Source organism: Pseudalkalibacillus sp. A8 (assembly GCF_045920555.1).
Lineage (GTDB): Bacteria > Bacillota > Bacilli > Bacillales > Fictibacillaceae > Pseudalkalibacillus.
Window position 1 is genome coordinate 4208685 of record NZ_CP174509.1, and the last position, 114835, is coordinate 4323519.

Genomic DNA, 114835 nt, shown 5'->3' on the forward strand with positions numbered 1-114835 from the left:
CAGGCTCAAGCTGACTGCGTACAAACTTCCTCACATCATGCTCGAATCCTGGAGCACCTTGTAATTCTGTTAAAGTTTGAAATAATTGTAAGGTTTCTTCCTTCATGATTTCTCCCTTCCATTGCCAGAAAATTATCAACACCACTTATTGTAACGCAACTTTAAAAGGGCCGCTACACGCGAGGCTTTTTAGCATATGGAATAGGGTCTTCAGCTCCTGCTTCCTCAAAACCTTTCAAGCGTAATAAGCAGCTGTCACATTCTCCGCAAGCTACTTCTTCTCCTAAATAACAAGAAGTCGTCAATTCATATGGAACCCCTAAGCGAAGGCCTTCCTCAATCGTTTCCTTCTTCGTCATTCGGATCAATGGGGCTTCAATCTTAAACTGTCCCCCAGTCGCGCCTGTTTTTGTCGCTAGATTCACCGTTTCATTCATACTTGATATGAACTCGGGCCGGCAGTCAGGGTATCCACTATAATCGACTGCTGAAACACCGATATAGATTGCATCTGCTCCAATCACTTCCGCATAAGCACTAGCAAGCGCAAGGAAAATCATATTACGGGCAGGTACATAGGTTGACGGTATATCTTCTTCTACACCGCCTTGCCTTACCTCAATGGTTTCATCCGTCAATGCACTACCACCAATCCGCTGTAAAAAGCTTACATCGACAATCCGATGTTCAGGCGAATCAAAATAAGTAGCCACTTTTTCAGCCTGCTCTACTTCCCGGTTATGGCGTTGACCGTAATGGAATGTAATCGGATAGAGCTCAAAGCCCTTCTCTTTTGCTATTCCCATGCAGGTCGTACTGTCCAACCCTCCACTTAAAACAACCACTGCTTTTTTCATCGTTAAACTCCTCTCTGGTCCGGATGCCAGATGACTTTGTGCATCTGTAAGCTCAACTTCACTTCCGGTAGCGGCTCTGCAAGTATTTTTTCAACAAGTTTTTGCGGGGGCATTGTTTCCCATACAGGACTATACAAAACTTGCCCTGAACGATGATACTTTTTGACTACAGATGTTGCAACCTCAAAATCCCCATCATTACCGATTACGAACTTGATTTCATCCTGCGGTTTCAGAATATCGAAATTGCTGTAAATCATACGCTCCATTTCACCTGAATCCGGGAGCTTGAAGTCCATAATGAACCGTGCTTTTTTTCCGACGGCTTCATTCTCAGCTCGAAGTTTTTCAAATGGCTCTAAATCAATTGCCCCGTTTGTTTCAATATGAACGTCAACAATTTGGTCCAACTCACACATCGCCAACAGAAGAGCTGCTGATTTTTTTCCATGGATCAAAGGCTCTCCACCTGTAAAACAAATTCGATGACTGGAGAAACTTTTGACCTTTTCCACGATTTCCTCGATTGTCGCTTTGTACTCTTTCTTCGCAGGTGCATAGCTGTAAGTCGTATCACACCACGTACAGCGAAGATTACAGTGGAAGACGCGGACGAAAATCGTCGGGAATCCAGCCATACTCCCTTCACCCTCCACTGTTTCGAATATTTCAACCATCGGAAGCTCCCACTGCATATATTCTGTTTTATCCGGAAATACCATTTGTTTAGTCATTTTTCATCCACTCTCGTTTCAATGTTGCATAACTTGTTGGAGTTTCATATAACTTCAACTCCTCAATTCTTGTTCCACGTTCCTTATAGTGCGATGCCTGAAGGCGATTCTCCAATTGCTCCCAGATCCACACGATCATATTTTCAGCAGTTGTATTCATATTCGGTAAGACTTCGTTCAAATAACGATGGTCCAATTTCGCATCGATTTCTTCTTTAAAAATTTGCTTGATTTCCCCAAAGTCGATGGTCAGCCCTATATCATCTACAAATCCACTGATCGTAATGACTAGTTTATACGTATGCCCATGAAGACTCTTGCATTTCCCTTCATAGCAATGCAAGTGGTGGGCTGCATCGAATGTGAATTCCTTTGTAACGGCAATTCGCTTATCATGATACTTCAACTCGTGGTGTTGTATATCTTCATCAATTCGTTCCACTTTCTTTGGAATCTGAAAATCCATATCATCAAGCCTCCTTTTCTGAGTTGTTGTTTTAGGATCAACGTTATTCCTCTTTAACTAAAACACTGTTGATTGTTTGAGCGAAATTTGTGCCACTCCTACGGGGACAGCGAGACAGGCGAGACCCACGATATAAAAGGATCTTCGACTAACATAATGAACTTCGACGTACAATCAAGTATAATAGAGCTTAAACTAAAAACTTGGCTATATCAGGTCCTTTACAAAATAAAAAAACTCCGCTTCAAAACAAGCGGAGTGTGAATGAACAGCTTTTAGGTTCACGCTCCCTAGTTTTGTTTTATGAGGGGTGGGAATTGCGAACCCTCGACATGAATTTTATAATGAATCAATTAAAGTCTGTTATACTATAGAATAAATGAAATGAACATTGTTGGAAAGGGGTATCTCTTTTGAAAACATCTGCCATCCTCGGCACGGTCATTGGATTTGTAGCCGGTGCATTGCTTACAAAACAATTAAGCTCCCGTCCGATCACACCTGAATCAGCATTGAAATCGCTTAAACAGAAAGTGCCGTCGAAGGTGGACGGGTCTTGGATTTATACCGCAAAGGAATCTGCAGAACTGAACGGACTATCCTATAATGTATACAAAGGCGGATTCACCAAATCAACTTCCTCAGGTGAGGAACATTTCCTGTTCACTGTAGATGCAGATACGGGATCTGTATTAGAAATTGCTAATACAAATATATAACCAGCAAGGCCAACATATACATGAACATTCAAAAGGGGCGACTCGAACGTGAGTCAGCCCCATTTTTATTCATTAGTTAAATGTGTGCTTTTGGCCGTATAAGTTGTTTTCAATCTTGAAACGTGAAGATGAATACACTTGGTTCCCCCAAACGAACATCAAGTATGCCGGAATAAGTAGAATAAGTGCATGTAATGACATGATCCAACCTAGGTTCATCTTCTTTCCAAGGTGCTCGAATTGCTCTTTGTAATTTGTCAGCGTATCATTCTGAAATGCGCCAACTTCTGTAGCGGTCAACATTTTCCCATTTGTTGCATCGAAATAGACAGTCTCTTTACGATCAAAAGTAAAGATGTTATCGCGTACAGTTTGGAATTCAGCAAGAGCCGCAACCACTGTGATCGGACCAGATGCCTCTTCTCCCTCAGGAGTTACTTCCACCTCAGTGAAATTGGACAGTTCAAGTGTCCCGTTTTTGTAATCATAATATTCATCAGCTAGAAGTTTCTTTGTGGTTTCTTCCATTCCTTTGGGAGCGTCTTCAGCCGCTAGTACGCCTGCTCCCCCAGATACTAAAAGCGTCAAAGCCATCATAATGGCTGTAAGTTGCTTAAGCATATCTATAGTTCCCTCCTAAACGTCTATATGAGCCAATTAATATATTACACTATTATTAATTCAAAAATCTATGTTAATTGTAACAGGTTTCTGTAAAAAATGTGACGTTTTTCTACAACCATTTTCTTACAAACCTTGCAAATGTGACAATTTATTGATTATTTCTCCCGTTTAACAGCATCAATGATTTCACCTTCATCATTGAACTTCACCGCACGATAAATGGCATCATGATAAAACGTGAACCATGCATTCTCTGCCATCCCTTTGCCGATCCATTCCTGTTTTTCCCCGATAGAGGTTATAGGATAGTCATCATACGCCAAAACCCAAAGAGGATTCTTATGTGCATGGGTAGGCATCAAATCCGCCATGTGGAATAGCTTGTATTCTCCCAGTTCAAAATATAGGATGGAATGTCCATCACTATGACCGCCAGTGTGGATCATATGAAGGCCCGGAAGGACTTCGATTCGATCTTTATAGGTTTTGACCTGATCCTCGATCCCTTTCCAGTTCAATTCCCAGTATGTATTTTTTGAACGAATGTTCGGGTTTCTCATTTCATTCCATTCTATTTCCGAAGTATAGATCTTTGCGTTTTTAAAAGTAGAAACGAGTCGGTCGTCTTGCATTTTCGTCAGACCGCATGCGTGATCGAAGTGCATATGGGTCATGAGAACAAGATCAATATCATCTGTGGTAAGATTAAACTCCGCTAATTCACTATCAATGTGCGATTCTTCATTGACACCGTAATTTCTTTTCTGTTTATCCGAAAGTTTGTCGTTCCCCATCCCAGATTCGATCAGGATGTTTTTTCCTTCATATTGAAAGAAAATCGGATCTGTCCGAAGCTCAATCTGATTCTTTTCATTAACTGGATACTTCTTGCTCCATAACGGTTTCGGAACAACACCAAACATTGCTCCGCCATCCATATTCGTTACTCCGCCATTCAGCCAGTGTAATTTTACCTCTCCAAATTGCAGCGTTTCCATGTTTGTTCACTCCTCCTACTCTATCTACTTTTCATTGTAGCATATCATCTATCTAGAAAGAGTCATTTCGAATCGCTATTTTGTACGATAAACAGCTTCACATCGATAGATCCGATTACCCATCGCAGAAAATTTCTCTTCATATTCAGTCATCACATTTCCTTCAAAATCACTTCGATGTAAATCCAGACTCACATTACTCAAGATCATTCCGTATTTCGAAAAGCTATGAAGAGAGTATTCGAACAATCCTTGATTATCTGTTTTTAAATGGACTTCTCCGCCAGGAATCAACACTTCTTCATATGCTTTCAAGAACGATTCGTAGGTCAACCGGCGTTTTTCATGACGTTTTTTCGGCCAAGGATCTGAAAAGTTCAAGTAGATCCGATCGACTTCCCCAGCATCGAAATATTGGATAAGATCCATCGCATTGACATTGATCATACGAAGATTTTTCTGCCCTGATTCATTGATTTTATCCATTGCGGATACGACAATGCTTTTCTGTCTCTCAATCCCGATAAAGTTCGCATTCGGGTGACGTTTCGCCATTTCCGTAATGAACTGTCCTTTCCCAGTCCCGACCTCTATGCAAATCGGATAATCATTGTTGAATAGTTCATGCCACTTGCCTTTCCAATTTTCTGGATCAGGTACAACGATTTGTGGATTGTCATCGATTTTTTCCTGAGCCCACGGTTTATTTCTTAGACGCATTCATTCAAACCCTTTCTAATTACGTTATCCTCGGATATTTTACCATGAAAGTCATCCAAAAATGAACATCGTATGAAGTATTTTATCGTCATTAGTATGTGGAAGAGAATTGGGGAGTATTTTGAAGTAATTTTTATCATCGTAGACGTGAATGACAACGACATTACGAGAGCGCATCATATCATGTCATATACCAATTATAGTCATTAGGGAAGAAAACGCTTTCAAAGGTAAGATAATAAATGTTGTTACAAGGAACGTAAAAATACACTATAGGAGTGGTTTAACGAATTCATGTCTATTCTTAAAAAGACCTTGACGAAGACAGCAGAAGTAACAGTATTAACTATGTTCAGCGGACTATTCGCAGGCTATGCATTAGCTGTTTATCCATTTGAACGTATCGCTTATAAACAATCGATCCGTGCACAAAAAGTTAAAATCAAGTACGCTTCTCAGTACTGATAATAAATGTTGGAAGATCTTGCTTTGGCCACGCTGCTGGTCTGATGCAGGATCTTTTTTCTTAGGCTCATTAAAATCCTAATGTTGTTTTAGAAAGTTTTCAGCCCATCTACTGAAAGACCTTTCATACGCCAATCCGATGATTGGTTTATTGTAAGTGCTTTTTGTGAATTATTGACAATATACAAAACATTACTTTTGATTAGATGAAAATAACGGGGATACCAAGTACAATTATAAAAAAAGGTGAGGATTACATGCAGAATTTTTTAATTTTTTGGGCTCCACCGCTTGTCCTGATCATCGCAATCATCGGTCTTTTCATTTGGGGCGCGAAAAAATAATCGGATAAAAAGCATTCATATTGACACATCCTAAGGGCAAACCGACTCGAAAGGATGCGTAATAATGCCATTACAAGTCAATGATCAAATTTCATTACTTGCGGATATTTTAAGAAGTCATCAGTTGGATCAATGTGGTTCGGATTCAGAGTGTCAACAGTTGGAGAGGCTGACGAATTCTCTACTTCAAAATCCCCAGACCCCTATAGAACTCCGTGACACCTTGATGGCCATTCAAACTTACAGTCAAAATGGCGGGCAAGCCCAGTCGCTGGAACAGCATATCATCCAATCAAACGGAGATTTAAACCAATGGATGAATCTGATCGACCATATGTAAGGGTTTGTTTTACTTACTTATAGAATTTCAAAAAGATGAGCCTTCATAAGAGAGTCCTGCAAAATAGGGCGAAAAAATCTTTAATAGAGAAAAATCCACCAGTTAGAAAAGTTGATCTTAACTTTCTGGTGGATTTTTACATGTTTCAAGAAGTATGGGCTGATATTACACATTTCCCAGCTCATTTTGTGGTAATAATTTTGTCATTCTTTTAATGTTTACAGCGAACACCGAGAGATAGGTTTGTATTTTCATACCTAATAAACCACGGTATTTCGCCCTGGTTAACCCATGGAATCTTTTTAATTCCGCATTCTTATGCTCTATAGATGGACGTACCTTTTTCCGTTCTTGATACTCTTCCGAGTCTAAGTACTTCATTTGTTGTTGATGTTCTTCAGAAATGATCCGAATGGAGTATGTTTTTGATTTTTTCCCCTCTTTATAACACCCTTCTTTTAACGGACATTCTTTACATATATCAACGTCAAAATAAAAAGTGTTCATTTGGTTTGTTCCAGTATCTTTTTTACCCGTTCGAGCTTTTCGAATACTATGGTGTCCTGCTGGACAAATCACTTGATCTCTTTCTTTATCATATTGAAAGTTGTCCTCTTCTCGTGCTCCATAAACAGATGGATTGAGTGGGATGGATGCTGTGATTAAATTTTGTTGTAAGTAGGATAAATTATGCTTAGATGAGTAAGCCGTATCAGCGAGAATTTCGTTAACTTCCATTCCACCAGCTTTAGATTGGTTCACTAATTCTTTTAATTGCTTACCGTCATCTACATTTCCTGGAGTGACCTGAACACCCGTAATAATTTCTTCTTCGGTCATCGCAAGATGATTCTTATAACCATAAAAGGATTTTGTAGTAGACTTCCATCCAAAACGCGCATCCGGGTCTACTGCTGACAGAATCCCTTTCTTCGAAAGAAGCCTTTCGTCTTCGACAATTCTCTTTGCGGTCTCCAGCTTATCCTTTATCGCGCCTTCCGCATCTGGAAGAGCCTGTTCGATTTGTTCACCTAAATGGGCTAAATACCGAAGCATTTCTTTAGCTTGTTCTTCCTCTGGAATATCATTAAGCTTTGGAGCTTTAGGTAATTTTTTATGTAGTTTGGTATGTTGTTTTTTAACGGCTCTGGAGAGCCTTGAAGCTGCTTTTGTTAGCACTTGTAGAGGCGAACGCTTACTTGCGTTTGCTTGGGCATGTGTAGAATCTAAAATGAGTGCTTTCGATTGGATGATCCCTTTTTCCTGGCACTGCTTGACGAGTTCTTCCAATACTTCCTCTACACGATTAGCTCCTAATCGATGGTTTCGAAATCGACTTAATTGTGTAGGATGGGGTAAAGAACTTTCGGGATTCAATCGTAAAAACCACTTATAAGCTAAATGTAAATTGGCATCTTGAATGACTTGATCATCGGATAAATCATATAAGGTCTGGATGAGAAGAATTCGAAGTAGTAACTCTGGTTCAGTCGCTGGTCGTCCGTAATACATACAATATGATTCCTTCGTAAGGTCATATATAAATGAAAAATCAACCACCTTATCGATTTTCTTTAATAGGTGATCTTCTGGTATTAAATTGTACAACTCGGCATGAAAGGAAAGAGTTTCCTGATATTGATCTTTTAACATTTATCCAATTCCTTTGCATTTTTCTTTCATCATATCAAAAAACGCCCCGAAGGGCGCTTTTTCCAGTTACTGTATTCGTTTTGCAGGACTCTCTCATAAGGACTCATCTTTTTTATTTCAATGATATATTTGTTTATCTAATTGATCGAGGTAATTCATCCAATATTTTGCTTGTTCCTCTTGCCCGCGTTCATAATGCCAAAAAATCGACTCTATCGTTTGAGCTACAATATACCAATGCATTCTTATTTTTAATGAATGTGTCAACGGAATGCCGTACGAACGTAACCACTGTTCCCATTCGTCATCAGGGACATACCAATACAGCAGCATTGCCAGATCCAATGCAGGATCCGCGATCATCGCTCCATCCCAGTCGATCAGAAACAATCTATTTTCCTCAGAAATGAGCCAATTATTATGATTCACATCGCCATGACAAACGACATATTGGTCTGTTTGGACCTCATGTATATGTGTAGATAAATAATCCAGATAAGGCTGAAGCTCTTGCTGGTATTGATAATTTTTTTGTGTTCGACGAAATAATTCATCTAACACAGCTTCAGGGGTTAACGGTTGTTTCCCTATTCTGCGTAACATTGAAAGCAATTCTTGTGAACGATGAATTTTGGAAAGCAGTTTAGCAACTAACTGTTGGTTCATTTCTGCAGCTTTAAGCTCTCTACCGTTCAACCAGTGCTGAGCAGTTATAACGTCTCCATTCTCCAACCGCTTGGTCCATAAAAGCTTTGGAACGATCCCCTCTGCCGATAATACAGCAAGGAATGGTGACGAGTTTCTTTTCAAGAAGATTTTCTCTTCTCCATATTGTGCGATATAGGCTTCACCGGTAGCACCACCCGCAGGCTTGACCTGCCAGCCGCTTCCTAATATGTGTTTCAATACGTTCACCTTCGATTTCATCATTCTATCTTTATTATCGGCTTAAACAAATCATTTCAAAGTGTACAAACACGATAAATCTGTACAGATATAATATTTTAACATATAAATGCCTGTTCAAAAAGACACGAATTCCAGCCCGGTCCACCAAATCATTTCACCAAAAACCGTTTTGAATGGATTTTGATATGGACCGGAGTGGAGCCGATCAACTCTCCATCAGCATGCATCGTTGCTGGTATGGTTGTATCGACTTCAATCTCTTTCCCTTTCAATAACGTGACTTCTTTCAATTTGGCATGTAACCCTAAAAAAACAGTTCCAAATAGAAACAACAGCTTTTTCCGAGAAAGGTTGTGGACAATACAAAGGTTCAATAGTCCATCGTCTGGTAGAGCATCCGGACAGATCTTCATTCCACCACCATAATATTTTATATTGGTCGTCGCGATCAACCAGACATCACTGAATTCATGTTCCTTACCATCCACCTTTAATTTCAACTGGAATGGTTCGTAAGTCATTGCTAATTTCAAAACTGTGATTATGTAAGAGAAAGACCCTATACCTATTTTATTAAGTATCCCTTTATATCTCGATTCGTTTGTGCGTCTCGCTACTTCTCCGTCAAAACCGATGCCGAGTGAGCTTGTAAAAAAGTTGATTTTATGTTTCCGATTGCGAAGCCGATACTCACCTATATCATATCGTCTTATTCGTCCCTTCTTTGAAGTGATATGATGAAGGGCTTGTGCGGTAGCCCTGGGGATTTTAAAGCCTCTTGCAAAGTCGTTACCCGATCCGGCAGAGATAAAAGAAACTGGTATTGCCGGGTGATGGCTTAATCCATTGATCACCTCATGCATTGTCCCGTCGCCCCCGACAGTGACAATCCCCTTCAAATGTTCATGGTGGATATAGGCCATTTGTTGAGCAATGTCTTTCCCATGACCTGGCCTTTGGGTAAAAAAGCTTCGGTATGGAACGTTTTGTTCTTGTAAATCACGTTTTACTTTTTTCCAGACCTTTTTGCCTTTACCGTTTCCAGCTTTAGGATTGATGATGAATATGTAGAACTTTTCCATTTATAAGCCACTCTCTTTCGATGGTCTTATTCTTTTTTCAACAAAATGTCCCATTTTCCCTCTTTACACAGACAAAAAATGTCAAATGATGCCTATGATAGGGACAATAGTACTATCGCGTCCAAAGCAATTAAAAAAGGAGATTGTTTTAGGAAATCAATCGGAGTTAATATTGCTCTGGATTATTTCATTGGAAAATTTCAAGCAGATCCAGTGCACCTACCAATGTTACTCTGAACTAGTCTGATCCCACTGATTTTCATCAACATCCCACTCCGGTCTTGTATAAGCTGAAGTTACACAATTCGTCAATAATATTTGGGCGGCTTTCAGTTGCTTGAATTTGTTCGGGCTCGGCTGCCTTTTCAACATCTTTTTCCACTTATCGAAGTTGGTCTGATCGACAACTTGGATATAAGATGGTATATTGTTGCGATTCACATATGCATTTTGTGCGAGTATGACATATGAAATTTTCAGTTCAATGGTTTTCGTATCGATGACCGACTGTATAAAATAATTCATTCTCTGGACAGCGGAGGTAGGATTGATGATCTTCCGGGTATCTTCTTGCCTTTCAGATTCCCAGAAACGATTTTTGTGATGCGTGAACGACTTCACCTTTTCTTGTTTCTAAAAGAACAATCGCGTTGATCGAATCAGGTCCAATCAAAAGCACATCCAATTGGGTTTGAGCTTTTTTCAATTGAATGACTGGTCTGTAGAGCACCAGGTAGTTATCTGGCAATTCTTTTATGAGGCAGCGCAGGCTTTTATCCCGTTTAAGCGATGAACTGATTGTGGAAGTTTCTCTTATTGTAGAACTTGCCCACTTCAATTGAAATTGAAACAATTCTTCTCGGAAATCTTCTTTAACTTCAGATAAACTCCGTTGATCAACCCTGACATTACCAGCTTCGATTACTTCATTGTCTAGATTGTTCCGTTTTCTTTTCCACCACTTTTTCTCAGAAGGATGCTGCTCTTTACCCTGTATATCTTCTTTCACCTGGTTGATCTCCCAATTCGCTTTTTCCCTATACCAACGATCGCGTTTCAATCTCGTATATTGTCCTGTATAACGAAAAACGTCTTGTTCATACCGTGAGACGCAATCTTCCAATTTGATCAGTTGTGCCAATCTTTTTCACCTGCCTTTTAAATCCATGAAGCAATGATTGGGATGATGATGGATGCAACCAACGCTGAAATCGTCATCGCTACTGAGCTTATCGCTGCCGCTTGGCTGCCATATTCCAGCGCTTTTGAAGTCCCGATAGCATGTGAAGCAGCTCCCAAACCCAGCCCTCTCGACATATCACTCTTTATTTTGAACCATTTAAACAAGTAGGGTGCTGTGATTACACCGCCTATTCCGGCAACCATGGCGAACACGACGACTATTGAGGGCATACCTCCTGAAACTCTCGTAATCTCCATTGCCACAGGAGTTGTAACCGATTTTGGTAAAAGAGACAAAATTACATTCAACGATGTTCCAATCATCTGGGCGAAGAACAACCCTGAAAATACACCTACACAAACTCCCGTAACAATGCATATAAGAAGCGGGAACGTATATTGAACCAACAAGCCACGGTGGATATATAGCGGATAGGCCAGAGCGACAACTGCGGGTCCTAATAGTTTATCAATCCAGACTACACCTGACATGTATGTATCATAAGAAAAGTCGAAAATGATCAAAAAACAAATGATAGTAGTTACAGCTGTCAAAATAGGCGTCAGGAAAGGATTTTTCCACCTTCTATAAAATTTGAGGCTTACGAGGTATAAGCCTATCGTAAGTGCTAAGAATGCAATCTCTATCAAACTATGTTTCATTTGATCCCTTCTTTAGACGCTTTGACATAAGAAAATCCAACATTTTACCAGAGATGACGATCACGAGAATTGTACTGGCAAGGACGGCAGGGATAAGGAGCAACCCTTTCCCTTTGAAGACATGACCAAATTGCATGACGCCAACCGTCACAGGAATGAAAAAGAGCGTTAGATGTACAAGCAGGAATCGGCTTCCTTCTTGTATCCATTTTAGCGGAATGATCTTTGTCACAAGAAGACAAAAGAGAAGGAACATGCCTACGATACTTCCCGGAATCATAAGATTTAAAGCATTCTGAATCCAGGTTCCCACTAGATATATAGCATAAAGAACCAGAACTTGTATAATGACAAGGTTGACTTTTCGTATCACTCCGCCAACTCTCCGATCTTGAAACGTTGATATGGAGCATACATTGGATCTTTGCCAGGGTGGATTTCATATAAAATGATTTCATTGACTTCCCAGCTGCATCCATCTAATTCTGTTGGTAAGGTAAAGCTTTCAGTTGATACACCTTTTGAGTCACCGTCCCAACGTTTTCCAAGTGTAATGTGTGGCCGATACGGCCTGGCCTCTACCTCGAAACCGGCCGTAAGGCTTCTCTCTTTCGTCTGTTCTCGAAGCTGGTTCAGTTTTTCAGAATGATTGATCCCTAACCAAAACACACGGGGGATTTTGGGATTCCCAAAATAACCGGTTTTATTTATTGATAATCGAAAGGATGGTGCCTCGATCTTTTTCATTTCTTCAATCAGAGGGTCCACCTTTCCCTCAGAAGTTGCTCCTAGAAATTGAAGCGTAATATGGTAATCACCCAAACTGGTCCATTTCTTCAAGGGAAGCAAGGGCTTGACTTTTTCTGCATAGCTGTGGATTTTGGATTGGATTTCTTCTGGAATCGGTACTGCTAAGAAAGTGTGCCTGACCATTTTGTTAACCTCCGCATTAAAGTTATCATAAGTCTAACAAAAACAGGGTATGACTGGAATATTAATGAATTCCCTTTAAATCATTAAATTAGAGTGGTTTACTTGGATTTGTTATAATAAGCTAGAATCTTGAAGTGCAAAGGACGTGTTTTTAATGCGTGTTGTTAATAGTATAGCTGATTTGATAGGAGATACACCATTCGTCAAATTGAATCGTCTGCCAGACCCGAACGGTGCAGATGTTTATGTAAAATTGGAAGCATTCAATCCAAGTGGCAGCATCAAAGACCGTGCAGCCTATAACATGCTTACTGAAGCAGAGAACAAGAACCTTTTAAAAGAAGGTTCGACAATCATCGAACCGACCTCTGGAAATACCGGGATCGGGCTTGCGATGAACGCAGCTGCAAAGGGTTATAAAGCGATCATTGTGATGCCGGATACGATGACCCAGGAGCGCATAAACCTTTTGAAAGCCTATGGAGCAAAAGTTGTTCTGACCCCAGGGGATGATAAAATGCCAGGCGCGATTGCAAAAGCGAAAGAACTTGCAGATGAGATCCCGAACAGTTACATGCCCATGCAATTCGAAAACCCTGCAAACCCAGATGCCCATCGTACGACCACAGCAATCGAAATCCTTGAGGCAGTCAAGCATATCGGTAAGAAATTCTCCACCTTCGTGGCACCAGCCGGTACAGGTGGAACGATAACAGGAACAGGTGAAAGTTTGAAAGAGCATGTACCAGGTCTCGAAATTAAAGTCGTCGAACCAGAAGGCTCTCCCGTACTGTCAGGCGGAAAGCCAGGTAAGCATAAACTAGTCGGCACAAGCCCAGGTTTCATTCCGCCGATATTGAACCAAAACGTTTATGATGAAATAATACGCATTAAAGATGAAGAGGCGATTGAGACAACCCGTAAACTAGCAAGCGAAGAAGGAATTCTTGTCGGACCTTCCTCAGGCGCTTCGGTATATGCTGCGCTTCAAGCAGCCAAGAATCTCAGCCCCGAAGAAGTGGTCATAGCCATCACTTGCGACTCGGGTGAACGTTACCTATCAAGCGACATTTTTGATTTTGGTATCGAATAAATAGGATCAATAAGCCAAACTAAAAGAGGCTGTTCACAATTATGGAACAGCCTCTTTTTCATTGTATTAAGAAAAAAATATGCTGATCAAAAGGACACAGATTCTCTAGACATTTTTAGCGGACATCAGAGACCATATATCCTTGAAAAACACCATTTACTCGGATTAAATGTCCGCTAACTAATAATATCACCCTTGTTTGTCACAAATAGCGGAACATATGTCCGAAAAGGTTTGATAGCTCAAAAACTCAGGCTATTTCTCCATCATATTAGGCTGCTACTTTATGGGGCAACAGCTTCAGATTGACGACAAGAAGCAATAGACCGATCGTGGTCATTGTACCGAAGAAAAGATACATCGCAAATAAAGAAAATGCATCATAAATAATTCCACCGAGAAACGTACTGAACCAGCTGCCGAGTCCATTTCCCATCGAGCTGTATAAAGCCACTGCTGTCGCTTTCACATCACTTGGAGCAATTTCCCGGACGTATTGAAGTGCAGCAGGAATGAACAATCCAATTGAAAAGCCCTGGGCGATGGTTGTTGCATACACTGCCATAAGACTAGGCTCAATAAAATAATAAAACCATCTTAGTGCTGAAATAAGTGCTGCAGCAATCAGGATCTTCTCAATCCCTACCTTGCGGATCCAATTACCAGAGAACTTCATGAACGGAGCTTCACTTCCTGCAGCAAGCAAAAATGCAATCCCGACACCTGCTAGTGTTCCGCCGATCTCTTGAATATACAGTCCGAAATAAAAGTTGTTTGATTGAATTGGACCAAAAACACAGAACGTGGTCAACATAAATAAGACGAACTTCGGTAATTTGAATAGTGTTACGAATCCTGTCCTCAAATCAACCTTTAAAGGATTGCTCTCTTTCGGCATCGCTGATACAAAAATGATACAAATAAATAAGGCTGCTGCAAAACAGTAAAAAATCAAACTAAGTCCTAAGGTTTCTGCAAGGTTACCCATAACATAGACAGCAACGGCAAAACCAAGAGCCCCCCATAGACGTAAGTTTCCATACTCTTTATTTTTGGCCATCACATAGTTCAGAGTGATACTGTCGGAAACAGGTACGATCGCACTCTGGAATGTGGCAAGCATAATGGATATCGCAATAAGACTGATATAGCTTTCCATCAACACGAATGGTAGAGCGATCAAACCGCTCATTGCCAATGTGAAGATGAGGACCGCCCTCGGTTTTCTAGTATAATCGCAAATGATACCCCATATCGGCTGCGCTATGATCATGACAACTGGACTGACCGACATGATTGCTCCGATTTGGGTGCCAGTCAACTGAACCTCTTGCTTCAAGTAAACACTTAACAGAGGAAAAAGGGTACCATAACCGAAAAACATGAAAAAATAAAATAAGCTGAAATTCACAGAGGTCTTTTCAAAACTATGTTGCATTTTAGCTCTCCTGACTAATCCTTCATTATGTATCAACCTCTGTTGATTGTATCGCAACTTCTTAAAAATTCAATCAGGATGTTTAAAAAAGTTTATTAAAATGTGTCATCTTTCTACTCCATTTAAAATTTTGGTAAAATCTTCGAACTGTCTGTCTTCGAGTTTCCAGCTTTCATATTTGAGATCTTTTAGCCTTTCACCGTATATTTTTAGACATAATGAAAAAGCAGGGTGGTTCCGTCTCTTTTCATGGCTTCGTAAATTTAAAAACTCACCAAACAAGAAGTTTTTTCACTTTTCCAGTCAAAAAAGACAAGCACAACAATAAGTTGGCTTGCCTCTATCGAATAATATGTTTACTTGGCCAATTCGTAGATTGCCTGGGCATAGATGGCGGTTGCTTTCAGCAGATTCTCGATATTAGCGTATTCATTCTTTTGGTGGGCAATTTCCTCGTCACCTGGAAATTGTGCACCGAATGCGACTCCTGCATCTAAAGAGCGTGCGTAAGTACCTCCCCCTATTGAAATCAAGTACCCTTCTTCGCCTGTATGTTGCTCGTACACACTCATCAACTTCCTGATCAATTCATGGTCCTTCGGCACGTGATGAGGGGTGAGATGCTCGATTTCATGCAATTCATAACCGAATTTATCCCCAACTTCTTTTAAAATCGAATTCATACGTTCAAAATAATGGGAAACTGGATAGCGCAGATTCAATCCGAACCTGCCTCCCTCTTTCGAAGTATAGCTCATGATTCCTGCATTCAATGTCAATGGGCCAGTGATATCATCAGAGTCCCTGACACCTAATTTTGCACCTTCTGTATCATTGGTCAGATAGTCATTGGCTAAGCGTATGAATTTTTGTGCTTCTTCATCAAAAGAGTATCTGGATAAAAAGGATGCTAAGTACAAGCCAGCATTCTTCCCCTTTTCAGGTTTACTTCCATGGTACGATAATCCTTCTAAAAGCAGCTTATATTGTCCATTTTCCTCTTGGACGGTACCATTCAATTGTTTGTCTACTATAAACGAATTGAAATCTACTTCTAAGGAATCAAGGCTGTTTCCTTCTAGAACGGCATGAGCATAATCTGGAACCATGTTCAATCGTCTGCCAGATTCAAAGGAAACAAGCTGGACATCGCCACTTTCAGATGAGCCTTGTTCTTTTTGTTTCCATTCACAGTCGTACAATCCTTTTTCTGCATTGATGATCGGAAAACTGGCATCAGGCGCAAATCCCATTGTCGGCATTTCTTCGTGTTTGAAATAATGCTTCACACAGCGCCAATTGCTTTCTTCATCTGTTCCAATGATCATCCGTACCCTTCTGTTCAATTCGATCCCTAAATCTTTGATGATTTTCATCGCATAGTAGGCTGCCATGGTAGGGCCTTTATCATCAATCGCTCCTCTTGCAAATATTTTTCCATCTCTTAATTCTGCAGCAAAAGGATCCGAGCTCCATCCGTCTCCCGCAGGAACAACATCAATATGACAAAGGATACCGATTAGCTCCTCACCTTTTCCAAATTCCAGATGGCCGGCATAACCGTCAAGATTTTTACTCGAAAACCCATCGGATTCCCCTTTTTCCAATAGATGGATCAATGTACGATGAATGCCTTCCCCGAATGGGGCACCTTCTTTTGCCGTTCCAGGATCAAGTATACTTTCAAAACGCAGCAAAGCTTGCAAATCTTTTATGAAATCGTCTTTCCGCTGTTCAACTTCATTTTTCCAATCTATCATGCGTCATCTCCTCCACTCATTCTAAAGTCTGGATTCTCTCGTACGTTTTTTTGTCGCAGATGACGAACAACCTTGCATGTCTTGGAATGATTTCATCCATTCGGCGATTGATATCCATCTTATCTCCGTCAGCGATCAAGGTTGCTCCTACATCTATCAAATCCTCAAAAGCTTGTTTATATGTCTGCCAATGCGGCTTTTTGTCGATTTCATAAAGATTATCTCCAATGCCTCGGCTCATCAGCTGGCTGTAAATTTTTGAAATACCATTAGTGAGCGCTGTACGTACAGCGAGCCGAGAAATCGTCTCATTCGATAAGATAAACTCGTCCACTTTAACATGTCGGAAATTCTGAATATGGCTTTCGTTTAAAATCTCTACTGTGCTATGAATTTCTGGTGAAAGCCTTTCGATCGTTGTCACAATCAAAAGTGTTTTTCCATCTGTAAGCAGAGGATCCTTGATGGTATCGTCTGCAAAAAGTAATAGTGACTTTGCACCTGGCAGATTTGCCTGTAGAAGTACCTCTTCCTGGGTTGCATCTCCCTGTATGTAATGAACTTTTTCATGCAAATAAGGTGTCTTAGGTAATTGATCAATAATGACAACCTCATTGATTGATTCTGATTGTAAAATCTCCTCTATAGCAAAACGTGCTTTTTGCGACCAGCCAATGATTACAATATGGCCTTCATCTTTATAGCCCAACAATCCTTCCTCCTTCCGGCGCCTGATCATTCCAAAACCATCTACCACTTTTCCGATGACAACGCCAATCAATCCGATTCCGATTATGTAAAGAAATATCGCATAAATCCTACCACCGATTGAACTTGGGTAGAAATCACCATATCCTACAGTCGTTACGGTGGTCATCACCCACCAGAATGCATCAAATGGATTGGAAAACGTTTCAGGCTCGATTACCCCCATTATCATCGTACTCCCCAGGATCAAGACCAGGCTTGATAAAAATATGAACCAAGTATTCAACTTGATTACCTGCACCCAAAATCGTTTTATTAAATACACAAGCTTCCTCCTTCCCTTTTGACAATAATATACAAATTTTACATATACACTTTGAATTATTCACAGAATTATTATACAATATTTCTAACTAGGAGGTGGGGTAGACGTTTATCCGATATCCACTCGAAAATAAGAAGTACAGTGGAATTAGACGGAAGTCTGAAATGGAAGGACAGTAAGTCACATCTCTTATTCTTCAGTTTCCCTAGTAAGCGGTATTGTCATGTGTATTTATGGTTAATTTTTCGAATATTTCAATAAAACCTTAATATTCATTTAATAATTAGCCGATACACTGTATTTGTTAGTGTAAAAAAGGTAAGGAGTGGTTGTTTGAGTCCTTCGACTGAACGTATGTTGAACCGTGTAAAAGCAATCTATATGTTTATTCACGAAAGTGGTACGGTCACAACACAACAGCTTGTCGACGAATTTGGTACGACCCAAAGAACGATTCAGCGAGATTTAAACGTGCTAACGTATAATAACCTTGTGTCAAGCCCTACAAGAGGAAAATGGAAAACAACATCTAAAAAAGTGAAATTAGCATAATTGCAAAAGAAACGGGTCTTCAACCGATGATGGCCCGTTTTCCATTTATAAAAAACAAAGGGGCTGTCCCAAAACAATAGTGTCAGCCCCTGATTTCATTCACACTATCTACAAGATGATCCTTAAAGTGGTTTGGCACAATGATTTCTTCTGGTCCCCAGTCCATCGTTTCTTCGAGACACAGGAACCTGTTTTCCTCAGATACAAGCTTCGCCCAAAATCCATCTGCAAGCGCTAACCCTACGACTCTGCGGTTATCCCAATCAATCACGACGTCGATTACTTTTCCTAATGTCTCATCGCTATCTGTTTTAACTTTTTTTCCGATGATCGCTGAAGTGGCGATCGAATCGACAGGATCATGCAGCTGTTGGTCAACACCGCTTATTTTTACATAACGCTCCGTCAGCTCTGTGACATCGTTGATAGAGACATAACGTGTTTTTTTATCATAACTTTTGGAAATAGTATCTTCAGCCGTGACCGGAGGGGTATTCATAGCAGTCTGACCCCCTGAACTATTGACGACATTATCCAATGATGTCTCGACTCGGTTCTGGTCATCATACTTTTCAGGGTTCTTTTCGACAAAAAGCAGGTAATCTAAATCGTACGTTTTCTTATTGAGAAGCAGGTCGTCCACTTTTGTTTTTGACTCTTCATTATCAGCGGTTATGATTTTCTGATTCAGGATATCTTTACCAAATATAAGCATTTTAGATTCTCCTTTTTTACAAGTATGTTTAGATTAATACCCTTCTGTAGCGGGTATAAAACTCTCAGGGGCTTGGAGAATCTTTTTCTAGCTGTTCAATCTCCTGTGAGGTCAATGATCGGAATTGACCAGGGGAAAGGGATGGGTCTAATTTCAATGATCCCATTTGAAGCCTTTTTAAATAAAGGACTTTTTTACCGACAGCTTCGAACATCCGTTTCACCTGATGGAATTTTCCTTCTGTGATGGCTAATTCAATTTCAGATTGGACACCGCTTTTGAGTATGGTCAGCTCTGCAGGCTTTGTAACGTATCCATCGTCGAGCTTCACACCTTTTTCCAACATCATACGCTCTTTTTCCGTGACCTTTCCATCGATTTTGGCATAATACGTTTTCGGCACATGTTTTTTCGGAGCAAGCAGCCGATGGGATAGCTGGCCATCGTTAGTCAAAATCAACAATCCTTCTGTATCTTTGTCCAGCCTCCCAACAGGAAATGGTTTATGGGAAGCATATTCCTCACCCAATAGGTCAACGACCGTCATATGTATATTATCCTCAGTAGCAGAAATGACACCAGCCGGTTTATTCATCATGACATACACATTTTTCACATAATCGACGACTTCACCATTCACAGTAACAGTATCCAATTCAGGTTCAACGTGAGACTTTCCATCTTTCAGGATTTCACCGTTTACTTCAACAAGACCATTCTTCAGGAGTTTCTTGACCTCTTTTCGACTTCCATAGTTCATATTTGCTAATAATTTATCAATTCTCACGTAAAAACCTCCCAACAATTGTAAATATGTAGCTTATTTTTTTCATTTGAGTGTATAATAAGGTAAAAATAGTCCAAAAGGAGGGGTACCTTTGAAACAATCAATCGGATTGCTCGCTACAGGGAGAAAAAAATTGGACCATCCTGCACCTGTTCTTGAATTTTATACAAGCCCATTGTTCCAAAAATCTGTGCAATATGCAAAAGAACATTACGATCGTTTTTACTTTTATAATGCGAAGGACGGGCTTCTTTTACCTGATCAAAAGTTAGAACCTTATGACCTATCCATTAAGACATTTTCAATTATGGAGAAAAAAGTTTGGGCTCGAAATGTGATCGAAACGTTCATGCAGTATGAATCACCGGAGGATGTGGTCGTCTATCTTCATGGTGGAAAAGTATATCGTGACCATCTGGAACCGCAGCTCGAGCAGAAAGGGTATGAATACAAGATTCCAATGAAAGGACTTGGAATCGGCCAACAGCTTGCATGGTTTGATGAACAGCTAAGCAGCTCGGATTCTAAGAAATGAATTTCCGATATTTTTAAGACAAAAGAAGAAGGCCTTGGAAAAAGGCCTTAATTTGAACGTGCTTTCTTACGTTTGAACAATCGGTCGATCCGATCCCCGAATATGTGTTGTAGGAGCCCTGAGAAGTGGCTCATATACAAATAAACTCCTGCTCCTGCTAGAACACTTATCGTCAATACCGATAGTGAAGTGAATGTACTATTGTAATTTGTACCTACGATCGCTTCGACTCCCCATTTGACAAGTATGACTGCAATGACCATCAGTCCGATGAACATTCCAATCAAAATAGAACGTTTATAAACTGGTCTGAATCGATATCTTGCATATCGCTTGATAATCAACACATTGATCACAATCGATAAAAGATAGCCTAAGTTTGTTCCGATGATGGCACCAACAATACCGATGTTCGCAACCAATAAATAGTTCAAACTTACCTTCACAAAAATACCCATCATCAGACTATAGACTGCAAAACGCTGTCTATTGATTCCTTGGAGGATGGCGGCCGTCACCGTGAATAGCGCAAACACGATTGCCGTTGGCGCATACCATGAAAGGACCATACCACCGATCTCAATGTTGTTTGAAAACAATAACGAGTAAGCTGGTAATCCGAGTAAAGCCAGCCCAATACCCGCTGGAACAGTCAAGAACAAGACAATTTCAAATATTTTCGTGATTTGACTTTGCAGTACAGGAAAGTCTTTTTTTGTATACAGTGTCGTTATCAATGGAATGACCGTCAAGGCAAGTCCAGTCGCTAAGGAGACCGGAATCATGATTAATTTCTGAGAATAGGTCTGCAATACAGCATAAAACGATTCCGCTTTCGCCTGATCATATCCGAATCCGCTTTGCAGAGCCTTATTAATCGTCACCATATCGATCACTTGGTAGAGTGGTATTGCCAATCCAACTGCAACGAATGGAATCGCATACTGGATCAATTCCTTATACATTTTCGGTAACGAAATTTTGTGGTCCACACTATTTTTCAACAATTTATTCAAATTGGGCTTCCGTCTTTTCCAGTACCATAAAAGCACTATTAATGACGCCATCGCCCCGATGAATGCAGCGAACGTAGCAAAACCTACTGCTGTACTCACTTCTCCTTTGAATACGATCATGACTAAAAACGCACTGATCAGGATGAACCCGATCCTCACGACTTGCTCGACAACCTGCGAAAGTCCCGTAGGCCCCATTGACTGGAATCCCTGGAAATATCCTCTGATCAAGCTCATGATCGGAACAATGATAAGAGCTGTAGAAACTAATCGAATCACCATCGTTACATCTTCTAATGAGTTTCCGTTACTTCCTCCTCTACTTACCATCAAGGTCGCAATCCATTCAGCTAAGGAAAACAGGATCAGAAATGCAAAAAAACCGCTGATTGACATGACGACGAGCCCAGACTTTAGCAGTCGCCTTCCGGTAACATAATCCCCTAATGCATTGTATTTGGATACGAATTTCGAAACAGCTAATGGCAACCCTAATGTCGAGATGCTCAAGAAAACGGTATAGGGCGTGTAAGCATAACTATAAAGCGCCCCACCGGAAGCTTCATCCGTTTCGACTAACCATTCGAACGGGATGACGAAAATCAATCCCAAAAATTTAGAAAAGAAAGTAGCCGCTGTAAGAATCAACGTGCCACGTATCAACTTTGACATAAAACGTTCCAACTCCCAATGCCATGTCATATAATCCTATGTATTTTACCATAGTATGATAGCTTTCGCTAAAGCTTTTCTTAAGGTAACGGTCTTGGAGTGAACTCCACGTTTGGAAGCCATAATAAATATGTATCGTCGTCAATCTCATCCAACTTGGTTGATGCCACTGCAATATGGAACAACTCTTGTGCTTCTTCCTTTTGAAGGAGTCTTCCGGCATGTTCATGTTTGAATAGGATGGCTCGCTCTTCACCACTATCCAGTTTAAAACAGAAGATATGACCATCCATCTCCTCATCGTATAACCAAACATAAGAGTAGCCTTTGTTTTCTATTTGAACGAGTTGATCAAATCGTGGAATGGATATCAATAATACATTTGTTTCCTTATAGGAAGTCCATCCGCCATCATCAGGTATGTATGCTTCTGTAACAGATGGTTTGAATTGATTCTCCAATGCTATAGGCCTCCTTGCTTAATCTGTCATAGATTTTGAACACGTATTATAATCATGGTATCTTACAGTGTAGGTAAAGAAAAGTAGGTGTACATATGAAATATGACGTCATTATCATCGGCGGTGGCCCGTCAGGTTTGATGGCAGCTGTTGCGAGTGCTTCTAACGGTGCCTCAGTCTTACTAGTTGATAAAGGGAATAAATTGGGCAGAAAGCTTGCCATTTCCGGCGGTGGCCGCTGTAACGTTACGAACCGTCTACCAATTGAAGAAATCATCAAGCATGTTCCTGGAAACGGAAAATTCCTCTACAGCGCCTTCAATATTTTCAATAATGAAGATATCATCGCCTTTTTTGAAGGCCTGGGCATCCGTTTGAAAGAGGAAGACCACGGCCGGATGTTTCCTATGAACGATAAAGCCCAGTCTGTCGTTGCTGCGATGCTAAAAAAAATCAATGAGCTCGGAGTCGACATCCGTACCAATACCGAAGTCCAGAAAGTGATTTATGAAAACCAGCACGCTAAAGGAATTCAATTGAAAAACGGCGAAAAAATGTTTTCAAGGGCTGTAATTATTGCAGTTGGGGGGAAGTCAGTTCCTCATACCGGTTCGACGGGGGATGGCTATGCCTGGGCGAAAGATGCCGGACATACGATTACAGAACTTTATCCGACAGAAGTTCCCCTCACCTCTGACGAAACGTTCATAAAAGAAAAAACGCTTCAGGGGTTGTCCTTGCGCGATGTCGCCTTGAGTGTCTTAAAACCGAATGGAAAGCCGATCATCACCCATCGGATGGACATGATTTTCACACATCTCGGGATTTCCGGTCCGGCAGTACTCCGCTGTAGTCAATTTGTCGTCAAAGCTCTGAAGAAAAGCAAAGACGGCTATGTGACAATGAAAATTGACCTTATGCCGGATAAGAATGTAGAAGAAATTTATCAAGAATTAATGGCATTATTGAAGGATGAACCGAAAAAAGCCATCAAAAATGCATTGAAAGGATGGATTCCAGAGCGCTATCTTCACTTTTTACTTGAGCAGGCAGATATCCGCTTGGATACGGTTTATAACCAGCTACCACACGCTTCGTTACGGGATGTTGCAAAACTTGTTAAAGGCTTTACTTTTAAAGTAAATGGAACTCTTCCGATTGAAAAAGCCTTTGTAACTGGCGGCGGAGTTTCAACAAAGGAAGTTGAACCGAATACAATGCGTTCTAAATTTGTTGAAAATTTATATTTCTGTGGTGAAATACTGGATATTCACGGATACACCGGAGGTTACAACATTACTTGTGCGTTTGTGACTGGTCATCTAGCTGGAACGAATGCAGCAAAAGATTAACCGAGGGGAGACGATTAAATGGGCTACAAGTATAAAGACGAGTACATTCTTACCATGGATCGCGATGAGTTGGATATTCCGTACATCCACCGGTACTTAAGCGAAGACTCTTATTGGGCGCAAGGGATTGATTTTGACACAGTTGAAAAATCAATACGAAACTCCCTTTGTGTCGGACTGTTTTACGAACAAAACCAAGTCGGTTTTGCCAGAGTGATTACAGACTACGCCACATTCGGTTATTTGGCGGACGTTTTTGTAGATGAACACCACAGAGGTAAAGGACTTTCTAAATGGATGATGACAGAAGTCATGGCTCATCCCGATCTACTGAAGTTAAGAAGGATCATGCTGGCCACGGAAGATGCACATGGTTTGTATAAGAAATTCGGTTTCGAAGTTTACGATAACAATGACAAGAAATTGATGGGGATCCGACGGAAAGCTGAAGAAATGTACAACAGGGGCTGACTTTAACGAGTCAGTCCCATTTCTTTGACTTGTTCCAAACGGCCATTTCGGTAAATACATAGAAAGTCACAAGGCTCATCATTTTTAAGCATTTCCGGAAGGAAGTATCGGATATTGCTGACGACTCCTAGATTGTCTTTTTCCAGTACCCAAGATAATCCTTTCCAATCCAGAATCCCTTCATCCATTTTAACAGGGGTCGGATACCTGTTTTGTTCTGTCAGATGTACGAAGAAAACATGCATCCCGCCGATCTCCTTGTCGTCAACTTCCCATCGGACAATTCCTCCGTACCGTGGAGATGTGATACAATAACCGGTCTCCTCCTGAACCTCCCGGATCACACTTTGCTCAGGGGTTTCATCAGGCTCGAGCTTCCCCCCGACGCCATTCCATAGGCCTTTGTTCGGTGCTTTATCCCGGTTAAGCATCAGTACTTCCTGGCCTTTTATCATAAAACAAATGCAATATCGAATCATATCCTCACACCTAAACCCTTTTCCTACTAGTCTATCATTTTTTCTTTTATCATACCCGATAAAGGACCATCGCTGAAAAACTATAGAGAGATTCGAAGTCTTCTGTATCTTCATCAATTGCCATAGAGACTTGATATTTGATTTCGATGAATTTGGATTCATGCAGTCGTGAAAGGAAATCATTGACCTCCTCTTCAAGATCTTCTTCGTGTTGAGCCTCAAAGAGTTTGATTTGCAACAAAAAAACACCCCCTGAATCGTACGTTTATCACGTAAAATTCACCTGGGGGTGCTGGAAATCCTTTGACGAAAGACTTCTACTTTTGTCAGGTAACCGTTACATAATATATAAATTTGTCCGTTTTCCGTTTTAAAATCCGTGCTGCCATTGCCGCTCCGTATTTTGATTCTGCGATCACAACAATATCCCGGTCGCAAATTTCTTCTTCCTTCGTCGTTCTAGACAAATAGGATAAAGGAATATTCTTCGTCATGACCGGAAATGGATCACGATAAGATGATTGATAATCACGGACATCAATCATGCAATACAAATTTTGGTCTACAGCCTCTTGTTGAAATGCCTTCAATTTCAAATAAGGAAGTAGATAGGAGAAGAAGATGTAAACAGCTACCACAAACAGGATGATTCCCCAAATCATCTCTCCGTTTCCCCTTTCTTTCTGGTTATTATTTTGTTTCGCCTTCCCATTCAAGCATTCCGCCGACCATATTTTTCACTTTAAAGCCTTGCTCTTGTAAAAAATAACCGGCATTTTCACTACGTCTTCCTGAGCGGCAAACCATGATGTGTTCCTCGTCTTTTTCGATCTCATTCAATCGATCCGGAATTTCCATCAAACGAATATGCTTCGCTTCTGGAATTTTCCCAGCTTCTACCTCTTCATTTTCACGAACATCTATGATGGAAATTTTCTCGCCTTCTTTTAAAAGCTTTTCAACCTCCGCTGGTGTGATTGTTTTAAGTTCATTCTCCATACTCAACACCCTTTCGATATCTATAATCAAGTCATGTCATTTTTATTGTTTCGCCACTTATTTTACGAAGTTCACTAACAAAAGTAAAGGGATTGATTCAGTAGAGGGAGTTTTTTTTCGGGGGAGTAATGGTTTAATGACGAAGTTAAGTGATTGAACGACGAAGTGGGGTAATTTAACGATCAATCTACTTTTTCCACCAAATGAAAGGACCAGCCACTAATGCAGCAGGTCCTTGGAATTCAACGGATCATCGAGCGACTTTTACGATTTTCCTTTCGTGCAGGTGCTGTGTCGTATAACCTCTGTTCTTCTGGGGTTTCAGGGATGACCTTCGGAACAGGGACAGGTTTCCCTGAAGAATCTACAGCGACCATCGTAAGAAAAGATTCGGTCGTCAATGTTTTTTCATCAGTCAATAGATTGGAAGAGAACACTTTAACGTAAACTTCCATCGATGTCCTGCCGGTATATGTGACAAAAGCTTCGAGCCCCAGTGCATCACCAACTTTAGCAGATGACAAGAAATCTACTGAATCGATCGATGCTGTGACAACTACACTTTTCGAATGCTTCATCGCTGACAGTGCAGCGATTTCATCAATATACGATAAAACGATACCACCGAAGATCGTCTGTAAATGGTTCGTGTCTGGTGGTAAAACCAGCTTGGTTTGAATAATTCTTGAACGCCCTATTGGATATGCTTGTTCCATCTCTTCCCCTCCGATTTTTTTAAAAATAGGCTCTGTTAAATCTTGTTATTGACTTTTAATAGAATTTTCTTTAAGCGAACTTCACGACACTCCTGCGGGAAAAGTGAGCCTGGCGAGACCCCGCAGCTTACAACTAAAAGGATCTTCGAGTAACAACCACCACGTCTCCCGGAAATTAACAAGAAAGAATAACAGAGCCAAAAAATAAAAAACACCCTCATAAAGAAGATGCCAGGCTAAGATCGAAGAGGTTCATAACGAGATATGTCATGATAGATTCCAATCGTTTTTGCACGTAACACCCTCCTATCTCCCGTAGGAATTTCTGTGTCCTTCCTTATGGCAGGTCTCCTGGCTCGGCTTCATCAGTCCCAAAACCCCTTCCCATTTCTTAATGAAACAGTGGCATGTTCAAGAACCTCAACCTCACAGTGGCGGGACCGCGCCGGACTCTCACCGGCTTCCCTTTCAAGGACTGATCAGAAACATCAGTCCACCATAAAGCAACATATGAAATTATACTCCATCATTATAGCACATCAATTATAAAGAAAAGCGCAAGCGCCCTGGTTAGCCACGAAGGCCACTGGAAGTCCGACGAGGAGTCTCAAACCAAACAAAGACTTGGTTTTGCATTGGTTACTACTTAAGCAGTAATTCAATGTGTCGACCGCTGCAGGAGGTCTGAAGCGATCCAAATGGTTTGGCGATGGAGCTAGACATTATTTCACTGCACCAAAATTTTTATCTTTCTTATCATTTGGCGCTGTTAAAGGTTAATGTTGATTTCTTTTATATATTGCTTTCAGCGAAATTCGCGACACTCTTTCGGGAAAAGCGAGCCAGGCGAGACCCCGCAGCGGACAACAATTAAGGATCATCGAGTATAATAATGAACTTCGCGAGTATAATAATGAAATTCGACTAAATACCCCCACGTCCTGCGCCTGCGGTTACTCGGCGCAAAACTACAAGGATGGAATGTAAGTGGTCTTGTGGTGAACGTCTAATCCAGCATAAGGAAAGCTTCTAAGAATTCTCATCGCAGACACGAAAATGGTTTCATTTTTGTGTTGAGATCCATGTGCAAGTGAGGAGGGGTGCGGATCGCTCGCGGAAAGGGAATGAATTTCGTATATCAACAATGAAGTATAACAGAGCCTATCATTTAAAAAAGGATTGACCTCTAAACCGAAGCCAATCCTTCTCATTTTGATTAATTTGCGACGATGTTGACCAATTTTCCGGGTACTGCGATGACTTTACGTACCGTTTTACCATCGATGTTCTCTTTCACTTTACCGTCGGACAAAGCAATCTCTTCCAATTGTCCTTTATCAGCATCCGTCGGAACCATCAACTTCGCTCTAACTTTACCGTTGATTTGAACGACGATCTCCACTTCATTTTCCGTCAACTTCGATTCATCGAACGTCGGCCATCCAGAATACGTAATTGTTTCTGTATGACCGAGCTTCTCCCAAATCTCCTCGGCAATATGCGGAGCGACTGGTGATAACAATTGGATGAATCCTTCCATCAACGTCTTCGGCAATACATCTTGCTTATACGCTTCGTTGATGAAGACCATCATTTGTGAGATACCGACATTGAAGCGCAATTCTGCGAAGTCCTCAGAAACTTTTTTTACCGTCTGATGATACACTCGTTCGAACTGTTCATTCGGCTCGACATCCTGGATTTTACCCGAAATCGTTCCATCCTCTTCAACATACAGACGCCATATACGGTCCAAGAAACGACGTGAGCCATCCAATCCATTTTCGGACCAGGCGATGCTCGCATCAAGCGGTCCCATGAACATTTCATATAGACGTAATGTATCCCCGCCGTGGGTCTTTACTACTTCGTCCGGATTGACGACATTCCCTTTCGATTTACTCATCTTCTCATTGTTTTCTCCAAGAATCATACCTTGATTGTAAAGACGCTGGAACGGTTCCTTTGTCGGCACTACACCAACATCATACAAGACTTTATGCCAGAAACGTGCGTACAACAAGTGAAGGACTGCGTGTTCCGCTCCACCGATATAAAGGTCGACTGGAAGCCAGTGCTTCAACTTTTCTTCTGAAGCAAGCTGTTCGTTGTTATCTGGATCGATGTAACGAAGGTAATACCAGCAGCTTCCCGCCCATTGCGGCATTGTATTCGTTTCACGTCGACCTTTTTTACCCGTTTCAGGATCGACGACATTCACCCATTTCTCAATATTTGCTAGCGGCGACTCACCTGTTCCCGAAGGTTTGATGTTGTCTGTTTTCGGGAGTGTCAATGGAAGCTCTTCTTCTGGTACAGCACTGCTTGTGCCGTCTTCCCAATGGATGATCGGGATCGGCTCACCCCAATAACGCTGACGGCTGAACAACCAATCGCGAAGACGGTAGGTGATTTTCCTCTCACCTTTACCATTCTCTTCAAGCCATTGGATCATTTTCGTGATCGCTTCTTCTTTGTTCAAACCATTTAGGAAGTCTGAGTTCACAAGCTCTCCGTCTTCCGTATAAGCTTCCTTCGAAACATCTCCGCCTTTGACGACTTCAACGATTGGAAGCTCGAATTTTGCAGCGAATTCATAGTCACGTTCGTCATGTGCAGGAACCGCCATAATCGCACCGGTTCCATAGCTTGCTAATACGTAATCCGCAATCCAGACAGGAATTTTTTCGCCATTCACTGGATTGATCGCATAGGCTCCAGTGAAGACACCGGTCTTTTCCTTGGCAAGCTCCGTACGTTCCAAGTCACTCTTCGTCTCGATTTCTTTTTTATAAGCTTCAACTGCCGACTTCTGCTCAGCAGTTGTGATCTCTTCAACATAAGCATGTTCTGGTGCCAATACCATATATGTTGCACCGAACAATGTGTCAGGACGGGTCGTGAAGACGGTCACTGCTTTATCATGACCATCAAAATCAAACGTGATTTCCGCACCTTCTGAACGGCCGATCCAGTTGCGTTGCATCTCCTTCAAGCTCTCAGGCCAATCAAGGTCCTCAAGATCCTCCAACAAACGATCCGCATACGCTGTTATCTTCAACATCCACTGTTTCATCGGCTTACGGATGACTGGATGCCCGCCACGTTCACTCTTACCATCGATGACTTCCTCGTTCGCAAGGACCGTTCCCAGTGCTGGACACCAGTTGACCGGTACCTCATCGATATAGGCAAGACCATTTTTATAAAGCTGTAAAAAGATCCATTGCGTCCACTTGTAGTAGTTTGGATCCGTCGTATTCACTTCGCGGTCCCAATCATAAGAAAATCCAAGCTCTTTGATTTGTCTGCGGAAAGTGTTAATGTTTTTTTCTGTGAATTCAGCAGGATCATTACCGGTATCCAACGCATATTGCTCAGCCGGAAGACCGAATGCGTCCCAACCGATCGGATGGAGGACATTGTATCCTTGCATCCGCTTCATACGTGCGACGATATCGGTCGCGGTGTAACCTTCAGGGTGCCCTACATGCAGGCCAGCGCCTGACGGATACGGAAACATATCCAATGCGTAAAACTTCTTCTTTCCAAGTTCAAATTCAGTTTTGAACGTTTTATTTTCTTCCCAATAGGATTGCCACTTACGTTCAATTTGCGTATGGTCAAAAGCCATGACTGCCACTCCCATTCCTTTATTTGATTTTATGGATGATTTCTCTGTAGTATTTGAAGGGCGACAAGCACCCAATTACACTTTTTCGTTAAAATTGTCTAAAGACGATTTTTATACCCTTACGTTTTATTGTGCAACTTCTTCGTGGGGTCGGGCAACTTTTAAGTTATATTGAGCAACTTTTGGCGTTGATCGAGCAACTCCAGATTTGTCAATTAGCCTTCCTTTTAACCTCAGCTCCACAGCTATTATCTCAAAAACACCTGGTGAGTGAAAAGCGAGAAGTTCAAGGCAGCGCAGTGTCGAGACTCGGAGCTTAGTGGAACCTAAGTGAGAATCGTAGACACAAGCTAACGCAGAAATTCGATGCTTATCGGTCACCAGAAAATAATAAAACCTCCCGCCACTGATTTTGTAAAACATCAGGGACGAGAGGTTGGATACACATAACCTTCCCGCGGTACCACCCGCATTAGTGCAATGTTTGCACTCACTCTAGCTCCTTATCGCGGAGGGACGATAAACGTTACTTTGGTTCACGTTTATGGCTCTGAGGCGAGTTCAAATAGCTTCCGGGTTGGCTTTTCACCTGCCGCCAACTCTCTTGGACCGAGTACTATTTTACTAATCCTCTTCTTCGCCTTGAATTTGTGAAGAATTTAATTTGTATTGTATGCAGATTTTCATAAATTGTCAAGGTAATTTGAGAAATTAGGTTTATATCATGATGGACTTTTTTACTGATTTTTATACTTGTTCGAAAAATCGATCCACCATCTTTTTGTACATGTAGAAGAATTCAGGTATTTCTTCCCGCCCTAGACCTTCTAATGCATTGGTCGCGACACTTCGGTAATACCAGCTTTGTTTCTGTTTATCACCCTTGAATTTTTCCCATATGTCTTCACCATCTTGCTCAAAAGATTCCCTCAAGCTTTTAAAATTATCGAGTTTATCAGCAATGATCAAAGCTTTTACTTCCAAAGGGGCTTTCCGTATAACCTCGACTGTATGCTGCTTCCGTTCTGCCCATGTTTTCGTCTTATCTTCGGTATTTGCTTTTACAAGATCCGCAACACTTTTTCCAAAAGCTTTTTCTATATCTTCAATTTCCATTTCTGTATCCTCAACCGTATCATGCAGAAAACCTGCAATGATAACGTCTTCTGGAAACCCTGACTCTTTTAAAATATTCGCTACTGCTATTGGATGGATTATGTACGGTTCTCCAGATAATTTACGGACCTGGCCTTTATGAGCTTGAATAGCAAGCTGTTCTGCTATCTTAATCATGTCCATCTTTCATCCCCCTGTCTCATTCTCTCGCTTAATCGTCATAACTTTCAAGAATACTAATGTAAGGATAAGCCAAATTCCCCCAGCCGAAAAGCCCGCTATTACATCACTCGGAAAGTGGACACCTAAGTAAACACGACTGAAACCGATCAGGAAAACAAGTGTCCATGCACCCACAAGGATATATCCCGCCTGCCTTCCTTTCTTACTTAGGTAAGTCCAGAGCAGATAACCTAGAAAACATATGAATGCAGCAGAGTTCATAGCATGCCCGCTGGGAAAACTTAAACCGCCAACATCAAGAAGGGGATTTTCATCTGGTCGCGTCCGATTAAAACCATTTTTCAATAAACGGTTCATTGCCCGTACCCCAACCAGATTAAAGATGAGTACCAGAGCCAGCTTGATTTTCTTGTTCACTAAAAAATACGTACCTAATACGATCAGAAGCGGAATTGATACGTAGGCAGAACCTACATACGTTATGAAAATAAAGAAGGCATTCAACCAGTCTGAACGTATTCCCCAAACATATTTCATGACCTGAATATCAAACGGTGTCAATGTTTTATGAAGGAATCCTAGCGTAATAAAAAGAACGAGTAATATAAGTGCAATCCATGAGATATAGCTGTTCCATCTATACGTATTACCAATCGAGCTTTTCTCCAATACATGCTCACTCCTCTCTCCACTTCTTATTGTATTTCACGTTTTGGACAAATATTATGCATGAAAATAAGGAAAAAGCCGTACTAAGACGGCTTTTCAACAACAATCGATACTCGGTTTTCAATTTTACGATCATAGACGATTGAAATACCCAGACTGATGAATAACAAGAAAAAGATGACAAGGAACATGGCGTTTATACCCGATAAATCGACAATCAATCCACCAATGATCGGTCCAAACATCCTGCCTCCGGTAGCAGTACTGTTAACCACACCCTGATAAAATCCTTCCCGGCCCTTTGAGGCTAATTCCCCTGCGATCGTCGGTACTGTAGGCCAAACGAGCATTTCTCCAATAGTCAAGATAATCATTGCTGTCATCAGACCTAAGAAGAAGCTTGCCTGTGAAGCGATCAAATAGGAAACCATGAAAAATAAAAATTCCCACGATGATCTGCAGTTTCGGAAACTTAACCCAATGCTTCCGGTATCCCCCTATCTTATCGAACAAATAGCCGCCGATCAGATTGCCGATGACCCCAGCCCCTGCATTCCCCATCAATACGAGTCCAACCAACGTCAAGGACTTCCCTAGATGATCATGTATATATACCGTATTAAGGGGCCATAAGAACGAAGCACCTGTGACATTGATCATCATACCCACTATCAACAGCCAAAGATGCTTAGGCATCCTCTGTACCTCTGTTTTACAATCCGTACCTTATTAGGAAGGAACTGAATTTCCATACCAAAAAGATTGTATTCCTTTTTACTAATCATGGCAATTGTTTTTTCTCGATGTAATCAGTCTTCGAAATCCCAATTGGCGGAGACTGATCCAACATGCTAAAATGCTGGTAGTATAAAATATGAATCATGGAAAGGGAATATTATGTCTACGAAAATAACTGTTCCTCCGCATTTTGGGGATAAACGTTACTATACTTGGAATAAACATCTTAAAGAATATTTTGGTGAAAAAATCATCAAGATTCCGATCGACGGTGGTTTCGACTGCCCGAACCGTGATGGTAAAGTTGCTTCCGGCGGGTGTACATTCTGTTCACAAAGTGGGTCCGGTGATTTTGCGGGAAACCGTCGGGACGATCTTGTCAAGCAGTTCAACACTGTTAAGGAACGTATGCATAAAAAATGGAAAAAAGGTAAATATCTCGGTTATTTCCAAGCCTTTTCGAATACATATGCCCCTGTGGAAGAACTTCGGGAAAAATTCGAAGTCATTTTAGAACAGGAAGGTGTTGTCGGCCTTGCAATCGCGACGAGGCCCGATTGCCTGCCGGATGAGGTTGTAGACTATTTGGCAGAGCTGAATGAGCGGACCTACCTCTGGGTAGAGCTTGGCCTTCAAACTGTACATGAAGAAACGGCTGAGCTTATCAACCGTGCACACGATTATCAGTGTTATGTGAATGGTGTGAAAAAACTGCGAAACCACGGAATACGGGTATGCTGTCACATCATTGACGGACTGCCTCAAGAAACGCCTGAAATGATGATGGAAACCGCCCGAGAGGTGTCAAAACTAGATGTCCAGGGCATCAAGATCCATCTTTTACACTTATTGAAAAAGACACCGATGGTAAAGCAATACGAAAATGGTTTGGTAGAATTCTTGGATTTCGACACTTATGTAAAACTCGTTTGTGACCAATTGGAAGTCCTTCCTCCTGATATGATGATCCATCGACTGACAGGTGACGGTCCTGCCGAGCTATTGATCGGACCGATGTGGAGCATGAACAAATGGAACGTACTCAACTCGATCGAAACGGAATTAGAAAGGCGGGACAGCTACCAGGGAAAATTCTATCAGCAATGCGAGGTTCAAGCCCCATGATTCTAAACCGGGTATTACCATTTGCAAAAGAACTATTGGAAAAGGTAGTTGAGTCTGGTGGGGTTGCAATAGATGCTACTGTGGGGAACGGATACGATACGCAATTCTTAGCGGAGCTGGTGGGCATTAACGGAATTGTGTATGGATTCGATATTCAGGAAGAAGCGATTGAAGCAACTAGAAAGAGATTACGGGAAAATGGGTTGGAAGATAATGTTCGCTTATTTCAGGAAAGTCACGCCCATGTGAAAGAATACGTCGATTCATCTTACCATGGTTTAGTCCAGGCAGCCGTTTTCAACCTCGGCTACTTACCCGGAAGTGATAAGTCAGTAATTACGAAACCTGATTCAACTCTTACAGCTATCGAGGGATTGCTGGAGATTTTGATGCCAGGCGGACTCATTGTCCTTGTGGTTTATTATGGACATGAAGGCGGACAGATTGAAAAAGATACGTTGATGGAGTATCTGCAGGGTATGGACCAATCAAAGGCACATGTCCTTCAATATCAATTTCTCAATCAAAAGAACAACCCGCCATTTGTGATCGCGATTGAAAAGAAGTGACATCGATAGATCCTCCGATTCTGGGAAATTGTGGTTTTTATTCAAGATAATCTAGATGGTGGAATATAGGAGATGTACAAGAAATTCAGCGGACAGCTGGTCCATTATTTGGGTGAAAGGTAGCTGATATTCAATGGTTTTGAACAATTAAGGTCTCTGGTGTCCTCTGTTTTTGTAAATTATGGTAAGACCCCTTTATGGATCCCTCCATATGCTACTTCCCCATAAGGTAACCCTGAAGCGAGCAACAGATGAAATAAAGATATTGCCAGAAAAGATACAGCACTGATCATAGTTGCAATTTGGATGGATGCTTCTCCCATCCTAAATCCCCCCTTGTAATTTCTAATAAACTATTTCATGATTCCCTATAAGATTCCCAATTCCTTTTTTGAGGAGGTTGGATTATCTTTAAAAATTGGCACTTAACCTTTAAAAATTCTTATTTATGAATCAATTTCATAAATCCCTACCTTACGGTCCCAAGGGTTTTGAAACAACAAAAAAAGGAGTACCTCCCCAATTATCTAAAAAGAGTAAGTAACCACACAAACTCTCGAAACAAAAGGAGGTCTCCTATGTCTATTATACGACAAGAAAGTCTGTTTGACATGCAGGAATTATATGATTTGGAACCTACCCAACGATATGATGAGATTTTTTCTGCGGTTTGTATGGATTCAATCGTCAGTGTGGTGGCGAAACAATCCAATCGTGGAAGACCTGTTGAGTTGAACTATCCTGCGATGATCCAATCGCTTATCGTTCGAGTGGTAGAACGTATTCCGGAAATTCAACTCTTGGTTAAACGTCTAAAATATGACATACAATTCAAGTTGGATTGTGGGTTCCTTGTATCGGACTCTGTGCCTTCTGAAGCTTCTTTTTCACGTATGATTTCAAAGATTGTAGAAACGAATGTCCTTCAAGGCGCTAATCATCAAATTATCCGCGATGCCTTTACAGAGGGATTCATCGAAGATGACCCCAATGTAGCGATCGATGCCGGCCATTTCACATTTAGAGATAAAGCCTTCATCGCAAAAGAGAAAAAGCCAAAGCCTAAATTAAAAAAACGTGGAAGAAAAACAAACAAAGAGCGTGAACAATGGCGGAAAGAAAAAGAGGCTTACGAAGCCTCCTTACCGATCTACGAGAAAACAATCGAAGACCAACTTGATGTACCCTACCAAGTTCTTCGAGATGAGATGCCGATTAATCCCAATTGGGGCTATAAGAAAAATAGCGAAGGAAGAAACGGATATTGGTATGGGTACAAAGGTCACTTTGCGGTCGATACGAAAAACCAATTTATCCTGCATTCCATGATGTCCTCTGCCAAATTAAATGATGGAAAGGCAGCAATCCCTGTACAAGGGATTCAAGAAGTGGTGCCGAATTTGAAAATCGGTTACGTGATATTAGATAAAGGGTATGATTTCAACGCCATCTACCAATACATCACCAAATGAAAAGCTATTCGATTATTGCCCACAGGGCGAAGAAAGAGACCGAATTTGATGGGTTTGATGAAAATTTCGCTCCAACCTGTGTACGCGAACATTCCTATCGTTATGACAGTTTTGACAAGAAGTATCAAACCCTTAAATATACGCGTCCCAAAGAATGTTCCAGTTGTCCATTAGCTCATGATTCCTTGTGTCAAAAGGTTTTTAAAGTGAAGCTTGAGACCAACTTACAAAGTTATAGTGCGCCAGCCCGAGGCTCAAAAGCTTGGGATGAACGCTACAAAGAAAGGATCGCTGTCGAACGAGTTATCGCTTATTTAAAAGAATTTTTTCAGTTAGACAATGTACGATATCGATCTGGAAAACGAGCAAAAATCCATTTTAATTTCGTTACCCTGGTTTACAATGCGATGAAATTAGCTAACGTAAGGATTAAAGAACAATCAACCACATTAAACAAAGCTGCTTAAAAAACGATATATTTATATTCTGACTCTTTATCCATTTTGAAAAAGATGAATTATGAAATTGATTCTTTATCTTTAAAAATTCTTATTTATCTTTAAAAAACCAGTTTTATCTTAAAAACTCGTGGAATTATCTTTAATTTGAACAAAAAATCAATAAAAAACCACACCAGCCTTAGCCTTACCTGATGTGGTTTCATATCTCTATCTCCTCATGCTTTCACTTTTCGATATACCCAGCTGTTCCAATAAAAGTAGTAGGCTGACATTCCCCCTGCTCGCATCAGCTTTTTCAGGACATTCTGGACATCCCGTTGTCTTTTCACCTTCGCATCTGTCGAATAGATTCCCAACAGTCCTCTTGTAATTAAGGTGTGGAATTTGGAATGTGGCAGGTCTTTTGCTGATCGGTCCGCCATTTTAAAAAAGTGCAATAGACGATCGATCATCCGATCCTGACTTTCATAGTAGAAACAGAAATTGAGATCGCCGCCATCCTTGTCTTCCTCTTGATCGATCAAATAATCCATCATGATATGGAGGCCCTGGATCCAAGGAAAATATCCCTCTTTTACTTTATGGACTACTTCAGGGTCCACTTCCCCATTGGAAGCATACGAAACAAGACAAAAAATCCCTAATGTCGATCCGGCACAAGCGGAGAACTCATACCAGCTCATGGCTGGAAGCTCCTTTTTATTTTCAGAAAACCACCGCTGTAAACGCGGAACTCTTTCTTCATGGATGACATGTTTATGTATTTGCAGATTACAATAATGTTCTGCTAACTCGATAAGTCCAGAATGGATTTGTGGAAAACCGGGCAGTTTTTCAAGTACTTTCTGGCACGTAAGCACAAGATCATGCAAATACCCGCCATCATCCTGTTCCTCCCGAAGTCTATAATATTTCTCAAGTGTCACACCCGGCGTCAATGCATGTCTCATGGAATCGTGTAGCAAACTGAAATCTTCAGGATCCAAAGAAGTGCTTCTGTCACACAAATTATCGAGATAATCACTGATCGTCTGATAGGCGACAATGAATTCGATTATTTCTTTCCGCCTGTCTGGATACATTGCGAGCAAGGCATAAATCGACCCGCCCTCACAATGGAACGTCTTCGAATTGATGCTCGCGATCGCTTGAGTCCTTAACTCTTCATTCGGTATATGTTCAGCTTTTTCCCTCCATAAATCCAACTCCCGGTGGACATTCGGGATGATTTCTTTATAAATCCGCATCATTAATGACCAAGGCTGTGAAGGGACATCGTTCATACTTTCACTCCTTTTGAAGATTCTCTTCGAAGGTTAATAATAAGTTGACAAATTGTGATACATATTGGAATACTTGATCTCGTTCTGGATCATTGAGAATCTCATGGTAAAGCTCGGGCCACTCTTTATAGGATTTTTCCATCAAATTCAACTTATTGAACCAGTTCCTTACGCTCTCTTTATCGACGATCAAGTCATTTCCAGCTTGCAGGACCAAAAGGGGTACATCTGGAAATTGATCGACTGACCGATGGGCGATTTTGATGGAACTCATCAACTCCCTATACCAGCGTATCGACACCTTCTTAACATAGAAAATATCCTCCATATCCTTTTCAATCCGTTCTTTCGATCTTGTCGCTTTTCCGAACCCTCTGTGCGAGCTTAACCGTAAAGTAGGGTAAACACGATTGATCACTCTCGATAAAGCATCTACAGGTTTCGGGGGTTGATAGACAATACCTAAACACGGTGAAGAAAGAATCACAGCGTTTACAGGCAGTTCTTTCTCTGTAAGGGCGCGAATGACTGCAAGACCGCCCATACTATGACCGAATAAAAATACAGGCAGCTCGAATTGGTTTGCAGATCCGACCCATTTTTCAATCGTTTCTATATATTCGTTAAACGAATAGATATGTCCTCTGTTCCTACGGGTAGCTCCTTGCCCCGGGAGATCACCCATGACGACATGAAAACCATTTGCTACCCATTGTGAACAAAGCCACTTATATCTTCCATGATGCTCTCCTGCACCATGGACCATCACGATTACTGCTTTTGCATGTTCAGCTTCCCATATCCACATAGACAACTCCCCCTTTTCTTCTACTCTATAATTTGCTAAACTGCAAGTGATTTCATACAAATATCTATTCATGTTAAATTTAATGTTGATAGGAAAATTACTTTAAGCGAATTTTACGACACTCCTGCGGGAAAAGCGAGCCAGTCGAGACCCCACAGCAATCGAAGGATCTTCGAGTATAATAATGAACTTCGACTATAATAATGAACTTCGACTAAATACCACCACGTCCTGTAGTGAACGTCGAAGCCAGCATAAGGAAAGCTTCTAAGAATTCTCATCGCAGACACGAAAATGAATTCATTTTTGTGTTGACTTCCTGTGCAAGTGAGCGAAGAGGCTTGCGCATCGCCCGCGGAAAAGAAGTGGATGTCGTAAATCAACAATTTATAATTATAAAAGAAAGAGGATGATACTTTGATTTACCCCTATAAAGGAACTGACCCCAAAATCGATCAAACAGTATTCATTGGAGAGGGTGTTGTCATTTCAGGTGATGTGACGATCCAAGAACAGTCCTCCATTTGGTTCAACACAGTCATACGGAGCGATGTAGCGCCAACCTTCATCGGAAAACGTGTCAATGTCCAAGACCTTTCCATGCTTCACCAGAGTCCAAACAATCCATTGGTCCTCGAGGATGATGTCACAGTCGGTCATCAAGTCACATTACATAGCTGTACCATCCGGAAGAATGCCTTGATTGGAATGGGGTCTCTCGTACTTGATGGGGCAGAAATAGGTGAGGGTGCCTTTATCGGTGCCGGCAGCCTTGTCCCTCCTGGTAAAAAAATTCCGCCCAACTCACTCGCTTTCGGGCGACCAGCAAAAGTAGTAAGGGAATTGAATGAAGCAGATTTGAATGATATGGAAAGGATCCGCACTGAATATGTAGAGCGGGGGCAATATTATAAACAGATGCAAGAAAAACCTAAACGTTGAATTCTATGGTGTTGCCGTCTGGATCCTGTACAAACACTTGATGCCAGCCAGTTTTACTGGTTGGCTTATTCAAATAACAATAACCCGCTTTTTCAAGACGGTCGAGAATATCATCAATCGAATCCACCCTGACTGCAAAATGACGGGCACGGCTATTTAATGGTGCTTTTTTTTCTTCATCCATTCCTTCATTCACAATCAGATGAAGCTGTGTATGTCCGATTTGGTACCATATGCCATCAAAATCGAAGTCCGGCCGATCCGGACTAACTTGAAAACCGACCACTTTTTCATAAAAAGCCCTTGCTCTCTTCAGCTTCTTCACCTCAAGTGAAACATGATGAATTCCATTATACATCTATATCCCTCCGTCCTTTCAACTATTCTATTTATACCCACTTTCACAATTTTATCATCCTCTGAAATGAAAGTATAATGTCTGACTTGAGGCATATCTCTACAAAAAATTAACACTCTATTGATATTTGCCTAATATTGGAACGGTATGATGAACTAAATCCTACTAAAAGGGGAGAGAAAAGTTGGCTAAAGTTATTGACTGGCTTCATGAGAGGGAGTGTACTGTCTTCCAATGGGTGAACAGCAAATGTCAACAATCAGCCTTAAGCAGGTATTTCATGACCGTGACGCATTTAGGAGGGGCGACGGGATCAATTGGCATTTGTATATTGCTATTCGCGTTAGGTTCTGGAGAATTACGTCTTATCGCTTTACAAAGCCTGCTAGCTCTTGCAATCAGCCATATTCCTGTTCAAATCAGCAAAAAAATATACCCTCGGAAACGCCCTTACATGGTTTTGTCTGATACCATCACCATTTCAAGATTGTTGAAGGATCATTCGTTTCCATCTGGGCATACCACCGCAACCTTTTCGGTCCTCACACCAATCCTATGTTGGAATCCGATTCTTGCACTTATTTTATTACCAATCTCCCTTTCGGTTGCCATCTCAAGAATTTATCTTGGAATGCATTATCCTTCAGATGTAATCGGTGGCATATTAATAGGAGTGGGAACAGGTTGGCTTCTGTATTCCTTTTCTATTCCATTTTAGGAGGAATGTATTGGTGAATATCGCCCTCTTTTCGGATACTTATCATCCCCAAATCAATGGTGTAGCAAACACACTCCAACAATTGGTCAATTATTGGGAAAAAACCGGAGTGCAGTGTAAAGTCATCGCCCCAATGATGGATCCTGACAACCTCTTTTCGCTTAATACTCACCTGCTGCCCAGCATGCGCTTTTTGCTTTATAAGGAATATCGTGTAGCCATACCTTACAACCGCAAGATCACTCAAGAACTTTTGGCTTTTCAGCCAGATTTGATTCATGTAGCAACTCCGTTTTCCACTGGTTTATACGGATTAAATTTTGGTCGTAAACATGATATTACAATGGTTGCTTCATACCACACGAACTTTGATCATTATTTGTCCTATTATCATCTGCAATGGGCTACTGATTGGTGGTGGAAATACTTATCTTGGTTTCATCGTTACTTTGAAAAGACGTATGTACCCTCACAAGAAACACTTCATCATCTAAGCTCTAAGGGTTTTGAACGCTTAGGAATTTGGGGGCGAGGAGTAGATACCTCCATTTATCATCCTTACCATAATACAAGTAGTTTCCGAGTGAAATACAAAATCCCGCATGACAAAATCGTATTAAGCTATATCGGCAGACTCGCACCTGAAAAAGATATCCAAACCTTGATTGAAATCATTAGGAAATTCCCTCAAAAGTGGCAAGATAAAGTATGTTGGTTGATTGTAGGAGAAGGACCTAGTGAAGTTGATTTAAAAAGCGCACTGAAAACTTTCCACAATGTCCTGTTTACAGGGTACTTGCGAAGTAAAGAGCTATCAATGGCATATAGCATTTCAGATTTATTTATATTTCCTTCTCCAACTGAAACATTTGGAAATGTCGTATTGGAATCGATGGCATGTGCAACACCGGTAATCGGTACGGATAGTGGGGGCATTCGTAATATTGTCATTGATGGCCATAACGGATATCTTGTCAAACCATATGAACCCCAAGCATTCATAGATAGAATCATTTTCTTCCTGACACACCCTAATCTTTCGGCGCAAATTTCAACAAATGCAAGAGCTTATGCAAAAAGCCAATCTTGGGAAGTAATATCCAGTAAGCTTACAAGTGAATATACCGAACTCATAGAAAGTAAGCAAAAGATTCATCCTGCCTCATAAACTCAAACTTTCCTGAACTCAAAAAAACCCTGAGCGGCAAAGTGCCTCTTAGGGTTTAACTTTCTATGCGTTGTTTTTAAGTATTTCTGCTTTATCCGTTTGTTCCCATGGCAATTCGATATCCGTACGACCGAAGTGCCCATAAGCTGCTGTCTGCTTATAGATCGGACGGCGAAGATCCAGCATCTTGATGATTCCTGCCGGGCGAAGATCGAAGTTGTCTCGAACTAGATCAACTAGCTTCTCTTCAGATACTGTACCAGTACCAAATGTATCAATAGAAATGGATACAGGTTGGGCGACCCCGATTGCATAGGCGAGTTGAACCTCACACTTTTCCGCTAGTCCAGCTGCTACGATATTTTTCGCCACATAACGCGCTGCATAGGCTGCAGAACGGTCAACTTTTGTCGGATCCTTACCTGAGAACGCGCCACCGCCATGACGTGCATAACCACCATACGTATCAACAATGATTTTGCGTCCTGTCAATCCAGCATCCCCTTGAGGACCACCAATGACAAAACGTCCAGTCGGGTTGATGAAATATTTCGTATTCTCGTCAATCAACTCGACAGGCACAACAGGGTTGATGACATGCTCTTTCAGGTCACGCTTGATTTGATCAAGAGTAACCTCAGGGTGATGCTGAGTGGAGATGACGATCGTATCCACGTGTACTGGCTTATCATTTTCATCATACTCAATTGTCACTTGAGTTTTTCCATCTGGTCGTAGATATGGAACAACCTCATTTTTACGAACTTCAGCCAACCGACGACTGAGCTTGTGGGATAATGAAATCGGCAGCGGCATCAACTCTTTGGTTTCATTACATGCAAACCCGAACATCAAACCTTGGTCACCAGCACCAATCGCCTCGATTTCTTCTTCTGTCATCAATCCTTCTCTTGCTTCAAGGGCCTGGTTGACACCTTGAGCAATATCAGCAGATTGTTCATCAATAGAAGTGAGAACTGCACAAGTTTCATAGTCGAAACCGTACTTCGCACGTGTATAACCGATGCCCTTCACCGTTTCACGCACGATTTTCGGTATGTCTACGTAAGTAGAAGTCGTAATTTCCCCTGCAACAAGGACGAGCCCAGTGTTTACAGAAGTTTCACACGCTACGCGTGCATTTGGATCACTTGCTAAAATTTCGTCTAAAATCGCATCGGAAATCTGATCACAAATCTTGTCCGGATGACCTTCTGTGACCGATTCTGATGTAAAAAGACGTCTGCTTTTTGCCATAACGGAACCTCCTCGACGATCTTCAAAGTATCGCTTTTAATTGATACGGTACTCATTTCCTTATGAGAAAGTGCAACAATAGTTTATAACATCTGAAACTGATGCATGAAACATCTTATTTATTCTCAAGCTTTTTTTAAAAAAAAGGATGGATTCTCCTATTGAACGAAAAAAAACCTTTCCTGTTCAGAGGAAAGGTGGATCGTTGTATACCTTTCACCCTCTTATTTTTCAGGTTAGCACCTTTTCACCTTAAGTTAAGGTGTCGGTTGCTGGGTTTCATTGGGCCTGTCCCTCCACCTACTCGGAATAAGAGTAGCCGTTCTCGCAATATCATAACGCAGTACCTATATTATGTCAACGAAATTCAAAAGCCAAATGATGGGCTTTCAACCAAAAACACTTTCAGGTTCCGATTTAAATAACTACTCTAAAAAAGCTGAAAATTCCAATATTGGTTCCATGGCCTATTTATATCCTAATTAAGGTTTAACATGTCACAAAAACGGAAAAATAGTATACATTATTAAAATAAATATGTTATACTAATTCCCAGTTAAGCAAGTATTGGTTTAAACTTTATGTGAAAAAGGATGGGTTTATATGAATACAGCACAATTTACCTCTCTAACAGATGAGTTATTAAGTAAAGCATCTACAAACAAAAATTTATCGACTCCAAGATTAGTAGAAAGAGCAATCGCCAGAAGCGAGGGTGTACTTACATCGACAGGTGCTCTGCAAGTTGAAACCGGTAAATATACAGGGCGTTCTCCTAAAGATAAGTTCATTGTCATGGAGTCATCTGTAAAAGATAAAATTGATTGGGGATCCGTGAACCAACCGATTGATGAAGAAAAATTCAATAACCTATATAAGAAAGTAATCGAATACTTAACCAACAAAGACGAAACATTCGTATTTCAAGGATTTGCTGGTGCCGATAAAGCATTCCAGCTCCCTCTTCAAGTCATCAATGAATACGCATGGCATAATTTATTTGCCCGCCAACTTTTCATCCGACCGAATGAAAGCGATTTAAATAGCTTCACACCGGAGTTCCAGGTTATTTCAGCACCTGGGTTCAATGCTGATCCAGAAGTAGATGGCACAAATTCCGAAACATTCATTATCATATCATTTGAAAAGCGTATTGTGCTGATCGGAGGTACTGAGTACGCCGGTGAAATTAAAAAATCCATCTTTTCAGTGATGAACTACATGCTTCCTGAAAAAGATATCCTTTCTATGCACTGTTCAGCAAACGTTGGCGTAGAAGGTGATGTCGCATTATTCTTCGGTCTGAGCGGAACTGGAAAGACGACTTTATCCGCTGATCCTAACCGCCGTCTCATCGGTGACGATGAACATGGTTGGGCGAACAATGGAATTTTCAATATTGAGGGAGGCTGCTACGCAAAGTGTGTGAACCTCTCCCAGGAAAAAGAGCCACAAATCTGGAATGCGATCCGTTTCGGGACAGTACTTGAAAATGTTGTCTCTGATGAGGATTCACGAATGGTCGATTACAACAACACGTCATTGACTGAAAATACACGAGCAGCTTATCCGATTGACGCAATTCCGAATATCATCACTCCGAGTGTTGCCGGGAATCCGAACACGATCATTTTCTTGACAGCAGATGCTTTCGGCGTATTGCCCCCAATCAGTAAACTTACAAAAGAACAAGCGATGTACCATTTCTTATCAGGATATACGAGTAAACTAGCAGGGACAGAACGCGGCGTCACATCGCCACAAGCGACATTCTCGACATGCTTTGGCTCCCCATTCCTGCCATTGCATGCTGAAAGATATGCAAAAATGCTTGGCGAAAAGATCGCTCAACATGATGTTGATGTGTACTTGGTCAACACAGGCTGGTCCGGCGGTGAATACGGTGTAGGGAAGAGAATGGATCTGACTCATACAAGGGCAATGGTCCAAGCAGCTTTAGAAGGCGAATTGCGTTCAGCAGATACGGTGACTGACCCTGTCTTCGGACTTCACATCCCGACAAGCTGTCCTGGAGTACCAGGGGAAATATTGCAACCAAAGAAAACATGGGATAATCCAGAAGCATATGATCAAAAAGCTAAAGAACTTGCAATGAAGTTCAAAGAGAATTTCACTAAGTTTGAAAATGCAACCGAAGAAATCAAAGCTGCGGGACCAACCGTATAATAAACCATACTGGAGTGCCCCTTTGAAGGGCACTTCTTTTTTGTTTGTAGGGGTGGAGGTTGTTATACAGGGCCATACTCAAGCACTGTAATATCGTATTTGTTGGTTAGCAAGACATTGGTGGACACAGGAGACCTTATTTGTTTAAAAACAAAACACCAAAGCCCTTATTTACTGAAAACGATGTAAATCAGCTTTGTTTTACCTAAATAACGGATTAGATGTCCGCTAATTATTAGAAAAAACCTTTTCTGTCACAGATAAAGGAACAGTTGTCCACTAAAAAACGGCCGACGTCATGGTAAATGGGTCATTCATACCCCCAAATATCATTTATTGTCTTTTCATCCATTCGAGAAGATCATGGGTCACTTTACGCTTCTTTGCGGGAGCAAAGTGGTGATCGTCTTCAAAATACCAGGTTTCATAGGATTTTGTATGTCGGATCAGTTCTTTTTCCAGAAGATATGCATGTTCAATTGAGACGTTTTTATCATAAACGCCATGAATGATCAAAATAGGTGCAACAATGTCACCGACGATAGAAAGCGGGGTCCTCTTTTCATATCGTTCAGGATATTTATAAACTGAGCCTCCGATGGCCCGTTTCAGCATTTTACGAAGACTTCTCCTCTCCTCATACGTCAGTTTCATATCCGTCACACCACCCCATACGACAACCGTTTTGACCAGCTCAGGATGATAAGCGGCAGTGAACAAGGCCATCGCTCCTCCTCTGGAAAAGCCGAATAGATGGAGCGATCCGGCATCCGTTGAAGGAAGGGTCTCCAATACTTTCAACGCTTCAAAAGCGTCGTACCGATCATCTCCACAAAAGTCCTCTTTTCCTTCCCCACCTTCATTCCCTCTGTAAAAAGGGGCGAAAACGACAAAACCTCGATAGGCAAATTGAATGATTCGTGCGATTCTAACTTTCCCGACTTGTTTGATGCCCCCACGTAAATATAAGATACCCGGCAGCGCCTTATCGACTTTCGGTTCCACCAACAATCCCTTGATTTGTAAACCTTGACTCCAGTAAGTCACAACAGACAACTTGATATTTGGATTTGGTGATGGGAACCGCTGAATTTTTTCAATTCGGTTTGAATGATTCATATTGTCACCTCTATACAAAATTGGGCGAACACAAATTGCCAATTCCCTTCATACACTATTGCATCTAAGTCTGTGGAGGGGATACAAATGCTTAAAGGGATCAAACGACATATCATAGGAGCTGCTTCTGTACTCTTTGCTTTCAGCCTGGTTACTGCTGGCTGTTCCGACGGGTCAACCAATGATAAAGTACGAGTCGCTGAAGTTACACGCTCGATTTTTTATGCTCCGCAATATGTTGCCATAGAAAAAGGATATTTTGAAGAAGAAGGGATTGATATTGAACTTACCACAACTTGGGGCGGAGATAAAACGATGACAACTCTCTTGTCTGACGGAGCTGATGTCGCCCTGGTCGGTTCAGAAACATCGATTTACGTATATGCACAAGGGACAACGGATCCAGTCATCAATTTTGCACAATTGACGCAAACAGATGGGACGTTCCTTGTAGCCCGTGAAAAACCTGATACCTTTAATTGGGATCAGCTGAAGGGCAGCACATTCCTCGGGCAACGAAAAGGCGGAATGCCACAGATGGCTGGGGAATTTGGATTAAAAAAACACGGAATCGATCCTCATAAGGATATGAATCTAATTCAGAATGTGGATTTTGGTAACATTCCAAACGCCTTCGCCTCTGGTACTGGGGATTATGTACAATTATTCGAACCTACTGCCAGCTTGTTCGAAAAAGAAGGAATCGGTTATGTCATAGCCTCTTTCGGTAAGGAATCTGGTAAACTCCCTTACACAACTTTCATGTCAAAAGAAAGCTACATCAAAAACAACAAAGATGTTATGGAGAGATTCACGAAAGCTTTATACAAAGCACAGCAATGGGTCGACAGCCATAGTGCAAAGGATATCGCCTCTGTAATCGAACCATACTTCGAAGACACACCGATCGATCTGATTGAATCATCAACAGAACGATACAAAGAACAACATAGTTTCGCCACGAACCCAATCCTTGATGTGGAGGAGTGGAACAACTTGCAAAATATCATGGATGAAGCAGGCGAGCTTCCTAAACAAGTCGATCATGGCATCTTGGTCAACACAGAAATTGCCGAAAGTGTAGCAAAATAACGGGAGGAGATTGGTTTGGCGTTTCTATCAGTAAATCAACTCACCCACGCTTACTTTTCGACAGACTCCGTAACAACGGCGTTACAAGATATCTCCATTGAAGTCCAGGAAGGTGAATTCGTCTCCTTCCTTGGACCAAGCGGCTGTGGAAAAACGACCCTTTTATCATTAGTTGCTGGTCTGTTCCAACCAGTCATTGGAACGATCCGTATACGGAATGAACCAGTCAAACATGCTCATGAGCAAATCGGATACATGTTCCAGCAAGATTATTTACTACCATGGAAAACGATTGAGGAAAATATTCTTCTCGGATTGAAAATCCAAGGCAACATGAATGATATGAGCAGGGCTATTACATTCGAATTGCTGAATCATATGAATCTAGGGGATACAAAGAAAAAATATCCACACGAGCTATCTGGCGGAATGAGGCAGCGTATTGCCCTGGTAAGGACGCTAGCGACCAATCCGCAGCTTCTATTGCTGGATGAACCCTTCTCAGCACTAGACTACCAGACGAAACTAAAGCTTGAAAATCTCGTATTCACGACTTTAAAAGAGCACAAAAAAACAGCCTTACTTGTAACACATGATATTGGAGAGGCAATCGCTATGTCTGATCGTGTTATTGTCTTTTCAGCAAACCCTGGTAGGATCAAGTCGGAATATACTATACCGGAGCATTTAGCTAAGATGGAGCCTTTTGACGTAAGAAATCATGAGGATTTTAAAGACATCTTCCAGATGATCTGGGAGGAGTTGAATGAGCTTGAAGACGAACATTGACTTGGCATATGAAAGGTTTAAGCAACGTGAACGCAAAACAAAAAAACAGGTGTTCATCACACAGCTGTTCGTGTTGTTCACCTTCCTCGGCCTTTGGGAAATCGCCTCGAATAAAACGTGGATCGACCCATTATTATTCAGTTCACCAAGCAAAATTTCAAACCTTTTTTATATCAAAATCATGGATGGGAGCTTGATGATACACAGCGTGGTAACGTTCGGTGAAACCATAGCCAGTTTCGTCATTGCCACGATTCTCGGAACAGCTGTTGCTGCTATTCTTTGGTGGATCCCATTTATTTCAAAAGTATCAGATCCTTATCTCGTCGTTCTTAACGCCATGCCGAAAGTTGCGCTGGGTCCTATTCTTATCGTCGCACTTGGTCCAGGATATCTATCCATCATCGCGATGGGTGTTCTGATCTCTTTCATCATAACGACTTTAGTTGTTTACACAGCTTTCCATGAAACGGATGATAATTATATCAAGGTCATCCAAACCTTCGGCGGGAATAAGAAACAGGTTTTTAACGAGGTCATATTCCCGTCGGCTATCCCAACGATCATTTCAACTTTGAAAGTGAATGTGGGTTTATCATGGGTAGGTGTCATCGTTGGTGAATTCCTTGTTTCCAAACAAGGTTTAGGTTATCTGATCATATATGGATTCCAGGTATTCAACTTCACGCTTGTTTTGCTCAGCCTACTCATCATCGCCGTGATGGCAACCATCATGTACACTGGGGTCGGCATGCTTGAAAACCTTCTTCGTAGGCGTCAGAGCTGAAGAATTTTGTTTTTGAAAATGTATTCCATACTGCGTGCAAGTACTCCGTCTTTCATCATGAAACTAAATTTATCATTGTCTTTTAACGATTCAGGAAGGTGTTTCATAAGGATGGGTCCATTAGTTTCAAAATAATGGGCCTTTAATTTTATTTTATCGATGGTTGCAAAGTAAACGTTCTTGATGATGGTACCGCCTTTCCCTTTAACACGATATTGACCAAGGTAAGTCAATGCATCAACTGTGGCCCCAGTCTCTTCAAAGACTTCCCGGACAGCGGCTTTTTCAGCGGATTCTCCCTTTTCTACTTTGCCACCTGGGAATTCAATACCCCGTCGCGGATGTTCAGTCAAAAGCCATTGACCCTTGAATCTGCAAATAACCCATACATGTTTAGGTGTTAATGAATATGGATGATTCGTGAAGGATAGTTCCACTGTATTTTTATAAAAATCTTCAAAAGTATAGTCACTCATTGTCAAAACTCCAATTTATTCTTAGCCATCGACTTTGCCCTTATTAAGGATTTATCCAATCCTTATGTAAGTCGTATGATTATTCTACCGTATCTTGGACAAAAAAACATTCATCTTAATTATCAATTACGAAACAAAAGACTGATCTTATGAAGGAGTAGACTTTCTCCTCCTAGATCAGCCCTTGATGAGTTGGTTATCCACATTACTGGACATCAACAGATTCAATGATCCAGTCGTCACCCGTTTTCTTGAAGTTCAATTTTATAACATAGTCACCATATAGGTCACTGCTATTTTTCTGTTCTAATTGGTAATGGCCTTCGTCTATTTTGTTCATAGTAGACGGCTCACCCTTTACAATCCAAGGGGGTAACTCAGTAGGTATGATATAAAGTCCGTCCTGTTCCTCTTGGTAAAGACCATCTACATAATATTTCGCGACTTTTTCTGAAACATACTGGTTTAAGTATTCGATCAGTCCTTTTTTCGTATCAAAATCCTCAACTTTATAATTTTCATCTGTAGGTTGTACAACCTCTTGCATGAATGTATCTGCAATTTGTACGAAATCACCTTTGTTTGGTGCTTCAGTATTTGTATTTGTTACAGTAGATGTTGTTTTAACCTTTTCTACTTCATTTACATATTCTAAATTGGCATTCACAGCTACTGGCTCATTTTGTACTTCAACATGACTTTTAGAGAATGATTTTTTAGGAAGTTCAGATCCACCATCAATTTGGAAAGACGTAGAGCCCGTTGGATGACCTACCCAAAAAAGAGCAAATGCCATAAACATGCCGATGATCAATGGTGCTAAACTCTTCTTCATTTCCTAACTCCCCTTTTTGTTTATATTCATAATGCACATCTTTACTATTCTGAACTAGTTTCATTATTACTATACCTTTTCCAGAACATGATAAAACATTATGTATCGTCTTATAACTTCCATATGAAAAATCAATAACCCTCTTCATTTTTTCTGAATTATGCCAATATGACTAGAAGAAACGTTCGGCATTTTTTTCACCAATCTGAGAGTTTTGTTGAATGATATTCATTTTTAAAGAATAATGAACGGTATTGTGGAAATGAGTCGTCTAATACCTTTGGCGGTTATGTAAAAAATCATTACCTCCTGGAAACAGGTAATGATTTCCTTACGTCTTGAGTTCGTCTATGATCGTTTCATATTTTTCAGTAAACTTATAAAAGCCAAGACGATCCACTCTGAAGATCGGCGATTCCAGCTTAGCATGCGCATCTATGATTTCAATCTGCTGATAAACTTTAAATAATTCATCTGCCAATACGGGATCCAATTTCGCTATTTCGTACTTCACCTTATTCCATTCATCCAGTTTGAAACGATAAACGTCTTTCCAAATCTTCTCACTGCCCTGGATTTCAACATTTCCTAGCTCTAAAAAGTCCTGAAGGCTGGCTCCATTCCGAGTCTCTTTCCGTAGATACAGTTTCAAATTATCTTGTAACTCTTGTAACAGGACCGTTTTTGCTAGTTCCTTGGCAGTCTCTTGGTTCTGCTGTTTTTCTAACTTGATTTTGATTTTTTGTCTCAAATATACGGCAGCTAAGGTCGTTAGGACACTGACCACCATGGAGACGGTAAAATATGTCCAACTCATTTAAATATACCTCCAGCTTGTACTCCCCCTAAAATATTATATGAAACAGCAGCTGAAGGAACTCAGCTAATCCATAATTGATGTGCCCATTTTAAAGGAAACTAGCAAATTCTGGTCTATCTTCGTCGGTGCCGTACACGGTATTTTCCCACCTCATACAATCCTGTTGCAGCGAGACCAGCCATACCTCCAGCCCACACTCTTAAGGTCCAATCGAGATCAGTCAGGGGAAAAGCCGCCATTCCGATCAAAAGACCGATGATCAGGCTGATGAGTGATATGAACCTTTTTGAAATTTTAAAAGTATGTTTTGCTACTTCAGTCAAACCTGTGACAATCGGAGCTAAGACAGAGGCAAATATCAATACTTGTTCCATCATGAGCACACTCCTCCTATCAAAATTGTCATAGTAATAAATTCAATAAGAAGTTGAACAACGCCTTTTTTCAAACGATAAATAGGCTTTTCGGAGCAGTTATTTAAAAAATCCATCATTTGTACACTTTATGAGTTTCAAACCATATAGATGTTCTTGTAGCTCATTGTATTTTTCAATTTTATGAATATGAATCGCTCATAAAAGACAGAATGTAATTTAAAGAAGAATTTATAGGAGTGTAAGACAAAAATGAAAAGAGAATACGATCACTATCTAATCCTCTTAGAAAACCAAGAAATGAATTGGTGGGGTTATGCTCGTAGGGTTCCTACTGAATTTCGTCCTCCTAACTACACAAATTATTGGTCGTATTTGCGAACCCGCAATACAGCTTCAAAACGATATATTAAAGAAGCTGAATGGCGGATGGAAGCACGACGAAAAGGTTTATTGGACAATTAGGTCAACGTTTTTTGCATTGGACGAACAAAGTAAAAAAGAGACTGCCCCAGAAGAAAAGTGTAAACACTTTGGGTCAGTCTCTTTTTATGGTTAATAACTAAACACCAGCTTTATGTAATCTCACTAGTAAGTTATTCAATTGTTTGAGTCGAGTCTCCTCGCATTTTTTCTGTCCTGTCTCTATATCTGTGATCTCACAGCTGACTAGTTCGGATGCATATCGTTGTTCCAACATCACATCCAATAATAAAGCTTGCTCCTCTTCTGATAACCTTAACATGGTTAATGTCGCCATATAACCATCCCCCTTTTAAAGTTGTTACTAATTATTATAAACGTATAAAAATCACGCGGAAAGGGGTTTAGTGAAATTCGTAGAGCATCTAATTTATGGAAACATACGAAGTTATTGATATATGAAGGCTCAGCCTAATTTACAGAGGTAATAAACTTGCAAAAAAAAATTAATGCCATAAATCCCTATCGGTTTAACATTATTTCAAGAAAACAAAAAGTCGACAAAATTCATCTAACTTGAATTAATGGATAAATTTAAAAAATATCATATTTACTTAGCAAGTACACCCAAAAGATTGCACCAAAAATGATGCCCACATTAAATAAAACATTCATCCAGCGATCAGACATTCCCTTGATAACAGTGGTAATGATGAATAAGACAAATGTGTAAATCAGAATGAATGATGACATAGGCAGTAAGATTTGATAAAAGGCCATACCCTTCACACACCTTAATCGGACCTATCTCATAAATCGATGATAAATGATGAATCGTTTCGGCAACTGGCTGACATATTGTTTAAAAACTTAGTCCCTATAGTTTTGCGTCCCCACTTTTCAATGAGTTTGCCTTTATCTACGATTTATAAGACATGAACTATTTTTCAGAATCTTACGTCTATTATACATCATCACTCGAAAAATGTCATTATTTAGTAGGTATTTTTGCCTCTTTTTTTGGTATAAGAGTGAAATATCGCATTATCTGTCGAATTTTCTGATGTGTGCAGGATCGGTTTGTGCACAGGTGCCTTCCACCGACCGATATCTTCACCATTGACCGAAAAGATTGAACCTGTTTCAGGCCTTTGTTCTAAGATAGCAGATACTAATAAGGCAACATCATCTGGTGAACCCATATTCCATTCAATTGGCAATGGCTTTCCTTGTTTATCCGCTTCCTTTTGCAACATTTCAATGACAGGTCGGGTCATATCCGTTTCAGCTACCGGTGCAATTGCATATACATCAATACCAATACGCTGAAGTTCTTTAGCTAATGTTCTCGTTAAGCCATTGATACCAGCTTTTGCAGCACTGTAGTTCAATTGTCCTGCTAAACCTTCCATTCCCGATTTAGAAGACATGTTGATGATCGTTCCTTTTGTTTCTGACTCTCGCATGCTGAGTACAGCATATTTTGTGCAGGCGAACGTTCCGCGTAAATGCGTTTCAATGACCTCGTCCCACTCTTGAATCGTCATCTTATACGAAATACGGTCCCTGGTGACCCCTGCATTATTAATCAGTACATCGATCCGGCCAAATGAATCGATCGCTTTCTCAATGATTCGTTTACAGTCTTCCTCAGACGTTACAGAAGCTGGCACACCGATAACACGATCATGTATTCGCTTTAATTCCTCTACAACACCATCTACTTTATCAGGATTCCTTCCATTGACGACGATGGATGCCCCTTCTTGAGCTAACCTTTGTGCGATGCTTTTCCCTATCCCCTTTGTCGATCCAGTTATAACTGTTACTTTATTATTCATGATGAGCCTCCTCTCGTGAGGAAAGTACTGCCTTTCCCTTTAATACTGGTGTACCATCTTCAGAATAAAGGTGAAAGGATAATTCCTGTTCAGTGAACTTGACCTCCAGCTGGTTTTGACTGTCTAGATAAACCGGTGCTTGAAATCGCATACTATAATCTTTAACGAGAGCCACACTTCCATATTGGGTCCGAATTATGCCCCCAACCCGACCCATGACGAGCATCCCATGCACCACGCATGTTTTAAAGCCCATTTGCTGCGCCTCTCTTTCTGATAAATGAATAGGGTTATAGTCTCCGCTTGCCGTAGCATAATCCTGGATATCTTTTTTTGAAAAAATAAGACGATGGGATTTTTTCATGCTTTTTCCCCCAGTTCTGGCCTGAACATTGCTTTGGTGATCCCTTTAAAAACTAGATGTTCCCTATGTGGATCTTTATAGCCATACATTTCATGTAACAGCCAAACAACTTTTCCAGCCTTTCCTTCCTTCTCTGTTACACCAACTAATTTGATTTCACCATAATAGGTATGGTCTGTAAGTATCATTTCCTCATAGGAAAAGGATTGTTCACCGTGCACAAGATAGCTAATATTTTTTAACCATGGAAGTTCAGCCTTCTGCCAAAATACGATTGGATAGGTCGTGGGTACAATTTGTTTGTCCCAGTCGTTTTTGCTAGAGGCAGATCGTTGAGAACCTCAGCGAATTTTTCCGCTTCATTTACCGTCACTTTCATTTCAAAAAGCCCCGTTTGCTGACCGCTTATGATCATGTTCATTCCTCCGACCTTTTTTCCACAAGTGTTGCCAAGCCAAGCCCTCCTCCTATTCCGAGCGTCAGCAGTCCTCTCCTTGCGTTACTGTTTTGCATTTCGTGAAACATCCTCGTCATTAAGATCGCACCGGACGCCCCATAGGGATGACCAAGTGCAATCGCTCCTCCTCCTAAGTTAACGATTTCCTCTGGTATCCCGAGTGACCTTATAGATGCCAAAACTTGAGAGGCAAAGGCTTCATTGAATTCTACTAAATCAAGATCTCTCACGGTCAAGCTTCGTCTCGCCAACAATTTTTTTACCGCTGGGATCGGCCCAATACCGAGTAGATTCGGATCAACCCCAGCTACACACGCATCAACAAAGCGCAGAGAGTGTTTTATCCCTAGCTCTAGACATTTCTTTTCAGTTGCCAACACGACAATCGAGGCGCCATCATTGACCGGACATGCGTTTCCCGCTGTTACAGTCCCGCCTTTTTTGAAAACAGGTTGTAAATGGCTCAGTTTTTCATAGGATGTATTCTCGCGAGGACATTCATCTACTCGAATTTTTCCATTTTTTAAAGGGATGATTTCATAGTCAAATCGTCCTTCCTTTTGGGCAGCGATAGCTTTTTGGTGACTTTGTAAGGCGTAGCGGTCCTGGTCCTCACGTGAGATTTTGAATTGATCAGCCACATTTTCTGCAGCTTCCCCCATTTCGGGATCACCAATTTCCTCAGGTGAAAACCTTGCTCTATTATAAAAAGAAGGACCACCGAGATCGTAAAGACTGGAAGGCTTTTCAATCTTCCATGGCGCAAGGCTTGTACTCTCTACCCCACCTGCCAAAACAAGCTCCGCACCACCCGATTGGAGCAATCTTGCGGCTTGATTGATTGCTTCCAATCCTGAACCGCATTGGCGATCGACCGTAATACCTGGTACCTCAACCGGTAAACCTGCAGTCAAGCTAGCCAGCCTGGCAATATTTCCACCAGGCCCTACCACATTACCTAAAATTATATCGTCGATTTCCCGTGGAGCAATGTCCAGTCCCTTTACGAGTGACCGGATCAGTTCAGCAGCCATTTCCGCTGGTGGATAGTCCTTCAACTGTCCACCTAACTTACCAATAGGTGTACGTTTTGCTTCTAAAATATAAACATCATTCATGATTCATACAGCCCTCCGGATAAAGATGGATCAATTCGTTTCGCGCTATTTTTTGACTGACGGTGTAAGGAAACTCATCTACCGTGATGAATTCTTTCGGACATTTATATTTGGGCAGATGGACAAGACAGGTTTCTGTTAAAAGACTTTCATCCTTATTACCATGCCTCCATTTGATGAAGGCGACGACTTTTTCACCCCAATACGTATCCGGCACCCCTATGACAGCACACTCTTCTACTTCAGGAACAGAATGGAGAACTTGTTCGACTTCCTCTGGATAGATATTTAGTCCGCCACTGATGATCATTTGGTTTGCTCTTCCGATAAGGTAAATAAAGCCTTCATCATCAACTCGGGCCAAATCCCCTGCTGTCGCCCATCCATTTCGGAAAACCTCCTCTGTTTGCTGAGGAAGATTATGATATTCCTTGAAGACCATCTTGCTTTTAACATAAAGGATACCGATTTCTCCACAAGGTACCTCCTGAAACTGTTTGTCTCGTACCGACACTTCCACTCCAGTAAAAGGACGGCCGACAGAATCCACTTTCTCATCTGCTGCACTCTGGTGAAGAATCGAGACGAAACTCAACTCGGAAGCCCCGTAAAACTCAATGCACTCCGCATGAGGAAAAGTTTCTTCAACACATTTTCGCCGATCAATATTCCATTTGGAGCCTGAAGATATGATAAGGTTGATGCCTCCCCATTGCGGATATGGCTGAATCAAGAGCGATTCCAGCATGGTAGGAACGACATAAAGGATTGTTTTCTTGTGATAAGAGACACGATGTGCAATGGTTTCAGCATTGAAATGCTCTAGAAGTTCCACGGTTGCTCCAGTCGATAAGGCATGTAACGTCCCATACAAGAATAGAGAATGGACGAGGGAACCTGGGATAAGTACATGATCTCCAGCTTTAAGTTTGTATTCATATTCAGTGTTTCGGAAGCTTTCCGTCCACGACTCTTGAGTACGGACAAATCCCTTCGGATTTCCTGACGTTCCAGAAGTATATCCTAAGTAAAAAATGGATTCCGGTGTCGCTTTCGGTAAGTTTTTATTTATTAAAGTAGAAGAGTATTCATTATCCGCAATGATCATACCTCCATCCCACCATTGAGGAGAAGAGTCAGTGATGAGCACGTCCGTTTCGCTGTCCTGAAGGATCATTCTTACTTTCTCCACAGGTAATTTCGGATCTACTGGTACTGCTTTCCATCCTATAGAGGATGCTGCCAGAAAATAAATGATGAATTCCATGCGATTCTTCTGAAAATAGATTGCTATTGTTCCGTTTTTTATTGGTTTCTTTTCATACAAGTGAGAAGCCGCAATTCCTATCTTATCCATCAATTGTTTATAAGTGAGTCTTACCGATTCTGTCCTGACCGCAATCTTTTCTGGATGTAAATCTGCTTGTTCTTTAATAAAATGGATAATCATCTTTTTTACCTGCCTAATCTATTTCTGAATTGTCAATAACGGAAAGAAAGAGGTTTCGTCAATAGACCAACCTCTTTCATAAGCGTATCATATCCAATTTATGCAGCAAGATTTTTCTTTTTATTTGAAAGAACAGGGTTACTCTTCTTCATTTTCACTACGATAAATGTAGCAATCAGCGCTTTAGCAAGATCACCAGGAATATAAGCGAGTGCAGATATGGCCGCTGCCGTAAGCGGAAGATCCAACACGAACGCCGTTACTGGAATTCCAGCTGCATACACAAGGATGATTCCACCAAAAATATTGATTAAAATGACCTTCCACATCTTCAGGTTCTTCCAGGATTTTTCAACAAGATAGCCGATGATAAAAGCTGAAAGCGGCCAACTTAAAATATACCCTGCACTAGGTCCGACAAGCTCGTCGATTCCGCCTCTCATACCTGAAAGGACAGGTGCGCCTGAGATGATGAGAGCGATAAAAACGAGTAAGCTCAATCCGCCCAGACGTGCTCCGAGAAGGCCTCCTGCTAGCATGACACCTAGTGTTTGTGCTGTAATAGGAACAGGTGACCCTGGAACCGGGATTGGCGGCACTAAACCTAGAGCCGCAATGACAGCTGCAAACATCGCTGCGAATACAAGTGCATAAGTTTTCTTCATTCTCTTTCACATCCATTCTAGTTGTTTGCGAATTTATGCTCATGACTATTATGTAAGAAGGGGGAAAATGTGTCAACTCGAAAATAATAAAGGTTTACGAAAGACCGGTGATGTTATTTGGATAACATGAAGGCAATTTTTAATAAGGAAACATTGGAGCTGGCTAAAGAACTTTTAGGGATGGAGCTAGTACATGACACAGCTTACGGAGAATTGGCGGGTAAAATCGTTGAAGTCGAAGCTTACAAAGGACCAGAAGACAAAGCAGCGCACTCTTTCGGTGGCAGAAGGACAACCAGGACAGAAGTGATGTACGGTGAACCAGGTCATGTCTATATGTTCTTAATTTATGGAATGCATCACTGCTTCAATGTAGTGAGTGGCCCGATTGGAAAACCCGAAGCCATTTTAGTACGAGCCATAGAACCTACGAATGGGATTGCTCAAATGCTGCTTAACCGCTATGGGGAGAGGTCGAAATACACAAAAGTACACCATAGAAACCTTACCAATGGTCCAGGGAAGCTTTGTAGAGCACTGGGGTTGAACATGGGCCATTACGGTCTCCCGATCAATCAATCGGAAATACAGATCCGTCCATATGAAAACCTTAAAGAATCAAACATCGTAGCTGGTCCTCGGGTCAATATCGATTATGCGGAAGAGCACGTCGACCTTCCGTGGAGATTTTCGATCCGGGGTAATCCTTATGTATCATAAAGTGAACCTGGCAAAGACATGCATATAGCGTGGCCGAGCATTAGTTTCCTATTGAAGAAAGTACTTATGCTTTCTTTAAATGAAAAAAAGGAGAAGGCAATGGCCAGCTCCTTTTATTATTTAATGCGATGGGTTCAGTTCCTTCAACTGTAGTTCATCTTCCGATTGTTGTATTTTTTCTTTATTGCTAGTAGCAATAAGACCGATCAGTTGTGCTACTTTTTTCTTGCGGTTCGTATATCGGAATAGTGTAATCAAATACCAAAAGGCGATAATGGTTGTTGTTTTCAAGACAACTTCAAAGTTCCATGTCAACGTTTCAAACTCGATCACATCCAGAATATAAGCTGCGCCAATCCCGAAAAGGAAAGCAACTACCCAGACGCCAGGTCTTAAATCACGGTAGCCTCTATGGATTGTATGTATAAAAGAGGCAAGAAGCTTCAATTCTTTTTCATTATACTGGTGAAGTCGATTCTTAACATATTTCAAATCGGGAACGATACCATTAGAACGTTTTTTGTTGGTCAACTCTTTAAAGAACAATTCGAAATCTACAAAACTAGTAAGACTATTTTCGACCTTACGATGCATGTAATTATGATACATATACCAGAAATAGACCTTTTCGGATATACGCAGAACAGCATATAATAAGATCGTTACAAGCGCAAATTGCACCCAAAAATTTTCTGAGAAGTACTGGATGAAAGCCCAGACTGCCATACCCAGGGTTTTCAATTTGGTTATGAACAATGTGGTGAAAAGCAATATGAGGTCGATAACGTTTTCCACAAGTAGAGCCCCCTGATTTTCTGTTAGCTACATCATATCATTTTTTCCGAGGGAGCATGACAAACTTTTTACAAAAAAACGTAAATTTTCTCTTAAAAGGACGGTAAAAACACCCCCTATCTTCGTATAGGGGCGGCGAAAACTATAGTTAGAAAAAAGTTCTAATTTTGGAGGTTGGACATATGAGGATTGTCTTTTTTGAAAAGGGAGAGTTAATGATTATCGTAGGTTCTTCAAAGCTTAAAGGAGAACTCACTATAGAGCAGATCAAGTCTGAAAGTGAAAAGAAATCTAAAGAGCTGTCTCAGTTACTAGGACGTGAAATCGGGTTCATGATCGATATGAACAGTAAGCTGAATTCTGACATGCCGATGAAATAAGAATACTTATTAAAAAGATGATCCAAGGTGAAGTGACCCCTGTCAAGTAGACAGGAATTAAAAAGCATTTTTTAAGCAGCCTGAGCTCTATATTTATAGGGACTCAGGTTGTTTAATTTCTTTTGAAATCTTTGATAGTTGTAAAAACGTATATTGGTGGGCGGCAAACATAACCTCTTCAGAGGTTTGGAAAGAGTATAAATAAAAACATTCGGCCTTAAAATGGCTGAAAAAGTTCTCCATACAAGCATTGTCCCAACAGTTCCCTTTTCGAGACATACTCGCTTTTATTTTGTATTTTTCAAATAACCGGTTATATTGTTTTGATGTGTACTGAAATCCCTGCTCACTGTGAAGAATAATTCCATTTACCCTCCGTTTTCTTCTTGCCTTTTTCAACGTATCCATAACAATTTAAGATCGTTCCTTCGACTGATTTCATAGGCGATAATCTCGTTATTATATAAGTCTTTAATGGCGGATAGATACAATCTTTGTCCATTAAAAATTAAGTAGGTAATGTCTGTTACCCATTTTTCATTCGGTTTAGAGGCGTTAAAGTCCCGATTCAAATGGTTTTCTGAGATGACATAGGCTTCTTTCTTCCCGTAGTAAGGGCGTTTTCTTCTGATGATGGCTTTAATGCCTAAAACACCCATCAAGCGTTGAACCCGTTTATGATTCATATGTAGATTGTGCACTGACTGAAGCCAGACTTGTACCCTTCTATAACCATAAATCCCTCTTAGCTTTGTGTGACACTCCATGATCAATTTCTTGATTTTATTATCCCCTACCTGCTTAAGAGAGGGGGATTCTTGGCGTTTTACCCACTTGTAATATCCGTCCCTTGATACACCTGCAAGTTCGCATAAAAGTTGAACGGTGTATTTCTTAGACATCTCTTGAATAATTACTTCGTACCTGTAGGTACGGATTCCATACCCCCTTTTACTTTCCCAAGAGCTTTTTAACATTTCATTCTCAGCTTTTATTTTTTCTTCAGGATCCTCAGGACGAGTCCTTGGTCTTCCAGTTCCAGGTCCTTTTGCTTTCCCACGTTTCTCCTCAAGACCCTTTATTCCTTCTGCTTCAAAGTGATTAATCCAACGTCTTACTATCGAATATCCAATACCTAATTTTTTGGCTATTGCTTCGTAACCCATGCCTTCCTTATAGTGCAAATTGATAACTTTTTTCTTAAACTCAGTATCATATGTTTTCCTAATTTTCCCCATAGAAAAATCCCCTCCATATTAGACAGAGTAAAGTGCTTTCTTTTTTTGTCTACTGTGAAGGGATCATATCAAGGCGGATCATCTTTTTTATTATTTTCCCTGTTAAAATAACTCTTTTGATTCAGAGCAAGGGTTTACTTCTAATTGATCAAACCTTTTTGTTTCATCTCATCCATTACTCGATTCGCAATAAGCTCGTAACCTTTTGGATTTGGATGGATGATATCATTGAAATAGCGAGTTTTTTCTTTATCAAGGAAAAGATCGATAGTCGAGACGTAATGGATGTTCGGATATTGATCGACCATCCCCTCTGTCACGAGATTCCATTCCCTCAAAATTTCATTCAGTTGGTCATGGTTCACAAGATTCGTGTATGGATCATACATCCCGATGAGAATCAAGGGAGCATATTGATTATCAGTCCGAATTTGTGTAATGAGTTTGGCCAGATTTTCTTCAAAAACTGGGCGCATCCTTTCCATTTCCTCGGCATTGATGGAATTAAAATCCCGTCTTGCTGCTTGAATGAAATCATTCGTTCCTATGAACAAGAAAATATAGTTTGCTTGATTGATTTTCTGTTTTGTTTCGATATTTTGAATATGGATCATGATTTGATCCGTACGATACCCTCTTACTCCATACTGATGTAAAACAACTTGGCTTCCGAAACTGTTTGTCATTTGTTGTTGAACACGTCCGATATAGCCGACTTTCTCAGGATCGCCGCTACCATAAGTCAATGAGTCTCCGATCGCTACGATCTGCATCGAATTGCTGTCTTGGGCAATCGGAGGCGACATAAGGTCATCAATATAATTTATCCCAATAATGCAGCCAATCACCAGGGTTAACCAGAGTAAGTTCTTGAATATTTTCCATTGCACGTGAAATTCCTCAATTTCCTGTATGAATTACCCTGTTAACTTACTGAAAAGATCTCAAAAAAAGGATTGTTTTTTCATAAAGGTTTTGTTTTTAACAGAGCTTTCAGAATATGTGATAGTCTTCTTTCGTATGTCCATACTCTTCCCATAAATGATAGATGTCATAATCGGTAGTGTCAATCTTTATAAAACGTTGTAAAAGGCCACATACCCCTACCGTCCCAAGCGAAAACGCCATAAAAGAAAGCAAAAAATAAGTCATCTTGCTCCGCCCCTCTCTTATCCTTTTTACTAAGTTTATTGATAAGGAAGGACTGATAGAACCAGGTCTGCTCCTATTATGAATAGCGTATCCCGTATCGTTTTTCAGCAAAATTTCGATCATTTGCGAGTAAAATAGGGGATTCCAGAAACTTTTTACATATTTATCCTTTATTTTGTAAAGAATATAGTTGATCAAGTTGGGCATAAGGAGTGTGACAAAATGAAAAAGATCATGTTATCGATCTTCGCATCATTGTTAGCAGTGGCTAGTTTGACTGCTTGCGGAGTACAGGAGAATGGAAAGGATTCAAATGCGACACAACCAGGTGCTGTTGAAGTGAACAGCTCCAAGGTTAAAAGCGAGGATTCACGTCTTTTCAAAATGGTAGATATTTATAATTCGAAAAAGGAAAAAATCGGACAAGCACAACTAGCTGAATCCGATGAAGGTGTAATGATCAAATTGAAAGCGGCCAAATTGCCACCAGGTCCGCATGCATTTCATATTCATGAAATAGGAAAATGTGTAGCTCCCGATTTTAAAAGTGCAGGGGAACATTACAACCCGACGGGAAAAGAGCATGGCTTTGAAAATCCAAAAGGGTTCCATGCAGGTGACTTGCCGAATATAAACATACGTAAAGACGGAACCGTATCTGTCAGCGTTGTTTCAAAGAACGTTACTCTTCGAAAAGGAAAACCGCACACCCTTCTTGATGAAGACGGCAGTGCTCTCGTTATCCATGAAAAAGCGGATGATTACAAAACAGACCCAGCAGGCAACGCAGGCGACCGCATCGCATGCGGAGAAATCAAGTAATCCTCTTCTTTAATGTACCAGGCACCTTTTCAAAAGCCATGGTAACACTGAGTTTTCGATCGGTGCCTGGTACAGTCTTGAAAAAGTTATCAAAAAAAGGAGCGCTGATCAGCTCCTTTTTTTCCTTTTTCATTTTTAAGATAATTTCTGTTTTTTAAAGATAATTTTCAAATTTTCAAAATAGGACGGCGATTTTTAAAGATACCTCGATCCAGGATTGGATTCATGCGAATTTGAAGGTCTCAACCGTATACTTTTTCAATTGTTCGCGGTTCACGTCATATCCGATCCCTGGTTTGTCTGGGATCATGACTTTTCCATTGATGAGCTCGATTTCTGGTTGGATGATGTCTTTTTCCCAATACCTGGAGGATGCTGTGATATCACCCGGAAATTCAAATCCATCAAGCGTTGCCAGGGCGATGTTATGTGCCTTTCCGATCCCCGATTCGATCATCCCGCCAGCCCAAACCTTCATATGATGTTTTTTACAATAATCATGGATTTTCATCGCTTGGGTCAACCCACCTACTCGGCTGTGCTTGATTGCAATGATATCACAACTGCCAAGTGCGATAGCGGTCTTTGCATCGTGAAAGGATGTAATGCTTTCATCTAGGCAGATCGCCGTCGAAAGAGTCTTCTGCAACTTCGCATGTTCCACAAAATCTCCCACACCTAAGGGTTGTTCGATCATCACCAAATTGAACTGATCCTGTTCCTTCAAGCGTTCCATATCGTCCAATACGTAACTCGAATTGGCGTCGGTCATCAATGGGGCATCAGGAAATCGTGATCGGACAGCGGCCAGTACACTCACATCTTCACCGGGCTTCACCTTCAATTTAATCCTCTTGTAACCACTCTCCAAGGCTTCCTCGATTTTGAAAAGGAGAGCATCCGTATCATCTTTCATCCCAATTGCGATCCCGACCTCAATTTCGCATCTTCTCCCACCTAAAACTTCAGCCAATGGTGTTCCTAGAGATTTTGCATAAGCATCCCAGAACGCAGTCTCAAGACAAGCCTTCGCCATATGATGACCTTTATAACGATTAAAAATAGGTGCTAAGTCATCGGGATGGCCAACCTCTTCCACTTCTAAAAGGTCTGGGATGAGTAATTCCTTCATCATATAAAGGCATGTCTCGGTGCTTTCCTCTGTGTACCACGGAGTTTCGAATGCTGAACATTCCCCCCAGCCGACAATTCCATCTGCCAACTCTATCTCCGCAATCAATAGTGACCGCTTATTTACAGAAGTGATTGCTGTCACAAACGGCTCCTTCAAGGGCATCTCAATTTTATATATCGTTATGTGTTCAATCCGCATTTTCATCGCCTACTTCAAGCAAACTGTACAAGTCTTTCCTTAAAATTTTATTAGAAGCGTTCCTAGGCAAAACTTCTATGAATTGAACAACCTTCGGCACTTTGTAGCCGGCTAAACGCTCTTTACAGTATTGGATCAAGACTTCCTTAGAGACATCGGAATCTTCTAGAACTACAAAAGCAGCCGGCACTTTTCCCCAGACAACGTCATCAATACCGATCACACCCGCTTCTGACACAGCATTATGACCAAGAAGACAAGCCTCTATTTCAGCTGGATAGACATTTTCACCGCCAGATACGAACATATCCTTACGACGATCAAGTACAAATAGGAAGCCTTCGTCATCAAAATAACCGACATCCCCTGTAGCGAGCCAGCCGTCTTTGATTTTTTCTTCGTTGATTGAAGGCTTTTTAAAATAGCCTTGCGTCACGTTCGGTCCCTTTACAAATATTTCCCCCTCGCGGATACTCGCATTCTCATCTTCAGGTATTATTTTAACCTGAGCTGGGAAAAGCGGTTTTCCAGCTGAACCAAGTTTACGAATGCTGTCTTCAGGGGCCAAAGTTACAATCTGGGAAGCTGACTCTGATAACCCATAAGTTTGAAAGATGGGAATGGCATTAGTTTCACATCTTTTTAATAGTGGAAGAGGAGCTGGACCACCGCCCAAAAGCATACAGCGGAATACGCTTGGGTATGGATGGAAGTTTTCTGCACCCAGTGCTTTACTTAACATGAGGCTTACTACAGAAGCGATCGTGACTCCGTCCTTATAGATGGATTCATTGAAAGCAACCGGCTCAAAGTTTCGGTGCAAGACCATCGGAATACCGTAAATCACGCTCCGCATCATAATCGATAGACCGCTGACATGAAAAAGTGGAACCGCGCATAACCAACAGTCGTCATCACGGATACCGAGGTTGAAAGCAGAGCCAGTAGCACTCCACCAATGATTGCCGTATGTTAACATGACGCCTTTCGGATAACCCGTTGTACCTGATGTGAAAATAATCGAATGGAGGTCATCCAAATGGATGACCTCATCCAATTTGACATTTGTTTCGTTTACCGCCTTAATTTCCATCATAGTCACGATCTTCTCAAATCGTAATCCTTGTGCTTTTTTCTGATGAATCTCATCGACAATCAACCAATCTACTTCTGCATGGTCCAATTGATAGTCCAGTTCAGACACTGATAATCGTTTATTTAAAGGGACGGCTACCACATGTATCAGATGAAAAGCATGGAGGAGAATGATTGTATCCGGGTGATTTTCCATCAAAAAACCTACGTGTTGGCCTCTCTCCAAACCACTCTTTAATAGTTTCTGAGCCATGCTCTTAACTGATTCGTTCAACTCTCGATATGTCCATTTTTTATTTTCAAATGTAAGGGCTGTCCGACCAGGGGTCAAATAAGCCCGTTGACTAAGCCAGTTTTTCATTTCAATTTCTGCCATACGTACCAATCACTCCATATTAAAACTCTAACCTGATAATGCTGAAAAAGAGGATGCTGGTCCAACAGCATCCTCCCTGGCATATTCTTATGGGAAACGAGGGAATTGTTTAAAGTCCGGCTTACGCTTTTCTTTAAACGAGTCGCGCCCTTCTTTCGCTTCATCAGTCGTGTAGTATAGTAATGTTGCGTCTCCACCCAATTGCTGTAAACCAGCAAGTCCATCTGTATCTGCATTGAAAGAAGCTTTCAAGAAACGAAGCGCTGTCGGCGATTTCTCAAGCATTTCTTCACACCATTGCATAGTTTCTTCTTCCAATTTTTCAAGAGGTACGACTGTATTGACAAGCCCCATCTCTTTCGCTTCTTCAGCATTATACTGACGGCATAAGTACCAGATTTCACGAGCCTTCTTATGACCCACGATACGTGCAAGATAGCCTGCTCCGTACCCAGCGTCAAAGCTCCCTACTTTCGGTCCAGTTTGGCCAAAGATCGCGTTGTCTGCAGCGATTGTCAAATCACACACAACATGGAGGACATGGCCACCACCGATTGCGTAACCTGAAACCATCGCTACCACCGGCTTTGGAATGACACGGATCAAGCGTTGCAAATCAAGGACATTCAATCGCGGGATCTGATCATCGCCAACGTAGCCACCATGTCCACGTACTTTCTGGTCTCCTCCTGCACAGAATGCTTTGTCTCCTGCACCTGCAAGGACGATTACACCGATATCAGAGTCATCACGCGCGTAAGCGAAAGCATCGATCAATTCATGGACCGTTTTCGGACGGAATGAATTATGGACTTCAGGCCGGTTGATCGTAATTTTTGCGATTCCATTGTATGTTTCATAAATAATATCATCGTATTTTCTTTCAGCTACCCATTCTACTGCTGCCATTCTAAACATCCTTTCTATTATGTAGTTCATCCACTACTATTTTAGCAAATTGTGCTGGCTTCTCAAGGTGTACGGTATGGCCTGCTTTTTCTACCACCACTATTTTACCATTCGGAAGCTTTTGCAACATGTCTTCCGCAATCCTGCAGAACTTATGATCAAGCGCCCCGACGATTAGAGTAGTTGGGATTTTAAAAGCAGCTAACTTGTCCCACCAGGATGGCTGCACCCCTGTTCCCATTCCACGCAAACTATTCGCCAATCCGACTTGTGAATTATCGAGCCTTTTTTGATGTAAAGCCTTTTGAGTTTCCTTAGATAAGTGGTTCTGCTGGGTTTGGAATAACGGAATTGATTCCCAAAATTCAACGAAAGATTCTATTCCTTCCTTTTCAATTCGGTCAGCCAGTCTCTCATCGTTTTCCTTCCGGGCTAATCTTTCCTCTGCAGTCCGTAATCCGGGAGAACTGCTTTCCAACAACAGATGTTTCACACGTTCCGGATATATCATCGCGAATGTTAGCGCAACTCTTCCACCTAGAGAATACCCCAAAACGTAGGCGCTTTCAATCTTCAACTCTGTGAGTATGTAGGCTATAGCTTTCGCAGTTTGCTCCATCGAGTATTTTTCTACTTTTTCAATGTGATCCGTTTTCCCATGTCCGATCAAATCGACCATGATTAGTTGGAAGTCGTCCATCCAATTTCGTTTAAATGGAACCCAATCAGCTCCAGACCCGGTAAAGCCATGAAGGAGGAGTAAAGGCTTCCCCTCCCCATACTTTTCTACATGATAACGGATTCCGTGTACCTCAATGAACATTGTTATCCGCCCACTTTTTGATCGCACTATCCACATTCTTCCAATATCCCTTATGGAGCTGCACATTTTGCTCGCGATTGGTCTGTATTTCAATAACATCCAAACCACCTGATTCAAAACTCACAACACATGCTTCATCAAACGTTTCCCATGTTCCAACGCGCTTGTAGTTTCCGCCATACGTGGTCGTTGCATCTCTGAAGGAAATACCGATCGGCGTCCCGAACAGGTCCTCGAAATGATCGGGATGATTCGCTTGTGGCAGGAAGGAGAAGATTCCTCCCCCACTGTTATTGACCAGTATGATCGTCATATTGAGTTCATGCAGCTTGGCGGCAAGCAAACCGTTCATATCGTGGTAGAACGAAAGATCTCCAATGACAAGCACAGTTCTTCGCCCGGCAGCCGCGACACCGAAAGCCGTCGAGATGACCCCGTCGATTCCATTTGCACCACGGTTGGCAAGTCCCAGGATCTCCTTATCTGTTTTTCCGAAAAAGCTGTCAAAATCCCTGATCGGCATGCTGTTGCCGACAAATAGGGCAGTCTCATCAGGTAAAAGATGATTGAGCTGCGAAAAAACCTTCCCCTCAAACAGCTCATCCGTTTGTAAATACGAGACTTTTTCCTGGACAGCAATCGTATTTACTTCATACCACTTTTTATACCATCGTGTTCCGCTTCGTCCATCGATTCTTGACGTCATTAGGCGTGAAAAGTTAACAGGATCTGCATAAATCATCCTGCCGCCTGAATGAGTCGGGTCGCGCCATCCCTCCCCTTCATCAATGGTCCAGTATGTACACTCCTTCTGTTTTTGAACATACTGTAAAAATGATTTCGAAACTGGCATCGCACCGAACCGAATGATGATATCAGGCTTCCATTCCCTTACGACTTCACTCTTCAAGAAAGCATCATAATTCTCAATGATATTCTTCTTAGGATGATCACCAGCCCGTAACGGGGACAAAGGATCCGCTAAAACAGGGAACTGTAATGTATCTCCCAGTTCTATTATTGCGGACACGGCATCGTCATATCGACCCGGCCCACAAACTATCAGACCATTTTTATACCTCTGTAATTCATCGATCAAGATTTGATAGTCAGCTTCAGCCAGGTTCCGTTCTCCTGCCGTAAAAGATAAATAGGAACCATCCTTTTTCCCTGCTTCAAAAGCATTCGCCAACTGGTAACTCGGAACGAGAGGTTCACGGAATGGAAAATTCAAATGTACCGGCCCACGTTTACCATTCATAGCGGTGGCAACACAACGTGAAGCATTGGTTCGAACATACTTGAACAACATAGGATCATTTTCTGGAAGTCCCATTTCGTGAAACCATTTTACATATTTTCCATACATCCCGATTTGATCGATCGCTTGTGGTGCTCCGACATCTCTCAGTTCATGCGGACGATCAGCGGTCAAAACCAATAAAGGCACACGTGATTCATACGCTTCTACAATGGCAGGAAAGTAATTTGCAGCAGCCGTTCCGGACGTGCAAACAAGTGCGACTGGCTTCTCTTTCACCTTCGCGATCCCGAGGGCAAAAAAAGCCGCTGAGCGCTCATCAACGCTCAGCCAAACTTTTATGTCAGGATGCTGTGCGAACATAAGTGCCAGCGGTGTAGAACGGGAACCTGGGCTTATGACCACATCCTGGACCTTTGCTCTGCTCAATTCATCTACAAAAGCTCCAACATAAGCTGTTAACGGATCTAAAGTCATGCAATTGATCCTCCTAGAGCAGAAAGCATTGGTTTCAGTTTGATAAGTGTTTCTTCGTACTCACTTTCAGGATCAGAATCTCCAACAATCCCGCATCCGGCGAATAAAGATGCGTAATTATCGGAAATCAGACCAGAACGGATAGCAACCGCAAACTCACCTTGATCAAAAAGGTCGACCCATCCAATAGGAGCAGAATACCATCCCCTATCGAGCTTTTCATGCTCTCTTATGATTTCCACAGAACGCAGCTGAGGTAACCCTCCTAAAGCAGGAGTAGGATGAAGGCGCTCGACTACATCCAACAACGGAACTTCCGTCGCTTCTTTTACTTCTACAGGTGTATATAGGTGCTGGATGTCACGTCCCTTATAAAGTGAAGGTTGCTCGGGAACTTCAACCGAACCCGCTACTTCTTCCAAAGCACCACGGATCATCTGCACCACATAATCATGTTCTTCGCGGTTTTTTTCGTCTGTAAGGAGAAGTCTGCCTAATCGCTCATCTTCCTCATAATAGGAACCTCTCTTGATCGAACCTGCCAAACAAGTCGATAACAGCCGATCATTCTGTTTCTGTACAAGACGTTCTGGCGAGGCTCCTACAAAGCACTTATGTCCTCTCTCAAAAGCGAAAATGAAGCTGTTCGGCTGCTGATTTCTCAGATTGACAAGCGTTTCGAATGCAGAGATTCCTGAGTCTGACTGTGCAATGACTTCTCTTGCTAAAACAACTTTATATAATTGCCCTTCATTAATCATGGAAGTCGTTTTGACTACAATTTCTTTCCATTGTTCAGGATCGATTTCAGTTAAAGAAAAAGAACGCTTCTGAGCTGTATCCAACGCAGCTTTCTTCAGTAGTCCTGCATTTTCCCGGACTCCTTTTTCAAAAAGCATATGGATATCCGAATCAGGATTTACGAACAAATTAGTCGTCAAATACGCTTTCTCCCCGATTTTTGAATACAAATGAACAGGTAATACAAAGCTGGCATCCGAATAATTTGTCCATAATGGAGTCTTATCCTTTTTCGTATCAAATGAAAAGCCGCCTAAAAGCAAAGGGCCTGTACCATAAACATAGGTTGTATCATAATCCTCAAGCTGATTGTCGATAATCGCTTTCCACTGCCTTTTTATTTCTGGAAAACGAGCCTCTCCATCGACATCAAAGCGGAGTGCTTCACCGATTCCGACAAGGCTTGTATTATTGGAATCCGACCAAAACGATCGTTGGCCTTTATATAAAGAACTTCCATTATTAAAAACGACGAGCGGGTCAATCGTATCAACTTGAATCCTATGACTGACGAGAATTTCCTTTTGAGTCAGCTGTGCTTTTTGCTTGGCACGTTCCAATCTCACTAGCAATTCATGTTGTTTAACAACTGCCACTGCTATCCCCTCCAACATCCTACGACGTCTATATCTATATAAATGAAACTTGATAATATGCTCTGTTCTGTCAAAGCTTACACTAAAAAAGACATTCTCATGTCGATACTATTATATAGGAAAAAGGCTTGTTTTTCCATTGTGCGCCATTCACAACGGTTTCCAGCCAATGTTGTTGACACCTAAACTGTCATTGCATACACTTAAAATGGTTTAAAATACGGTTGGAATAGCTTTATTTTAGGCAGGAGCCTCATAAAAGCATTCTTAAAGATAAAGGTGAACAATTCATTATGGAACAATATTTTACAGACCCATCCAATCAAAAAGAGATGCCTTCTATCATCGAGTCCAAATGGAAAATCTGGTATCGACAGCTCCGCCCGCACACATTGACAGCATCATTCATACCTGTATTTATCGGTGCAGCTCTCGCTAATTTCTATACATCGATAAATTGGTTATTGCTTATTGCCATGCTTGTTGCCTCGATGTTGATTCAGGCCGCTACTAATCTATTCAACGAATATTATGATTTTAAACGTGGTCTCGATACTTCAGATTCCGTGGGAATCGGAGGCGGCATCGTACGGGACGGTATATCACCGAAAACCGTCCTGAATGTGGGACTCGCTTTCTTTCTGCTCGCCATTTTGCTCGGGGTCTATATCAGTGCAACGACTTCCTGGTGGATCGCCATCATTGGTTCAGTCTCAATGGCGGCTGGTTATTTTTATACTGGTGGGCCTTATCCGATCGCCTATACGCCGCTTGGTGAAGTGGTCGCGGGATTTTTCATGGGATTTGTTATCATACTTATCTCCTTTTATATTCAAACTGGATTTGTGACGACGAATAGCATGCTCATTTCCATTCCGATCTCCATTTTGATCGGTGCTATCCTGATGGCGAACAACATTCGTGATTTGGAAGGAGATAAAGAAAGAGGAAGGAAAACTTTAGCGATTTTACTTGGTCATAAGAGAGCGGTTCAATTTCTTGGAGGAATGTTCGCCTTTTCGTTTGCTTGGATTCTTACGATGATATTCATAGGACAGGCTTCCTTTTGGCTTCTGATCGTCCTTATCAGCATTCCAAAGGCGGTTAACGCAGTGAAACTGTTCAAGGGAAAACGAGAACCATCAAAAATGATGCCTGCGATGATTGCAACTGCCCAAACGAACACAGTATTCGGTTTTGCGTTGACTGTCGGCCTGATCGTCAGCTACCTTATCCAATATTAAAATGGGACCTTGTAGGTCATCTACTTGAAGGAGTGCTTGTATGGACTTATCAAAAACGCTTGTAAATGCTCTAGGAATGGAAGTTGTCGAAGCGAATAAGGATTGTGTAAAAATTACGATGCCTGTCGATGAACGGACGAAGCAGCCGATGGGATACTTGCATGGGGGTGCATCCGTTGCTCTGGCAGAAACTGCTGCTAGTATCGGTGGAGCATTGAACGTCGATTTAGAGAACCATAATGTTTTCGGGATTGAAATCAATGCGAATCACATTAAAAGTAAACGTGATGGTGTGGTGACAGGTACAGCACTTCCTGTCCATAAAGGCAGAACGACAATGGTCTGGGAAATCAAAGTGACCGATGAAAAAGAAGACTTGATCTGTATATCCAGATGTACAATAGGTGTTGTAGAGAAGAAGAAATAAAGATGAAAGAGGCTGTTCCTGAACAGCCTCTTTTTTTGGTTGCTGGGTTGCGCACCGAATAGGGCGTTTTATGTCGTTTTCTATCGTCTCGTCGATAAATACTTCATTTCCGCCGATATGTTTAAGTTTCCGCTGATAAATCCCAATTTTCCACGATAGGAGATTTTCAAATAGAAAGGAACAACCTAAACCGTAGGTAGTTCATTCAAATTAAACTTCCCTTCTCATCGCCTTTAACACATCGACTTTTGTTGCCCTTCTAGCTGGTCTGAGGCCTGAAATGATAGTCACTAATAAACAGATGCCGATACAGATCAATGGCAGGCTTAAAGGGATATGTGAAAACTTGAAGTCGCTTGGTATGGGTTCACCAAATGCATTACTTAAAATGACCGGTAACAGCCAATTGACTCCAAAGGTGATGACATAAGCCACAATTGTACCGAAAATTGCTCCAAGCATTCCGATATAACTGCTTTCAATTAAAAAAATCCGCTTGATCGTGGAAGGATTTGCCCCGATCGCTTTCATGATGCCAATATCCGGGGCCCTCTCTGTGACAGCCATGGTCATGGTGTTATATATACCAATGGAAGCGATGATGATTGCAATCGTTCCGATAAATATCAGTCCGCTCTTAACAATCAAAAACACCGTGTTGATCTGTTCCATTTCATCGACAACTGAATAGGCAAAATAGTTCTCATCCTTGATGGTTTCCGAAATCGTTTTGACATTTTCGACATCATCTGCATAAATCGATACCTGGCTATAAAATCTTTCCTTCCTCTGTTCCATCAATTCTCTTTCCTCTACTGGTAAGCTTGGAGGAACGATAGTACCATTTGGTGTACCCGTAAACGCTTCGATATCGGTCAATACCTTTTCGGAGATATAGATGTTTGGATCCCACTCCCAATCTTTTGTGATACCGACAATCTTAAGATTGAACGTTTTAGACTTTTCTTCTTCCCCTTCAAATTTTTTGACGCCCAGGTCGAGTTGTTCACCTACCAACTCCCCTTTGTATTTAAATTCTTCTTTTACCGTGCCATCTTCATTTATTGGGGCAGCTTCCTTTCCGTCCCACTTTGCGAGACTCTTAGCAAAATCATAACCAATCACGACCTCGTTATCAGCCTCAGGTAAACGGCCTTCCGAAAGTTCAAATCCAGCTTTCGTTTCCGACGGAAAATCGACGACAACAGCGTTCCCTTCAGCTCGATATTCTCCAACTCGGAAATCCCCTTGTTGGTCAACCATTTGTCTTCTTGTCACAGCCTTCACATGGTCAAGTCCCTCGAAATAGGTAATGTCATCAATTGTGATACCCGCGTTCTTTTCGCTTTCTTTTCCGTGGACTTGTATCTCAGTCATCAATCGATCTTGTGTAATCTCCTGGACTATTGATTTTTGAAGACCGAATCCGACTGATGAAAGGACGATCAAGAACGCACATCCCATGGCGGTGGCAAGAACCGTCATGAATATCCTGGTCTTGTTCTTTTTCATGTTTTTACGTACGAATCTAAACTGATCTTTGAATCTCATGATGCATATGCCTCCTCATCCAATGCCCCATCCACAATTTCGATGATACGATCTCCTATTTTTGCAACCTTTTCATCATGGGTAATGATCAAAAAGGTGATGCCCATTTCATGATTAAGTTGCTTTATGAAATCCAGCAGTTCCTCTTCAGTATCACTGTCCAAACTGCCTGTCGGTTCATCTGCAAGAATGATAGGCGGATGCAAAATCAGCGCTCTCGCAATGCTTACTCGTTGCTGCTGGCCGCCTGATAATTCACTAGGATAGTGGTCCATGAATTTTTCCAGGCCAACCTTTTTGAAGATTTTTTCTGTTCGCGCTTTTCTTTCCTTTTCATGGACACCCTTTAATGTGAGCGCCAGTTCAACATTCTCATAAGCTGTAATACTAGGAATGAGCTGAAAGCTTTGAAAGATGAATCCTAGATTGTGAAGACGGAAATCGGCCCATTTACTTTCATTACATGACGTGACATTCTGATTATCAATGAAGATTTCACCTTCGGTTGGTTGGATGTAACCGCTGATCAAGTTAAGCAATGTCGATTTCCCTGAGCCGCTTCGACCAACAACGGTCACGATTTCCCCAGTCTCCACTTTTAAATTTATATCCTCTAAAACGGGAATTACAGTTTCTTTACCTTTCTTTCCAATCTTGAATTGATGGCTAAGCCCATTGACTTCAATCATTGATTTCCCCCCTGATTTCTATAACGCTTATACATAATAAAGACGAAAATATTAAAAAATAGTTCAAAAAAAGAAACTGACCTGTCTAAGGCCAGTTTCTTTTTTTGAAACTATTTCTTATTGGACTGTCGGGAAACCGAATCCAGAAGCGATATCATCTCCGCTTCCAGCATATTGTCCGCTCAGAATATCATTAGCTTTTGCTCGGTTTTGAAGTTCACTTCTGATGTCGTCATTCGATAATGAAGGGGTCTCAGCCCATATTTTCGCCGCTAATCCAGAAACGTGAGGTGTTGCCATAGAGGTACCACTGATCGTATTATATGCGCCATCTTTCCAAGCCGATTCGATTGCACGGCCAGGTGCGGATACTTCTACATCTCTTTCTTGGATGACATAATCTCCATCTGTATCAGGATTTCCACGTGAAGAGAAATCAGCTACACGATACGTACCGTTTTCTTGTACATTTTCAAGAGCTGCAACTGCTACAGCATCTGCAAGTCCACCTGGGTAACCGATCGTATCAGGGTTTGGTCCGTCATTCCCTGCAGCAGCAATGACTAACGCACCATTATTCATAGCGTAGGTAACTGCATCTGCAATAAGGCTATCTTTCGAGCTTGACCCTAGCGACATCGAAATAACAACATTCACACCTAAACTGTTACCTTGATCAGCCGCGTGCTTGATTGCATACGCAATATCATCGGAATAACCAAATCCGCTGTTTCCTAAAACTTTGTATGCCCAAAGCTTTGATTCTGGAGCAACACCATAAACACCTTGGCCATCAGCTCCTCCGTTCGCTAAAACCGTACCGGCCACATGCGTACCATGACCGTTTTTATCATCACATTTCCCATCAATTATCGGCGATCGGTTAGAACTGAAGTCTTTACATTGTTCAACATTTTCAACAAGATCGACGTGTTCAGTATAAGTTCCAGTATCCAACACCGCTACACGGACACCATCTCCGCCACTCGTAGCAGTCAGGCTGGAATCATTATAAATCGCTTCCATTCCCCAAGGAGTTTGGTCGGAAGGAGTTGCAGTTCGTGATGCAGCTTGACTTACTTTATCCAAATAAACTTTATTCACAAGAGAAACCTTAAGATTTTTGTTCTTTTTAAGTCCCTCATATTGTTTTTCAGTAACATTCGTCGTAAATCCTTTTTCGTTGAAATCCCATCGTTTAACGTAGTTTTCTTCAGCAGATTTCAGGGCGTTCTCATTTGTAGATGAAATCAAAACTCTCAACTTCTCATTTGATTGGTTTTCATTCTGACCCGCAGCAAACACTCCAGATGCGAAGATCGAAACCATCAAAATCACAGCTGACAATACTGACAATAATCGTTTCACAATCCATCTCTCCCTTATTTTCTAATCATTTCTGTTATGAAGAATTCTAGGTGTATGTATTGATTACAAGAATTATAGTTGTTGTTAAAAACTTTAAATTGAAATTATTAACAACAACTTTTTTGCAAATATGTCACCTCCTGTCATTTTTTGAATTTTCAATCAATAATTTAACGATATCACAAATATGGGGGTTGTGGTATTGGGAAATAGAGCGTCAAAACGATTAAGTATTGACATAAATTAATACATGATTTTCCCAATGAGTAATACTTTGGGAATATGCTTTTTTCAAGAAAAATAGGCCCTGAGTATTAAAATCAAGGCTCTATTTAACAACCTCAAAATCAAAAAAAGCGCCTTTCAGCGCTTTTTCCAGTCTTTATCCTGTTATATAACGGTTGTATAATGTTTTCGCTTTATTAATGTCTTTCGTACCATGGACCAGGACCCGGTTATCTCTGAAAATAACCATCCGTGTATCTTCAATTTCTACTTGCAGCAAGTAATCATTGCTTCGAATGTTTGGAGATAGGTGAGAAAGTTTCTGTTTAAGAGTCTCCATATCGAATGACATGTCTGGCATCGGTCTGATTTGAACGGTATCTCTTCCACATAAAACAGCGGTTTTCGTACTCACCTGCTGATCAAGATATGGATAATTAGCTTCCAGCCCACAGCTGTTACATTGTGGATTTTTAAGATTACCTACTTTCAGAAAGGTATGCTGGTTACTCCATAAATCAAAGTAGACAACCTTTTTTCGGAGAGCCTGAAAATCTTCAACTAATATTTTGAAAGACTCCGCCATCTGATAAGCCGTCACCATTTGTACGGCTGGAGAAATGATGCCAACAGTGTCACACGTTTCACCACCTGATGGAATCTTGCCTAATAAACAAGCAAAACAGGGTGTGTCACCAGGTAAAATCGTATAGGTCAACCCGTGACTTCCTGTACAGGCTCCGTAAATCCATGGGATTTGCCATTTTTGTGCCGCATCATTTATAAGCATCCGCGTTTCAAAATTATCAGTTGCGTCTATGATCAGATCTACGCCCTCAATTTGATCCTCAATCGTCATCGTGTTCGCTTCTTCTATTCGGGCATCAATCATGACTTCACGATTGATATCCGATAGCCGGTCTTTTGCTGCGACTGCTTTTGGCAGTTGATTTTCTGCATCCGATTCTGTATATAATTGCTGCCTCTGAAGATTACTCCATTCGACATAGTCCCGGTCAATGATAGTCAATTTGCCTATACCTGCTCGGACCAACATCTCGGCACAGCTTGTCCCAAGGGCTCCTGCACCTATTAAAAGGACGTGCTTTTGTCTGATTTTTTCCTGTCCAGTCGGACCGATTTTAGAAAACCTTGTCTGTCTGGAATAACGTTCATGCATCATATTCATCTACCTTTTGTAAAACCTATTTTCAATCCCATCTTACCATACAATAGTAGTAGACAAACTAATACAAGAATTACGTGAGTGCATAAATCGGTGAAAATGATCAAAACTAGAAAAAGTTACCTAAAAGGAGTGTGGAATAAGATGAACGCAGGCAGAGCAAAACAAATCTTAGAATCACCAAATGAAATTACTGTCCATTATCGTGGTAATCCGATTTGGATCCAACAAGTCGATGAAGCAGGCAATACAGCTCGGGTGTATACCAGAGATAATCCAGACGATGAAATGACAGTGAACGTGGCTAACTTAGAGGAAATGTAGAAGGATATATAAAAGGCCGATCCAAGACACTGAACTATTTCGATGTCCCGGATCGGTTTTCTATGTAAAATTGATTTTTGCTATAATTAATCTTTATTTTGTGGTAAATAATTGTACTTTTCTAAAGATTATCTGTATATCTGTTTAAATAAACTTCAGTTTCGTTGTAATAATTTTTATTTATCAAGATTCCATAATTTGTGCTTTCTACCTCCCCTGTAATCAATTGGAGAGGTTGTGTCGATTAGCGTAGATTGCTGCTTGTGTACGGTCTGAGACATCCAGTTTACTCAGGATGTTGCTGACGTGGGTTTTGACTGTTTTGATCCCAATAAATAACGTATCCCCGATTTCTTGATTGGTTTTCCCTTCACCAATCAACGAAAGCACTTCAAGCTCTCTTTTCGTCAATTCATGGTGTGGGAAAGACTCCTTCGATCGAAACCTATTCATCATTTTCTGAGCGACCTTGGATTCGATCACTGATTCACCAGCATAAGCTTTCTTGATCGTTTCGGTAATTTCTTCAGCTGAAGCTGTTTTTAAAACATAGCTGAATGCACCAGCTTCAATAGCAGGAAAGACTTGTTCGTCATCATAAAAACTTGTCAAAATGATGATTTTACAATTCGGGTGGATCTTTACTACTTCTTTCGTAGCCTCGATTCCGTTTCCATTTTCCATGATCAGATCCATCAGGACGATATCTGGTTCAAGTCCTTTTAGCTTTTTAACCGCTTCATTGCCACTTGATGCTTCACCGATGATTTCGAATGATGGATCTGTCATCAAATAAGAGCTTAAACCTCGTCTTACCATTTCGTGATCATCTACTAGAAAAAGTTTAATTTGAATGGCCAACATATTCATCTCCTTTACCAATTGGAACTCTTACGTCAATGGCAGTCCCTTGCCCCTTAGCTGTGGTAATTGAGAAAGTTCCGCCTATTTCATCACAACGCTCCTGCATCGTTTTCAATCCGTAAGAAACCTTTTTCTTTTGCTTCAAATCGAAACCAACCCCGTTATCACGTAAATGTATACGGATATGCTTCTGATTACTATCTAGTTTGATTGTTATTTTACTTGCTTGAGAGTGTCGCAGAGCATTCGCAAGGCCTTCTTGCATCAACCTGAATAAATGATCTTCGATTCCTCTTGATACATCCGGGATCTCATCGATTTCTGAATAGATTTCAATCCCTGACTTTTGCTGAAGTTCATTCACCAGTTCCCGGATTCCACTATGTAATTTTTCTCCTGAAAGGTCGATTGGCCTTAAATGAAGAAGCAACGCCCTCATCTCACCTTGGGCTTTGTTGGCCATTTCAACAACTTGTTCCAGCTGACTTTTTGCCCTATCGGGGTGGCATTTAAATAACTTCAATGCTGCTGATGACATCATATTCAAAGCAAACAACTGCTGACTGACAGCATCATGTAAATCCCGCGCCAGTCGTTGTCGCTCTTCAATCGTTGCAGCCGTGTGGGCTTTTTCAGCATACTCAGCCTTTTCATTAGCGAGCTTTTGTAAAGAGTAAACTTGTTTCTTGATCTTCTCAGATAGCTGATTGATATCTGCAGAAATGATCCCTACTTCATCATCCTCTCCATCACTTATCCGATAATCATAATTTCCGCGGGATAGTTTGGTGATACCTACTGAAATCTCATTCAATCGATTAATCAGGTTTTGCCCTTTACGAAAACTGAAGTAGATCCCTAACATGAAAGAAAGGACAAAAACAGCAATTGAGACCAAAAGGCTGACCACAATCCGATCAGCCGCTGGGTATAATATATAGAGGATCTGAAAAAGGAAGAAGATTAAGACGGTCGTATAGACAGAGTTTAATAGATGTGTTCTATAAAAGAGTCTTCTGATTCCATTTTGGTTTTGGCTCATTACGATCGTCTCCCTAGACTCGGTTTATCTTTAAATCCAACACTTGGAACCTGAAGTCAAAAGTAATCTTCCTCGTTGCTTCGTCATAACCTTCTGTATTATACTTCGCTTCTTTCATCAGGCCGTCCTTTTTATAATTACCGATCTTGATATCCCCTACCTTTGTGTTAGAGGTGACACAAAATTCGACATCCTCTGGAATCAAGATCTTTATATCACCAACCCAACCTGATAATTGAATGATCGTTTCTTTATCTGGTATGAAGGCTCTGGTATAATCAAAATCAAAATCAGCTACACCATTCCATTCATCCATATCTTGAACTTGCCAATTATCATCCTTCATGGAGACATCGGTGACGAAATTACTCTTCGAATGTTTCCTTTTCGCATTTACTGTTATTCTCGGCCCTCTTCCCCAGAGCATTCGGATTCCGATATACACCAGTAATAAAGGCCATAGATTAATGATCTGTTCAAACCGGAATTCCATGAATCCTAAGCGATCGCTAACAAGCAATCCACCGATAACAGATAGAAACAAGCCCATAAACCAGCTGCCACGACGCCCTTTTGATATAATTGCTTCGGATAACCATTTTAATCCTAGCAACAGTATGACAAATGGATATAAAAACAAAAATGCTTCATCAATATCCATTGAAATGATTCCCAAATTGACAAGCAGCAACATGACCCCTATTAACACGAAGATCACCGCTACTACAAATTGGCCTCCAGACCTCAGTTTCATCCGACCACACACCTTTAGCATCATCTTTTTATGAAAGGTCACCTCTAAAAATTAGACATATGCAGGTTTTCCCTTCTTTTTCTACTGTTAATATAAGAATACCTTGCATACAAGAAGGCTGGAACAATCCAGAGAATGTATCGACCTCCGCCTCAAGGCGGAGATTCAAAAAAAGATGGCCTTAAAAAGTGCCATCTTTGAACATCAATTTTTTAATTTGTTAAATCAAGTAAAAAGAACAATCCAAAAAACAATGAATCCTAAGTTCAACCCGAGCCATGCCCAAAACCATACTCTTGAAACAGTGTTCCGGTCTTTATTTACATATAAAAACATACCTGGTGTGACAATCCAAATAACAAAAAGAAAGAGACCTAAGAAGAACTGGAAGATGGATGTAAAATTAAATTGATCAAAAGCAGTAATCAATAAGTATGTTGGGACAAACAGTATAAACGGTACAAAAACACTCCAGATCCAAGCCCTTGTTCGATACATTTCAAAATACTTTCGATTGGTTTCCAAATATTTCTTTGTATCACTGCGTATGTCACTGAACGATACAGATACTTTACTTGATAACTCCAATGAATTCGCCCCCTCACTTATAATAAATATGTTAGGAAAAGAACAACTAATAACCCTTTTACATCGTTATCTGGAACATAGGAACTATATTATTAGGCAAAATTGGGTATAATAGAAGTACTAAGATAAAGAGGGTGGAAGCAATGGCATTTTTCTCAAAGAATCAACAAGAACCAATCCCAGAAGTTGAAACAAAAGTTTGGAGTTGCACGAGCCAGAATTGTTCTGGATGGATGAGAGAAGGGTTGACGTTTGATTCTGAACCAGCTTGTCCACTCTGTAATGCACCTATGGAACCGGAAGTGCGAATATTACCGGAACTATCATAATCTCATTTTCAGGAAGGACGATCTCTTATTATAGGATCAGCCTTCCTTTGTTTTTGATCTTAGGGATAAAAAAAATTTTAAAAAATTGATGTATATATAATTTTAATCCGGTAAGAATGGTAGATACATAATGTTTTATTGAACAATATCCAAGGAGGAATAAACGTGAACAAACGTGATTTAATCCAACAAGTTGCTGAACAAACCGGTTTATCCAAAAAACACTCTACAACAGCTGTCAATGCAGTTATTGATGCAATTACTCAAAGACTTACGAATGGTGAAAATGTACAATTGATCGGGTTTGGTAGTTTTGAAGTTCGGGAACGCCAAGCAAGAAAAGGACGCAATCCTCAAACTGGTCAAGTCATTCAAATTCCAGCTACTCGTACACCTGCCTTCAAGCCTGGTAAACAGCTGAAAGAAGCAGTAAGAGCATAGCTTAATGTTTTTAAGAATCGCTGAAGGGACTACCAAATGGTAAGTCCCTTTACTTTTTCTTCATCGCATTACACTTCCACCAGAAATTTTAACTGACTCCCCAATAATGTTCGGTGCAGCATCAGTGAGTAAGTACGCAATCGTATTAGCTACTTCCTCTGGTTGAATCAATTTCCCTGAAGGATATTGATCTTCAATCCTTTTCAACTGGTCCTCGAAAGATATTCCGTTTCGTTGTGCCCTTTTTTTAATGGCTTTAATGCCCATTGGTGTATTCACATATCCTGGGCAAACCGCATTGACCCTTACTCCGTTTTCAATCGCTTCAAGCGCAAATGAATGCGTGAAACCAATCAGGGCGAATTTAGAACCAGTATATGCTGTATTCCCATATGTTCCTCTCAACCCTGATAAAGAGGAGACATTGACGATAACCCCTCGTTGCTGTTGCTTCATACTTTGATAGACTAGTTTTGTCAACATCACAGCGGAGGTATAATTCAGATCCATGATGAATTCAAGCTCTTCTTTCGACGTTTCATCAATGATCCCACCACCGCTAATTCCTGCACAGTTAACTAATGCATAGACAGATCCAAGCTTGTCCATTGCTTTTTTTACAAGGTTCTTTTGTTCTTCTTCACTTGTTAAATCGGCAGTATGTACATACACATTTTCAGCAGGGGTATATTCGACTATTTCTTGTTTCAGAAGCTCCAATTTCTTTTCGTCTCTTGCTGTGATAGTCACTTTACCACCCATTTTAACCACTGCTTTTGCTGTTTCGCTCCCAATCCCTCCGCTTGCACCAGTAACAATGACATGCCGGTTTTCAAGTGCATCAATGGAAAAAACGTTCATCGCGACCACTCCTTTACCTTTTAAGAACTAAATATTTTTTCTTTTAATATAAAAATCGGATTGACTCATCAAAAAAAGACAGACACCTCGTTTCGGAAAGTCTCGACGTTCGTTATGTGATTCATTTCGAATAACGATTTTCTGTTTGATATATACAGTTGGATTAGTTTTTATTTCGGAGAGAGTCTGCTTCTTGATAAGCCAATCCCTTTTAGGGTGTAATACTTCAATGTGACATTGCTGGTATTTATAACAATATAAATTTACCCTTAGTTAAATCCAAATAAACCAATCTTTAGCCATTTTATTAGAAATGTTCATATTTCCTTAAATAAAGTTTACATTTCATTAAAAGGACATTTTTGAATTAAACTTAAAAGGTTATTTCTAAGCAAAAAAAGGGTGCAAGCTACAAGAGCTTGCACCAAAAAGGTATGGGCGGTGTCAGAGTTTTAAGGGGATTGTCTACTTTAGTATAACACGGTACTAAAGTGTTTGTTATTGGGAAAACAAACGAAAATCACCCGAAAAAAACGTGGTTTCCCAATAAATATTTTCCCAACTTTCCTACCCACAAAAAACAGTGCAAACACTTCTTCTCTTGTAGTCATTTAGTATTAATGCGGACATTTCGATGTTAACTTGCTACTCTCTCTTTATTTTTCTGTCGCAGTTTTTTAATATCGGCCCGGATAAGGATGGATACGATCAGTGCCACTAAAAAAGCTGCTGCAAAAATATAAAGGGTCAATGTATAGCTTTGGGTAGTCTCACGTAGCCATGAAACAAGAATCGGTCCCACAAGACCAGCTGCAGCCCATGCAGTCAGGATATAACCGTGGATGGCTCCGAGTTGTTTCGTACCAAACAGGTCTCCGATGTAAGCTGGTATGGAAGCAAAACCTCCGCCATAACAAGATAGGATGATAAAAATGGAAAGTTGGAATAACAGGGAAGCAGTAGTGATTGGTAACAGAATGAACAAAACTATCTGGATACCAAAAAAAGCAGTATACACATTCGGTCTTCCAATGTAATCGGACAATGATGCCCAGCCAATACGACCTAATCCGTTGAACAGCCCCATGATTCCGACCATCGTTGCCGCTGCTGCCGCACTTAAACCAGCTATTTCTTGGGCCATTGGTGAAGCGACCGAAATGATGGCAATTCCGCAAGTAACATTGATGAACAACATCAACCATAAGTACCAGAAACGCCTTGTTTTCGCTGCCTCATTGGCTGTAAGCTGCGAAAGATCCTGCGATTTATTATTTCTTTTTTCCATGTTCTCTTCATAACCCTTTGGTTTCCACCCTGCAGGTGGAGGTGCCAGGTAAGAAGATGACAGGAGCATGATAGCCAAATAGACAATTCCTAAAATATAGAACGTCCCAGCAATTCCGACTAGATTAATCAGGGAATTGATCACAGGGCTGGCAATTAAAGATGCAAAACCAAAGCCCATGATTGCAAGTCCTGTCGCAAGTCCTCTCCGGTCCGGAAACCATTTAACCAACGTAGATACAGGGGCGATATACCCTATTCCTAGTCCTATTCCTCCTAACACACCATATGTAACATATAGAAAGATCAGAGATTCAACATTGATGGCTAGACCGGAACCTAAAAGACCGATTCCAAAAAATAATGCTGCAATGATCCCTGATTTCCTTGGACCATGCTTTTCAACAAAATGGCCCATAAAAGCAGCTGCAAGGCCTAAAAAGAGAATGGCAATACTGAATGTCCAAGAGACACCGCTTAAACTCCAGCCGTATTCATTCATCAATGGCTTTGTAAAAACACTCCAAGAGTATACTGAACCGATAGATAAATGAATCCCGACTCCACAAGCAGCAATCAACCAACGATTTTTCACCTTATCCGACACGTTATCTCTCCTCACGTTATTTATTTGAGAAGCGAGTCTTGGTGTCTTTGCTTGTTGTCAAACTAAAGATGATTTTTTGAAATAATATCATGAAAGCGCATACACAAACAAACAATACGATTGATTAATACAAAAAAAGAGTGCAAGCAACAAGTGCTTGCACCAAAAAAGGTATGGGCGGTGTCAGAGTATTAAGGGGATTGTCTACTTCAGTATAACACGGTATCCATGTCTTAGTTATTGGGAAAATTCAACTTTTTATCCTTTAAAAATTGATAGGATATTAGAATAATTTTCCCAATGTAATCATTTTCCGTATCCACCTTAAGCACTTAACAACATGAAACCTGAAAATGAGATATAATGAGTGAAAGTTAATTTGAAGTTCGGAATGAGGGATACGATGGAAGAGTTCATCAAAACGAAAAGAAAAATTATATCCTACTTGGATGGGAAAGTATCAGAAACAGAGGATATAATTGTCACTGAGTTTCCTCTCACCATTATGCTGAATGGCAATGAGTTTGCTACAATGGTATGTACACCAACACACATCGAGGAAATGGTAATCGGCTTTCTCGCATCAGAAGGGATAATCCGGTTTTTTAAACGGGACATTTCTTCGATTTCCATAGATAAAGATAAAGGGTTTGCTTATATCGAAACTGTAACGAAAATTACGTCTTCTATTCATGACCATACAAAACGATTTATAGGATCATGTTGCGGAAAAAGCCGACAATCTTTTTATTTTCAGAACGATGTGAAAACGGCTAAATCATCCATGTCGAAAGTCCAGATCACGTATGAACAATGCATTAAGCTGATGAGTGACTTGCAATCTTCAAGTGGTACGTTTAGAGAAACTGGCGGCGTTCATAATGCCGCGCTCTGTACTCCTGATGCCATTATCGTTTCCCGTACCGATATCGGGCGGCATAATGCACTTGATAAACTTTATGGACATTGCTTGATGAACAACATCAAAGTTCAGGATAAGATCCTTGTTTTCAGCGGTCGAATTTCTTCGGAAATTCTTTTGAAAGCTTCGAAAATCGGAGTTGGCATATTGCTTTCAAAATCTGCACCGACTGAACTGGCCCTTCAAGCTGCTGAAGACTTGAATATTACAACCGCAGGCTTTATTCGCGGAAATAAGATGAATATTTACACACACGCAGAACGTATTGTATGATTACTAACCTTTCAAGGAGGTGGCCGATCGGTTATGAACGTCTCTGACCAACTACAACGTCCGCTCAGAGATTTACGGATTTCTGTAACAGACCGTTGTAATTTCCGGTGTCATTATTGCATGCCTGCTGACATATTCGGACCAGATTATGAATTTCTAAAAAAGAATATGCTGTTGAGCTTTGAAGAGATTACAAGATTGGCTCAATTGTTCCAAAAAACTTCTGGAATCAAAAAAATCCGGCTTACAGGCGGAGAACCGCTGATGAGAAGGGATTTGCCGGATTTAGTCCAGTTACTCTCTAAAATTGATCATATTGAAGATATTGCTATGACAACTAATGGTTCACTCCTGCCAAAATATGCAGAACAATTGAAAGCTGCCGGGCTCCACCGTGTGACGATCAGCTTGGATACTCTTGAGGACGAACGTTTCAAGAAAATTAACGGACGGGATGTATCTGTTTCTACTGTTTTAAAAGGAGTACAAGCAGCCAGGGAAGCAGGTTTAGGAATCAAGATGAATATGGTAGTCCAGAAGGGCGTCAATGATCAAGACATCCTGCCGATGGCCAGATATTTCCGTAAACAAGGGATCATCATCCGTTTTATCGAATATATGGACGTAGGGAATACGAATGGCTGGAAGATGGATGATGTCTTTCCAAAAAAGGCGATTATTGAGCGGATTCATGAAGAAATGCCGATTGAACCGATAGAGCCGAATTATAAAGGTGAAGTTGCAACAAGGTACCGATACAAAGGTTCTGATGAAGAGATCGGGATCATCTCATCTGTAACTGACGCTTTCTGTTCGACATGTAATCGGGCTAGACTTTCAGCAGAAGGAAAACTGTTCACTTGTTTATTCTCTTCGAAAGGGCATGATTTGCGAGGTCCTATGCGTAATGGCGCTGACGACGATGAAATGAAGGAAATCATCGAGGGGATTTGGATAAATCGGAACGACCGCTATTCACAGGAACGGACCGCAAACACAAAAAGAACTTCCAAAGTCGAAATGTCTCATATCGGAGGATGACTGTATCGATCAGTCATCCTTTTTTGTTCCGTACGAAACAAAAAGAGAGCGACTTCCTTAAGCCACTCTCTACAGCCTATATCTTTATTATATTGCTTTGGTATTCAGCTTTACATCAACATTATTCCGTGTGGCTTTGGAATACGGGCAAAATTCATGAGCCTTCTTCACCAACTCTTCAGCATCTTCCTGATTGACACCATTCACTTCTACATTCAGTGTCACACCTATTTTAAAACCATTATCACTTGAATCCTTCATAAAGCTCACATCTGCTGTGACACTTGATTCGATTTCTTTTTTCTGTTTGGAAGCCATCAAGTTTAGAGCCCCATCAAAGCATGCTGAATATCCAGCTGCAAATAACTCTTCAGGGTTTGTCCCTTCTTTGTCCGTATCATCAGTAGGCATTACTAGATCATGATCGATTTGCCCAGTTTTTGATTTTACATGACCTTTCCTTCCACCTTTTGCTGTTGCATGTGCAGTAAACAATACATCACTCATCTTTAACTCCTCCTTCACCTTCAAGTTTTCAAACTTACACTTATGTAGTTCCTGAAATTCCATGTTTTAAAACTTCTGTTCGAGGCAGTATTCATGCATACTCTAAATCTCAGACTGTTCCTTGGAATACATATGGGACGGAATTTTCCAAGAAGAGATCAATTCCTTTCGAGTGATAAGGCATCCATTCATTGGCTGTACGAATATCCATCCACTGTACATCTGAGATGGTGTCCGTATCTTGAATAGAAATCTCCCCGCTGAGGATCCGCGCTTTGAAGGTAATGAAAACAGCGTGGTGCCCATTTTCTTTCATGAATACTTCATTTACGGATACCAAGTTTTGGACTTCTATCGTCAATCCTGTCTCTTCTCTAGCTTCACGGATGGCTGCTTCCATCAAAGTCTCTCCTTCTTCTACTACTCCTCCAGGCATTGACCAATTATCATATTTCGTATTATGTACCATCAACACCTTATCGGTTTTCTCATCATAAATAAGTGAATACACTACATCGACTCTTTTCATTACATACGCTCCTTTGATAGTAAGCTGAAGTGCCTCGTATCGTCTATTTTTGTCTTCATTTGTATTCTATCTTCAGGCTTTTTATAATGCTCTCTGATGAAACGTATTCGTGCCGATAGACCTCTTGAAGCATTTCTTGCAACCAACGGAATCTTCCTACCGTAAGCCCATCTGCAAGCGGATAACTTTCTGAGTAATTGATTGCTATTCTAGAAGGGGAAAACTTTTTAACCATCGTTTTCAAGACTTCATCCAGATCTCCTTGATTGTACGTTCTCACTTCATCAAACAAACCACATCCTTCGATATCCTGCGCATCTATTGTACTGCATACCGCTAGTTTTCTGTGATCCCTTGTAATAAGGAATGCCCCAGGTCCGACTGTCTTCATTCCGGTTACAAAAGGGAGACACGGATCACTGCCTTCGCTTGTGAAAATGATCCATAAGTCGATTTGCTGTTCGTTTATAATCTCGATTGATCTTCTAATATTTTCCTTTTGAAGGCCATAGTCCATTTATTTCACCCCTTTGTATGGGGTTGTGATCAAATCAAGCTGGCGTTTACTTAATACTTCAGGTCCTTCATCTGTAACGAGAACATTCTCTTCAACCAATATGCAAGGAAGTCCACAATCTTGAATGATAGTCGGTTCGATGGCGTAAATCTCTCCAGATTGGATGAGCCCTTCAACCTGTGGTCGAGGCGGCGTTTTTCTAGGACCGAGAATTGTTCCTCCATCATGTGTCGCCCTTCCGACCTGATGGCCGACAGAATGCTTGATTGTTGGATACCCATGTGCTTCAATACAAGCACGGCCAACTGCATCTACTTCATAACCCTTTTTCCCAGGCCGCAACGCTTCGATTGATTGTGTAATTGCATCTACAACAGCATCAAATGCCTTCTGCACATCTTCAGGAGGCTCAAATTCCCCTTCTTTTAAAAAGTAACAGGTCCGAGCAATGTCCGAAACATATCCTTTACACCGCAAACTGAAATCAATGATCACGATGTCCCCGGGTACCACTATATGATCACCAGGGTTCCGATGGGCTAGGCCACATCTTACGATACAGACTAGCGGTAAATCATAAGGCTTGCCTAACCCGTTCGTAACGCCCCTCATTTTCATTCTATCTACAAAGAGCTGTCCGATCTCTTTTTCCGTCATTCCGATCTCCATTTTGCCGAAAACTTCCTCAAATATATCTGTTGTATGGGAGATCGCTTTCTTTACCACTTCAATTTCAGCTTTTGATTTTACACATCTCAATTGTTTTAAAATAGGTTCACTCGTCACTTCTATTTCCCTTAACTTGTTCGATCCGATTAACCGCTCTAGCCAATGGTAAAGGCCTAAAGATAAACCATCATATAAATGGTCATAAAGTGAAATATTCAATGCCAACTTTTTGGGATTGAGAATATGAAATACTTTCAAAAAAACCTCATCCATATAGGTATCATAAGTGATTACATCGGAGAAGACTTCTGTCTGTTTGAATGTTTCATAGTCTTCTTTCGATACGATTGCCTGGTGGGAACCACTTTTATTGATGAGAATAGCGGTCGTATCCTGTGTTTCTATATCTATAACGAACGGCAAACTAGGATCATAGCCTTCCCTCGTTAAAATAAGCCATGTATCTACGTTATGTACTTCAAGTAACTTGACTGCCGCTTCCAATTTTTCATGTACTATTTGTGCCCCAGCAATTGTCATACCAATCCCCCCTATAATACGTTTAATTAGATATGAATGGGTCATACTCCTGCATCTGAGTTCAGAATGAAGATTTATATACCCTAAATTGCCTCTCTGAACGATAAAAAGATGAACGTCTGATAACGTTCATCCTACTTTGTTTGAAGTAATTCTATCACTTCCCCGCTGGGCCCCATGATAAAAGCTGATTGCCAGCCATTTTCAAAAGTGTATGGCCCTTCATATAAAGTAAACTCTGGATGGCAATCAAGCATCTCTTCTAGGTTTTCCACTTCAAAGGCAATATGTTTATTAGTGGTCAACTTCAGATTTTCCGCTACCAAAACAAGCTCAAGTCGAAACCCCTTCAATTTCATGAAAATGATCTTTTCCCCTAACAACTCGATTTCAGAATCATATAGAAAACCAAGTTTTTCATAGAATTGCACCGCTCGTTCCAATCGATTCGTCTCAATTGCGACATGGTGAAAAATCATTCTAATTCCCCCGTTAAGATAAGATTCATATCCCCAAATTCATGCCACAAGTACTTTTCCTGAATCGCATCATGATAAGCGTTCTTTAAAAGTATCGGAGAGACGAATGCAGATAACATATCCAAATGACTCGCTTCCGGTTCATGGAAACCAGTGATCAATCCATCCACGACTTTCAAGGAAAACTCTTCATGGATGTGCAGACTGGTCCAGCCTTTTTTCGATACAGGAATGCCTTGTTGATCAACCGCAGATTCAAGCGCACGGACAACTGTAGTTCCCACAGCAACCACTTTGCCACCGGCCTGTTTTGTTGCTTGAATTTTACGGATTGTTTCGCTTGGCACCTCATATTCTTCAAGACTATCAGCTGGACCAACTTTCCATTGATCATTCAAGAAATAACTCAACCCTGTATGGAGGGTGATCCTTGCAATCTGCACCCCTTTTTTCTTCAACCGAATCAGCATCTCCCAACTGAATGCCCTTCCTGCGGAAACCATTTCAACAGATCCAGGGACAGTTCCGTAAACGGTTTGATAGTGTTCGAGGCCCCAATTCTCGTTAATGTATTCATAACGGATCGGCTCGCCCAGCCTATATAACTGGTCATATAGCTCATTTCCCCTTGCAGAAAAGCAGACTGTCACAAGCGGTTCATTACGATTCGTCGCCCTTACAAAGCCTGTCAAGCTCGGTGAAAAAAGAAGGACATCGCTTTGTTGAACCTTTGCATCTACTATTAGGGCCTTCCAAACTGAATTGCTCTTCCTTTGCGCAAGGCGGATTTCGACGTTCTCTTGAATGATGTTACCGCCTCTTCTTATTTTCACTTTAAAAGAAGCGGGAAGAGTCCGACTTACATTCAAAACAAGAAGATCGCCCTTATTCAAATAATATTCCAGGTTATTAAACTGATCGTGCTTTGTTTTTCCATTAGCACGGTCCAGTACCATCATCCTGACATGATCACGCCTTATCCCTCTTGCCTCTGGCGGGTTGGAAGCGTTCAATTCATTTGGCAAATAGAACTTCATCGGTTTTTTAGCTGCTAATCCCATCTTATTCACCTCTTCTCTTTAACAAAGCTTTGTGCTTCAAGTCGTTTCCCGTTTACATGCTTGGAATCATCTGAAGCTAGGTAAAGGAATACATCTGTCAGTTCCTCTGGTTCAGCAAGCTCATAATCACAATCTGGAACAGCAAGCTCATGCATTTCCGTATTCATCTCACCAGGGTCCACCATGTTGATCCGGACGCCGGTATCTTCCATTTCATCCGCCCAAATCTCCGTCAAGCCTTCCAATGCGAACTTGGAAATACCGTATGCACCCCAACCGGCATACCCGACATTACCTGCTTCAGATGTCACATTAATGATCGAACCAGACTCACGTTGCAACATGCCTGGTAAGACTCGTTTGGTCAGCCTGAAAGGTCCATCCGCATTGACACGTAAAACATCGAGGAAATCTTCACTTGGATAGTCTGCCAGATAAGGCATCGGACTTGGACCAAGTCGGGAGGCGTTATTGATCAACACATCGATTTTTCCAAAATTCGATTCGGCCAAGGATACGAAGCGCTCAATATCCCTCGGATCCGATGCGTCCGCTGTGACAGCCAGAACCTCTGTACCAAGCGCCTCTAATTCTTTTGCAACCTCTTTCAATTTCATCTCGCCACGTGCGCAGATAGCAAGGTTCGCTCCTTTCCTGGCAAATGCTCTCGCAACCGCTCTTCCTAATCCCTTTGAAGCTCCTGTAATCATGACCACTTGTTTTTCCTTCATCTATAACAACTCCTTAATTGTTTGATTTCTTAGTTTCAGTTTATTTAATAAGGAGTTTCTTTTCGTCAGAACGAAGATTGAATTTCCCATACCTAAATGGACCGATTATAAATCTACGACCAATCTAAGACCTTGGATGTAGATTCATAAAAAAATGGCTCTAGATTTAATCTAGAACCATAATTTCATCACTATAACCAATCGTTTTTTTCCATCGCTACCGAAACGTCATAGTCAAGAATATCGAGCTCAAGTGGTTGACCGAGAGCAAGTTTCGCAAGTTCAGATCCCAGATATGGTCCACTTGTAAGTCCTGAAGCACCGAGACCATTTGCGATCAGCAACCCTTCTACGTCTGGTACCGGGCCGATGATCGGGAGAAATCCAGGGGTGAACGGTCGAAAGCCGACTTTTATTTCATGGATGGTACTATCGTGTAACCCAGGTGCAATTTGCAGTGCCTTATCTAAAATCTCATGAACGGCACCTGCTGTCACTCGGTAATCAAACCCTACATCATCTTCATGTGTCGCACCAACGACAACTCTTCCTCCTTCAAAACTAAGTAGGTATTGGTTATTCGGCGGCATGACGACCGGCCATTCACTCGTATCTACGTCCAGGATTTCAAGGTGAATGATCTGGGCTCGTTGGGAAGAGAGTTTGAATTCCCACCCTAGAGGTTGTAGAAGTTCTTTCGACCATGCACCTGTCGTAAGAATCACTTGATCTGCTTCGATCGAATTATCATTGTATTTTACCCCGGTTACACGGTTCCCTTGATGAACAAGCCCTGCATCTCCTTCTAGAAAATCCACCCCATTCTTTTTGGCAGAATTGATCAGCGCCTTCCGTAATGCCCTTCCATTCACACGGGCTGCCCCACTGACATGGACGGAGGCAAAATCTTCGGATAATGGAGGAAAAAGGGCTTTTGTTTCTCCAGCAGACAAACGTGTCACTTCTCCGATTTCAGGAGCATCCTTCCGGCGTTTCATGGCACGTTCGACCATCTTTTCCAGCTTCTTCTCATCCGTATGTAAACTGATCGCTCCAACACGTCTATACCCCGTATTCGTCTCTCCGGCTGCTTCCAGTTTTTTGATCAGCGAAGGATAATATCTTGCCCCTCCTTTAACCAGGGTGTACCATGCCTTATTGCGGCGCTGAGAAAGCCAGGGGCAGACAATTCCTGCTGCAGCCTTAGTCGCTTGACCATTGTCTTTCCGGTCCAATAAAGTAACCTCTGCCCCGGCTTCAGACAAATGATAAGCTGTAGATGCACCGAGAATTCCCGCACCTACCACGATAAATTTTTCCATCAATAACACCTATTTTCAATCGTTTTATAGCTATTTTACATGACTGATTATACCGATACAATTTGTAGTAAACTTCCCAATTACAAATTGATTACCCATCCCCCAATGATCATCTAATTTCCATTTGAATAGCGGGAAGAAATCAAGTATTGAAGCAGCACACAAATATCCTGACAGAAACTACCTAGGAAATAGGCTTTAATCCTGATAGAATGGTGCATATGTAAAAATAAAAAGTAGGTGTGACAATGAAAGAAATCGAAGTACAATTGTTAAAATTAATTGAGAAGAACGCTAATTTGGAAGTAAAAAAAATTGCGAAGTTAATGGATAAAAGGATAGATGAAATCCGTGAACTGATTGAGGAGCTTGAGAAGAAGAAAGTCATCCTCGGCTATTCCACGCTTATTGACTGGGCAAAAGTTTTGGATGAGGAAGAGGTTACGGCAATGGTAGATGTAAAAGTGACCCCTGCTCGTGGCGTTGGTTTTGATAAAGTGGCGGAGCGTATTTATCGTTTTCCAGAGGTTAAAGCCGTTTATTTAATGTCCGGTGCTTATGATTTGTCGGTATCAGTGAGAGGAAACACGATGATGGAAATTGGACATTTCATTTCTGAAAAATTGTCTACGCTCGATTCCGTAATATCAACCACGACCCATTTTGTTTTGAAAAGATATAAGCATGATGGCATCATATTACAGGATGCGGACGATGATGATAAAAGAATTGTGGTATCACCATGATGCAATCCTCTTATCTATCCAAGAAGGTCGTGGATTTAAAACCATCGGGCATTCGCCGTTTTTTTGATTTAGCGGCTCAGATGAAAGATGTCATTTCCCTCGGAGTAGGTGAGCCTGATTTCGTAACGCCTTGGAATTTCATCGAACAAAGCTTTCATGCCCTTGAACAGGGATACACCTCCTATACTGAAAATGCGGGCATGATCGAGCTACGTAGGGAAATCAGTGCATATTTAAGCAGAAATTATCGCTTAAGTTATGATCCAAGTGACCAGGTGATTGTTTCTGTTGGAGCAAGTCAGGCTATTGACCTTGCTCTCCGTGCGGTGATCGATCCTGGAGATGAAGTCATCGTTGTAGAACCGAGCTTTGTTGCTTATATGCCAACCGTTACGCTGGCTGGAGGAACACCGGTTATGATCCAAACCAAAGCGGAAGATGAATTTAAACTGAAACCGGAACAAATTGAAGCCGCCATTACGCCAAATACAAAAGCGATCATACTATGTAATCCGAATAACCCGACCGGAACCTTTTTATCGCAAGAAGAATTAGAGCAACTGGCGACAGTTATCGAAAAGCATGACCTGCTCGTTCTATCTGATGAAATATACGCCGAACTCACTTATGACGATGACTACACAAGTTTCCCCTACATCACTGGAATGAAGGAGCGAACGATCCTGATCAGCGGGTTCTCCAAGGCATTTGCCATGACGGGCTGGCGACTTGGCTATGCAGCAGGACCAGCTCCATTAATCTCCGCTATGGTGAAAATTCATCAGTATACGATGATGTGTGCACCTACGATGGCACAGCACGCCGCCTTAGAAGCCCTGAAAAATGGAAGGCAGAGTGTCAATGACATGATTGAAAGCTATAAACAGAGAAGGAATTTTATCGTCAGCAGCTTGAATGAAATAAGATTGGAATGTCCAAATCCGGGGGGAGCGTTCTATGCCTTTCCATCGATTGAAGCTACCGGATTAACCTCAACTGAATTCGCTGAGCAGCTGTTGCAAGAAGAACAAGTTGCTGTCGTACCAGGTAATGTATTCGGCGCAAATGGCGAGGGTTACATCCGCTGTTCCTATGCAACATCCATCAAACAGCTTGATGAAGCTATGAAACGCATGAAAAGATTTGTGGAGAAACGAATTTAGCTTTGCGCCCTATAGTTTTAAAGATAATAAAAATAGGCTTTTTTAAATATTAATGTTGATTTTTCACTTTTTTTAATACTTTCTTCAGTATAAACGCACAAGCTGGTCACTTCGGACGTAACACTCCTGCGGGAAAAGCGAGCCAGGCAAGACCTACACGCTATAAAAATAAAATAAAAAATAGGAAATTCCTCCATTGTGGAATTTCCTATTTTTTATTCCCATGAAATCACCTATTATGTTCTCTCCCATAAAATTAACACGATTAATATGTCGGAAAATTCAGTCCTAATCCCATTCCGCGCAACCTTATTATACTTTCCCCATCAATGTTATTCCTATATATGAACAGTGATCCAAATGTAAGATTATTCGCGGATACGAATAAAACTATGTTAGAAAATCTTACATAACTTTTGGCATCTTCAAAAAACAAGTGTATAATTACGTAATAAGCAAACACTCCATGTAAATAAATTTAACATATTTGCTTTTGTTTAGTTAAAAGATAAGATTTTTCTATTCAAAAGAGGTGAACATATGTCAACTGACAAAAAATCTTATAAAAATAAAAAAGTGATGTCCATTGGAATTATCAGTAAAATAACAGGATTATCGGAACGTAAAATTCGGTATTATGAAGAAAGAAAATTAATATTCCCAGAACGGACAGAGCGAGGTACGCGAAAATATTCATTTTCTGATGTTGAAATACTGATGGAAATCGCAAATCAAATTGAAGATGGGGTTCAGACCTATGAAATAAAAAAAGAAATGTCTAAAAAACGAAAACAAACAAAAGATGACATCAACAAAATGATTCGCGGTCAATTAAATGCACATTTTCATTTGAGAAAATAGAATAACTGGAACCAAACCTGGCGCCAGTTATTCTTTCTGTGTATACGTCAAAATTTATGAGAAAGCCTTTCATACAAATCGTGCAAGGTTTTGTATCCGAGATCCTGAATTCTGTTCAGATATATACTCCATAATTGCGCAGTCAATTTTGCATCCCCTAATGCATGATGACGTTCGATTACAGGAATCCCACAATATTCACAGCAGTCTTCCAATCGGACCAGGTTGATATTCGGTTCTGCAATTTTAAATAAAAACGACGTATCGACAATTCGGTGTTTGAATTGCGATCGGAACAGTTTCCGGTTTGTATGCTGGAGGAAATTTTTTTCATGGTTAGAATGATGCGCCACAAGCACATTCCCTCTTACAAAATTATAAAACTCGATAAGCACTTGTTGCAGATCGGGAGCATTTTTCAAATCCTCGTTTTTTATTCCTGTCAACTCTATTATTTCAGCGGGAAGCGTTCGATCGCAACGTACAAGCGAATAATAGGTTTCATTATGTTGAATGTTGCTCCCCTTCACTTTTATCGCACCTATCGAGATGATTTCATCACCTTGATCAGGATAGAAACCCGTTGTCTCTAAATCGAATACAACGACGTTCAAATCTTTTAAAGGAACGGATAAACTTTCTCCTGCTTTCATTTCTTTTTCCAATCGTCTTAAAAAGGCAAGATGCTGGGGATTCGTTTGTCCTTGTAACGGTGCATAAATACTTGAACCCACCTTACCTTGTACCTGTTTCATAAACTGAATGATCGGATCAATTTTCATGATCCAACATCCTTTTGATGACGGTTCCGGTATAATCCTGTAGCTTTTTACCATTCCTCAAGACTTGTTTGATTTCATTTCTTTCATATTTGTCGAGTTTTTTCACATTAAGATAATGAACATCATCATATACTTCTGAAACTTCATGATGTTGCAGTCGGAAATGCAACAACTTTTCAAAATCAACTTTGTAGCACTCTAACTTCTTATATTCAGGAAATTCACAAAGCTTCACAAGCCTTACCAATGTAGATGGTTCGACTATATTTTCTTTGATCGCCAATAAACGGATCGCATTGATATAAGGAAAGAATCCTGAATGTTTCATATCAATGTACCCCGCATGTGATCCGTGTGACTCGGTTAGGATTTGACGAAATACACCAACCGCTTTCTTAACATGCCTGGTATTTTCGAACAGGCGGTATAAAAAATGAGGCCTTTTCTCAATATATTGGTGCAACTGCTGCTTAAAACGGGTAATATCATCTTTTTCCCCAACTAGAACCCTAGCATCATAAAAGATCAACAAAAAACGAATCGATTCAAAGCTTTCTTCTTCCAACCACTGTCCAATTTGCTTTTCCCACTCTTGTTCCGATTTACACCATAACGGATTTGAACTCATCACATCTCCATCGCAATATGGATATCCAATTTCATACAAGCCTAAAGAGATTTCTCTGCCCAACTCTCTGAAATACTCCCTCGATTTCTCGTTTGATACCTGAAAAACCAAACCATGATCCTGATCGCTAACAATCGCTTGTTCAAATCTACCCGCACTGCCCATGACAAACCATGAAAATCGACAAGGCGGAGGCCCTAATTTTTCCTCAACTACACTTAAAGCTATATCAAAAAGTCTCTGCATGACGATGTCATGAAAATGATTTAACTCACTATTACTCGTCTGATGCTTTTCAATATGGGAGTCATGCCAAGTTTTCAGTGTTTCATACGGTCTATGAAGATCAGTTTCATTCATTCAAGCACTCCCTTCAACTTTTAAAGGAGGTGACCTTTTGAGTCTACCTCCTTGTTCTACCAAAGATTAGCTGCTGATTTTTTTCTGTTCTTTTGTCAAAAAGGCTTCTGGATACCCGTAGGATCCATGTTCACTTAAGTCTAAGCCCATAATTTCTTCCTCTTCCGTGACACGCAATCCTTTCATTGTTTTTTTCATGATATACAAAAGTACAAATGATACCGCAAAGGCGTAAGCACCCGACACCGCGACACCCATAGCTTGCACGCCTAGTTGCGTGAATCCACCACCATAAAATAAACCAGGCAATCCAACAGCCGCCAATTCGGGAGTAGCAAACAATCCGGTAGACAACGTTCCCCATATCCCGGCAGCTCCGTGAACGGACAGTGCAAAGATCGGATCATCTACCTTAAGTTTTTCGAAAAGCTTCATACTGTAGAAGACAATTACACCTGCAACTAAACCGATGATCACTGCAGCCCACGTCTCAACAAAAGCACAAGATGCTGTTATGGCAACAAGTCCTGCCAGTGCACCATTCAACATGGTCGGAATGTCCGATTTCCCAAGAACCATCCACGAAATGATCAAAGCGGAAACCGCCCCAGCACCAGCCGCTAAATTTGTATTCAACGCTACAAATCCGAAAAATCCATCATCGACGACAAATGTACTACCGGCATTAAAACCGAACCAGCCGATCCATAAAACGAGAACACCTAAAGCGGTGAAAACTTGATTGTGGCCATGTAAATTGTTAGCAGTTCCATTTTTATTGAACTTTCCCAACCTCGGTTTCAAAAGAATAGTGGCAGCGAAAGCAGCCATTGCTCCTGTCAAATGGACTACGGTAGAACCTGCAAAATCCTGCTTTCCATGTTCTCCTAACCAGCCTCCTCCCCAAATCCAATGTGCCACTACAGGATAAACGAGAGCAGAGAACAGGATGGCGAATACAACATAGACAGAAAGTTTCGCTCGCTCCGCAAATCCTCCAAACGCAATCGTCAACGAAATACCGGCAAACGCAAGCTGGAACATGAAGTAAGCCGCTGTCGAATAACTCATCCCTTCTATTTCATAACCAGAATAGAAAAAATCAGACAACCCGACCAAAAAGTTTCCATTTTCTCCAAAAATGAATCCGTATCCCAATGCCCAAAACACAATAGAGGAAATGCCAAACGTAAAAATTGTTTTTCCTGCAATATGACCTGCATTTTTCATGCGGGTCGACCCTGCTTCGAGTAAAATAAACCCGCCTTGCATAAAGATTACTAAAATAGCGCCTAGAATCAACCAAACACTATTTAATGAAAACATGATGTCTTCCATGAATAATCCCCCTATGTCAGATTTGTTGTCGTATGATGTTATAAAATCTAACATCAACCTTGTTGTGTATATTTTATACTCTTAAATATGACAATCAACTTCTATGTAAGATAATCTGACATAGTTTTCTCGTTCTTATGGATTTTCCTTATGAAAACATAAGAAAAACGCAGGGCTTCATTGGAAATCACCTGCGTTTTTAGTTTGTGAATCAATTGTGTCAAATAAATATTTCATAGAATTGATGAATCTGTTAACCTATATTCCTATAGTCAGCAGCTATCTTCACATCTTTAACCTGCGTAATTGCACTGACGACGATGACGATTAGGACGTTGCAGATCAGCCCTAGAATTCCAGCATGGATATCAAAAGGTGTCGACGGGGCTACAAGCTGATAGTAGTAGTTGACGACAGTACCGACAATTAATCCAGTGATGATAGCAGGGGCTGTAACACGTTTCGAATATAATGCCCCATATACACCAGGAGCGAATTGGACGATTGAGCCGTAAGCTCCTAGAAGTAAAGCAATCAGTCCCTGTCCTCCAAATACGGTTATGAAGTATGCGAGTGCACCGATGACAAATACGCCGATCCGCATGATCAAAAGCGTACTTCTATCAGAGATATCAGTCTTTACGTTCTTGATGACACCGTCAGTGAACTCCAGGGAAGCACTGTGGGTGATGGCATCAGCTGTTGACATGGCGGCAGCTAGAGCACCTGCACCAACAAGACCATAAATCCAACCAGGAAGACTTAGTGCTGTCGTAATCAAATAAGGAAGAATTTCATCCGGTGACCCAAGGTCAGAAGAATTGACCACATTAACGGCTGCAAATCCAACAAGCAATAGTGGAACCAAAAACAGGGCGAATACGGGATAGATCAAAACCGTTTTTTTGATCGTCCGGGCGTTTGAAGCATAGGATTTCGAAAACAGGTGCGGCCACATCAAGAAACCGATCAATGAAACGAGGATTGTCGTCGTATAAGCTGTTGGGGACATGGTCGAACCTGCATTTCCGATTTCAAGAAATCCTGGATTCGATTCAATGATTTCCGTAAACATACCAGAGACACTATTATGAAGCTGTTTGACGATAGCTAGTCCAACTACCCATGAGATGATGATCATCAAGAGACCCTGGAAAACATCAGACCAAGCAGCAGCTCTCAGTCCTCCCGTAGCCACATATATGACAACGATTCCATACGATAATAAAGCTCCTAGCCAAAATGGAATACGACCTTCCGTCATGATGTTGAAGATATAGGCCATCCCTTTCATCTGGGTAGCAAGGTACTGGATCGAGGCAAGCAGTGCAATCAATCCGATTAAAATCGGAAGTAATCTTCCCCCGAATCTTTTTTTCAAAAACCCTGATACAGTATAAATGTTATACTTCCTTCCAATCTTCCCGATTTTCGGACCGATGATATACCACGGAAGGATTGCAAATGCAGTATAAGTCAAAATATATAGGGCAGGAGCACCTTGTGAATATGCCCAGCCTGGCGCACCCAGAAATGAAAAAGCACTGAATACCGCTCCACCCATCAGGAACCACATGACGATGAGGCCGAGTTTCCCACCGGCTACAGCAAACTCATCCAATGATCCTTTGTCTTGTCCCCTACCGGCCAACACACCGATTATAAGTGCAATGACTAAATAACCAATCATCAAAACCATTGCAATTTGCCAGTCTGCCATCTAGTTCCCCTCCCTTTCATCTTTATCTGGGTCGATTCTATATAAAACTAAGACAATCAAGAAAGCGATGATAATCCATAAAATCACCCAAAACACGGAAAAGGGAAGCCCCATGACCATCGGAGTGGCACGATTTCCTACTGAAAACAATGGAAAGAGCAAGAGTAATAACGGAATAAGAAGTGATAGACAGTATATCGTAGTGAATTTCTTTTTACTCATCGAACAGCCTCCCTGGAAGATTTGGACACGACGATTTCACCATCAAGTACAGTCATTTCAACTTTCAAATCTTTTAATCGATCGGTTTCACATTCTAGTATCGAATCACTCAAAACGACAAAGTCAGCAAGCTTCCCTACTTCGATGCTGCCTTTGATGTGATCTTCATTACTGGCATAAGCGCCATACCAGGTGTAGGCCTTGATCGCTTCTTGAACGGTGATCTTCTGTGTATCACCGACCAGGCTCCCGGATTTACTCTGTCGATTGACGGCAGCATGGATACCATAGAGGGGATTAACTGTCGTAATGGGACTATCAGACCCTATTGCAAATGGAATCCCATGGTCAGCAAAGCTTTTCAGCGGGAATATCGTATGGATTCGTTCTCCATAATCTTTGATATAGCCATCACCGAATTCATATACGAATGCAGGATTCGGAATGGGGACGACTTCCAAGGCTTTTATTTTCTCCACTAAATCCGGGGGAGTCATACCGGCATGCTCGATCCGGTGCCGGTGGTTTGATCTTGGATACTGTTCAAGCGCTCTATGGATCGACCCGATCATCATCTCCACTGCTTGGTCGCCAATCGCGTGTGCAGTGATCTGCCAGCCCTTTTCGTGCGCTTTTCCAAGAATGGAATCAAGTTCTTCCTGGTTGAGATATAAAATACCGGAATCCTTTGGATTACTTGTATAAGGAGCTCTAGTTTTCGCAGTTGGGCCGCTACTGCTACCATCAATGAAAACTTTGGCTGGGCCAATCTTGAACCACTCGTCACCAAGACCTGTCATCATCCCGCTCTCAAGACCTTTTTCCACCATCCCCGGAGAATCCTTGAGAGAACCGTAAAGAGCATAGACACGCTGTTTGACCTTTTTATCCTGTACAGCCCTTTGAAGATAGCGAATATGATCCGGTCCGTATCCGCCCGCATCATGCACGCTCGTAATCCCCATTGCAAGATAGTCTTGTGAGGCAAGTTCCAATCCCTTCAAGATTTCCGATTCTGAATAATTGGCCAAAAGGAACATATTCATGTGGGCTGCTTCCAGAAGCAGTCCTGTTAATTCATCGTTTTCCCTGACATATTTCCCTCCAGGAGGATCTGCCGTACTGTTACTGATCTCAGCCATATCAAGGGCTTTTGAATTTACACATGAAATATGACCGCAAGTCCGGACGACGATGATCGGATGTTCAGTAGAAACTTCATCAAGGTCCCAGCGGGTCAGATGTCTTCCATCAGCTAAATTGTTCTGGTTATATCCCCAGCCGCGTATCCATTCTCCCCGAGGAGTCGATTGAGCGGCTTCCTCCAGTTTTTGCTGAAGTTCACGAATGTCTTCAACCTCTTTTCCATTCACACCTAACAGACTCGTCCCATAGAGTTCAAGATGGGCATGAGCATCAATGAAACCGGGTAATAAGCTTTTACCTTTCAAGTCGATGATCTCCGTATTTTCATCGGTAGTGGCCAGAATCTTTTCATTCGTCCCCACAGAAAGGATATGGTTTTCATATACGGCTACAGCTTCATGTACCGCGAATTGAGCATCTACGGCAATGACTTCTCCATTAAAAAATGCCTTCGTTGCTTTCAAAAAGATCACTCCCGATCATTAGGACTGTGAAATACGTAAAGTTGTCTGATACAATAATTCGACTCCTTTTTCAATATCAGCCATTTCGGCAAACTCCAATGGATTGTGACTGATCCCTTTTTCACACCGTACAAAGATCATGCCGTAATCACTGATATAGGACATGAAAAGCGCATCATGGAATGGCCCGCTCATCAAAACAGGTGAATCAAATCCTAGCTTTGCGTCTTCCTCTTTCATAATGTCCTTGATCCAGTCGGCGCAGTATCTTGGATCACTTCGTGTATCTTCGCTTATATTGACTTCCAGGTTTTTTTCAGAAGCTGTCTTTTCAATGATTTGATACAGTTGTTTTTCAATTGCCGAACGCCTTTCAAGATCAATATCCCGGAGATCGATCGTAAACGTGACTCTTTCCGGTATGATATTTCGTGAATTCGGGAAAACGTTCAAATTCCCCACTGTGCCCACGGTTGTCTCTACTCCTTCTTTATTCACAAGGTCATTGAATTGTCGAATGATTTCTGCAGCCCCGACCAAAGCATCCTGCCGTAAGTTCATCGGTACTGATCCAGCATGACCTGCAAAGCCTTCGAGGGTAACCGTCAGCCAAATCGGACCAGAAATACCTGACACGATCCCTACAGGTTTACCTTGAGCTTCGAGGACTGGTCCTTGCTCTATATGCAATTCAATGAAAGCCTCGATATCCCCTTTTTGATAGACAGGGCTTGCTGAATTGTCAGGTTCGACACCGAATTCTTTCAAAGCTTCACGTCTTGTCATACCGTTCTGATCTTTCCGATCGAGCTCTCCTTCTTCCAGTAAGCCTGTCAATGCCCGTACCCCAAAGACACCCTTGTTGAATCGACAGCCCTCTTCATCTGAGAAACAAATGACTTCTATCGTCCGCTCAGGAATGATTCTGTTATCTTTCATCGTATGTACAACTTCAATCGCACCAAGTGATCCGGCAGTACCGTCAAAACGTCCACCATAAGGTTGTGAATCGATGTGGGAACCTAAAATAAGGATCGGCTTCTCTTTATCTCGTCCCTCTATTCGTCCGATCAAGTTGCCAAATCCATCAATCCTGGTCGCCAATCCTGCCTCTTCCATCCATCCTTTCACAACCTCGACTGCTTGCCGATCTTCTTTGGAATGTGCCAACCGGCATACACCAGTTTCACCGATTTTCCCTATTTCAGCTAGTTTGTTGAGATGGCTGCTTAAACGTTCACGATTAATCGACATACCTTCACCCCTTCAATCATTTGAAAAACCGACAAATATACTGAATTTTCATTATTTTCATTAATCATACCTGACCTTTTCAAGAAGTTCTATATTACTTTTGTGTATAAACAAAAAATAAGAGTTTCTTAGCATGAAGAAACTCTTACACAAGTAATCTTTTATAGTAAAAAGGAATGGGTTAACTAGCTCTCTAAGTCCCATCCTTAACTTTTTTACCCCTTGGGTTCCAGGTGATTCCAGGAAATATCAGTATAATTCTATAAATTTATGATTAATCCAAGAAAATCACGATGTTATCCTAAAAATTTCGACAATTATTCTAGAAAACAGTAAGAAAGATTATTAAAAAAGAGGACCTGAACGACTCAGGTACCTCTTAAAGGGTTAGTTGCCTGTATTCTGTACAGGAATGTCCGATGCCACGTTTGCTGTCACTTCCTTTTCTGTGACAGGTTTCTTGGACCAGAAGGTAGCGAGGATCGGCCCGGATATATTGTGCCAGACTGCTGCGATGACGTTTGGAAGTGCTGCCAGCGGCCCGAAGTGAGCCGTAGCTAAAGCGACACCGAGTCCTGAATTTTGCATCCCGACTTCGATTGAAATCGCACGCCTCTTACTTTCATCCAACCTCATAGCCCATGCTGTTGTGTATCCGAGCATCAAACCTAGTAAATTATGAAGCATGACGGCTGAAAAGATAATCAGGCCAGAAGTTGCTATACTTTCAACATTTGCAGAAACAACCGCTGAAACGATGATGATGATCGCTACCACTGAAATCAACGGGATGATTGTTGCACTTTTTTGAACCGTAGTTGGAAAAATCTTTCGGATAAGGATACCAAGTGTGATTGGTAGGATAATTACCTGAACGATTGAAATGAACATCGCAACTGGGTCGACCGGTAACCATTGTCCTGCAAGTCCCAAAAGGATAAGCGGAGTAAGAATTGGGGCTAGCATCGTAGACAAGGAGGTCATCGCTACAGAGAGTGCCAAATTCCCTTTTGCCAAGTAAACCATCACATTCGAGGCTGTCCCGCCAGGAACGGAGCCAAGCAATACCAAGCCTGCTGCCAATTCTGCCGGAAGATTCATTGCATAAGCAAGCCCCAAAGCAATCAACGGCATGATGATGAATTGAGCCGCTACACCTATGATGACTGGAACCGGCTTTTTTAGAACTAATTTGAAATCGACCGGTTTCAAGGTCAGTCCCATCCCGAACATGACAACGCCTAATAAGATTGTGATATAACTTCCTAATCCTAAAAACGGAGTTGGAATGAAATAAGCGATCAAGGCAATGGCGATCACCCAGATGGCAAAATATTTTCCTGCTAGACTACTGATCGATTCTAGTAATTTCATAGGCCCCTCCTCTTCGTATGCACAAGTTTATTCGGGTTCATAAGTTCATGTGGGTCAAGTGCTAATTTGATCTTTTCCATGACATGGAAGGCTTTCCCGTGTTCACGTTGCTGGTATTTCATTTTACCAATGCCGACACCATGTTCACCTGTACACGTGCCTCCGCGTTGAAGTGCATATTCAACGATTTCCTCATTGAATTGCTCTGCCTTTTTCACTTCTTCCGGATCTTCCATATCAATCATCAGTGAAGTATGGTAATTCCCGTCACCGACATGACCAAGGATTCCTCCTTGAAGGCCTAACTCCTCAATTCGTTTTCTCGCAAATTTGATTGCGCTTGCCAGCTCCGTAATCGGCACGCAAACATCTGTAACCATATGTTTTTTGCTAGGATTCAAATGCATATAAGCATAAGCAAGATTGTGCCTTGCTTCCCACAGTTTATTGCGAGCAGCATTGTCCTCTTCAAAATGGACTTCCTCACAACCATGGTCATCCACGATCTCTTTTGTAAATTCAACATCATGATTAAGTCCTGGTTTATTTCCATGAAATTCTAAAAATAAAGTTGGTTTTTCTTTGTAATCTGTTTCACTGTAGCGGTTGACTTGTCTGATTGAGGGTTCATCTACAAGCTCTACGCGCGCAATAGGGATGCCTGCTTGCAAAATCGATACGACTGCTTCAACCGCATCATCGACAGTGGGAAATGCCGCTCTTGCAGCCACAATATGCTCAGGTATACCGTACACTCGCATCGTCAATTCGGTAATACACCCTAAAGTACCTTCTGAACCGACAAAAAGGCTGTTCAAGTTATAACCTGAGGAGGATTTTTGCGCTAAATTGCCTGTATGAATGATTTCCCCGTCTGGCAGGACGACTTCCAAGTCACGGACTTGATCACGCATGACTCCATACTTTACCGAGGTCGTACCACTGGCATTTGTAGCTGCCATACCACCTAGAGTTGCATCTGCGCCTGGGTCCACAGAAAAGAATAATCCGTATTTTTTCAGTTCTTTATTCAAGTGGTTACGTGTTACGCCAGGCTGTACTTTTACGAGAAAGTCCTTCTCCCTCACTTCAAGTACTTTATTCATGAGGGAAAAATCGATTGTAATCCCTTTATCATAAGGGATCACATGTCCTTCCAAGCTGGATCCTATCCCAAATGGAACGATGGGTTTTCCATGCTTGTCCGCCACTTTGACAACCGCACTCACCTGATCGGCTGTTTCAGGGAATACGACGATGTCCGGAGAGCTTGGTGTATGATAGGATTCATCCTTGCTGTGCTGCTCTAGTATCGTTTCATTCATCGAAACCTGGTGGTCCCCCAGAAAAACTCTAAGTTCCTCATAAACAGTATCAATTGTTGTCTTCAAATGTATCTCTCCCCGTCCACTTTTGATTATAAGAATAAACTATTGAATCGAATTATACATAATACTCAGAATTTTTCAACCGTAATATTTCCCATTAAGAAAAGTGATAACACCCTGATCAGCCACGAAGGTCACAGAAAGTCCGACGAGGAGGCTCGAACCAAACAAAGATTTGGTTGTGCGTGGGTTGGGTCCAATGGATGTTATTCAATGTGTCGCTGCCGCAGGAGGACTGAAGTGATCCAAGTGATTGGCGTTGGAGCCAGACATTAAACTCGTCGGAAAAATTTTATACTTACATTAAAAAAGCGTAACTCTATATAGAATCACGCCCACTTGGTATCAGCATTTCATTCGATTTTCACTCTGATCTTTTCGATCGCATTATACCCGTATCCTTTCCGATTCCAGAAAGGGGTATCCGGCTGGACTCTTTTAGTAGAGTCGGTCGCTTTCGCTAAGATCGTATATTCTCCTTTTTTCGTTACCGGCCATTGATAAACCCACTTGACCCCCCCATAGCCATTTTCAGTATCACCTGAGATTTTCGCTTTCGACCAGGTTTTCCCATCATCCGTACTGATTTCTACTTTCGTGATGTGCCCTTCCCCTGTCCAGGAAATGCCTTCAATTTTATGCTCACCAGTATCCAGAACTTCCATATCCAAAGGTTTTTGAATCGTCGAATTCACATTCATGGTTGTGACTGGATAAGCTCCTTCATCGTTTTCTTTATTTGGGTAATAAACATAATCAGTAGTCTAGAACGGACCTTCAAAGCTAGATTCTATCACTCGAATTTGTCTGATCCATTTTACCGATGCCATAGCGTACCATTTTGGAACGATCAATCTTAATGGGAAACCGTGTTTAAAAGGGATCGGCCTTCCGTTGTACTCATAGGCAACAATCGTATCCGGATGGAGGGCCTTATCTATTGGCAAGCTTCTTATAAAAGAATGAATCGAATCGGTGTCTGTCCTCTTTCCAAAATCATGGCCCTCACAAACAACCTCTTTAGCACCTTCTTGCATGCCTGCCTGTTCTAAAAGTATCCTTAAAGGTACACCTTTCCAATAACCCTGGCTGATCGCCCCTTTACTCCATTGTTCGCCAAAGGTTTTCGGCTCGAACAAACTCCTCTTATTTCCCGCGCATTCAAGTACTACTTCGACCGATTTTGATGGCATTCTCGTAATATCTTGAATGGAAAACCATTGTGGTATGTCTACCAGCCCGTTTATAGTAAGCCTATAGTTCTTAGTTGACAAGGGAGGATATCTAAAGTGATTTCGTCTGTAAAATAAATGGGTATTCAGAAAATTTGGGTGAACAAAGTGAATGGGGGTTTCTTGATTCTCAGGGTATAAACTAAGGGTCGTTAAATATGGCCTTACAAAAGGATAGAATGGAAATAACATAATTTCCTCCAAAGAGATGGCATTATTAAAATCTATGTTTTATCTCCAAAATTTAATCCATGATTAAAAGCACCCTCTCAAGGAGCTAGGTGCTGAAATGTCGATCATATGAGATTTCCAGCTTTAATAAACCGGTGTACAATATCCTAAATAGCCTTGATTACTTCCTCGGACAATCTGGTCATACCTTGAGCGGATTTCTCTAGTAATCCCCCCTTCCCGGCCTGTGCCGATGATTCTGCGGTCAATTTGAATGATAGGTTTTATCCCGATCGCTGTCCCTGTAAAAAAAACCTCGTCAGCTGAATATAGCTCCGTTCTTGCTAAGCTTCTCTCAATTACAGATAAATTCAATTCCTTTTGGGCTATTTGCATAACTGTATCACGTGTTATTCCGGAGAGAATATCGTCTGAAACAGGAGGAGTGCATAACTGTTTATTTTTGATGATGAAAATATTTTCACCTGGTCCTTCGCTAACCTTTCCTTCTTTTGTCAGCAATATAGCTTCATCGAAACCATTCAATCTAGCTTCAGATGTGGCTAATCCTGAATTCAAATACCCGCCTATCGGTTTGGTTTGAGGTGGTATCATATTGCTGCCTATACGTGTCCATGAAGAAACGCATACGTGCAAAGCAGGTTTGGGAATGTAGTCGAGCCGGGTGAGATAAATGAATAGCCTATTATAAGGACTTAATAAATCAGGTCGTAAAGTATCTTCACCTTTGATGCAAATGGGACGAATATAAACATCTTCTCGTACAGCATTTATTTTAACCAATTGTATTGTCCACTGGATTAATTGGTCTGTAGTATATGGGATATTAAGGTGCAATGATTTTCCTGACTCCCGGAATCGCTCATAATGATCGAATAGGCGAAATAAATATAACTGGTTCTGACTTGAATTCCAAAAGGCCCTTATTCCTTCGAAGCATCCTAAACCATAATTCAATCCTTTATTTCTAACACTCACAGACACTTCGGGTTCACGAAGAAACCGTCCTTGATCAAAAATATACACAAGCCCGCCCCCAAAAACTGCAGTTTACTTATATGTATAATCGAGTATCAACGTTTATTCGGTAAAAATGGAGTAATCGACTACAGAACCAGTTCAAAAGAGTCCTTTGATATATTACGGATTAGGAATGCTTTTCACCAAACTTCTGACTTCATAGGAACAATACCTTTAAGTTTACTAAAAAACTTAAAACATTCATTTTTCCCCTATCAATCTGTTATAGCACGCAGGAATAAATTACCGGTTTCATTGTTTCCTAGAATTTGTAATACTTTTTATATGAAAGCGTTCATGAAGATTTGCCTCACTCTTTTGTTGTCTGTCACTCTAGTCACGGGATTTAATTCAGAAGCTTCTGCTTCTACTTCGCATACTGTTCAATACGGAGATACGATGTGGAAAATCGCTATGCGTTATAAGATTGGCACCTCCGAAATTATCAACGCAAATCCCCAAGTGGACAATCCCAATTGGATTTATCCAGGGCAACGGTTGAACATCCCAACGATCAATACGGTAAAATCTGTCGAAGCTCAAGTTGTTGATCTCGTCAATCAAGAACGGGCAAAGCGTGGCTTGCATCCGTTAAAAGCGAATTGGGAATTGTCACGTGTTGCAAGATATAAATCGAAGGATATGCTCCAAAACAATTATTTCAGCCACACATCTCCAACATACGGAAGTCCTTTTACCATGATCAGGAATTTCGGTATCTCCTATCGAACAGCAGGTGAAAATATCGCAGCAGGACAGACGACTGCACAAGCAGTCATGAAAGCGTGGATGAACAGTGACGGCCACCGTAAAAACATTCTTTCTAGTAACTATAAAGAAATCGGGGTCGGATATACTAAAGGAGGGAACTACGGCCACTACTGGACTCAAATGTTCATCACCCGCTAAATTTAAAAGAGCTGATCTTCATAAATAATGAAGGGTCAGCTCTTTTTTGTGTTTTAGTTTAAAGCGATTCCTAATGACTTCACAACAATCTTTAGTGGAAACCAGAGACGTCACCATAAATTTAGCGGACACAGGAGACCTTATTTGATCAAAAACGCTATGTTTTACAAAATAGAGGACACCAGAGACCTTTCTGAAAATCATTGAAAATCAACTGCTTTTTACCCGGATAATGGAATTTCTCAAGTGTTGTTAAGGTGGAGAGATTCAGACTTCCTTTGCCCATTTTTCCAGCGTTTCATCCTTCGGTAGTAGCATTGTAAACAATCCTAGCAAGGGCAAAAAGCTCACTGCTAACATCGTGAATGAGATGCTTGTGACATCTGCCATTTTACCAAGCAAGACTGAACCCAAAGCGCCCATTCCAAAAGCTAAACCGACAATGAGTCCAGAGACCATACCGATCCGCCCTGGCACCAATTCCTGGGCATAGACGACTGTTACTGAAAAGCTCGTGTTAAGGATGAAACCGATCAAGAAGAAAAGCGGTATGACAAGCAATAATTCGACATGCGGCAGAATCAATGCAAGCGGCGCTGTCCCTGCCAATGACCAAAAAATCATATTCCGTTTACCAAGTCTGTCAGCTAATGGTCCGCCGAAAAACGTTCCTAAGACACCCGCCACCAAGAAAATGAACAGGTAGATTTGTGCCTGCCTGATCGACAAACCGTAATCCTCAATCAAATAAAATTGATAATAGTTCCCGATGCCTGAAAAATACCAGGAACGTGCAAAAACTAAGAATATCAAGACGATCATCGCAAAAATGACCTTCTTTTTCCTAGTGACCGTCACATTTTTCTTTTGTTTCACTTTTGGTACACGCGGAAAATTCACCAGCTGTCTGCTGTACCATCCAGATACATACAACAATACAAAGATGGCGATCGCAGCAAATGAGGTGAACCAAACCGCACCGAATTGTCCAAGTGGAACAAAGACCAGGGCTGTCATGATCGGAGCGAGAGACGTCCCAGTATTTCCTCCAACTTGATAGATTGATTGTGCAAGACCTCTTCTATTCCCTGCAGCCATATAAGCGACCCGTGAACCTTCCGGATGGAAAACAGCCGAACCAAGTCCGATGCCGATTACGGACAAAATAATATAAGGGAACGAATCAGCAAATGCGATTCCAAGCATTCCAACCAAGCTTGCGCACATCCCCAGTGGTAAGAGATATGGTGAAGTCGATCGATCCGTGTACCATCCGACCACCGGCTGCATGATGGATGAAGTCATATTCAGTGTGAATGCGATCCATCCCAACTGTGTAAACGAGAGCCCCATCGACCGCTCCAGTATGGGGAAGATTGCTGGAATGACCGCTTGCATCGAATCGTTCAACAAGTGGACAAATCCGATCATGAAAAGTATCGAATACATGGTCGCTGCGGGCTTTTGTGCAGAAACCTTAGTTGTTCCAACCGCCATATGCTTTCCTTCTTTCTGATGTTATCCATATGAAAAATTAGCATACCACTTTTTTGCAGCGATTGGTAAAGAAAACTTAGCAAAGCCAAACCTTTGGTGAAGGCTGAGCTATAGTTCCTCGAAAAAGCAAATACTTTTCCTTCGTGCGATGTTCTGCTTCCGAAGTAACCAGCTTGTGCACTTATACTGAAGAAAGTATCTATACTTTCTTTAAGTGTTAAAGAAAGTCTCAATTATTACTAATCGATAGTTGAATAGGCTTTATGGGCTGTCCAGAGTTATAATTGACCTGTTCATCAAGGTGCTGCAATTGCATTTTCAAATCTTCTTCATCAAAAGGAAAGTCATCAATTTCGTCTAATTGCTGGAGAAAGGTTTTATGGAGTTTATTGTACCCAGCCCATTTCTTTTTATCAGCTTGCTCTACTAGTGCAGAAAGGGTAGCCAGACATTTCGCCAGCGGCTTGTTGTCACCTTCAATCAACATTTCCCTGCTGATATGATGACACTCAACATAATTCATCTTTTCATTGAAAGTCTTCATATAATCATGGATTCTGACTTGTTGTTCTCTGTTCTTCATCTAGGTCCCCTCCGTTTGTACGTCGAAATTCTCTTCTATACAAGATTCTATTTCTTAGATACAAGCTTGAGTAGTATAAATGTACCATTTGGTCGTATTTTCTAAACCTGAACACTTATGAGCAACTTCCGAAAGGAGAAAAGCTGGCCGAAATGCCGTCGACCAGCTCCTTTATTGGACATTACTGTTCTCTTTTTATACTCTCATGATATTCGCGTTCTTCATCCCAGATTTCTGTGTTCTTCAATCCGATCGTTCTTGGATTAAAAATTGGGTTCACACCAGTTCGTTTTTGCGAAACATAATCTTGTAGAGCATTGAATGCAATCTTACCTAGCATAGCAATGGCAATCAAGTTGACAAGTGCCATAGTTGCCATGAAGAGATCAGCGAGACTCCATACAATCGCAAGTTGGGCTACGGAACCGAACATGACCATTCCTACCACCGCTAAACGATAGATGAAGATCCAGCTTCTTTTCTCAGGATTGATGAATTCGATATTCGTTTCTCCATAATAATAATTTCCGACGACTGAACTGAAGGCGAACAAGAAAATGAAGACTGCAACCATGAAGCCAGCCCAATCACCCACGTGGTAGGTCAGAGCTTGCTGGGTCAGCTGAATTCCATCCTCTGAACCAGTATATTGACCAGAAAGGATGATCATCATCGCTGTTGCGGTACAGATCAATATCGTATCTGTGAATACACTCAACGTTTGGATCAGACCTTGCTTTACAGGATGCGATACGTTAGCGGTAGCTGCTGCGTTCGGTGCACTACCCATACCAGCTTCGTTCGAGAATAATCCACGTTTGATTCCATTCATTAAAGCAGCCCCAAGTCCGCCTCCGATTGCTTCTTCCAACCCGAAGGCACTTTTGACAATCAAAGCAACCACTGATGGGAGTTCAGTGATGTTAACGACTAATACATAAAGAGCTAAAAGTAAGTATAAAACCGCCATCACTGGTACAATCGCTTCAGCCACACGTGCAATCCGCTTGATTCCGCCAAAGATGATGATGGCAACGATTGTACTTAACGCTATTCCAAATACAACCCTGTTAACGCCGAAGGAATTTTCCAATGCCAATGAGATCGTATTAGCTTGTACGGAATTAAATACTAAGCCGAATGTAAATGTAATGAGAACTGCAAACAGAATCCCCATCCAGCGTTTATTAAGCCCTTTTTCCATATAATATGCGGGTCCGCCACGGAAGCCGAATTCATCTTTCACTTTATAGATCTGGGCGAGCGTACTTTCTACAAAAGCAGTCGCTGCACCGATCAATGCAATGATCCACATCCAGAAGACCGCTCCAGGACCACCTAATGAAATCGCTAAGGCTACACCTGCCAGGTTCCCTGTACCGACACGTGAAGCTGTACTGATACTGAAAGCCTGGAAGGAGGATACGCCCCTTTTCTTCTTATCCTTTGAAACAGTCGCTCCTTCACCTAAAAGCTTGACCATGTCTTTTAACATGGTGAATTGTACAAATTTGGTCCGGATGGAGAAATAAACACCTAAAATAAGTAAGAGTGCAATCAAGACATACGTCCATAAAATATCATTTCCCCACCCGACGATGGTTTCTAACCAAGACAAAAGTATCACCTCTTATGTATTTATTAAGCATACCGTTCCCTATTGTATTACACCCGAGACATCCTGTCATTGGATGTAGATGGTAATACAAGAAGACATGCTACATTTTGGTAAGGAAAAGTTCCTGACATTTCTATCTTATAGAAAATTGTATTTAGCAAAATTTTCGACATTCCTGCAGGAAAAGCAAGCCAGACGAGACCCCGCAGCGAGGAAAGAGCGGGGAGGCTTGCGTCGCCCGCGTTAAGGGAGTGAATTTCGCGTAAATCAATAATTAAGTATATCAGAGCTATTTGTTTAAAAAAGCTTGAATACGCCTTTGGTGTTCCGGCGTTTTTCTCATTTTACCTTGAGCCTCATTTTCCATGTCCAACGTATTGTTCAGTTCATGCACATTCAGTGAGCTGAAAATCAATTTTGTTTCAATTAAAGCTTCAATCGGCTGATTAAGAAATTGTTTTGCGATCTCCTCCGCGTGGGTGAACGGTTGGTCGGCGACAACTTTGTCGATGAGACCGAGCTGAAAGGCTTCTTCTGCATTAAACGTCCTGCCATTCCAAATCGCCTGCTTTGCCATCTGGTCCCCGAGCTTGTTTTTCAAAAGATAATGACAACCTCCATCCGCGACAAGCCCTACTTTGATGAAATTCAATCCGAAACTCGCATCCTCTGATGCAACAATGTAATCAGAAGCGAGGGCAAGGCTGAAGCCAAGGCCTGCAGCCGGCCCATGGACGGATGAGATTACGATCTTAGGCAAGGTGTAAACTTTTACAATCATTTCCTTTACCTGATCCATGATTTCAGTGAAACGCGCTTCTGAAATATCCTCTTTCATAGAAGAGATATCGCCACCGGAAGAAAACCCAGCTCCTGCCCCGGATACAAGGATAACTTTCGCCTCATGATCGATAACTGAGTCCAGCTTTTCAATCAATTGTTCGATCAATTCAACATTCATAGCATTCAATACGTGCGGCCGGTTCAATTCGATATGAATGATCTGATCTTTAACCTCAATTCGTATTGGTTCACTAGAACTTGTTGCCTTCATATAGGAGCTCCTCTCCATACTAAAAGCTAACCTTTAAAGTTTTCAACGTCAGGCTAATGCTT

The 114835-nt window shown here is 41.3% G+C and carries 125 protein-coding genes, 3 pseudogenes, 3 riboswitches and 1 other annotated feature (1 of these 132 running past the window's edge); of the genes and pseudogenes, 33 read left to right on the forward strand and 95 right to left on the reverse strand.

Annotated elements, in window-relative coordinates; translation table 11 throughout:
- From ACJROX_RS21565 to queD, 4 genes are all read right to left on the reverse strand, one after another.
- Window positions 1-106, reverse strand: the 5' portion of a protein-coding gene (locus ACJROX_RS21565; protein WP_408007260.1) for a M42 family metallopeptidase. 965 nt of this gene lie to the left of the window's left edge; the window shows 106 of its 1071 coding nt (coding positions 1-106); the start codon lies at window positions 104-106; its stop codon lies off the left edge, out of view.
- A 67-nt stretch (window positions 107-173) separates the two neighbouring features.
- On the reverse strand, window positions 174-857 hold the full coding sequence (queC, locus tag ACJROX_RS21570) for a 7-cyano-7-deazaguanine synthase QueC (protein WP_408007262.1): 684 nt from the start codon (window positions 855-857) through the stop codon (window positions 174-176).
- A 2-nt stretch (window positions 858-859) separates the two neighbouring features.
- Window positions 860-1591: a 7-carboxy-7-deazaguanine synthase QueE gene (locus tag ACJROX_RS21575; RefSeq protein WP_408007263.1), complete on the reverse strand. Its 732-nt coding sequence runs from the start codon at window positions 1589-1591 to the stop codon at window positions 860-862.
- Complete coding sequence (gene queD / locus ACJROX_RS21580; RefSeq protein ID WP_408007264.1) at window positions 1584-2057, reverse strand: 6-carboxytetrahydropterin synthase QueD; 474 nt, start codon at window positions 2055-2057, stop codon at window positions 1584-1586. The genes ACJROX_RS21575 and queD overlap by 8 nt, the downstream gene beginning before the upstream one ends.
- 413 nt (window positions 2058-2470) lie before the next feature.
- Between queD and ACJROX_RS21585 the strand changes: the two genes are divergently transcribed.
- Window positions 2471-2776, forward strand: coding sequence for a PepSY domain-containing protein (locus tag ACJROX_RS21585; protein ID WP_408007265.1), 306 nt, complete (start codon window positions 2471-2473; stop codon window positions 2774-2776).
- Window positions 2777-2848: 72 nt separating this feature from the next.
- Here ACJROX_RS21585 and ACJROX_RS21590 read toward each other — a convergent pair whose 3' ends face one another.
- The 3 genes from ACJROX_RS21590 to trmB form a co-directional block, all read right to left on the reverse strand.
- A complete protein-coding gene (locus ACJROX_RS21590) occupies window positions 2849-3397 on the reverse strand; it encodes a hypothetical protein (RefSeq protein WP_408007266.1) in 549 nt (182 codons plus the stop codon).
- A gap of 158 nt (window positions 3398-3555) precedes the next feature.
- A complete protein-coding gene (locus tag ACJROX_RS21595; RefSeq protein WP_408007267.1) occupies window positions 3556-4398 on the reverse strand; it encodes an MBL fold metallo-hydrolase in 843 nt (280 codons plus the stop codon).
- 75 nt (window positions 4399-4473) lie between these two features.
- On the reverse strand, window positions 4474-5118 hold the full coding sequence (trmB, locus tag ACJROX_RS21600) for a tRNA (guanosine(46)-N7)-methyltransferase TrmB (RefSeq protein ID WP_408007269.1): 645 nt from the start codon (window positions 5116-5118) through the stop codon (window positions 4474-4476).
- Window positions 5119-5412: 294 nt separating this feature from the next.
- On the opposite strand from trmB, the gene ACJROX_RS21605 reads away from it, so the two are divergent.
- The 3 genes from ACJROX_RS21605 (at window position 5413) to ACJROX_RS21615 (ending at window position 6267) form a co-directional block, all read left to right on the forward strand.
- Window positions 5413-5583 (forward strand): hypothetical protein, encoded by a 171-nt coding sequence (locus ACJROX_RS21605; RefSeq protein ID WP_408007270.1) that lies wholly within the window; start codon window positions 5413-5415, stop codon window positions 5581-5583.
- 257 nt (window positions 5584-5840) lie between these two features.
- Complete coding sequence (cydS, locus tag ACJROX_RS21610) at window positions 5841-5927, forward strand: cytochrome bd oxidase small subunit CydS (protein WP_408011727.1); 87 nt, start codon at window positions 5841-5843, stop codon at window positions 5925-5927.
- Window positions 5928-5991: 64 nt separating this feature from the next.
- On the forward strand, window positions 5992-6267 hold the full coding sequence (locus tag ACJROX_RS21615) for a YtzH-like family protein (RefSeq protein WP_408007271.1): 276 nt from the start codon (window positions 5992-5994) through the stop codon (window positions 6265-6267).
- Window positions 6268-6432: 165 nt separating this feature from the next.
- Here ACJROX_RS21615 and ACJROX_RS21620 read toward each other — a convergent pair whose 3' ends face one another.
- From ACJROX_RS21620 to thpR, 8 genes are all read right to left on the reverse strand, one after another.
- A complete protein-coding gene (locus ACJROX_RS21620) occupies window positions 6433-7920 on the reverse strand; it encodes an IS1182 family transposase (RefSeq protein WP_408006191.1) in 1488 nt (495 codons plus the stop codon).
- 117 nt (window positions 7921-8037) lie between these two features.
- Window positions 8038-8847, reverse strand: coding sequence for a phosphotransferase family protein (locus ACJROX_RS21625; RefSeq protein WP_408011728.1), 810 nt, complete (start codon window positions 8845-8847; stop codon window positions 8038-8040).
- 131 nt (window positions 8848-8978) lie between these two features.
- Window positions 8979-9911 (reverse strand): diacylglycerol/lipid kinase family protein, encoded by a 933-nt coding sequence (locus ACJROX_RS21630; RefSeq protein ID WP_408007272.1) that lies wholly within the window; start codon window positions 9909-9911, stop codon window positions 8979-8981.
- A 228-nt stretch (window positions 9912-10139) separates the two neighbouring features.
- Window positions 10140-10436, reverse strand: a complete 297-nt coding sequence (locus ACJROX_RS21635) for a hypothetical protein (protein ID WP_408007273.1) — start codon at window positions 10434-10436, stop codon at window positions 10140-10142.
- A gap of 52 nt (window positions 10437-10488) precedes the next feature.
- Window positions 10489-11052 carry a hypothetical protein gene (locus tag ACJROX_RS21640; protein WP_408007274.1) on the reverse strand — a complete coding sequence of 188 codons (564 nt, stop codon included), beginning with the start codon at window positions 11050-11052 and terminating at the stop codon, window positions 10489-10491.
- 17 nt (window positions 11053-11069) lie between these two features.
- On the reverse strand, window positions 11070-11756 hold the full coding sequence (locus tag ACJROX_RS21645; RefSeq protein WP_408007275.1) for an LrgB family protein: 687 nt from the start codon (window positions 11754-11756) through the stop codon (window positions 11070-11072).
- Window positions 11746-12129 (reverse strand): CidA/LrgA family protein, encoded by a 384-nt coding sequence (locus ACJROX_RS21650; protein ID WP_408007276.1) that lies wholly within the window; start codon window positions 12127-12129, stop codon window positions 11746-11748. The genes ACJROX_RS21645 and ACJROX_RS21650 overlap by 11 nt, the downstream gene beginning before the upstream one ends.
- Window positions 12126-12689: an RNA 2',3'-cyclic phosphodiesterase gene (gene thpR, locus ACJROX_RS21655; RefSeq protein WP_408007277.1), complete on the reverse strand. Its 564-nt coding sequence runs from the start codon at window positions 12687-12689 to the stop codon at window positions 12126-12128. Before thpR ends, ACJROX_RS21650 begins: the two co-directional genes overlap by 4 nt.
- Window positions 12690-12843: 154 nt before the next feature.
- On the opposite strand from thpR, the gene cysK reads away from it, so the two are divergent.
- Entirely contained in the window at window positions 12844-13782 is a 939-nt protein-coding gene (cysK, locus tag ACJROX_RS21660) for a cysteine synthase A (protein WP_408007278.1), read from the forward strand.
- 271 nt (window positions 13783-14053) lie between these two features.
- Here cysK and ACJROX_RS21665 read toward each other — a convergent pair whose 3' ends face one another.
- The 3 genes from ACJROX_RS21665 to ACJROX_RS21675 all read right to left on the reverse strand — a co-directional run bounded on the left by ACJROX_RS21665 (window position 14054) and on the right by ACJROX_RS21675 (window position 18013).
- On the reverse strand, window positions 14054-15220 hold the full coding sequence (locus ACJROX_RS21665) for an MFS transporter (protein ID WP_408007279.1): 1167 nt from the start codon (window positions 15218-15220) through the stop codon (window positions 14054-14056).
- A 356-nt stretch (window positions 15221-15576) separates the two neighbouring features.
- Entirely contained in the window at window positions 15577-16980 is a 1404-nt protein-coding gene (gene pepV / locus ACJROX_RS21670; protein ID WP_408007280.1) for a dipeptidase PepV, read from the reverse strand.
- Window positions 16981-16996: 16 nt separating this feature from the next.
- Window positions 16997-18013 carry a potassium channel family protein gene (locus tag ACJROX_RS21675; RefSeq protein WP_408007281.1) on the reverse strand — a complete coding sequence of 339 codons (1017 nt, stop codon included), beginning with the start codon at window positions 18011-18013 and terminating at the stop codon, window positions 16997-16999.
- A 333-nt stretch (window positions 18014-18346) separates the two neighbouring features.
- Here ACJROX_RS21675 and ACJROX_RS21680 point away from each other — a divergent pair, with 333 nt between their 5' ends.
- Window positions 18347-18565, forward strand: coding sequence for a DeoR family transcriptional regulator (locus ACJROX_RS21680; protein ID WP_225064288.1), 219 nt, complete (start codon window positions 18347-18349; stop codon window positions 18563-18565).
- 82 nt (window positions 18566-18647) lie between these two features.
- Here ACJROX_RS21680 and ACJROX_RS21685 read toward each other — a convergent pair whose 3' ends face one another.
- Both ACJROX_RS21685 and ACJROX_RS21690 read right to left on the reverse strand, forming a co-directional pair.
- The gene (locus ACJROX_RS21685; RefSeq protein ID WP_408007282.1) at window positions 18648-19280 is read right to left on the reverse strand and encodes a PRC-barrel domain-containing protein; all 633 of its coding nucleotides are present in this window, start codon (window positions 19278-19280) and stop codon (window positions 18648-18650) included.
- A gap of 64 nt (window positions 19281-19344) precedes the next feature.
- Window positions 19345-20067, reverse strand: coding sequence for a pseudouridine synthase (locus tag ACJROX_RS21690; RefSeq protein ID WP_408007283.1), 723 nt, complete (start codon window positions 20065-20067; stop codon window positions 19345-19347).
- Window positions 20068-20158: 91 nt separating this feature from the next.
- Here ACJROX_RS21690 and ACJROX_RS21695 point away from each other — a divergent pair, with 91 nt between their 5' ends.
- A complete protein-coding gene (locus ACJROX_RS21695) occupies window positions 20159-20602 on the forward strand; it encodes a DUF6884 domain-containing protein (RefSeq protein WP_408007284.1) in 444 nt (147 codons plus the stop codon).
- 47 nt (window positions 20603-20649) lie between these two features.
- Here ACJROX_RS21695 and ACJROX_RS21700 read toward each other — a convergent pair whose 3' ends face one another.
- A complete protein-coding gene (locus tag ACJROX_RS21700) occupies window positions 20650-22290 on the reverse strand; it encodes a polysaccharide biosynthesis C-terminal domain-containing protein (RefSeq protein ID WP_408007285.1) in 1641 nt (546 codons plus the stop codon).
- Between the two features lie 80 nt (window positions 22291-22370).
- Window positions 22371-22751 (reverse strand): hypothetical protein, encoded by a 381-nt coding sequence (locus ACJROX_RS21705; RefSeq protein WP_408007286.1) that lies wholly within the window; start codon window positions 22749-22751, stop codon window positions 22371-22373.
- A gap of 95 nt (window positions 22752-22846) precedes the next feature.
- On the opposite strand from ACJROX_RS21705, the gene ACJROX_RS21710 reads away from it, so the two are divergent.
- Both ACJROX_RS21710 and ACJROX_RS21715 read left to right on the forward strand, forming a co-directional pair.
- Entirely contained in the window at window positions 22847-24103 is a 1257-nt protein-coding gene (locus tag ACJROX_RS21710; protein WP_408007287.1) for an NAD(P)/FAD-dependent oxidoreductase, read from the forward strand.
- 18 nt (window positions 24104-24121) lie between these two features.
- Window positions 24122-24574 carry a GNAT family N-acetyltransferase gene (locus ACJROX_RS21715; RefSeq protein WP_408007289.1) on the forward strand — a complete coding sequence of 151 codons (453 nt, stop codon included), beginning with the start codon at window positions 24122-24124 and terminating at the stop codon, window positions 24572-24574.
- A 2-nt stretch (window positions 24575-24576) separates the two neighbouring features.
- On the opposite strand, the gene ACJROX_RS21720 is transcribed toward ACJROX_RS21715, so the two are convergent.
- From ACJROX_RS21720 to ACJROX_RS21765, 10 genes and pseudogenes are all read right to left on the reverse strand, one after another.
- On the reverse strand, window positions 24577-25029 hold the full coding sequence (locus tag ACJROX_RS21720) for an NUDIX hydrolase (RefSeq protein ID WP_408007290.1): 453 nt from the start codon (window positions 25027-25029) through the stop codon (window positions 24577-24579).
- Between the two features lie 73 nt (window positions 25030-25102).
- Window positions 25103-25294, reverse strand: a complete 192-nt coding sequence (locus ACJROX_RS21725) for a sporulation protein Cse60 (protein ID WP_408007291.1) — start codon at window positions 25292-25294, stop codon at window positions 25103-25105.
- 85 nt (window positions 25295-25379) lie between these two features.
- Window positions 25380-25715 carry a rhodanese-like domain-containing protein gene (locus ACJROX_RS21730; protein WP_408007292.1) on the reverse strand — a complete coding sequence of 112 codons (336 nt, stop codon included), beginning with the start codon at window positions 25713-25715 and terminating at the stop codon, window positions 25380-25382.
- Window positions 25716-25743: 28 nt separating this feature from the next.
- Window positions 25744-26052: a rhodanese-like domain-containing protein gene (locus tag ACJROX_RS21735; protein WP_408007293.1), complete on the reverse strand. Its 309-nt coding sequence runs from the start codon at window positions 26050-26052 to the stop codon at window positions 25744-25746.
- A 242-nt stretch (window positions 26053-26294) separates the two neighbouring features.
- Entirely contained in the window at window positions 26295-26768 is a 474-nt protein-coding gene (locus tag ACJROX_RS21740; protein WP_408007294.1) for an acyl-CoA thioesterase, read from the reverse strand.
- 323 nt (window positions 26769-27091) lie between these two features.
- Window positions 27092-27284: riboswitch (cobalamin riboswitch) on the reverse strand.
- A 700-nt stretch (window positions 27285-27984) separates the two neighbouring features.
- Window positions 27985-30402 carry a leucine--tRNA ligase gene (leuS, locus tag ACJROX_RS21745; RefSeq protein WP_408007295.1) on the reverse strand — a complete coding sequence of 806 codons (2418 nt, stop codon included), beginning with the start codon at window positions 30400-30402 and terminating at the stop codon, window positions 27985-27987.
- 126 nt (window positions 30403-30528) lie between these two features.
- The gene (locus ACJROX_RS21750) at window positions 30529-30825 is read right to left on the reverse strand and encodes a hypothetical protein (RefSeq protein ID WP_408007296.1); all 297 of its coding nucleotides are present in this window, start codon (window positions 30823-30825) and stop codon (window positions 30529-30531) included.
- Window positions 30824-31049, reverse strand: a binding site (T-box leader). It overlaps the preceding gene by 2 nt.
- Window positions 31050-31149: 100 nt before the next feature.
- Window positions 31150-31701, reverse strand: a complete 552-nt coding sequence (locus ACJROX_RS21755) for an HD domain-containing protein (RefSeq protein ID WP_408007297.1) — start codon at window positions 31699-31701, stop codon at window positions 31150-31152.
- 3 nt (window positions 31702-31704) lie between these two features.
- Window positions 31705-32370, reverse strand: coding sequence for a phosphatase PAP2 family protein (locus ACJROX_RS21760; RefSeq protein WP_408007298.1), 666 nt, complete (start codon window positions 32368-32370; stop codon window positions 31705-31707).
- An 83-nt stretch (window positions 32371-32453) separates the two neighbouring features.
- Window positions 32454-33066, reverse strand: a pseudogene (locus ACJROX_RS21765) (MFS transporter).
- A gap of 201 nt (window positions 33067-33267) precedes the next feature.
- Between ACJROX_RS21765 and ACJROX_RS21770 the strand changes: the two are divergent.
- Complete coding sequence (locus tag ACJROX_RS21770; protein ID WP_408007299.1) at window positions 33268-34233, forward strand: TIGR01212 family radical SAM protein; 966 nt, start codon at window positions 33268-33270, stop codon at window positions 34231-34233.
- Window positions 34230-34802, forward strand: coding sequence for a class I SAM-dependent methyltransferase (locus ACJROX_RS21775; RefSeq protein WP_408011729.1), 573 nt, complete (start codon window positions 34230-34232; stop codon window positions 34800-34802). Before ACJROX_RS21770 ends, ACJROX_RS21775 begins: the two co-directional genes overlap by 4 nt.
- Window positions 34803-34981: 179 nt before the next feature.
- Here the strand turns inward: ACJROX_RS21775 and ACJROX_RS21780 are convergent, their stop codons facing one another.
- Window positions 34982-35125 carry a hypothetical protein gene (locus ACJROX_RS21780; protein ID WP_408007300.1) on the reverse strand — a complete coding sequence of 48 codons (144 nt, stop codon included), beginning with the start codon at window positions 35123-35125 and terminating at the stop codon, window positions 34982-34984.
- 255 nt (window positions 35126-35380) lie between these two features.
- Between ACJROX_RS21780 and ACJROX_RS21785 the strand changes: the two are divergent.
- A pseudogene (locus ACJROX_RS21785) lies at window positions 35381-36741 on the forward strand (transposase).
- Window positions 36742-36950: 209 nt separating this feature from the next.
- On the opposite strand, the gene ACJROX_RS21790 reads toward ACJROX_RS21785, so the two are convergent.
- Both ACJROX_RS21790 and ACJROX_RS21795 read right to left on the reverse strand, forming a co-directional pair.
- Complete coding sequence (locus tag ACJROX_RS21790; protein ID WP_408007301.1) at window positions 36951-38018, reverse strand: tetraprenyl-beta-curcumene synthase family protein; 1068 nt, start codon at window positions 38016-38018, stop codon at window positions 36951-36953.
- Window positions 38019-38022: 4 nt separating this feature from the next.
- Entirely contained in the window at window positions 38023-38826 is an 804-nt protein-coding gene (locus tag ACJROX_RS21795) for a lysophospholipase (RefSeq protein WP_408007302.1), read from the reverse strand.
- 417 nt (window positions 38827-39243) lie between these two features.
- On the opposite strand from ACJROX_RS21795, the gene ACJROX_RS21800 reads away from it, so the two are divergent.
- Entirely contained in the window at window positions 39244-39768 is a 525-nt protein-coding gene (locus tag ACJROX_RS21800) for a gamma carbonic anhydrase family protein (RefSeq protein WP_408007303.1), read from the forward strand.
- Here ACJROX_RS21800 and ACJROX_RS21805 read toward each other — a convergent pair.
- Complete coding sequence (locus ACJROX_RS21805) at window positions 39758-40126, reverse strand: VOC family protein (protein WP_408007304.1); 369 nt, start codon at window positions 40124-40126, stop codon at window positions 39758-39760. The two genes, ACJROX_RS21800 and ACJROX_RS21805, sit on opposite strands and share 11 nt — an antisense overlap.
- Before the next feature lie 184 nt (window positions 40127-40310).
- On the opposite strand from ACJROX_RS21805, the gene ACJROX_RS21810 reads away from it, so the two are divergent.
- Both ACJROX_RS21810 and ACJROX_RS21815 read left to right on the forward strand, forming a co-directional pair.
- Window positions 40311-40844 (forward strand): phosphatase PAP2 family protein, encoded by a 534-nt coding sequence (locus ACJROX_RS21810; protein ID WP_408007305.1) that lies wholly within the window; start codon window positions 40311-40313, stop codon window positions 40842-40844.
- Window positions 40845-40857: 13 nt separating this feature from the next.
- Window positions 40858-42012: a glycosyltransferase family 4 protein gene (locus tag ACJROX_RS21815; RefSeq protein ID WP_408007306.1), complete on the forward strand. Its 1155-nt coding sequence runs from the start codon at window positions 40858-40860 to the stop codon at window positions 42010-42012.
- Window positions 42013-42075: 63 nt separating this feature from the next.
- On the opposite strand, the gene metK is transcribed toward ACJROX_RS21815, so the two are convergent.
- On the reverse strand, window positions 42076-43269 hold the full coding sequence (gene metK / locus ACJROX_RS21820; protein ID WP_408007307.1) for a methionine adenosyltransferase: 1194 nt from the start codon (window positions 43267-43269) through the stop codon (window positions 42076-42078).
- A gap of 221 nt (window positions 43270-43490) precedes the next feature.
- Window positions 43491-43585, reverse strand: a riboswitch (SAM riboswitch).
- 287 nt (window positions 43586-43872) lie between these two features.
- On the opposite strand from metK, the gene pckA reads away from it, so the two are divergent.
- On the forward strand, window positions 43873-45456 hold the full coding sequence (gene pckA, locus ACJROX_RS21825; RefSeq protein WP_408007308.1) for a phosphoenolpyruvate carboxykinase (ATP): 1584 nt from the start codon (window positions 43873-43875) through the stop codon (window positions 45454-45456).
- Window positions 45457-45789: 333 nt separating this feature from the next.
- Here pckA and ACJROX_RS21830 read toward each other — a convergent pair whose 3' ends face one another.
- Window positions 45790-46575, reverse strand: coding sequence for an alpha/beta hydrolase family protein (locus ACJROX_RS21830; RefSeq protein ID WP_408007309.1), 786 nt, complete (start codon window positions 46573-46575; stop codon window positions 45790-45792).
- 87 nt (window positions 46576-46662) lie between these two features.
- Between ACJROX_RS21830 and ACJROX_RS21835 the strand changes: the two genes are divergently transcribed.
- Genes ACJROX_RS21835 through ACJROX_RS21845 form a run of 3 tightly spaced genes read left to right on the forward strand, consistent with a single transcriptional unit; the run spans window position 46663 to window position 49243 of the window.
- Window positions 46663-47667 (forward strand): ABC transporter substrate-binding protein, encoded by a 1005-nt coding sequence (locus tag ACJROX_RS21835; protein WP_408007310.1) that lies wholly within the window; start codon window positions 46663-46665, stop codon window positions 47665-47667.
- Window positions 47668-47682: 15 nt separating this feature from the next.
- The gene (locus tag ACJROX_RS21840; protein WP_408007311.1) at window positions 47683-48456 is read left to right on the forward strand and encodes an ABC transporter ATP-binding protein; all 774 of its coding nucleotides are present in this window, start codon (window positions 47683-47685) and stop codon (window positions 48454-48456) included.
- Window positions 48434-49243 carry an ABC transporter permease gene (locus ACJROX_RS21845; protein ID WP_408007312.1) on the forward strand — a complete coding sequence of 270 codons (810 nt, stop codon included), beginning with the start codon at window positions 48434-48436 and terminating at the stop codon, window positions 49241-49243. Before ACJROX_RS21840 ends, ACJROX_RS21845 begins: the two co-directional genes overlap by 23 nt.
- Here ACJROX_RS21845 and ytkD read toward each other — a convergent pair.
- The 12 genes from ytkD to ACJROX_RS21905 form a co-directional block, all read right to left on the reverse strand.
- A complete protein-coding gene (ytkD, locus tag ACJROX_RS21850) occupies window positions 49234-49719 on the reverse strand; it encodes an RNA deprotection pyrophosphohydrolase (RefSeq protein ID WP_408007314.1) in 486 nt (161 codons plus the stop codon). The two genes, ACJROX_RS21845 and ytkD, sit on opposite strands and share 10 nt — an antisense overlap.
- Window positions 49720-49924: 205 nt before the next feature.
- On the reverse strand, window positions 49925-50554 hold the full coding sequence (locus ACJROX_RS21855) for a hypothetical protein (protein ID WP_408007316.1): 630 nt from the start codon (window positions 50552-50554) through the stop codon (window positions 49925-49927).
- 331 nt (window positions 50555-50885) lie between these two features.
- On the reverse strand, window positions 50886-51371 hold the full coding sequence (locus ACJROX_RS21860) for a hypothetical protein (protein WP_408007317.1): 486 nt from the start codon (window positions 51369-51371) through the stop codon (window positions 50886-50888).
- A gap of 116 nt (window positions 51372-51487) precedes the next feature.
- Window positions 51488-51748 carry a holin gene (locus tag ACJROX_RS21865; RefSeq protein WP_236312030.1) on the reverse strand — a complete coding sequence of 87 codons (261 nt, stop codon included), beginning with the start codon at window positions 51746-51748 and terminating at the stop codon, window positions 51488-51490.
- Between the two features lie 562 nt (window positions 51749-52310).
- A complete protein-coding gene (gene abbA / locus ACJROX_RS21870) occupies window positions 52311-52508 on the reverse strand; it encodes an antirepressor AbbA (protein WP_408007318.1) in 198 nt (65 codons plus the stop codon).
- Window positions 52509-53009: 501 nt separating this feature from the next.
- Window positions 53010-53095, reverse strand: a riboswitch (cyclic di-GMP riboswitch).
- A gap of 71 nt (window positions 53096-53166) precedes the next feature.
- Window positions 53167-54012, reverse strand: a complete 846-nt coding sequence (locus ACJROX_RS21875) for an SDR family NAD(P)-dependent oxidoreductase (RefSeq protein WP_408007319.1) — start codon at window positions 54010-54012, stop codon at window positions 53167-53169.
- Window positions 54005-54376: a MaoC family dehydratase gene (locus ACJROX_RS21880; protein ID WP_408007320.1), complete on the reverse strand. Its 372-nt coding sequence runs from the start codon at window positions 54374-54376 to the stop codon at window positions 54005-54007. The genes ACJROX_RS21875 and ACJROX_RS21880 overlap by 8 nt, the downstream gene beginning before the upstream one ends.
- Window positions 54373-54672 carry a MaoC family dehydratase N-terminal domain-containing protein gene (locus tag ACJROX_RS21885; protein WP_408011730.1) on the reverse strand — a complete coding sequence of 100 codons (300 nt, stop codon included), beginning with the start codon at window positions 54670-54672 and terminating at the stop codon, window positions 54373-54375. Before ACJROX_RS21885 ends, ACJROX_RS21880 begins: the two co-directional genes overlap by 4 nt.
- Window positions 54615-54791 carry a hypothetical protein gene (locus tag ACJROX_RS21890; protein ID WP_408007321.1) on the reverse strand — a complete coding sequence of 59 codons (177 nt, stop codon included), beginning with the start codon at window positions 54789-54791 and terminating at the stop codon, window positions 54615-54617. Before ACJROX_RS21890 ends, ACJROX_RS21885 begins: the two co-directional genes overlap by 58 nt.
- A gap of 2 nt (window positions 54792-54793) precedes the next feature.
- Entirely contained in the window at window positions 54794-55951 is a 1158-nt protein-coding gene (locus ACJROX_RS21895; protein WP_408007322.1) for a thiolase family protein, read from the reverse strand.
- The gene (locus ACJROX_RS21900; protein WP_408007323.1) at window positions 55944-57401 is read right to left on the reverse strand and encodes an AMP-binding protein; all 1458 of its coding nucleotides are present in this window, start codon (window positions 57399-57401) and stop codon (window positions 55944-55946) included. The genes ACJROX_RS21895 and ACJROX_RS21900 overlap by 8 nt, the downstream gene beginning before the upstream one ends.
- A gap of 98 nt (window positions 57402-57499) precedes the next feature.
- The gene (locus tag ACJROX_RS21905) at window positions 57500-58066 is read right to left on the reverse strand and encodes a biotin transporter BioY (protein ID WP_408007324.1); all 567 of its coding nucleotides are present in this window, start codon (window positions 58064-58066) and stop codon (window positions 57500-57502) included.
- A 117-nt stretch (window positions 58067-58183) separates the two neighbouring features.
- On the opposite strand from ACJROX_RS21905, the gene ACJROX_RS21910 reads away from it, so the two are divergent.
- Entirely contained in the window at window positions 58184-58786 is a 603-nt protein-coding gene (locus ACJROX_RS21910; protein ID WP_408007325.1) for a DNA-3-methyladenine glycosylase, read from the forward strand.
- A 120-nt stretch (window positions 58787-58906) separates the two neighbouring features.
- On the opposite strand, the gene ACJROX_RS21915 is transcribed toward ACJROX_RS21910, so the two are convergent.
- Window positions 58907-59581 (reverse strand): hypothetical protein, encoded by a 675-nt coding sequence (locus tag ACJROX_RS21915; RefSeq protein ID WP_408007326.1) that lies wholly within the window; start codon window positions 59579-59581, stop codon window positions 58907-58909.
- Between the two features lie 182 nt (window positions 59582-59763).
- On the opposite strand from ACJROX_RS21915, the gene ACJROX_RS21920 reads away from it, so the two are divergent.
- Window positions 59764-59961, forward strand: a complete 198-nt coding sequence (locus ACJROX_RS21920) for a hypothetical protein (protein ID WP_408007327.1) — start codon at window positions 59764-59766, stop codon at window positions 59959-59961.
- A gap of 395 nt (window positions 59962-60356) precedes the next feature.
- Here ACJROX_RS21920 and ACJROX_RS21925 read toward each other — a convergent pair whose 3' ends face one another.
- From ACJROX_RS21925 to ACJROX_RS21935, 3 genes are all read right to left on the reverse strand, one after another.
- Window positions 60357-61199: an IS3 family transposase gene (locus tag ACJROX_RS21925; RefSeq protein WP_408007328.1), complete on the reverse strand. Its 843-nt coding sequence runs from the start codon at window positions 61197-61199 to the stop codon at window positions 60357-60359.
- Between the two features lie 140 nt (window positions 61200-61339).
- Window positions 61340-62089: a GDSL-type esterase/lipase family protein gene (locus ACJROX_RS21930; RefSeq protein WP_408007329.1), complete on the reverse strand. Its 750-nt coding sequence runs from the start codon at window positions 62087-62089 to the stop codon at window positions 61340-61342.
- Window positions 62090-62192: 103 nt separating this feature from the next.
- Window positions 62193-62351, reverse strand: coding sequence for a hypothetical protein (locus ACJROX_RS21935; RefSeq protein WP_225064336.1), 159 nt, complete (start codon window positions 62349-62351; stop codon window positions 62193-62195).
- Between the two features lie 222 nt (window positions 62352-62573).
- On the opposite strand from ACJROX_RS21935, the gene ACJROX_RS21940 reads away from it, so the two are divergent.
- Complete coding sequence (locus ACJROX_RS21940) at window positions 62574-63173, forward strand: superoxide dismutase family protein (RefSeq protein ID WP_408007330.1); 600 nt, start codon at window positions 62574-62576, stop codon at window positions 63171-63173.
- Here the strand turns inward: ACJROX_RS21940 and ACJROX_RS21945 are convergent.
- From ACJROX_RS21945 to ACJROX_RS21975, 7 genes are all read right to left on the reverse strand, one after another.
- Window positions 63166-63306 (reverse strand): hypothetical protein, encoded by a 141-nt coding sequence (locus tag ACJROX_RS21945; RefSeq protein WP_408007331.1) that lies wholly within the window; start codon window positions 63304-63306, stop codon window positions 63166-63168. The two genes, ACJROX_RS21940 and ACJROX_RS21945, sit on opposite strands and share 8 nt — an antisense overlap.
- A gap of 90 nt (window positions 63307-63396) precedes the next feature.
- Window positions 63397-64506, reverse strand: a complete 1110-nt coding sequence (menC, locus tag ACJROX_RS21950) for an o-succinylbenzoate synthase (RefSeq protein ID WP_408011731.1) — start codon at window positions 64504-64506, stop codon at window positions 63397-63399.
- A complete protein-coding gene (locus ACJROX_RS21955; protein ID WP_408007332.1) occupies window positions 64496-65977 on the reverse strand; it encodes an o-succinylbenzoate--CoA ligase in 1482 nt (493 codons plus the stop codon). The genes menC and ACJROX_RS21955 overlap by 11 nt, the downstream gene beginning before the upstream one ends.
- An 87-nt stretch (window positions 65978-66064) precedes the next feature.
- Complete coding sequence (gene menB / locus ACJROX_RS21960; protein ID WP_408007333.1) at window positions 66065-66886, reverse strand: 1,4-dihydroxy-2-naphthoyl-CoA synthase; 822 nt, start codon at window positions 66884-66886, stop codon at window positions 66065-66067.
- Between the two features lies 1 nt (window position 66887).
- Window positions 66888-67709, reverse strand: a complete 822-nt coding sequence (gene menH, locus ACJROX_RS21965) for a 2-succinyl-6-hydroxy-2,4-cyclohexadiene-1-carboxylate synthase (RefSeq protein ID WP_408007334.1) — start codon at window positions 67707-67709, stop codon at window positions 66888-66890.
- On the reverse strand, window positions 67699-69447 hold the full coding sequence (gene menD, locus ACJROX_RS21970) for a 2-succinyl-5-enolpyruvyl-6-hydroxy-3-cyclohexene-1-carboxylic-acid synthase (protein ID WP_408007335.1): 1749 nt from the start codon (window positions 69445-69447) through the stop codon (window positions 67699-67701). The genes menH and menD overlap by 11 nt, the downstream gene beginning before the upstream one ends.
- Window positions 69444-70844, reverse strand: coding sequence for an isochorismate synthase MenF (locus ACJROX_RS21975; RefSeq protein ID WP_408007336.1), 1401 nt, complete (start codon window positions 70842-70844; stop codon window positions 69444-69446). Before ACJROX_RS21975 ends, menD begins: the two co-directional genes overlap by 4 nt.
- Before the next feature lie 332 nt (window positions 70845-71176).
- Here ACJROX_RS21975 and ACJROX_RS21980 point away from each other — a divergent pair, with 332 nt between their 5' ends.
- On the forward strand, window positions 71177-72088 hold the full coding sequence (locus ACJROX_RS21980; protein ID WP_408011732.1) for a 1,4-dihydroxy-2-naphthoate polyprenyltransferase: 912 nt from the start codon (window positions 71177-71179) through the stop codon (window positions 72086-72088).
- Between the two features lie 40 nt (window positions 72089-72128).
- Window positions 72129-72515, forward strand: a complete 387-nt coding sequence (locus ACJROX_RS21985; protein WP_408007337.1) for a hotdog fold thioesterase — start codon at window positions 72129-72131, stop codon at window positions 72513-72515.
- Between the two features lie 210 nt (window positions 72516-72725).
- Here the strand turns inward: ACJROX_RS21985 and ACJROX_RS21990 are convergent, their stop codons facing one another.
- The 4 genes from ACJROX_RS21990 to ACJROX_RS22005 form a co-directional block, all read right to left on the reverse strand.
- Window positions 72726-74066 carry an ABC transporter permease gene (locus tag ACJROX_RS21990; protein WP_408007338.1) on the reverse strand — a complete coding sequence of 447 codons (1341 nt, stop codon included), beginning with the start codon at window positions 74064-74066 and terminating at the stop codon, window positions 72726-72728.
- A complete protein-coding gene (locus ACJROX_RS21995; RefSeq protein WP_408007339.1) occupies window positions 74063-74755 on the reverse strand; it encodes an ABC transporter ATP-binding protein in 693 nt (230 codons plus the stop codon). Before ACJROX_RS21995 ends, ACJROX_RS21990 begins: the two co-directional genes overlap by 4 nt.
- Before the next feature lie 117 nt (window positions 74756-74872).
- Window positions 74873-76084 (reverse strand): S8 family peptidase, encoded by a 1212-nt coding sequence (locus ACJROX_RS22000; RefSeq protein ID WP_408011733.1) that lies wholly within the window; start codon window positions 76082-76084, stop codon window positions 74873-74875.
- Window positions 76085-76505: 421 nt separating this feature from the next.
- Window positions 76506-77528 carry a MoeB/ThiF family adenylyltransferase gene (locus ACJROX_RS22005; protein WP_408011734.1) on the reverse strand — a complete coding sequence of 341 codons (1023 nt, stop codon included), beginning with the start codon at window positions 77526-77528 and terminating at the stop codon, window positions 76506-76508.
- A 150-nt stretch (window positions 77529-77678) separates the two neighbouring features.
- Between ACJROX_RS22005 and ACJROX_RS22010 the strand changes: the two genes are divergently transcribed.
- Window positions 77679-77858 carry an H-type small acid-soluble spore protein gene (locus tag ACJROX_RS22010; RefSeq protein ID WP_408007340.1) on the forward strand — a complete coding sequence of 60 codons (180 nt, stop codon included), beginning with the start codon at window positions 77679-77681 and terminating at the stop codon, window positions 77856-77858.
- A gap of 222 nt (window positions 77859-78080) precedes the next feature.
- On the opposite strand, the gene ACJROX_RS22015 is transcribed toward ACJROX_RS22010, so the two are convergent.
- From ACJROX_RS22015 to ACJROX_RS22030, 4 genes are all read right to left on the reverse strand, one after another.
- Window positions 78081-78719: a response regulator gene (locus ACJROX_RS22015; RefSeq protein WP_408007341.1), complete on the reverse strand. Its 639-nt coding sequence runs from the start codon at window positions 78717-78719 to the stop codon at window positions 78081-78083.
- Window positions 78703-79764 carry a histidine kinase gene (locus ACJROX_RS22020; protein ID WP_408007342.1) on the reverse strand — a complete coding sequence of 354 codons (1062 nt, stop codon included), beginning with the start codon at window positions 79762-79764 and terminating at the stop codon, window positions 78703-78705. The genes ACJROX_RS22015 and ACJROX_RS22020 overlap by 17 nt, the downstream gene beginning before the upstream one ends.
- A 13-nt stretch (window positions 79765-79777) precedes the next feature.
- Entirely contained in the window at window positions 79778-80518 is a 741-nt protein-coding gene (liaF, locus tag ACJROX_RS22025) for a cell wall-active antibiotics response protein LiaF (RefSeq protein WP_408007343.1), read from the reverse strand.
- A gap of 225 nt (window positions 80519-80743) precedes the next feature.
- Complete coding sequence (locus ACJROX_RS22030) at window positions 80744-81106, reverse strand: hypothetical protein (RefSeq protein WP_408007344.1); 363 nt, start codon at window positions 81104-81106, stop codon at window positions 80744-80746.
- A gap of 143 nt (window positions 81107-81249) precedes the next feature.
- On the opposite strand from ACJROX_RS22030, the gene ACJROX_RS22035 reads away from it, so the two are divergent.
- Window positions 81250-81435 (forward strand): cold-shock protein, encoded by a 186-nt coding sequence (locus ACJROX_RS22035; RefSeq protein ID WP_408007345.1) that lies wholly within the window; start codon window positions 81250-81252, stop codon window positions 81433-81435.
- A 165-nt stretch (window positions 81436-81600) separates the two neighbouring features.
- Window positions 81601-81876, forward strand: a complete 276-nt coding sequence (locus ACJROX_RS22040) for an HU family DNA-binding protein (RefSeq protein WP_221566520.1) — start codon at window positions 81601-81603, stop codon at window positions 81874-81876.
- A gap of 60 nt (window positions 81877-81936) precedes the next feature.
- On the opposite strand, the gene ACJROX_RS22045 is transcribed toward ACJROX_RS22040, so the two are convergent.
- Together ACJROX_RS22045 and ACJROX_RS22050 are read right to left on the reverse strand one after the other, a co-directional pair.
- Window positions 81937-82737, reverse strand: coding sequence for an SDR family NAD(P)-dependent oxidoreductase (locus ACJROX_RS22045; protein WP_408007346.1), 801 nt, complete (start codon window positions 82735-82737; stop codon window positions 81937-81939).
- Window positions 82738-83374: 637 nt separating this feature from the next.
- Window positions 83375-84631, reverse strand: coding sequence for an OFA family MFS transporter (locus ACJROX_RS22050; protein WP_408007347.1), 1257 nt, complete (start codon window positions 84629-84631; stop codon window positions 83375-83377).
- Window positions 84632-85034: 403 nt separating this feature from the next.
- Between ACJROX_RS22050 and fdhD the strand changes: the two genes are divergently transcribed.
- Together fdhD and moaA are read left to right on the forward strand one after the other, a co-directional pair.
- The gene (gene fdhD, locus ACJROX_RS22055; protein ID WP_408011735.1) at window positions 85035-85826 is read left to right on the forward strand and encodes a formate dehydrogenase accessory sulfurtransferase FdhD; all 792 of its coding nucleotides are present in this window, start codon (window positions 85035-85037) and stop codon (window positions 85824-85826) included.
- A 33-nt stretch (window positions 85827-85859) separates the two neighbouring features.
- Window positions 85860-86867, forward strand: coding sequence for a GTP 3',8-cyclase MoaA (moaA, locus tag ACJROX_RS22060; protein ID WP_408007348.1), 1008 nt, complete (start codon window positions 85860-85862; stop codon window positions 86865-86867).
- Between the two features lie 87 nt (window positions 86868-86954).
- Here moaA and ACJROX_RS22065 read toward each other — a convergent pair whose 3' ends face one another.
- The 8 genes from ACJROX_RS22065 to ACJROX_RS22100 form a co-directional block, all read right to left on the reverse strand.
- Window positions 86955-87374 (reverse strand): organic hydroperoxide resistance protein, encoded by a 420-nt coding sequence (locus tag ACJROX_RS22065; protein ID WP_408007349.1) that lies wholly within the window; start codon window positions 87372-87374, stop codon window positions 86955-86957.
- Between the two features lie 109 nt (window positions 87375-87483).
- Window positions 87484-87903 carry an NUDIX hydrolase gene (locus ACJROX_RS22070; protein WP_408007350.1) on the reverse strand — a complete coding sequence of 140 codons (420 nt, stop codon included), beginning with the start codon at window positions 87901-87903 and terminating at the stop codon, window positions 87484-87486.
- Between the two features lie 55 nt (window positions 87904-87958).
- Window positions 87959-88420, reverse strand: a complete 462-nt coding sequence (locus tag ACJROX_RS22075) for a hypothetical protein (protein ID WP_408007351.1) — start codon at window positions 88418-88420, stop codon at window positions 87959-87961.
- Window positions 88421-89629, reverse strand: a complete 1209-nt coding sequence (locus ACJROX_RS22080; RefSeq protein WP_408007352.1) for a M24 family metallopeptidase — start codon at window positions 89627-89629, stop codon at window positions 88421-88423.
- 134 nt (window positions 89630-89763) lie between these two features.
- The gene (locus tag ACJROX_RS22085; protein ID WP_408007353.1) at window positions 89764-90108 is read right to left on the reverse strand and encodes a VOC family protein; all 345 of its coding nucleotides are present in this window, start codon (window positions 90106-90108) and stop codon (window positions 89764-89766) included.
- A complete protein-coding gene (locus ACJROX_RS22090; protein ID WP_408007354.1) occupies window positions 90105-91169 on the reverse strand; it encodes an S-adenosylmethionine:tRNA ribosyltransferase-isomerase in 1065 nt (354 codons plus the stop codon). The genes ACJROX_RS22085 and ACJROX_RS22090 overlap by 4 nt, the downstream gene beginning before the upstream one ends.
- A gap of 5 nt (window positions 91170-91174) precedes the next feature.
- On the reverse strand, window positions 91175-91900 hold the full coding sequence (locus ACJROX_RS22095; protein WP_408007355.1) for an SDR family NAD(P)-dependent oxidoreductase: 726 nt from the start codon (window positions 91898-91900) through the stop codon (window positions 91175-91177).
- A 191-nt stretch (window positions 91901-92091) separates the two neighbouring features.
- Entirely contained in the window at window positions 92092-93222 is a 1131-nt protein-coding gene (locus ACJROX_RS22100; RefSeq protein WP_408007356.1) for an NAD(P)/FAD-dependent oxidoreductase, read from the reverse strand.
- Window positions 93223-93470: 248 nt separating this feature from the next.
- Here ACJROX_RS22100 and ACJROX_RS22105 point away from each other — a divergent pair, with 248 nt between their 5' ends.
- From ACJROX_RS22105 to ACJROX_RS22115, 3 genes are all read left to right on the forward strand, one after another.
- Window positions 93471-93968 carry an Lrp/AsnC family transcriptional regulator gene (locus ACJROX_RS22105; RefSeq protein ID WP_408007357.1) on the forward strand — a complete coding sequence of 166 codons (498 nt, stop codon included), beginning with the start codon at window positions 93471-93473 and terminating at the stop codon, window positions 93966-93968.
- The gene (locus tag ACJROX_RS22110; RefSeq protein ID WP_408007358.1) at window positions 93965-95131 is read left to right on the forward strand and encodes an aminotransferase; all 1167 of its coding nucleotides are present in this window, start codon (window positions 93965-93967) and stop codon (window positions 95129-95131) included. The genes ACJROX_RS22105 and ACJROX_RS22110 overlap by 4 nt, the downstream gene beginning before the upstream one ends.
- 540 nt (window positions 95132-95671) lie before the next feature.
- Window positions 95672-95992, forward strand: coding sequence for a MerR family transcriptional regulator (locus ACJROX_RS22115; RefSeq protein WP_408007359.1), 321 nt, complete (start codon window positions 95672-95674; stop codon window positions 95990-95992).
- 47 nt (window positions 95993-96039) lie between these two features.
- On the opposite strand, the gene ACJROX_RS22120 is transcribed toward ACJROX_RS22115, so the two are convergent.
- The 12 genes and pseudogenes from ACJROX_RS22120 to ACJROX_RS22175 form a co-directional block, all read right to left on the reverse strand.
- The gene (locus tag ACJROX_RS22120) at window positions 96040-96774 is read right to left on the reverse strand and encodes an exonuclease domain-containing protein (protein ID WP_408007360.1); all 735 of its coding nucleotides are present in this window, start codon (window positions 96772-96774) and stop codon (window positions 96040-96042) included.
- Entirely contained in the window at window positions 96764-97762 is a 999-nt protein-coding gene (locus ACJROX_RS22125; protein WP_408007361.1) for a DUF294 nucleotidyltransferase-like domain-containing protein, read from the reverse strand. The genes ACJROX_RS22120 and ACJROX_RS22125 overlap by 11 nt, the downstream gene beginning before the upstream one ends.
- 66 nt (window positions 97763-97828) lie before the next feature.
- Complete coding sequence (locus tag ACJROX_RS22130; RefSeq protein ID WP_408007362.1) at window positions 97829-99100, reverse strand: ammonium transporter; 1272 nt, start codon at window positions 99098-99100, stop codon at window positions 97829-97831.
- A gap of 253 nt (window positions 99101-99353) precedes the next feature.
- Window positions 99354-100820, reverse strand: a complete 1467-nt coding sequence (locus tag ACJROX_RS22135) for a sodium:solute symporter (RefSeq protein ID WP_408007363.1) — start codon at window positions 100818-100820, stop codon at window positions 99354-99356.
- Entirely contained in the window at window positions 100821-101042 is a 222-nt protein-coding gene (locus ACJROX_RS22140; protein ID WP_408007364.1) for a DUF3311 domain-containing protein, read from the reverse strand.
- Window positions 101039-102652: an amidohydrolase gene (locus tag ACJROX_RS22145; RefSeq protein ID WP_408007365.1), complete on the reverse strand. Its 1614-nt coding sequence runs from the start codon at window positions 102650-102652 to the stop codon at window positions 101039-101041. Before ACJROX_RS22145 ends, ACJROX_RS22140 begins: the two co-directional genes overlap by 4 nt.
- Window positions 102653-102670: 18 nt before the next feature.
- Window positions 102671-103906: a M20 family metallo-hydrolase gene (locus tag ACJROX_RS22150; RefSeq protein ID WP_408007366.1), complete on the reverse strand. Its 1236-nt coding sequence runs from the start codon at window positions 103904-103906 to the stop codon at window positions 102671-102673.
- Between the two features lie 387 nt (window positions 103907-104293).
- A complete protein-coding gene (locus ACJROX_RS22155; protein ID WP_408007367.1) occupies window positions 104294-105280 on the reverse strand; it encodes a bile acid:sodium symporter family protein in 987 nt (328 codons plus the stop codon).
- On the reverse strand, window positions 105277-106671 hold the full coding sequence (locus ACJROX_RS22160) for an FAD-binding oxidoreductase (protein WP_408007368.1): 1395 nt from the start codon (window positions 106669-106671) through the stop codon (window positions 105277-105279). The genes ACJROX_RS22155 and ACJROX_RS22160 overlap by 4 nt, the downstream gene beginning before the upstream one ends.
- Before the next feature lie 350 nt (window positions 106672-107021).
- A pseudogene (locus ACJROX_RS22165) lies at window positions 107022-107372 on the reverse strand (sulfite oxidase); the annotation flags it as partial.
- Between the two features lie 60 nt (window positions 107373-107432).
- Window positions 107433-108092, reverse strand: a complete 660-nt coding sequence (locus tag ACJROX_RS22170; RefSeq protein ID WP_408007369.1) for a molybdopterin-dependent oxidoreductase — start codon at window positions 108090-108092, stop codon at window positions 107433-107435.
- A gap of 123 nt (window positions 108093-108215) precedes the next feature.
- The gene (locus ACJROX_RS22175) at window positions 108216-109118 is read right to left on the reverse strand and encodes a branched-chain amino acid transaminase (protein WP_408007370.1); all 903 of its coding nucleotides are present in this window, start codon (window positions 109116-109118) and stop codon (window positions 108216-108218) included.
- Window positions 109119-109397: 279 nt separating this feature from the next.
- Between ACJROX_RS22175 and safA the strand changes: the two genes are divergently transcribed.
- Complete coding sequence (gene safA, locus ACJROX_RS22180) at window positions 109398-110021, forward strand: SafA/ExsA family spore coat assembly protein (protein ID WP_408007371.1); 624 nt, start codon at window positions 109398-109400, stop codon at window positions 110019-110021.
- Between the two features lie 267 nt (window positions 110022-110288).
- Here safA and ACJROX_RS22185 read toward each other — a convergent pair whose 3' ends face one another.
- From ACJROX_RS22185 to ACJROX_RS22200, 4 genes are all read right to left on the reverse strand, one after another.
- Window positions 110289-111518 (reverse strand): MFS transporter, encoded by a 1230-nt coding sequence (locus tag ACJROX_RS22185; protein WP_408007373.1) that lies wholly within the window; start codon window positions 111516-111518, stop codon window positions 110289-110291.
- Between the two features lie 229 nt (window positions 111519-111747).
- Window positions 111748-112101 (reverse strand): hypothetical protein, encoded by a 354-nt coding sequence (locus tag ACJROX_RS22190; RefSeq protein ID WP_408007374.1) that lies wholly within the window; start codon window positions 112099-112101, stop codon window positions 111748-111750.
- Window positions 112102-112282: 181 nt separating this feature from the next.
- The gene (locus ACJROX_RS22195; RefSeq protein WP_408007375.1) at window positions 112283-113719 is read right to left on the reverse strand and encodes an alanine/glycine:cation symporter family protein; all 1437 of its coding nucleotides are present in this window, start codon (window positions 113717-113719) and stop codon (window positions 112283-112285) included.
- Window positions 113720-114008: 289 nt separating this feature from the next.
- Window positions 114009-114773 (reverse strand): enoyl-CoA hydratase-related protein, encoded by a 765-nt coding sequence (locus ACJROX_RS22200; protein WP_408007376.1) that lies wholly within the window; start codon window positions 114771-114773, stop codon window positions 114009-114011.
- Between the last annotated feature and the right edge of the window lie 62 nt (window positions 114774-114835).

Excerpts from the sequence above, each read along its gene's own strand:
- ACJROX_RS21805 (WP_408007304.1), bottom strand. The coding sequence starts at position 40,126 with ATGTATAATGGAATTCATCATGTTTCACTTGAGGTGAAGAAGCTGAAG.
- ACJROX_RS22020 (WP_408007342.1), bottom strand. The coding sequence starts at position 79,764 with ATGAGCCAAAACCAAAATGGAATCAGAAGACTCTTTTATAGAACACAT.
- ACJROX_RS21980 (WP_408011732.1), top strand. The coding sequence starts at position 71,177 with ATGCCTTCTATCATCGAGTCCAAATGGAAAATCTGGTATCGACAGCTC.
- ACJROX_RS21665 (WP_408007279.1), bottom strand. The coding sequence starts at position 15,220 with ATGCAACATAGTTTTGAAAAGACCTCTGTGAATTTCAGCTTATTTTAT.
- ACJROX_RS21710 (WP_408007287.1), top strand. The coding sequence starts at position 22,847 with ATGAAATATGACGTCATTATCATCGGCGGTGGCCCGTCAGGTTTGATG.
- ACJROX_RS21595 (WP_408007267.1), bottom strand. The coding sequence starts at position 4,398 with ATGGAAACGCTGCAATTTGGAGAGGTAAAATTACACTGGCTGAATGGC.
- ACJROX_RS21620 (WP_408006191.1), bottom strand. The coding sequence starts at position 7,920 with ATGTTAAAAGATCAATATCAGGAAACTCTTTCCTTTCATGCCGAGTTG.
- ACJROX_RS21880 (WP_408007320.1), bottom strand. The coding sequence starts at position 54,376 with ATGAAAAAATCCCATCGTCTTATTTTTTCAAAAAAAGATATCCAGGAT.
- ACJROX_RS22090 (WP_408007354.1), bottom strand. The coding sequence starts at position 91,169 with ATGGGATTAGCAGCTAAAAAACCGATGAAGTTCTATTTGCCAAATGAA.
- ACJROX_RS21625 (WP_408011728.1), bottom strand. The coding sequence starts at position 8,847 with ATGAAATCGAAGGTGAACGTATTGAAACACATATTAGGAAGCGGCTGG.
- ACJROX_RS22005 (WP_408011734.1), bottom strand. The coding sequence starts at position 77,528 with ATGCATGAACGTTATTCCAGACAGACAAGGTTTTCTAAAATCGGTCCG.
- menC (WP_408011731.1), bottom strand. The coding sequence starts at position 64,506 with ATGCGGATTGAACACATAACGATATATAAAATTGAGATGCCCTTGAAG.
- ACJROX_RS22085 (WP_408007353.1), bottom strand. The coding sequence starts at position 90,108 with ATGATTTTTCACCATGTCGCAATTGAGACGAATCGATTGGAACGAGCG.
- ACJROX_RS21715 (WP_408007289.1), top strand. The coding sequence starts at position 24,122 with ATGGGCTACAAGTATAAAGACGAGTACATTCTTACCATGGATCGCGAT.
- ACJROX_RS22080 (WP_408007352.1), bottom strand. The coding sequence starts at position 89,629 with ATGACAATTGCTGGGGCACAAATAGTACATGAAAAATTGGAAGCGGCA.
- ACJROX_RS21790 (WP_408007301.1), bottom strand. The coding sequence starts at position 38,018 with ATGAACGATGTCCCTTCACAGCCTTGGTCATTAATGATGCGGATTTAT.
- ACJROX_RS22185 (WP_408007373.1), bottom strand. The coding sequence starts at position 111,518 with ATGGCGGTTGGAACAACTAAGGTTTCTGCACAAAAGCCCGCAGCGACC.
- ACJROX_RS22065 (WP_408007349.1), bottom strand. The coding sequence starts at position 87,374 with ATGAGTGATGTATTGTTTACTGCACATGCAACAGCAAAAGGTGGAAGG.
- ytkD (WP_408007314.1), bottom strand. The coding sequence starts at position 49,719 with ATGAGTGACTATACTTTTGAAGATTTTTATAAAAATACAGTGGAACTA.
- ACJROX_RS22150 (WP_408007366.1), bottom strand. The coding sequence starts at position 103,906 with ATGTCGATTAATCGTGAACGTTTAAGCAGCCATCTCAACAAACTAGCT.
- ACJROX_RS22115 (WP_408007359.1), top strand. The coding sequence starts at position 95,672 with ATGTCAACTGACAAAAAATCTTATAAAAATAAAAAAGTGATGTCCATT.
- ACJROX_RS22110 (WP_408007358.1), top strand. The coding sequence starts at position 93,965 with ATGATGCAATCCTCTTATCTATCCAAGAAGGTCGTGGATTTAAAACCA.
- ACJROX_RS22155 (WP_408007367.1), bottom strand. The coding sequence starts at position 105,280 with ATGAAATTACTAGAATCGATCAGTAGTCTAGCAGGAAAATATTTTGCC.
- ACJROX_RS21780 (WP_408007300.1), bottom strand. The coding sequence starts at position 35,125 with ATGGGAGAAGCATCCATCCAAATTGCAACTATGATCAGTGCTGTATCT.
- ACJROX_RS21575 (WP_408007263.1), bottom strand. The coding sequence starts at position 1,591 with ATGACTAAACAAATGGTATTTCCGGATAAAACAGAATATATGCAGTGG.
- ACJROX_RS21720 (WP_408007290.1), bottom strand. The coding sequence starts at position 25,029 with ATGATAAAAGGCCAGGAAGTACTGATGCTTAACCGGGATAAAGCACCG.
- ACJROX_RS21775 (WP_408011729.1), top strand. The coding sequence starts at position 34,230 with ATGATTCTAAACCGGGTATTACCATTTGCAAAAGAACTATTGGAAAAG.
- ACJROX_RS22130 (WP_408007362.1), bottom strand. The coding sequence starts at position 99,100 with ATGGAAGACATCATGTTTTCATTAAATAGTGTTTGGTTGATTCTAGGC.
- ACJROX_RS21590 (WP_408007266.1), bottom strand. The coding sequence starts at position 3,397 with ATGCTTAAGCAACTTACAGCCATTATGATGGCTTTGACGCTTTTAGTA.
- trmB (WP_408007269.1), bottom strand. The coding sequence starts at position 5,118 with ATGCGTCTAAGAAATAAACCGTGGGCTCAGGAAAAAATCGATGACAAT.
- ACJROX_RS21735 (WP_408007293.1), bottom strand. The coding sequence starts at position 26,052 with ATGGAGAATGAACTTAAAACAATCACACCAGCGGAGGTTGAAAAGCTT.
- ACJROX_RS21615 (WP_408007271.1), top strand. The coding sequence starts at position 5,992 with ATGCCATTACAAGTCAATGATCAAATTTCATTACTTGCGGATATTTTA.
- pepV (WP_408007280.1), bottom strand. The coding sequence starts at position 16,980 with ATGATAGATTGGAAAAATGAAGTTGAACAGCGGAAAGACGATTTCATA.
- metK (WP_408007307.1), bottom strand. The coding sequence starts at position 43,269 with ATGGCAAAAAGCAGACGTCTTTTTACATCAGAATCGGTCACAGAAGGT.
- ACJROX_RS21920 (WP_408007327.1), top strand. The coding sequence starts at position 59,764 with ATGAGGATTGTCTTTTTTGAAAAGGGAGAGTTAATGATTATCGTAGGT.
- ACJROX_RS21845 (WP_408007312.1), top strand. The coding sequence starts at position 48,434 with ATGAGCTTGAAGACGAACATTGACTTGGCATATGAAAGGTTTAAGCAA.
- ACJROX_RS21890 (WP_408007321.1), bottom strand. The coding sequence starts at position 54,791 with ATGATCATAAGCGGTCAGCAAACGGGGCTTTTTGAAATGAAAGTGACG.
- menH (WP_408007334.1), bottom strand. The coding sequence starts at position 67,709 with ATGTTCATTGAGGTACACGGAATCCGTTATCATGTAGAAAAGTATGGG.
- menD (WP_408007335.1), bottom strand. The coding sequence starts at position 69,447 with ATGACTTTAGATCCGTTAACAGCTTATGTTGGAGCTTTTGTAGATGAA.
- ACJROX_RS21875 (WP_408007319.1), bottom strand. The coding sequence starts at position 54,012 with ATGAATAATAAAGTAACAGTTATAACTGGATCGACAAAGGGGATAGGG.
- ACJROX_RS21730 (WP_408007292.1), bottom strand. The coding sequence starts at position 25,715 with ATGATTTGGGGAATCATCCTGTTTGTGGTAGCTGTTTACATCTTCTTC.
- ACJROX_RS21855 (WP_408007316.1), bottom strand. The coding sequence starts at position 50,554 with ATGAAGAAGAGTTTAGCACCATTGATCATCGGCATGTTTATGGCATTT.
- ACJROX_RS22095 (WP_408007355.1), bottom strand. The coding sequence starts at position 91,900 with ATGAAGGAAAAACAAGTGGTCATGATTACAGGAGCTTCAAAGGGATTA.
- abbA (WP_408007318.1), bottom strand. The coding sequence starts at position 52,508 with ATGGCGACATTAACCATGTTAAGGTTATCAGAAGAGGAGCAAGCTTTA.
- ACJROX_RS22170 (WP_408007369.1), bottom strand. The coding sequence starts at position 108,092 with ATGTTATTTCCATTCTATCCTTTTGTAAGGCCATATTTAACGACCCTT.
- cydS (WP_408011727.1), top strand. The coding sequence starts at position 5,841 with ATGCAGAATTTTTTAATTTTTTGGGCTCCACCGCTTGTCCTGATCATC.
- ACJROX_RS21630 (WP_408007272.1), bottom strand. The coding sequence starts at position 9,911 with ATGGAAAAGTTCTACATATTCATCATCAATCCTAAAGCTGGAAACGGT.
- ACJROX_RS21770 (WP_408007299.1), top strand. The coding sequence starts at position 33,268 with ATGTCTACGAAAATAACTGTTCCTCCGCATTTTGGGGATAAACGTTAC.
- ACJROX_RS22000 (WP_408011733.1), bottom strand. The coding sequence starts at position 76,084 with ATGGTTTCGATCTTCGCATCTGGAGTGTTTGCTGCGGGTCAGAATGAA.
- ACJROX_RS22120 (WP_408007360.1), bottom strand. The coding sequence starts at position 96,774 with ATGAAAATTGATCCGATCATTCAGTTTATGAAACAGGTACAAGGTAAG.
- ACJROX_RS21985 (WP_408007337.1), top strand. The coding sequence starts at position 72,129 with ATGGACTTATCAAAAACGCTTGTAAATGCTCTAGGAATGGAAGTTGTC.
- ACJROX_RS21750 (WP_408007296.1), bottom strand. The coding sequence starts at position 30,825 with ATGTTTTACAAAATCAGTGGCGGGAGGTTTTATTATTTTCTGGTGACC.
- leuS (WP_408007295.1), bottom strand. The coding sequence starts at position 30,402 with ATGGCTTTTGACCATACGCAAATTGAACGTAAGTGGCAATCCTATTGG.
- ACJROX_RS22070 (WP_408007350.1), bottom strand. The coding sequence starts at position 87,903 with ATGAAAAGAGTCGATGTAGTGTATTCACTTATTTATGATGAGAAAACC.
- ACJROX_RS22100 (WP_408007356.1), bottom strand. The coding sequence starts at position 93,222 with ATGGAAAAATTTATCGTGGTAGGTGCGGGAATTCTCGGTGCATCTACA.
- ACJROX_RS21990 (WP_408007338.1), bottom strand. The coding sequence starts at position 74,066 with ATGAGATTCAAAGATCAGTTTAGATTCGTACGTAAAAACATGAAAAAG.
- ACJROX_RS22105 (WP_408007357.1), top strand. The coding sequence starts at position 93,471 with ATGAAAGAAATCGAAGTACAATTGTTAAAATTAATTGAGAAGAACGCT.
- queC (WP_408007262.1), bottom strand. The coding sequence starts at position 857 with ATGAAAAAAGCAGTGGTTGTTTTAAGTGGAGGGTTGGACAGTACGACC.
- cysK (WP_408007278.1), top strand. The coding sequence starts at position 12,844 with ATGCGTGTTGTTAATAGTATAGCTGATTTGATAGGAGATACACCATTC.
- moaA (WP_408007348.1), top strand. The coding sequence starts at position 85,860 with ATGAACGTCTCTGACCAACTACAACGTCCGCTCAGAGATTTACGGATT.
- ACJROX_RS22140 (WP_408007364.1), bottom strand. The coding sequence starts at position 101,042 with ATGAGTAAAAAGAAATTCACTACGATATACTGTCTATCACTTCTTATT.
- ACJROX_RS21605 (WP_408007270.1), top strand. The coding sequence starts at position 5,413 with ATGTCTATTCTTAAAAAGACCTTGACGAAGACAGCAGAAGTAACAGTA.
- ACJROX_RS22135 (WP_408007363.1), bottom strand. The coding sequence starts at position 100,820 with ATGGCAGACTGGCAAATTGCAATGGTTTTGATGATTGGTTATTTAGTC.
- ACJROX_RS21935 (WP_225064336.1), bottom strand. The coding sequence starts at position 62,351 with ATGACTTATTTTTTGCTTTCTTTTATGGCGTTTTCGCTTGGGACGGTA.
- ACJROX_RS22010 (WP_408007340.1), top strand. The coding sequence starts at position 77,679 with ATGAACGCAGGCAGAGCAAAACAAATCTTAGAATCACCAAATGAAATT.
- ACJROX_RS21895 (WP_408007322.1), bottom strand. The coding sequence starts at position 55,951 with ATGAATGATGTTTATATTTTAGAAGCAAAACGTACACCTATTGGTAAG.
- ACJROX_RS22075 (WP_408007351.1), bottom strand. The coding sequence starts at position 88,420 with ATGGACTATGGCCTTCAAAAGGAAAATATTAGAAGATCAATCGAGATT.
- ACJROX_RS21635 (WP_408007273.1), bottom strand. The coding sequence starts at position 10,436 with ATGAATTATTTTATACAGTCGGTCATCGATACGAAAACCATTGAACTG.
- pckA (WP_408007308.1), top strand. The coding sequence starts at position 43,873 with ATGAATACAGCACAATTTACCTCTCTAACAGATGAGTTATTAAGTAAA.
- ACJROX_RS21755 (WP_408007297.1), bottom strand. The coding sequence starts at position 31,701 with ATGGACATGATTAAGATAGCAGAACAGCTTGCTATTCAAGCTCATAAA.
- ACJROX_RS21795 (WP_408007302.1), bottom strand. The coding sequence starts at position 38,826 with ATGTGGATATGGGAAGCTGAACATGCAAAAGCAGTAATCGTGATGGTC.
- fdhD (WP_408011735.1), top strand. The coding sequence starts at position 85,035 with ATGGAAGAGTTCATCAAAACGAAAAGAAAAATTATATCCTACTTGGAT.
- ACJROX_RS22200 (WP_408007376.1), bottom strand. The coding sequence starts at position 114,773 with ATGAAGGCAACAAGTTCTAGTGAACCAATACGAATTGAGGTTAAAGAT.
- ACJROX_RS21835 (WP_408007310.1), top strand. The coding sequence starts at position 46,663 with ATGCTTAAAGGGATCAAACGACATATCATAGGAGCTGCTTCTGTACTC.
- ACJROX_RS22035 (WP_408007345.1), top strand. The coding sequence starts at position 81,250 with ATGGCATTTTTCTCAAAGAATCAACAAGAACCAATCCCAGAAGTTGAA.
- safA (WP_408007371.1), top strand. The coding sequence starts at position 109,398 with ATGAAAGCGTTCATGAAGATTTGCCTCACTCTTTTGTTGTCTGTCACT.
- ACJROX_RS21700 (WP_408007285.1), bottom strand. The coding sequence starts at position 22,290 with ATGTCAAAGTTGATACGTGGCACGTTGATTCTTACAGCGGCTACTTTC.
- ACJROX_RS21945 (WP_408007331.1), bottom strand. The coding sequence starts at position 63,306 with ATGAAAAAGGAAAAAAAGGAGCTGATCAGCGCTCCTTTTTTTGATAAC.
- ACJROX_RS21685 (WP_408007282.1), bottom strand. The coding sequence starts at position 19,280 with ATGCTTATATTTGGTAAAGATATCCTGAATCAGAAAATCATAACCGCT.
- ACJROX_RS21860 (WP_408007317.1), bottom strand. The coding sequence starts at position 51,371 with ATGAGTTGGACATATTTTACCGTCTCCATGGTGGTCAGTGTCCTAACG.
- ACJROX_RS21995 (WP_408007339.1), bottom strand. The coding sequence starts at position 74,755 with ATGATTGAAGTCAATGGGCTTAGCCATCAATTCAAGATTGGAAAGAAA.
- ACJROX_RS21830 (WP_408007309.1), bottom strand. The coding sequence starts at position 46,575 with ATGAATCATTCAAACCGAATTGAAAAAATTCAGCGGTTCCCATCACCA.
- ACJROX_RS21925 (WP_408007328.1), bottom strand. The coding sequence starts at position 61,199 with ATGGGGAAAATTAGGAAAACATATGATACTGAGTTTAAGAAAAAAGTT.
- ACJROX_RS21905 (WP_408007324.1), bottom strand. The coding sequence starts at position 58,066 with ATGAAGAAAACTTATGCACTTGTATTCGCAGCGATGTTTGCAGCTGTC.
- ACJROX_RS21955 (WP_408007332.1), bottom strand. The coding sequence starts at position 65,977 with ATGGCAGAAATTGAAATGAAAAACTGGCTTAGTCAACGGGCTTATTTG.
- ACJROX_RS21865 (WP_236312030.1), bottom strand. The coding sequence starts at position 51,748 with ATGGAACAAGTATTGATATTTGCCTCTGTCTTAGCTCCGATTGTCACA.
- ACJROX_RS21900 (WP_408007323.1), bottom strand. The coding sequence starts at position 57,401 with ATGATTATCCATTTTATTAAAGAACAAGCAGATTTACATCCAGAAAAG.
- ACJROX_RS21645 (WP_408007275.1), bottom strand. The coding sequence starts at position 11,756 with ATGAAACATAGTTTGATAGAGATTGCATTCTTAGCACTTACGATAGGC.
- liaF (WP_408007343.1), bottom strand. The coding sequence starts at position 80,518 with ATGAAACTGAGGTCTGGAGGCCAATTTGTAGTAGCGGTGATCTTCGTG.
- ACJROX_RS21940 (WP_408007330.1), top strand. The coding sequence starts at position 62,574 with ATGAAAAAGATCATGTTATCGATCTTCGCATCATTGTTAGCAGTGGCT.
- ACJROX_RS21740 (WP_408007294.1), bottom strand. The coding sequence starts at position 26,768 with ATGGAACAAGCATATCCAATAGGGCGTTCAAGAATTATTCAAACCAAG.
- menB (WP_408007333.1), bottom strand. The coding sequence starts at position 66,886 with ATGGCAGCAGTAGAATGGGTAGCTGAAAGAAAATACGATGATATTATT.
- ACJROX_RS22190 (WP_408007374.1), bottom strand. The coding sequence starts at position 112,101 with ATGAAGAACAGAGAACAACAAGTCAGAATCCATGATTATATGAAGACT.
- ACJROX_RS22045 (WP_408007346.1), bottom strand. The coding sequence starts at position 82,737 with ATGAACGTTTTTTCCATTGATGCACTTGAAAACCGGCATGTCATTGTT.
- queD (WP_408007264.1), bottom strand. The coding sequence starts at position 2,057 with ATGGATTTTCAGATTCCAAAGAAAGTGGAACGAATTGATGAAGATATA.
- thpR (WP_408007277.1), bottom strand. The coding sequence starts at position 12,689 with ATGGTCAGGCACACTTTCTTAGCAGTACCGATTCCAGAAGAAATCCAA.
- ACJROX_RS22125 (WP_408007361.1), bottom strand. The coding sequence starts at position 97,762 with ATGAATGAAACTGATCTTCATAGACCGTATGAAACACTGAAAACTTGG.